Annotated in this window: 115 protein-coding genes, 2 pseudogenes and 1 riboswitch (1 of these 118 only partly in view); of the genes and pseudogenes, 55 read left to right on the top strand and 62 right to left on the bottom strand. The window is 67.0% G+C overall.

From position 1 onward, the window contains the following. A protein-coding gene (tdh, locus tag GGC30_RS05295; RefSeq protein ID WP_199059180.1) for an L-threonine 3-dehydrogenase crosses the window boundary here: on the top strand, positions 1–123 show its 3' portion. Its footprint begins 918 nt before the window's first position; 123 of the gene's 1,041 nt are visible here — the last part of the coding sequence; its start codon lies off the left edge, out of view; the stop codon is at positions 121–123. Between the two features lie 40 nt (positions 124–163). On the opposite strand, the gene GGC30_RS05290 is transcribed toward tdh, so the two are convergent. The 3 genes from GGC30_RS05290 to GGC30_RS05280 form a co-directional block, all read right to left on the bottom strand. Continuing rightward, positions 164–733: a hypothetical protein gene (locus GGC30_RS05290; RefSeq protein WP_153923004.1), complete on the bottom strand. Its 570-nt coding sequence runs from the start codon at positions 731–733 to the stop codon at positions 164–166. Positions 734–746: 13 nt separating this feature from the next. Then, positions 747–1,595: a retroviral-like aspartic protease family protein gene (locus tag GGC30_RS05285; protein ID WP_153923003.1), complete on the bottom strand. Its 849-nt coding sequence runs from the start codon at positions 1,593–1,595 to the stop codon at positions 747–749. A 69-nt stretch (positions 1,596–1,664) separates the two neighbouring features. Further along, positions 1,665–1,883, bottom strand: a complete 219-nt coding sequence (locus GGC30_RS05280; protein WP_153923002.1) for a hypothetical protein — start codon at positions 1,881–1,883, stop codon at positions 1,665–1,667. Positions 1,884–1,969: 86 nt separating this feature from the next. Between GGC30_RS05280 and GGC30_RS05275 the strand changes: the two genes are divergently transcribed. The 3 genes from GGC30_RS05275 to GGC30_RS05265 all read left to right on the top strand — a co-directional run bounded on the left by GGC30_RS05275 (position 1,970) and on the right by GGC30_RS05265 (position 5,205). Then, positions 1,970–2,935 (top strand): glycosyltransferase family 9 protein, encoded by a 966-nt coding sequence (locus GGC30_RS05275; protein ID WP_153923001.1) that lies wholly within the window; start codon positions 1,970–1,972, stop codon positions 2,933–2,935. Positions 2,936–3,154: 219 nt separating this feature from the next. Continuing rightward, positions 3,155–4,486 carry a dihydroorotase gene (locus GGC30_RS05270; RefSeq protein ID WP_153923000.1) on the top strand — a complete coding sequence of 444 codons (1,332 nt, stop codon included), beginning with the start codon at positions 3,155–3,157 and terminating at the stop codon, positions 4,484–4,486. Next, positions 4,483–5,205 (top strand): prephenate dehydrogenase/arogenate dehydrogenase family protein, encoded by a 723-nt coding sequence (locus GGC30_RS05265; RefSeq protein WP_370451888.1) that lies wholly within the window; start codon positions 4,483–4,485, stop codon positions 5,203–5,205. The genes GGC30_RS05270 and GGC30_RS05265 overlap by 4 nt, the downstream gene beginning before the upstream one ends. 29 nt (positions 5,206–5,234) lie before the next feature. Here the strand turns inward: GGC30_RS05265 and GGC30_RS05260 are convergent, their stop codons facing one another. The 4 genes from GGC30_RS05260 to GGC30_RS05245 are packed head-to-tail and all read right to left on the bottom strand — an operon-like array spanning position 5,235 to position 7,575. After that, positions 5,235–5,594: a hypothetical protein gene (locus GGC30_RS05260; protein ID WP_153922999.1), complete on the bottom strand. Its 360-nt coding sequence runs from the start codon at positions 5,592–5,594 to the stop codon at positions 5,235–5,237. A gap of 54 nt (positions 5,595–5,648) precedes the next feature. Continuing rightward, a complete protein-coding gene (locus GGC30_RS05255; RefSeq protein ID WP_153922998.1) occupies positions 5,649–6,581 on the bottom strand; it encodes an alpha/beta hydrolase in 933 nt (310 codons plus the stop codon). Positions 6,582–6,592: 11 nt separating this feature from the next. Beyond that, positions 6,593–7,273 (bottom strand): SdpI family protein, encoded by a 681-nt coding sequence (locus tag GGC30_RS05250; protein ID WP_153922997.1) that lies wholly within the window; start codon positions 7,271–7,273, stop codon positions 6,593–6,595. Beyond that, positions 7,270–7,575 (bottom strand): metalloregulator ArsR/SmtB family transcription factor, encoded by a 306-nt coding sequence (locus GGC30_RS05245; protein ID WP_153922996.1) that lies wholly within the window; start codon positions 7,573–7,575, stop codon positions 7,270–7,272. Before GGC30_RS05245 ends, GGC30_RS05250 begins: the two co-directional genes overlap by 4 nt. Positions 7,576–7,681: 106 nt before the next feature. Here GGC30_RS05245 and GGC30_RS05240 point away from each other — a divergent pair, with 106 nt between their 5' ends. The 3 genes and pseudogenes from GGC30_RS05240 to GGC30_RS05230 all read left to right on the top strand — a co-directional run bounded on the left by GGC30_RS05240 (position 7,682) and on the right by GGC30_RS05230 (position 11,164). Then, on the top strand, positions 7,682–9,868 hold the full coding sequence (locus GGC30_RS05240; RefSeq protein ID WP_370451887.1) for a TonB-dependent receptor: 2,187 nt from the start codon (positions 7,682–7,684) through the stop codon (positions 9,866–9,868). After that, positions 9,778–10,970: pseudogene (locus GGC30_RS05235) on the top strand (PepSY-associated TM helix domain-containing protein). Before GGC30_RS05240 ends, GGC30_RS05235 begins: the two are co-directional and overlap by 91 nt. Continuing rightward, positions 10,967–11,164, top strand: a complete 198-nt coding sequence (locus GGC30_RS05230) for a hypothetical protein (RefSeq protein WP_228763617.1) — start codon at positions 10,967–10,969, stop codon at positions 11,162–11,164. The pseudogene GGC30_RS05235 and the gene GGC30_RS05230 overlap by 4 nt, the downstream one beginning before the upstream one ends. On the opposite strand, the gene erpA is transcribed toward GGC30_RS05230, so the two are convergent. Then, entirely contained in the window at positions 11,145–11,465 is a 321-nt protein-coding gene (gene erpA / locus GGC30_RS05225; protein ID WP_370451892.1) for an iron-sulfur cluster insertion protein ErpA, read from the bottom strand. The two genes, GGC30_RS05230 and erpA, sit on opposite strands and share 20 nt — an antisense overlap. A 131-nt stretch (positions 11,466–11,596) precedes the next feature. Between erpA and GGC30_RS05220 the strand changes: the two genes are divergently transcribed. The 6 genes from GGC30_RS05220 to GGC30_RS05195 all read left to right on the top strand — a co-directional run bounded on the left by GGC30_RS05220 (position 11,597) and on the right by GGC30_RS05195 (position 17,835). Beyond that, the gene (locus tag GGC30_RS05220; RefSeq protein WP_153922994.1) at positions 11,597–12,787 is read left to right on the top strand and encodes a deoxyguanosinetriphosphate triphosphohydrolase; all 1,191 of its coding nucleotides are present in this window, start codon (positions 11,597–11,599) and stop codon (positions 12,785–12,787) included. A 77-nt stretch (positions 12,788–12,864) separates the two neighbouring features. Then, entirely contained in the window at positions 12,865–13,641 is a 777-nt protein-coding gene (locus GGC30_RS05215) for an SPOR domain-containing protein (protein WP_153922993.1), read from the top strand. Continuing rightward, positions 13,638–14,687 carry a beta-N-acetylhexosaminidase gene (nagZ, locus tag GGC30_RS05210; RefSeq protein ID WP_370451886.1) on the top strand — a complete coding sequence of 350 codons (1,050 nt, stop codon included), beginning with the start codon at positions 13,638–13,640 and terminating at the stop codon, positions 14,685–14,687. The genes GGC30_RS05215 and nagZ overlap by 4 nt, the downstream gene beginning before the upstream one ends. A gap of 6 nt (positions 14,688–14,693) precedes the next feature. Then, a complete protein-coding gene (locus GGC30_RS05205) occupies positions 14,694–15,512 on the top strand; it encodes a ScpA family protein (protein ID WP_153922991.1) in 819 nt (272 codons plus the stop codon). Beyond that, positions 15,509–16,189 carry an SMC-Scp complex subunit ScpB gene (scpB, locus tag GGC30_RS05200; protein WP_370451885.1) on the top strand — a complete coding sequence of 227 codons (681 nt, stop codon included), beginning with the start codon at positions 15,509–15,511 and terminating at the stop codon, positions 16,187–16,189. Before GGC30_RS05205 ends, scpB begins: the two co-directional genes overlap by 4 nt. Positions 16,190–16,296: 107 nt before the next feature. Beyond that, positions 16,297–17,835: an ATP-binding protein gene (locus tag GGC30_RS05195; protein WP_228763613.1), complete on the top strand. Its 1,539-nt coding sequence runs from the start codon at positions 16,297–16,299 to the stop codon at positions 17,833–17,835. Here the strand turns inward: GGC30_RS05195 and ispH are convergent. Beyond that, positions 17,832–18,803, bottom strand: a complete 972-nt coding sequence (gene ispH, locus GGC30_RS05190; RefSeq protein ID WP_153922989.1) for a 4-hydroxy-3-methylbut-2-enyl diphosphate reductase — start codon at positions 18,801–18,803, stop codon at positions 17,832–17,834. The genes GGC30_RS05195 and ispH overlap by 4 nt on opposite strands. 251 nt (positions 18,804–19,054) lie before the next feature. Between ispH and GGC30_RS05185 the strand changes: the two genes are divergently transcribed. From GGC30_RS05185 to GGC30_RS05165, 5 genes are all read left to right on the top strand, one after another. Continuing rightward, on the top strand, positions 19,055–19,414 hold the full coding sequence (locus GGC30_RS05185; RefSeq protein WP_017505296.1) for an AtpZ/AtpI family protein: 360 nt from the start codon (positions 19,055–19,057) through the stop codon (positions 19,412–19,414). A 6-nt stretch (positions 19,415–19,420) separates the two neighbouring features. Further along, the gene (locus tag GGC30_RS05180) at positions 19,421–20,206 is read left to right on the top strand and encodes a F0F1 ATP synthase subunit A (protein WP_017505297.1); all 786 of its coding nucleotides are present in this window, start codon (positions 19,421–19,423) and stop codon (positions 20,204–20,206) included. Between the two features lie 58 nt (positions 20,207–20,264). Further along, positions 20,265–20,489: a F0F1 ATP synthase subunit C gene (locus tag GGC30_RS05175; protein WP_017505298.1), complete on the top strand. Its 225-nt coding sequence runs from the start codon at positions 20,265–20,267 to the stop codon at positions 20,487–20,489. A gap of 68 nt (positions 20,490–20,557) precedes the next feature. Further along, a complete protein-coding gene (locus tag GGC30_RS05170) occupies positions 20,558–21,130 on the top strand; it encodes a hypothetical protein (RefSeq protein WP_153922988.1) in 573 nt (190 codons plus the stop codon). Further along, positions 21,130–21,645: a F0F1 ATP synthase subunit B gene (locus GGC30_RS05165; RefSeq protein WP_017505300.1), complete on the top strand. Its 516-nt coding sequence runs from the start codon at positions 21,130–21,132 to the stop codon at positions 21,643–21,645. The genes GGC30_RS05170 and GGC30_RS05165 overlap by 1 nt, the downstream gene beginning before the upstream one ends. A 76-nt stretch (positions 21,646–21,721) precedes the next feature. Here the strand turns inward: GGC30_RS05165 and GGC30_RS05160 are convergent, their stop codons facing one another. The 7 genes from GGC30_RS05160 to gcvT form a co-directional block, all read right to left on the bottom strand. After that, positions 21,722–22,192, bottom strand: coding sequence for a DUF6789 family protein (locus GGC30_RS05160; RefSeq protein ID WP_055753275.1), 471 nt, complete (start codon positions 22,190–22,192; stop codon positions 21,722–21,724). A 132-nt stretch (positions 22,193–22,324) separates the two neighbouring features. Beyond that, positions 22,325–22,729 carry a PGPGW domain-containing protein gene (locus GGC30_RS05155; RefSeq protein ID WP_017505302.1) on the bottom strand — a complete coding sequence of 135 codons (405 nt, stop codon included), beginning with the start codon at positions 22,727–22,729 and terminating at the stop codon, positions 22,325–22,327. Positions 22,730–22,940: 211 nt separating this feature from the next. After that, the gene (locus tag GGC30_RS05150) at positions 22,941–23,858 is read right to left on the bottom strand and encodes an SDR family oxidoreductase (protein ID WP_194943528.1); all 918 of its coding nucleotides are present in this window, start codon (positions 23,856–23,858) and stop codon (positions 22,941–22,943) included. Between the two features lie 66 nt (positions 23,859–23,924). After that, entirely contained in the window at positions 23,925–25,493 is a 1,569-nt protein-coding gene (gcvPB, locus tag GGC30_RS05145; protein WP_194943527.1) for an aminomethyl-transferring glycine dehydrogenase subunit GcvPB, read from the bottom strand. A 12-nt stretch (positions 25,494–25,505) separates the two neighbouring features. Beyond that, positions 25,506–26,852 carry an aminomethyl-transferring glycine dehydrogenase subunit GcvPA gene (gene gcvPA, locus GGC30_RS05140; protein WP_153922986.1) on the bottom strand — a complete coding sequence of 449 codons (1,347 nt, stop codon included), beginning with the start codon at positions 26,850–26,852 and terminating at the stop codon, positions 25,506–25,508. Positions 26,853–26,917: 65 nt separating this feature from the next. Continuing rightward, positions 26,918–27,283 carry a glycine cleavage system protein GcvH gene (gcvH, locus tag GGC30_RS05135; protein WP_153922985.1) on the bottom strand — a complete coding sequence of 122 codons (366 nt, stop codon included), beginning with the start codon at positions 27,281–27,283 and terminating at the stop codon, positions 26,918–26,920. Between the two features lie 11 nt (positions 27,284–27,294). Continuing rightward, a complete protein-coding gene (gene gcvT / locus GGC30_RS05130) occupies positions 27,295–28,407 on the bottom strand; it encodes a glycine cleavage system aminomethyltransferase GcvT (protein ID WP_153922984.1) in 1,113 nt (370 codons plus the stop codon). A 143-nt stretch (positions 28,408–28,550) separates the two neighbouring features. After that, positions 28,551–28,648: riboswitch (glycine riboswitch) on the bottom strand. 105 nt (positions 28,649–28,753) lie between these two features. On the opposite strand from gcvT, the gene GGC30_RS05125 reads away from it, so the two are divergent. From GGC30_RS05125 to pncA, 3 genes are all read left to right on the top strand, one after another. Next, entirely contained in the window at positions 28,754–29,791 is a 1,038-nt protein-coding gene (locus GGC30_RS05125) for an alpha/beta hydrolase (RefSeq protein WP_153922983.1), read from the top strand. Between the two features lie 131 nt (positions 29,792–29,922). Further along, positions 29,923–30,888, top strand: coding sequence for a class 1 fructose-bisphosphatase (locus tag GGC30_RS05120; RefSeq protein WP_153922982.1), 966 nt, complete (start codon positions 29,923–29,925; stop codon positions 30,886–30,888). Continuing rightward, a complete protein-coding gene (pncA, locus tag GGC30_RS05115; RefSeq protein ID WP_153922981.1) occupies positions 30,888–31,508 on the top strand; it encodes a bifunctional nicotinamidase/pyrazinamidase in 621 nt (206 codons plus the stop codon). The genes GGC30_RS05120 and pncA overlap by 1 nt, the downstream gene beginning before the upstream one ends. Before the next feature lie 7 nt (positions 31,509–31,515). Here the strand turns inward: pncA and GGC30_RS05110 are convergent, their stop codons facing one another. From GGC30_RS05110 to xseA, 8 genes are all read right to left on the bottom strand, one after another. Then, complete coding sequence (locus tag GGC30_RS05110) at positions 31,516–32,826, bottom strand: type VI secretion protein ImpB (protein WP_153922980.1); 1,311 nt, start codon at positions 32,824–32,826, stop codon at positions 31,516–31,518. Between the two features lie 193 nt (positions 32,827–33,019). Beyond that, positions 33,020–34,030 (bottom strand): adenosine deaminase, encoded by a 1,011-nt coding sequence (locus tag GGC30_RS05105; RefSeq protein ID WP_153922979.1) that lies wholly within the window; start codon positions 34,028–34,030, stop codon positions 33,020–33,022. A gap of 36 nt (positions 34,031–34,066) precedes the next feature. Further along, positions 34,067–35,869 carry an arginine--tRNA ligase gene (argS, locus tag GGC30_RS05100; RefSeq protein WP_153922978.1) on the bottom strand — a complete coding sequence of 601 codons (1,803 nt, stop codon included), beginning with the start codon at positions 35,867–35,869 and terminating at the stop codon, positions 34,067–34,069. Beyond that, entirely contained in the window at positions 35,869–36,555 is a 687-nt protein-coding gene (locus GGC30_RS05095; protein ID WP_153922977.1) for a Tat pathway signal sequence domain protein, read from the bottom strand. The genes argS and GGC30_RS05095 overlap by 1 nt, the downstream gene beginning before the upstream one ends. A gap of 120 nt (positions 36,556–36,675) precedes the next feature. Continuing rightward, the gene (locus GGC30_RS05090) at positions 36,676–37,119 is read right to left on the bottom strand and encodes a PaaI family thioesterase (RefSeq protein WP_055804066.1); all 444 of its coding nucleotides are present in this window, start codon (positions 37,117–37,119) and stop codon (positions 36,676–36,678) included. Between the two features lie 74 nt (positions 37,120–37,193). Continuing rightward, entirely contained in the window at positions 37,194–37,760 is a 567-nt protein-coding gene (locus GGC30_RS05085) for a DUF3035 domain-containing protein (protein WP_153922976.1), read from the bottom strand. A gap of 71 nt (positions 37,761–37,831) precedes the next feature. Beyond that, complete coding sequence (lspA, locus tag GGC30_RS05080) at positions 37,832–38,338, bottom strand: signal peptidase II (protein ID WP_055804071.1); 507 nt, start codon at positions 38,336–38,338, stop codon at positions 37,832–37,834. Between the two features lie 64 nt (positions 38,339–38,402). Next, positions 38,403–39,998 (bottom strand): exodeoxyribonuclease VII large subunit, encoded by a 1,596-nt coding sequence (gene xseA, locus GGC30_RS05075; RefSeq protein WP_153922975.1) that lies wholly within the window; start codon positions 39,996–39,998, stop codon positions 38,403–38,405. Positions 39,999–40,063: 65 nt separating this feature from the next. Here xseA and GGC30_RS16225 point away from each other — a divergent pair, with 65 nt between their 5' ends. The 3 genes from GGC30_RS16225 to purD all read left to right on the top strand — a co-directional run bounded on the left by GGC30_RS16225 (position 40,064) and on the right by purD (position 42,020). Then, positions 40,064–40,225: a hypothetical protein gene (locus GGC30_RS16225; RefSeq protein WP_167334148.1), complete on the top strand. Its 162-nt coding sequence runs from the start codon at positions 40,064–40,066 to the stop codon at positions 40,223–40,225. Positions 40,226–40,240: 15 nt separating this feature from the next. Further along, positions 40,241–40,672 carry a hypothetical protein gene (locus tag GGC30_RS05070; protein WP_153922974.1) on the top strand — a complete coding sequence of 144 codons (432 nt, stop codon included), beginning with the start codon at positions 40,241–40,243 and terminating at the stop codon, positions 40,670–40,672. Positions 40,673–40,745: 73 nt separating this feature from the next. Next, positions 40,746–42,020, top strand: coding sequence for a phosphoribosylamine--glycine ligase (purD, locus tag GGC30_RS05065; protein WP_153922973.1), 1,275 nt, complete (start codon positions 40,746–40,748; stop codon positions 42,018–42,020). 3 nt (positions 42,021–42,023) lie between these two features. Here purD and GGC30_RS05060 read toward each other — a convergent pair whose 3' ends face one another. Continuing rightward, positions 42,024–42,716, bottom strand: coding sequence for a murein L,D-transpeptidase catalytic domain family protein (locus GGC30_RS05060; RefSeq protein WP_055804088.1), 693 nt, complete (start codon positions 42,714–42,716; stop codon positions 42,024–42,026). A 114-nt stretch (positions 42,717–42,830) separates the two neighbouring features. Between GGC30_RS05060 and GGC30_RS05055 the strand changes: the two genes are divergently transcribed. Then, on the top strand, positions 42,831–44,156 hold the full coding sequence (locus tag GGC30_RS05055) for an amidohydrolase family protein (protein WP_153922972.1): 1,326 nt from the start codon (positions 42,831–42,833) through the stop codon (positions 44,154–44,156). Here GGC30_RS05055 and lpxK read toward each other — a convergent pair. The 5 genes from lpxK to GGC30_RS05030 are packed head-to-tail and all read right to left on the bottom strand — an operon-like array spanning position 44,141 to position 49,519. Beyond that, positions 44,141–45,157 carry a tetraacyldisaccharide 4'-kinase gene (lpxK, locus tag GGC30_RS05050; protein WP_153923024.1) on the bottom strand — a complete coding sequence of 339 codons (1,017 nt, stop codon included), beginning with the start codon at positions 45,155–45,157 and terminating at the stop codon, positions 44,141–44,143. The genes GGC30_RS05055 and lpxK overlap by 16 nt on opposite strands. Then, positions 45,154–46,446, bottom strand: a complete 1,293-nt coding sequence (locus GGC30_RS05045) for a 3-deoxy-D-manno-octulosonic acid transferase (protein ID WP_153922971.1) — start codon at positions 46,444–46,446, stop codon at positions 45,154–45,156. The genes lpxK and GGC30_RS05045 overlap by 4 nt, the downstream gene beginning before the upstream one ends. Before the next feature lie 10 nt (positions 46,447–46,456). After that, on the bottom strand, positions 46,457–47,140 hold the full coding sequence (locus GGC30_RS05040; RefSeq protein WP_055753298.1) for a lysophospholipid acyltransferase family protein: 684 nt from the start codon (positions 47,138–47,140) through the stop codon (positions 46,457–46,459). Then, positions 47,137–48,966 (bottom strand): ABC transporter ATP-binding protein, encoded by a 1,830-nt coding sequence (locus GGC30_RS05035; RefSeq protein WP_153922970.1) that lies wholly within the window; start codon positions 48,964–48,966, stop codon positions 47,137–47,139. The genes GGC30_RS05040 and GGC30_RS05035 overlap by 4 nt, the downstream gene beginning before the upstream one ends. A gap of 31 nt (positions 48,967–48,997) precedes the next feature. Beyond that, positions 48,998–49,519, bottom strand: coding sequence for a hypothetical protein (locus tag GGC30_RS05030; RefSeq protein ID WP_153922969.1), 522 nt, complete (start codon positions 49,517–49,519; stop codon positions 48,998–49,000). An 88-nt stretch (positions 49,520–49,607) separates the two neighbouring features. Between GGC30_RS05030 and GGC30_RS05025 the strand changes: the two genes are divergently transcribed. Next, positions 49,608–50,273, top strand: coding sequence for a tyrosine-protein phosphatase (locus tag GGC30_RS05025; RefSeq protein WP_153923022.1), 666 nt, complete (start codon positions 49,608–49,610; stop codon positions 50,271–50,273). Positions 50,274–50,279: 6 nt separating this feature from the next. Here the strand turns inward: GGC30_RS05025 and GGC30_RS05020 are convergent, their stop codons facing one another. The 14 genes from GGC30_RS05020 to folE all read right to left on the bottom strand — a co-directional run bounded on the left by GGC30_RS05020 (position 50,280) and on the right by folE (position 62,752). Further along, a complete protein-coding gene (locus tag GGC30_RS05020) occupies positions 50,280–50,492 on the bottom strand; it encodes a hypothetical protein (RefSeq protein ID WP_153922968.1) in 213 nt (70 codons plus the stop codon). A gap of 77 nt (positions 50,493–50,569) precedes the next feature. Next, positions 50,570–50,815 (bottom strand): DUF4170 domain-containing protein, encoded by a 246-nt coding sequence (locus tag GGC30_RS05015; RefSeq protein WP_153922967.1) that lies wholly within the window; start codon positions 50,813–50,815, stop codon positions 50,570–50,572. 109 nt (positions 50,816–50,924) lie between these two features. Next, positions 50,925–51,722, bottom strand: coding sequence for a 3'(2'),5'-bisphosphate nucleotidase CysQ (locus GGC30_RS05010; RefSeq protein WP_153922966.1), 798 nt, complete (start codon positions 51,720–51,722; stop codon positions 50,925–50,927). Beyond that, positions 51,719–53,074, bottom strand: a complete 1,356-nt coding sequence (locus GGC30_RS05005) for a TldD/PmbA family protein (RefSeq protein WP_153922965.1) — start codon at positions 53,072–53,074, stop codon at positions 51,719–51,721. Before GGC30_RS05005 ends, GGC30_RS05010 begins: the two co-directional genes overlap by 4 nt. A gap of 54 nt (positions 53,075–53,128) precedes the next feature. Continuing rightward, complete coding sequence (locus GGC30_RS05000) at positions 53,129–53,536, bottom strand: MAPEG family protein (protein ID WP_017505339.1); 408 nt, start codon at positions 53,534–53,536, stop codon at positions 53,129–53,131. Positions 53,537–53,539: 3 nt separating this feature from the next. Beyond that, positions 53,540–55,309 (bottom strand): M14 family metallopeptidase, encoded by a 1,770-nt coding sequence (locus GGC30_RS04995; RefSeq protein ID WP_228763604.1) that lies wholly within the window; start codon positions 55,307–55,309, stop codon positions 53,540–53,542. Positions 55,310–55,410: 101 nt separating this feature from the next. Continuing rightward, complete coding sequence (locus GGC30_RS04990; protein WP_370451884.1) at positions 55,411–56,043, bottom strand: hypothetical protein; 633 nt, start codon at positions 56,041–56,043, stop codon at positions 55,411–55,413. Between the two features lie 30 nt (positions 56,044–56,073). Further along, on the bottom strand, positions 56,074–57,603 hold the full coding sequence (locus GGC30_RS04985) for a UbiD family decarboxylase (protein WP_153922962.1): 1,530 nt from the start codon (positions 57,601–57,603) through the stop codon (positions 56,074–56,076). Between the two features lie 10 nt (positions 57,604–57,613). Then, on the bottom strand, positions 57,614–58,276 hold the full coding sequence (locus GGC30_RS04980) for a Pr6Pr family membrane protein (protein WP_153922961.1): 663 nt from the start codon (positions 58,274–58,276) through the stop codon (positions 57,614–57,616). Positions 58,277–58,294: 18 nt separating this feature from the next. Continuing rightward, positions 58,295–59,137 carry an aldo/keto reductase gene (locus GGC30_RS04975; RefSeq protein WP_153922960.1) on the bottom strand — a complete coding sequence of 281 codons (843 nt, stop codon included), beginning with the start codon at positions 59,135–59,137 and terminating at the stop codon, positions 58,295–58,297. A gap of 38 nt (positions 59,138–59,175) precedes the next feature. Further along, complete coding sequence (locus GGC30_RS04970) at positions 59,176–59,538, bottom strand: MmcQ/YjbR family DNA-binding protein (RefSeq protein ID WP_153922959.1); 363 nt, start codon at positions 59,536–59,538, stop codon at positions 59,176–59,178. A gap of 27 nt (positions 59,539–59,565) precedes the next feature. Continuing rightward, positions 59,566–61,407, bottom strand: coding sequence for a gamma-glutamyltransferase family protein (locus tag GGC30_RS04965; RefSeq protein WP_153922958.1), 1,842 nt, complete (start codon positions 61,405–61,407; stop codon positions 59,566–59,568). Positions 61,408–61,534: 127 nt separating this feature from the next. Next, positions 61,535–61,969: a biopolymer transporter ExbD gene (locus GGC30_RS04960; protein WP_055753310.1), complete on the bottom strand. Its 435-nt coding sequence runs from the start codon at positions 61,967–61,969 to the stop codon at positions 61,535–61,537. Between the two features lie 168 nt (positions 61,970–62,137). After that, a complete protein-coding gene (gene folE, locus GGC30_RS04955; protein ID WP_153922957.1) occupies positions 62,138–62,752 on the bottom strand; it encodes a GTP cyclohydrolase I FolE in 615 nt (204 codons plus the stop codon). Positions 62,753–62,880: 128 nt separating this feature from the next. Here folE and cysS point away from each other — a divergent pair, with 128 nt between their 5' ends. After that, positions 62,881–64,332, top strand: a complete 1,452-nt coding sequence (gene cysS / locus GGC30_RS04950; protein ID WP_153922956.1) for a cysteine--tRNA ligase — start codon at positions 62,881–62,883, stop codon at positions 64,330–64,332. A 734-nt stretch (positions 64,333–65,066) separates the two neighbouring features. On the opposite strand, the gene GGC30_RS04945 is transcribed toward cysS, so the two are convergent. Beyond that, a complete protein-coding gene (locus GGC30_RS04945; protein WP_153922955.1) occupies positions 65,067–66,350 on the bottom strand; it encodes a lytic murein transglycosylase in 1,284 nt (427 codons plus the stop codon). 472 nt (positions 66,351–66,822) lie between these two features. Between GGC30_RS04945 and ykgO the strand changes: the two genes are divergently transcribed. The 3 genes from ykgO to GGC30_RS16475 all read left to right on the top strand — a co-directional run bounded on the left by ykgO (position 66,823) and on the right by GGC30_RS16475 (position 67,848). Next, entirely contained in the window at positions 66,823–66,948 is a 126-nt protein-coding gene (gene ykgO, locus GGC30_RS04940; RefSeq protein WP_008263184.1) for a type B 50S ribosomal protein L36, read from the top strand. A 195-nt stretch (positions 66,949–67,143) separates the two neighbouring features. After that, positions 67,144–67,419: a DUF2312 domain-containing protein gene (locus GGC30_RS04935; RefSeq protein ID WP_135195123.1), complete on the top strand. Its 276-nt coding sequence runs from the start codon at positions 67,144–67,146 to the stop codon at positions 67,417–67,419. A gap of 102 nt (positions 67,420–67,521) precedes the next feature. Then, complete coding sequence (locus GGC30_RS16475) at positions 67,522–67,848, top strand: hypothetical protein (RefSeq protein WP_370451891.1); 327 nt, start codon at positions 67,522–67,524, stop codon at positions 67,846–67,848. Between the two features lie 28 nt (positions 67,849–67,876). On the opposite strand, the gene GGC30_RS04925 is transcribed toward GGC30_RS16475, so the two are convergent. Both GGC30_RS04925 and GGC30_RS04920 read right to left on the bottom strand, forming a co-directional pair. After that, entirely contained in the window at positions 67,877–69,328 is a 1,452-nt protein-coding gene (locus tag GGC30_RS04925; protein WP_153922953.1) for a sigma-54 dependent transcriptional regulator, read from the bottom strand. A 106-nt stretch (positions 69,329–69,434) separates the two neighbouring features. After that, complete coding sequence (locus tag GGC30_RS04920; RefSeq protein ID WP_153922952.1) at positions 69,435–71,204, bottom strand: DUF4153 domain-containing protein; 1,770 nt, start codon at positions 71,202–71,204, stop codon at positions 69,435–69,437. A 96-nt stretch (positions 71,205–71,300) separates the two neighbouring features. Between GGC30_RS04920 and GGC30_RS04915 the strand changes: the two genes are divergently transcribed. From GGC30_RS04915 to GGC30_RS04880, 8 genes are all read left to right on the top strand, one after another. Next, positions 71,301–73,094, top strand: coding sequence for a M3 family oligoendopeptidase (locus GGC30_RS04915; RefSeq protein WP_153922951.1), 1,794 nt, complete (start codon positions 71,301–71,303; stop codon positions 73,092–73,094). A 76-nt stretch (positions 73,095–73,170) separates the two neighbouring features. After that, entirely contained in the window at positions 73,171–73,443 is a 273-nt protein-coding gene (locus GGC30_RS04910; protein WP_017505952.1) for an aa3-type cytochrome c oxidase subunit IV, read from the top strand. A gap of 130 nt (positions 73,444–73,573) precedes the next feature. Continuing rightward, complete coding sequence (locus GGC30_RS04905) at positions 73,574–74,713, top strand: Re/Si-specific NAD(P)(+) transhydrogenase subunit alpha (protein WP_153922950.1); 1,140 nt, start codon at positions 73,574–73,576, stop codon at positions 74,711–74,713. After that, entirely contained in the window at positions 74,713–75,060 is a 348-nt protein-coding gene (locus GGC30_RS04900) for an NAD(P) transhydrogenase subunit alpha (protein WP_153922949.1), read from the top strand. Before GGC30_RS04905 ends, GGC30_RS04900 begins: the two co-directional genes overlap by 1 nt. Next, positions 75,057–75,323 (top strand): hypothetical protein, encoded by a 267-nt coding sequence (locus GGC30_RS04895; protein ID WP_228763603.1) that lies wholly within the window; start codon positions 75,057–75,059, stop codon positions 75,321–75,323. Before GGC30_RS04900 ends, GGC30_RS04895 begins: the two co-directional genes overlap by 4 nt. 13 nt (positions 75,324–75,336) lie before the next feature. Beyond that, positions 75,337–76,758 carry an NAD(P)(+) transhydrogenase (Re/Si-specific) subunit beta gene (locus GGC30_RS04890; RefSeq protein ID WP_153922948.1) on the top strand — a complete coding sequence of 474 codons (1,422 nt, stop codon included), beginning with the start codon at positions 75,337–75,339 and terminating at the stop codon, positions 76,756–76,758. A gap of 3 nt (positions 76,759–76,761) precedes the next feature. After that, entirely contained in the window at positions 76,762–77,166 is a 405-nt protein-coding gene (locus tag GGC30_RS04885) for a DUF1801 domain-containing protein (RefSeq protein ID WP_153922947.1), read from the top strand. Positions 77,167–77,217: 51 nt separating this feature from the next. Beyond that, positions 77,218–78,324, top strand: a complete 1,107-nt coding sequence (locus GGC30_RS04880) for an acyltransferase family protein (protein WP_370451883.1) — start codon at positions 77,218–77,220, stop codon at positions 78,322–78,324. A 2-nt stretch (positions 78,325–78,326) separates the two neighbouring features. On the opposite strand, the gene GGC30_RS04875 is transcribed toward GGC30_RS04880, so the two are convergent. After that, on the bottom strand, positions 78,327–78,551 hold the full coding sequence (locus GGC30_RS04875; RefSeq protein WP_153922945.1) for a hypothetical protein: 225 nt from the start codon (positions 78,549–78,551) through the stop codon (positions 78,327–78,329). A gap of 90 nt (positions 78,552–78,641) precedes the next feature. Here GGC30_RS04875 and GGC30_RS04870 point away from each other — a divergent pair, with 90 nt between their 5' ends. Both GGC30_RS04870 and GGC30_RS04865 read left to right on the top strand, forming a co-directional pair. Next, complete coding sequence (locus tag GGC30_RS04870) at positions 78,642–79,631, top strand: YafY family protein (protein ID WP_228763601.1); 990 nt, start codon at positions 78,642–78,644, stop codon at positions 79,629–79,631. A gap of 72 nt (positions 79,632–79,703) precedes the next feature. Then, positions 79,704–81,137 carry a hypothetical protein gene (locus GGC30_RS04865; protein WP_228763600.1) on the top strand — a complete coding sequence of 478 codons (1,434 nt, stop codon included), beginning with the start codon at positions 79,704–79,706 and terminating at the stop codon, positions 81,135–81,137. A gap of 59 nt (positions 81,138–81,196) precedes the next feature. On the opposite strand, the gene GGC30_RS04860 is transcribed toward GGC30_RS04865, so the two are convergent. Next, positions 81,197–82,174, bottom strand: coding sequence for a DUF6607 family protein (locus tag GGC30_RS04860; RefSeq protein ID WP_153922944.1), 978 nt, complete (start codon positions 82,172–82,174; stop codon positions 81,197–81,199). A 39-nt stretch (positions 82,175–82,213) separates the two neighbouring features. Beyond that, positions 82,214–84,424 carry a TonB-dependent hemoglobin/transferrin/lactoferrin family receptor gene (locus GGC30_RS04855; RefSeq protein ID WP_153922943.1) on the bottom strand — a complete coding sequence of 737 codons (2,211 nt, stop codon included), beginning with the start codon at positions 84,422–84,424 and terminating at the stop codon, positions 82,214–82,216. A gap of 109 nt (positions 84,425–84,533) precedes the next feature. Between GGC30_RS04855 and GGC30_RS04850 the strand changes: the two genes are divergently transcribed. After that, positions 84,534–85,073: a hypothetical protein gene (locus tag GGC30_RS04850; protein WP_153922942.1), complete on the top strand. Its 540-nt coding sequence runs from the start codon at positions 84,534–84,536 to the stop codon at positions 85,071–85,073. On the opposite strand, the gene ychF is transcribed toward GGC30_RS04850, so the two are convergent. From ychF to GGC30_RS04810, 8 genes are all read right to left on the bottom strand, one after another. Further along, entirely contained in the window at positions 85,066–86,160 is a 1,095-nt protein-coding gene (ychF, locus tag GGC30_RS04845) for a redox-regulated ATPase YchF (protein WP_066623261.1), read from the bottom strand. The genes GGC30_RS04850 and ychF overlap by 8 nt on opposite strands. Positions 86,161–86,230: 70 nt before the next feature. Beyond that, positions 86,231–86,722, bottom strand: a complete 492-nt coding sequence (locus GGC30_RS04840) for a copper chaperone PCu(A)C (RefSeq protein WP_153922941.1) — start codon at positions 86,720–86,722, stop codon at positions 86,231–86,233. Between the two features lie 13 nt (positions 86,723–86,735). After that, entirely contained in the window at positions 86,736–88,091 is a 1,356-nt protein-coding gene (locus GGC30_RS04835) for a PepSY domain-containing protein (RefSeq protein WP_153922940.1), read from the bottom strand. Then, a complete protein-coding gene (locus tag GGC30_RS04830; protein WP_153922939.1) occupies positions 88,091–90,172 on the bottom strand; it encodes a TonB-dependent receptor domain-containing protein in 2,082 nt (693 codons plus the stop codon). Before GGC30_RS04830 ends, GGC30_RS04835 begins: the two co-directional genes overlap by 1 nt. A gap of 67 nt (positions 90,173–90,239) precedes the next feature. Beyond that, complete coding sequence (locus tag GGC30_RS04825) at positions 90,240–90,626, bottom strand: hypothetical protein (protein ID WP_055804207.1); 387 nt, start codon at positions 90,624–90,626, stop codon at positions 90,240–90,242. Positions 90,627–90,675: 49 nt separating this feature from the next. Then, positions 90,676–91,284, bottom strand: a complete 609-nt coding sequence (pth, locus tag GGC30_RS04820; RefSeq protein WP_153922938.1) for an aminoacyl-tRNA hydrolase — start codon at positions 91,282–91,284, stop codon at positions 90,676–90,678. Between the two features lie 86 nt (positions 91,285–91,370). Further along, entirely contained in the window at positions 91,371–92,003 is a 633-nt protein-coding gene (locus GGC30_RS04815) for a 50S ribosomal protein L25/general stress protein Ctc (RefSeq protein WP_045810293.1), read from the bottom strand. 134 nt (positions 92,004–92,137) lie between these two features. Then, the gene (locus tag GGC30_RS04810; RefSeq protein ID WP_370451882.1) at positions 92,138–94,426 is read right to left on the bottom strand and encodes an ATP-binding protein; all 2,289 of its coding nucleotides are present in this window, start codon (positions 94,424–94,426) and stop codon (positions 92,138–92,140) included. A gap of 144 nt (positions 94,427–94,570) precedes the next feature. On the opposite strand from GGC30_RS04810, the gene GGC30_RS04805 reads away from it, so the two are divergent. The 6 genes from GGC30_RS04805 (at position 94,571) to phoB (ending at position 101,231) form a co-directional block, all read left to right on the top strand. Further along, on the top strand, positions 94,571–95,968 hold the full coding sequence (locus GGC30_RS04805) for an ATP-binding protein (protein ID WP_153922936.1): 1,398 nt from the start codon (positions 94,571–94,573) through the stop codon (positions 95,966–95,968). Between the two features lie 140 nt (positions 95,969–96,108). Beyond that, on the top strand, positions 96,109–97,539 hold the full coding sequence (pstC, locus tag GGC30_RS04800; protein WP_055755010.1) for a phosphate ABC transporter permease subunit PstC: 1,431 nt from the start codon (positions 96,109–96,111) through the stop codon (positions 97,537–97,539). Further along, on the top strand, positions 97,532–98,836 hold the full coding sequence (gene pstA, locus GGC30_RS04795; protein ID WP_066623249.1) for a phosphate ABC transporter permease PstA: 1,305 nt from the start codon (positions 97,532–97,534) through the stop codon (positions 98,834–98,836). Before pstC ends, pstA begins: the two co-directional genes overlap by 8 nt. A gap of 4 nt (positions 98,837–98,840) precedes the next feature. Continuing rightward, positions 98,841–99,788: a phosphate ABC transporter ATP-binding protein PstB gene (gene pstB, locus GGC30_RS04790; protein ID WP_153922935.1), complete on the top strand. Its 948-nt coding sequence runs from the start codon at positions 98,841–98,843 to the stop codon at positions 99,786–99,788. A 4-nt stretch (positions 99,789–99,792) separates the two neighbouring features. Beyond that, a complete protein-coding gene (gene phoU, locus GGC30_RS04785) occupies positions 99,793–100,518 on the top strand; it encodes a phosphate signaling complex protein PhoU (RefSeq protein ID WP_017505976.1) in 726 nt (241 codons plus the stop codon). 20 nt (positions 100,519–100,538) lie between these two features. Continuing rightward, a complete protein-coding gene (gene phoB / locus GGC30_RS04780) occupies positions 100,539–101,231 on the top strand; it encodes a phosphate regulon transcriptional regulator PhoB (RefSeq protein WP_017505977.1) in 693 nt (230 codons plus the stop codon). A gap of 37 nt (positions 101,232–101,268) precedes the next feature. Here the strand turns inward: phoB and GGC30_RS04775 are convergent, their stop codons facing one another. Beyond that, the gene (locus tag GGC30_RS04775; protein WP_370451881.1) at positions 101,269–102,192 is read right to left on the bottom strand and encodes an Hsp33 family molecular chaperone; all 924 of its coding nucleotides are present in this window, start codon (positions 102,190–102,192) and stop codon (positions 101,269–101,271) included. 187 nt (positions 102,193–102,379) lie between these two features. Here GGC30_RS04775 and GGC30_RS04770 point away from each other — a divergent pair, with 187 nt between their 5' ends. From GGC30_RS04770 to GGC30_RS04760, 4 genes and pseudogenes are all read left to right on the top strand, one after another. Then, positions 102,380–102,919 (top strand): hypothetical protein, encoded by a 540-nt coding sequence (locus tag GGC30_RS04770; protein WP_153922934.1) that lies wholly within the window; start codon positions 102,380–102,382, stop codon positions 102,917–102,919. A 121-nt stretch (positions 102,920–103,040) separates the two neighbouring features. Next, positions 103,041–103,568 (top strand): annotated as a pseudogene (locus GGC30_RS16745) (HAD-IB family phosphatase); the annotation flags it as partial. A gap of 120 nt (positions 103,569–103,688) precedes the next feature. Continuing rightward, positions 103,689–104,933, top strand: coding sequence for a phosphoglycerate dehydrogenase (gene serA, locus GGC30_RS16615; RefSeq protein ID WP_370451890.1), 1,245 nt, complete (start codon positions 103,689–103,691; stop codon positions 104,931–104,933). A gap of 114 nt (positions 104,934–105,047) precedes the next feature. Beyond that, on the top strand, positions 105,048–106,850 hold the full coding sequence (locus GGC30_RS04760; RefSeq protein ID WP_153922932.1) for an autotransporter domain-containing protein: 1,803 nt from the start codon (positions 105,048–105,050) through the stop codon (positions 106,848–106,850). A gap of 22 nt (positions 106,851–106,872) precedes the next feature. On the opposite strand, the gene GGC30_RS04755 is transcribed toward GGC30_RS04760, so the two are convergent. Beyond that, a complete protein-coding gene (locus GGC30_RS04755) occupies positions 106,873–107,436 on the bottom strand; it encodes a GGDEF domain-containing protein (RefSeq protein ID WP_055804230.1) in 564 nt (187 codons plus the stop codon). A 183-nt stretch (positions 107,437–107,619) separates the two neighbouring features. On the opposite strand from GGC30_RS04755, the gene purE reads away from it, so the two are divergent. Genes purE through GGC30_RS04740 form a run of 3 tightly spaced genes read left to right on the top strand, consistent with a single transcriptional unit; the run spans position 107,620 to position 109,464 of the window. Then, positions 107,620–108,111 (top strand): 5-(carboxyamino)imidazole ribonucleotide mutase, encoded by a 492-nt coding sequence (purE, locus tag GGC30_RS04750; protein WP_153922930.1) that lies wholly within the window; start codon positions 107,620–107,622, stop codon positions 108,109–108,111. Next, complete coding sequence (locus GGC30_RS04745) at positions 108,112–109,194, top strand: 5-(carboxyamino)imidazole ribonucleotide synthase (protein ID WP_370451880.1); 1,083 nt, start codon at positions 108,112–108,114, stop codon at positions 109,192–109,194. 42 nt (positions 109,195–109,236) lie between these two features. Beyond that, positions 109,237–109,464, top strand: a complete 228-nt coding sequence (locus GGC30_RS04740; protein WP_153922929.1) for a hypothetical protein — start codon at positions 109,237–109,239, stop codon at positions 109,462–109,464. Positions 109,465–109,714: 250 nt separating this feature from the next. Here the strand turns inward: GGC30_RS04740 and GGC30_RS04735 are convergent, their stop codons facing one another. Beyond that, positions 109,715–110,362, bottom strand: coding sequence for a COQ9 family protein (locus tag GGC30_RS04735; protein WP_194943526.1), 648 nt, complete (start codon positions 110,360–110,362; stop codon positions 109,715–109,717). A 188-nt stretch (positions 110,363–110,550) separates the two neighbouring features. On the opposite strand from GGC30_RS04735, the gene rpsU reads away from it, so the two are divergent. Further along, positions 110,551–110,793: a 30S ribosomal protein S21 gene (rpsU, locus tag GGC30_RS04730; RefSeq protein ID WP_026108547.1), complete on the top strand. Its 243-nt coding sequence runs from the start codon at positions 110,551–110,553 to the stop codon at positions 110,791–110,793. Between the two features lie 166 nt (positions 110,794–110,959). Here rpsU and GGC30_RS04725 read toward each other — a convergent pair. Next, a partial coding sequence (locus GGC30_RS04725; protein WP_194943525.1) for an ABC transporter permease occupies positions 110,960–111,447 on the bottom strand: 488 nt, incomplete at its 5' end.

The following is a 111,447-nucleotide window of genomic DNA, read 5'->3' as shown; positions in this document are numbered from 1 at the left end:
GGCCTGGACCTCAGCCCGCTGATCACGCACCGCCTGGGCTACGCCGACTACCGCGAAGGCTTCGAAGCCATGAAGTCGGGCCAATCGGGCAAGGTGGTGCTGGACTGGGACAAGGCGGCCTGAGCGCTGAGACCCTTGGTCTAGGCCAGCTGGCGAGCTGCGATTAGATCGGCTGGGAGCCGGAAGGCGTCACCGCATATCGCGCGACGACGCCGTCCGGCTGGAAATCGTGTTCGGCCAGCCGGTCGAGGGACATCAAGACGCGCGTCGTGAAGGCGTCGGTGTCGCCATCCTCGATCGCCGGGCGCAGCCAATCGGTGACGACGGCGCGGGCCGGATAGGTGCCGACAGGGCCGGGAATGCTGAGCGCCACCTCGATCCCTTCCGCGACCCAGCCGGCGACGGTCACGAAAAACTCGGGCGAGGCCAGGAAGTCGGAGCGGCGCAGGACATACAGGGTGATGACCCCATCCTCGACGCCGTCGGGGCGGACGATGACCCCGCTGCGATCTGGTCGCCAGTTGTCCGACAGCTCGACCACGCGCCACAGGCAGAACCAGATGCGGCAGGTGTTCGGCCGAATCTCGTGGACCGAACAGCCGGCGCCGTCGACGCAATAGGCGCACAGCTCGCCCGTCGGCTTGGCCAGTTCCGGCAGGTTCAGCGGAATGACGCGGCAGCATTCGACGCAACCGCCGCAGGTCCGGCCGGGGAGGAGAGGAAGTGAAGTCATCGCGGCCGGGATTTCAGTCCGGCGTCTGCCAGACCTTTTGCGCTCCATAGTCGATGGCGAAGCCCCTGTCGCCCAGCCAGTCGATGCCGATGATCGCTAACGGCGCTTCGGGCGGGCCGAGACGATCGAAGACCGGCAGGGCGCCGACCTTCACCGATGTCGCGGACCAGCGCCAGCGTCCGATCTTCACGTCGGTGATCTGGCCCTGACCCAAATCCATTGGAAACCCGTCTATGCCGGTGATCTGTCCGCCGGACGGCAGCGCATCCGTTTTGATATGCAGCGCGGCGGCGAAGGCGGGGTTCAGGGTGCTGTGCTGCGCGCCGGTGTCCAGCAAGCCCCAGCCGGTCGTGTCGCCGATCCGGACCGGCAGCAGGATACGCCATGGGCGCTGCCAGTCCGTCTCGATCGGCATCCAGTCCGCCTCGACGGCGCCGCTGGCGCGGACGGACACGCAAGCCTGAGCGGGGCGCCAGACCGCCATGGCCTCGCCGAACAGATCGACGCCCGCCAGGCCCGCAATGTCGTGGCTATCGAAGCTCGGTGGGTCGATCTCGGGCGAGACGAAATCGCGCATCTGGATCGGCCCGGCTTCCAAGGCAGCGATGCGATAGAGATCGACCTGCACCACGCCGCCCATGCCCTGGGCCTGATCCGGCGTCGGCTCGCGCGGCGGATGCAACAGGGCGATGCGCGGGGCGTCCAGGGTGGTGCCGCTGGAGGCCGTGTCCAGCACGAAGGCGAAGGGGCCCTTTCCGTTAATGCGGGCTTCGATGACCGGGCTTCCGCCGTCGCCGCGCTCAAGAGCAAGGCAAGACGAGTCCGTGGCGGCGAGCATCAGGCTGATGGCGAGTGCGAACATGGGCGTCCTCCGTCATCAGGAGGGGCACGATGCGTTGTGGGCGGCAAGTTAAGCCTTGGTCATGTCGCGCTAGCCGAGCGCGCGCTCCAGTCGGGCGATGCGGCGGTCCATGTCGGCGACGACCGCTTCCAGGCGGCCCTTTTCGGAGGCCATGTCGATCGGCGTGCCGTCCTCGTAGGAAATCGTCGCGCCCTTGGCGATCAGGTCCAGTCGGTAGATGGCCGTGACGCGCTGGGCCTTGAAGCGTTCGAGGGCGGCTGCTGCGGCGGGATCGGACGTCTGGCTCATTCGCGTCGCTGTAGCGCATGGGGCCTTCCTGTGGAAACACGCGTTTGGCGCTGAACCGCGGATAGAATCCCTGTATCCGTCGACGGATGATCGGGCGGTTTCCCATCCTGTACATCGCCGAGGCGGACGCCGAGGACGCCGTGCTGTCTTCCGGCGTGCTGGCGCATCTGGTCGAGAGCCTGCCGCACGCGACCTTCACCATCGTCGGATCGGCCGCCAGTGCGCCGCTGTTCGCCGATACGCCGCGCCTGACGAAGTTGATCGTGCTGGAGCGCGAAGGCCATTTCGAATGGATCGCCCTGTGGAACCAGGTGCGGGCGACCAAATGGGGGCTGGTCGTGGACATGCGCGGCTCGGACCTGTCGGGCAAGCTGAGGCGGCACAAACGCGCGGTGCGGGGCAAGGATCAGCCGGGCCTACATGCGGTCGAGGCGGCGGCGGCGGTGCTGAAGCTGGAGCCGGACGAGATCCCGGCGCCGAAACTCTATGTCTCAGACGAGACGCAGGCCCAGGTCGAGGCGCTGATTCCGGCGACGGGCGGTGACGGGCCGATCCTGGCGGTCGGGCCGGGCGTGGAATGGATGGGCAAGCGCTGGCCGGCCGAACGCTACGCCAAGGTGGCGGCCAAGCTGCTGGCCGACGACGGGCCGCTGGCGGGCGGGCGGCTGATGATCGTGGGCGAGGAGATCGACCGCGAGGCGGCGCACACGATCCGCTACGCCGTGCCGCGCGCGCGGGTGATCGAGCTTCAAGGCAAGCTGACGCGGCTGCAGACGGTGGCGGCCTTGTCGACGTCGGTGCTGTACATCGGGGCGGACTCGATCTGGACCCAGCTGGCCGTGGCCTCGGGCACGCCGGTCGTCGCCGCCTTCGGGCCGTCGGACGAGACCGTGCGCGGACCCTGGAAGGGGGAGACCGTGCGCGGGCCGCGGACCTATGAAGAGTTCAAGAAGCTGGATCCGCGCCTGAACCAGGCGATCCAGCATATGATGGATCTGCCGTGGGAGCGGGTGCTGAAGGCGGCGCAGCGGATGTTGAAGGCGCGGGGCTGAACCCGATCTCCCTCCCCGCCCGGGGAGGGTGGACGCGAAGCGGCCGGGTGGGGGCGGCCGGCGATCCTGCGACGAACCTGTGTCGTTTCGCCTTGCCGTCCCCACCCGACCTCGCCTGCGGCTCGGCCACCCTCCCCGAACGGGGAGGGAGAGCGTTTAGCGGCTTTCACGGTCGACGCTGCATCCGCTAGAACCGTGGAAACACCCGCAGGATTTCCCATGACCCAGACCTATGACCTGATCGTCCGTGGCGGCGAGGTGGCGAACCATGCGGGGCGGGGCATGGCGGATGTCGGGATGATCGACGGCAAGATCGCCTTCATCGGCGACCTGTCTCAGGCCTCGGCGGGCGAGGTTTTCGACGCGACGGGTCTGACGGTCTTGCCCGGCGTGATCGACACCCAGGTCCATTTCCGCGAGCCGGGGCTGGAGTGGAAGGAAGATCTGGAGACGGGAAGCCGCGCGGCGGCCCTGGGCGGCGTCGTCGCCGTGTTCGAAATGCCGAACACCAATCCCAACACTACCGACCCCGACACCATGGCCGACAAGCTGGCGCGGGCGAAGGATCGGATGTGGACCGACCACGCCTTCTACATCGGCGGCACGCATGAGAATGCGGACTATCTGGGCGAACTTGAGCGGCTGCCGGGGTGTTGCGGGGTCAAGGTCTTCATGGGCGCCTCGACCGGCGACCTGCTGATCGCCGACGACGAGGGGGTGCGCAAGGTGCTGTCCAATGTGCGCCGCCGCGCCACCTTCCACTCCGAGGACGAATACCGCCTGGTCGAGCGTCGCGGCCTGGCCCGCACCGCTGACTGGACCAGCCACCCCGAGGTGCGCGACGCCGAGAGCGCCATCCGCTCGACCCGTCGCCTGGTCGGCCTGGCCAAGGAGACGGGCGCGCGTATCCATGTGCTGCACGTCACGACCAAGGAAGAGATGGAATATCTGCGCTTCCACAAGGATGTCGCCACCGTCGAGATCACGCCCCAGCACCTGACCCTGGTCGGACCGGAAGCCTATGAGCGGCTGGGCAGCTATGCCCAGATGAACCCGCCGATCCGGTCGCAGGAGCATGTGGACGCGTTGTGGCTGTGGGGGATGCAGCAGGGCGTGGCCGACGTGCTGGGCTCCGACCACGCGCCGCACACCAAGGAGGAAAAGGCCAAACCCTATCCAGCCTCTCCGTCCGGGATGCCGGGGGTGCAGACGCTGGTGCCGCTGATGCTGACCCATGTGGCGAACGGGCGCTTGTCGCTGGAGCGTTTCATCGACCTGACCTCGGCGGGGGCGCAGCGGGTGTTCGGCACGGCGAACAAGGGGCGGATGGCCGTCAGCTATGACGCCGACCTGACCATCGTCGATCTGAAGGCCAAGCGGACGATCACTCACGATCAGCAGGCGACGCGCTGCGGCTGGACCCCGTTCGACGGGATGGAGGCGACCGGCTGGCCGATGGCGACCCTCGTGCGCGGTCGGGTGGTGATGCAGGACGGTGAACTGCTCGGATCGGCGCACGGGCGGCCGGTGCGGTTCATGGAGACGCTGTGAGGGAAACGCTCGGCCTGATCGGCTTCGGCGCCTTTGGGCGGCTGACGGCGCGGCATTTGTCGGCCGGGTTCGAAATCCTGGCGCATGATCCGGCGGCGAGCGATGACGGAGGCCTCGCGACCCTGACCGATCTGGCGACCGCCGCCGCCTGTCCCACGGTGGTGCTGGCCGTGCCGGTCGAGGCGTTGGAGGCGACGCTGATCGCCATCGGCCCGCACCTTAATCCCGAGGCCCTGGTCATCGACGTGGGGTCGGTGAAGGTGAAGCCGGCGCAGGCGATGAACGCCCTGCTGCCGCCCGGCGTGCGGATCGTGGGCACCCATCCCCTGTTCGGGCCGCAGAGCGGCAAGGACGGCATCGCGGGCCTGCGGATCGCCGTGTGCGAGGTAAGGGGGGCGAAAGACGCCCGCCGCGTCGCCGCCTTCTGCCGCCGGGCGTTGCGCCTGAAGGTGTTTCAGGTCAGCCCCGAGGACCATGACCGCGAGGCTGCGACGGTGCAGGGCCTGACCCATCTGATCGCCCGCGTCCTGATGGCCATGGAGCCCCTGCCGACGCGCATGACCACCGCCAGCTTCGACCGTCTGATGCAGGCCGTCGACATGGTCCGCCACGACAGCCCCGCCGTCTTCCGCGCCATCGAACGCGACAACCCGTTCGCGGCCGAGGTTCGGGAGCGGTTCTTCGCCCTGGCGGATGAGGCGCGGGGAGAGTTGGACTAACTTTACGGCAAAGTTCTCATGATCGCCATTCAGCCCTCCGGCGAATGGCAGGGGCGAGGACCAGAAGCGAGAGTGTAAAACGATCCGAGTGGCGTGTCATAGCGCATGAGCTCCATCTCTTCGCCGACCAAGCACGAGATGCGTCTGTACACTTTGATCCTGGCCAAGCGGCCTTCCACATGAACGATAGCCGCAGGAGCATTGCGCCGTTCGCTTCCGGCGACATCGAACGAAATCACCTTGCCCTTGGTGGATTGCGGCGCGCTAACAAAGGCTACCACCATCGCCATCACGACGGCGAGTACGACTACAATGAGCGCTCCACCAAGAGCGACCTTATGAAAGGTCCATACCACCCGAAGTTCGTTGATCACCCTGCGCATGCTCAAGCGAGCCTCGGTCGCCTGAATAGTTTTTTCAAGCCGGTCAGATGTTGATGACGATTAATGCGCCCGGATGAACGCCCCCACATCCTCCGTCACGCCAGTGGCCAGCGGCAACGCTGGATCGGCGTAGGTCGCCAGATTGGCGGCGCGGTCGGCGGGGGCGGTCTTGAGGAGGTGGTTCACGCCGTCCCAGAGTTTCAGCGTGGCCTTGGGGTCGGCGGCGGCGAGGGCTTGGGCGTCCGTGACGGTGACTTGGAGATCGGTGGTTCCCTGGCCGATGAAGACCGGGCCGTCGTAGGCGGCGAGCAGGGCGGCGGGGTCCAGCGGCAGCCACGAGATCAGATACGGCTGGACCGAGGGACGGAACAGGGCCGCCAGCGCAGGCGGCGTGTCGGCGACGGTGCGGCCGGCCTCAAGCTCGGTCAGGACCGCGAAGGCCTGGGTCTTCAGGGGTTCGGGCATGCCGGCCTGGAGCTGTTCGCGGATCACCACGCCGGCCGGGCGACCGGCGCCGGACAGCAGGATCAGGCCGCAAATCTTGTCGTCTCCGCTCTCGACCGCCTTCAGGGCGACCAGGGCGCCTTCGCTGTGGCCGATCAACCAGGCGCAGGGCTTTCCGGCGCGCGAGGCAGCCTCCGTGGCCCAGGCGCGGGCGTCGGCGGCGTAGTCGTCGAAACGCAGCCGGGTTTCGTCGAGCCCGGCGGCGGCGCTGGCCGCGATGCCGCGCTTGTCGATGCGCACGGTGGCGACGCCCTGTTCCGCCAGGCCTTCGGCCAGCAGGCGATAGGTCGAGGCGGCGACGCCCATCGGGCTGTTCCCGTCCCGATCGGTCGGGCCGGAGCCGGGCAGGATGACGGCGACGGCCGTCGGCGCTTCCGGCGTCAGCAGCGTGCCATGCAGGGGCGCGGGCTGGGCGGGCAGGGCGATGTCGGTCGAAACCGGGCCCGCGATCAGGCTGGCGGCCAGAAGGGCGTGGGTCAGCATCAGCATGGCAGTCTCCTTCAGAAGGGTTGGCGGTCGGGGTCGGCGCGCCAGACGCGCCAGCTTTCGAAGATCGAAAGGCCTGCGACGACGATGACGGCGGCGATCAGGGCCGTGACGCCATAGGGCGGGGGCGCAAGCGGCGCGGCGATCAGGCCGGCCAGACCGACCAGACAGAACAGCCGGCCGGCCAAACGGTTCGAGCGATCCCAGGCCAGGCGGCTCTTGTAGCTCCAGGGCGTGCGCACGCCGATCAGGGGATTGGGCGCGACACGGCCGAGGAAGGCGCCGGTGACCAGCAGGATCAGCGACAGGGCGCCGGTCAGGACGGCAGGGCCGCTATCCACGCTGGCGTGACCCAGGCTGGCCCAGGCGATCATCAGTCCGATGGCGGCCAGGAGAAAGATGGTCAGCCCCTGACCGATCCGCATCGAGCGACGGCGCGAGGCGTCGCCCTGATCCTCGGCGCGCAGGGCGGCCAGACCCAGGCCGGCGGCGGCGATGAAGCCGATCACCGCCATGCCGCCCGCGAAGGTCGCGAACTCCACCCGGTCGCCCCAGCGATCGACCTGCCAGTCCGCATTCCAGTGCATCGGCATGGGCGTCGTCGGGCCGTTGACGCCGATGTAGAGGGCGAACGCCGCCTGCACGCCGAAGACGGCGAGGGTCAGATAGTCCAGCAGGGACAGGCGATCCTTCATCGGCGTGGTTCCTTTGAGGGCTGGGGCAGGGGTTCGGTCGCTTCGCCGGTTCCGACGATGTCCATCAGAAAGGCCATGGCCTCCTCGACCGCCGAGATTTCCAACCGATAGCGGATGGTCTGGCCCTCGCGCTCCGGGCTGACCAGGCCGGCCTCCTTCAGGGCGTTGAGGTGGCCAGTGATGGTGGGCCAGCTCATGTCAAAGGCGGCGGCGATATCGCCGGAGGCCAGCGGACCGGCGCGCAGCATGGCGATGATGCGACGACGCACCGGATGCGACAGGGCCTTGAACAGGGTGTTCATAGCGACCTTCCTAATTAGGAAATCGGCTAAATGCAATATGTCGCGGGCACGGCGGATTGCATTGCGCCCACCGATCGGGCTAGGGACGCGCAACTTGATTTTGAGAATGCGTATCAAAATGCCCTGCCTTCGCCGTGCCTCCGTTCTTTTGACCGCCAGCGCCCTTGCGCTGACGCTCGCCTCGCCGGTGCTGGCGCAGCAGGCGATGGCCCCGGCGGAGCTGGGCGAGATCGTGGTGACGGGATCGCAGGTTCGGCTGACGGCGCCGGCGGCGGGCGGTCAGGTGGCGCGCGGCGGACGCATTGGTTTGCTGGGCAATCTGGGCGTGATGGACACGCCGTTCTCGACCGCCAACTACACCGAAAAGCTGGTGCGTGATCAGCAGGCGCGCGGCATCGGCGACGTGCTGCAGAACGACCCGACGGTGCGTGTGTCCAAGGGGTTCGGCAACTTCCAGGAGCTGTATGTCGTTCGCGGCTTTCCGGTCTATTCCGACGACATGAGCTACAACGGCCTCTATGGCGTGTTGCCGCGCCAGTTCGTGGCGGCCGAACTGGTCGAGCGGGTCGAGGTGTTTCGCGGCGCCAGCACCTTCCTGAACGGCGCCGCGCCGGGCGGAACGGGGGTCGGCGGCGCCTTCAACCTGACGCCGAAGCGGGCGGGCGACGCCCCCCTGACGCGCCTGACCGGGGGCGTGTCGGGCCGTGACGAGATCTATGCCGCAGCCGACCTGGCTCGCCGTTTCGGCGCCGAAGGCGAATGGGGCGCGCGCTTGAACATCGCCAGCCGTGCGGGCGAAAGCGCCGTCGAGGACGAGACCGGCCAACTGCGGGTCGTCGGCCTTGGACTGGACCGCCGAGGCGATCGCGCCCGGTTTTCGGCCGATCTTGGCTGGCAGGATCACCGGATCGATGCGCCCCGTCCCAGCGTGACGCCGGGAACCGCCATCCCTGAGGCGCCCTCGGCCGACAAGAACTTCGCCCAGCGCTGGACCTACACCGACGAGGAGCAGGTGTTCGGCGCCATGCGCGGCGAGCTCGACCTGACCGACAGCATCAGCGCCTGGGCCGCCTTCGGCGGGCGTCAGGGCGAGGAAGACAACAGCCTGGCCAATCCGCGCGCCGATGCGGCGGGCGCGATCCGCGGCTATCGCTTCGACAATATCCGCGAGGACACGGTCTGGTCGGGCGACATCGGCGTGCGCGCCGACCTAATGACCGGCCCGATTGAACATCGTCTGGTCGCCTCGGCCTCGCAGATCCAGTCCAAGTCCAAGAACGCCTGGGCGGCGTCGAGCTTCGCCGGCTATGCGATGGGGACGCTGACCAATCCGCTGCTGTCGCCGGCCCCGGCCATCGCAAGCGTCTCGGGCGATCTGGATGATCCCAACGTCACCGAGCGGGTCAAGAACACCAGTTTCGCCGTCGCCGATGTGCTGTCCTTCCTGGATGGACGGCTGCTGGCGACCGTCGGCGTCCGCTATCAGGAGATCGAGACCCGATCCTATGCCTATGCCGACGGCGCATTCACGTCGGGCTATTCCAGCGACGCGACGACGCCGGCCTTCGCCGTGGTCTACAAGCCCAGCGACGCGATCTCGCTGTACGCCAACTATGCCGAAGCCCTCGTTCCTGGGACGACCGCGCCGGCGGTGGTCAATGGCGTGACGGTGGCGAACGGCGGCGAAGTGCTGTCGCCGTTCCGCGCCGAGCAGGCCGAGATCGGCGCCAAATACGACGCCGGTTCATATGGCGGCACGCTGAGCGTCTTCCGCACGACCCTGCCCAGCGCCTTTTTCGATCCGAATACCGCCGTCTATTCGGACGGGGGCGAGCAGGAGAACAAGGGCGTCGAGCTGACCGTCTATGGCGAACCAGTCGAAGGCTTGCGTCTGATCGGCGGCGCGACATGGCTAGACGCCGAGATCAATCGGTCGCTGACCGCCGCCAATGCGGGCAAGTCGGCGATCGGGGTGCCGGACTTCCAGGCCAATCTGAACGTCGAGTGGGACGTGCCGATGGTCAGCGGCCTGACGGTCGAGGGCCGGGCGGTCCATACCGGCGCCCAGCCGGCCAATGCGACCAATACGCTGGAGCTGGAAAGCTGGACCCGGTTCGACGCCGGCGTGCGCTACGCCTTTGTGGCGGGTGACAAGCCGGTGACGCTGCGGGCGCGGGTCGAGAATGTCGCGGACGAGGATCAGTGGGTCGCAGTCGGCGGCTATCCGGGATCGAACTATCTGACGCTGGGCGCGCCGCGGACCTTGCGTCTGTCGGTCTCGACCGAGTTCTGATCCGCGTCGGCCGATGCACGCCCGGACGATCCGCGCCTGGACCTGGACACACAAGTGGTCGAGCCTGATCTCGACCCTGTTCCTGCTGATGCTGTGCGTCACGGGGCTGCCGCTGGTGTTCAGCCACGAGCTGAACGAGGCGCTGCTGCATGAGCCGTGGGCCCCAAAGAACCCAGACGGCCGACTGCTGACGCTGGACGAGGTGCTGGCCGCCGGTCTGGCCAAACATCCGGGCGAGGTTCCGGCCTTCATGAGCTTCGACGAGGACCGGCCGGTGGTGAACGTCACCAGCCGGGCGCCCGATGCCCCGGCCGGCAAATACAGTTTCGAGCCCATCGATCAGACCAGCGGCGAGGGCGCGCCGCTGGTCGCCGGTCATCCGGTGATGGAGTTCCTGCTTCAGCTTCACACCGACATGTTCCTAGGTCTGCCGGGAATGCTGTTTCTGGGCGCGATGGGGCTGTTGCTGGTCGTGGCCGTGGTGTCAGGCGTGGTGCTGTATGCGCCCTTCATGCGTCGGCTGCCGTTCGGCACGGTGCGGGTCAAGAAGGCGGCGCGGACGCGGTGGCTGGACTATCACAATCTGCTGGGCGTGGTGACGGCGGCCTGGGTGCTGGTGGTGGGTCTGACGGGGGTGGTCAACACCCTGGCCACGCCCATCCTGGCCTATTGGAAGGAGACGGCGCTGAAGGAGTTGACGGTCGCCTACGATGCGCCGGCGCCCGCCCAAGGCCGGGCCTCGCTGGATGCAGCGGTGGAGCGGGCCAAGGCGGCGCTGCCGGGCATGAAGCTGCAGTTCGTGGCCTTTCCGGGGACCGACTATTCGACCGACCACCACTATGCCGTCTTCTTCCACGGCGAAACGCCGCTGACGACGCATATGACTACGCCGGCCCTGATCGATGCGCGGACGGGCGAGCTGGCGGCGGTGGCCGAGACGCCCTGGTATGTGAAGGCCCTGTCGCTGTCGCAGCCGCTGCATTTCGGCGACTATGGCGGGCTGGCGCTGAAGATCCTGTGGGCGCTGCTGGACCTCGCCACCATCATCATACTGGGTTCGGGGCTCTACCTCTGGCTGGGCAAGGGGAGGCGCAAGGCGTGAACCGGCCCCATCACAATCGCAAGGACCTGAGCCTGTGGGCAATCTTCCGCGTTCCCATCGTGCTGTTCGGGCTCAGCCTGACCGGACTGATCGGGGCCTTGTTGCAGGACGGGATTTGGGACGCGGTGTTCTCGGCCTTGCTGGCCTCGACCGTCGTCGTGACGGCCTGGGCGCTTATCCGATCGAGAAGCTGACGCCGCAGCCGCAGCTGGAGGCGGCGTTGGGGTTTCTGACCACGAACTGGGCGCCGGCCAGTTCGTCGACATAGGCGATCTCGGAGTTCTTCAGGAAGGGGACGGACACCGGGTCGATCAGGGCGGCCTGGCCGTCGGCCTGGATGCGCAGGTCGTCGTCCTCGGCCGTCTCGACCAGTTCGAACCGGTACTGGAAGCCCGAGCAGCCGCCGCCATCGACCGCGACACGCAGCATCAGGGTCTTGCCCTCGGCCGCGCCCAGTTTGGCCAGACGCTTTGCTGCGCTGGCGGCCAGGACGATGCCCTCCGGCGCGCGCGAGGCGACGCTGAAGACGGGTGTGGACGGTTCTGTGGATTGGACGGTGCTCACGGCTGTCTATATGAGGCGCGGGCGGGCATTCGCAAAGGGTCCGCTGCTGCAAAGTTGATGACTTGAGCCACACAGACCTCGCCACCTATGCTGAACGCGCCGAGCTGACCCTGGGGCGCCGCGTTCCCGAGCCGGCCAGCCGCACGCGGACGGCCTTTGCGCGCGACCGCGACCGGATCATCCATGCGACGGCGTTTCGGCGGCTGAAGGAGAAGACCCAGGTCTTCGTGGCGCACGAGGGCGATCACTACCGCACGCGCCTGACCCATTCGCTGGAGGTGGCGCAGATCGCGCGGTCGCTGGCCCATGCGCTGAGGCTGGACGATGACTTGGCCGAGACCATCGCCCTGGCCCACGACCTGGGCCATCCGCCGTTCGCCCACGCGGGCGAGGACGAGTTGGTGGTGCAGATGGCCGGGCACGGCGGGTTCGACCACAACGTCCAGAGCTTCCGCGTCGTGACCGAGCTGGAGAACCGCTATCCGCAGTTCGACGGGCTGAACCTGAGCTGGGAGACGGTCGAGGGGGTCATCAAGCACAATGGCCCGGTGTCGCACCGGCTGGACGAACCGGCATGGTCGGTGGTGCGGCCCTATGCGGCGGGCGGCGAGGCGGGGTGGGACCTGCGGCTGGGGACGTTCGCCTCGCTGGAGGCCCAGTGCGCGGCCATCGCAGACGACATCGCCTATAACAACCACGACGTGGACGACGGGGTGCAGGCGGGGCTGATCACGCTGCACGACCTGGACCAGGTGCCGCTGATCGGGCCGATGCTGGCCGGGGTGCGGCGCGACTATCCGGGCATCGACGACCGGATGCTGCGGATCGAGGCCGTGCGGCGGATGATCGGCGTCATGGTCGAGGACGTGCTGGCCGAGACGGACCGACGGCTGGAGGCGGACCGGATCGTTACGACCGAGGATGTGCGGACGGCCAAGCGGACGATGGTCGATTTTTCGTCTGAGATGCACGCCGACCTGGCGATCCTGAGGAAGTTCCTGTTCGAGCGAATGTATCGGCATTATCGAGTCAACCGCACGCGCAGCCAGGCGCGGCGGGTGCTGTCGCAACTGTTCGAGCTGTTCATGGCCGAGCCGGAGGTGATGCCGCCCGAGTGGGGCGAGCCGGCGATGACCCAGGACCGGACGCGGCGGGCGCGCGCGGTCTGCGACTATATCGCTGGCATGACCGACCGTTACGCCATAGAAGTGCACCAGAAACTGTTCAGCCTCGACCTCGCCCTCGATCTGTGATTCGAAAGATGCACGCGGGGGCGTAGAGTGATCGTTCGGCGCGCCGATTCGCGCCCGACAGACGGCGGAGCGCGACCATGTCCTTTGACGACGACAACAAGCCAGGCCGGGGCGCCTATACGCCCCCGACCGACGACGACCTGCCGTTCCGTCGCAACTCCTATGATCCGCGCAGCGGCCGCAATGTCGGCTCGGGCGGGGGCAAGGCGCCGCCGGTCACCCTGATCATCAGCGCGGTGGTCCTGCTGCTGCTGATCGTGGCCGTGATCTTCTTCTATCGTTCGGGAATGCGCGCCTCGACCGACGCGCCGCCGGCCGTGGGTCAGCCCGTCGGTGAGATGAAGACCGCCGCGCCTATCGACGCCCAGCCGATCGATCCGGCCGAGGGCGTGCGCGTCTATCGCGACGAGACCGAGACGACCGATGCGCCCGTGACCTTCACCCCGCCGCCCGAGGCGCCCCAGCCGCGTCCGGCCGCGCCCCCGACCGCCGCACCGACCGGACAGGGCCTGCCGCCCGCCAATACAGCGACGCCGGCCGCGCCTGCGCCGCGTCCGACGACTCCGACTGCGCCCGTCGCTGCGCCGGCGACCAAGGCTCCGGTCGCGACCGGCGGATCGGCCTCGGTGCAGATCGGCGCCTTCTCCTCGACCGAGATCGCGGACCGCGAATACGCCGCGGTCGCCGGACGCTTCGGCGCGTACGCCTCGGGCGCTGAAAAGCGCGTGACCGAAGTGACCTCGTCCAGCGGATCGACCCTGTACCGCACGGCCTTCTCGGGCCTGTCGCGCGAACGGGCGGTGGCCTTCTGCAACGCGCTGAAGGCGGCGGGCCGGGACTGCATCGTCCGGTGACGTCCGCCGCCATCTATGGCTGCCTGGGACATCGGCTGACGGAGGACGAAAAGGCCTTCTTCGCCGAGGTCCGACCCTGGGGCTTCATCCTGTTCCGGCGCAATATCGACACGCCGGAACAGGTGCGGGCCCTGACCGACGAACTGCGGGCGTCCATCGGCGATCCCGAGGCGCCGATCCTGATCGACCAGGAAGGCGGTCGGGTCCAGCGGATGGGGCCGCCCCACTGGCCCAAGTATCCGCCGGGCGCCGCCTATCTGAAGGCGACGAACGAGCTGGCTCAGGCGCGTGAGCTGACGCGGCTCGGTGCACGTCTGATGGCGCACGATCTGCGCGAGGTCGGCGTGACCGTCGATCTGTTGCCGGTGCTGGACGTGCCGGCGCCCGGCGCCCACGACATCATCGGCGACAGGGCCTATGGCGTCGATCCGGAAACGGTCGCGGTGCTGGGGCGGGCCGCAGCGGAAGGGCTGCTGGCGGGCGGGGTTCTGCCCTGCATCAAACATATGCCGGGGCATGGTCGAGCCTTCGCCGATAGCCACAAAGACCTGCCGACGGTCCATGCCGATTTTGAGACCCTGGACAGCTGGGACTTTGCGCCGTTCAAGGCGATGTCGGACATGCCATTGGCGATGACGGCGCACATCGTCTTCACTGCCTTGGACAAGAAGCGGCCGGCGACCCAGTCGAAGAAGGCCGTAAAAACGATGCGTGAACATCTGGGCTTCTCCGGCCTGATAATGACCGACGACCTGTCGATGCAGGCGCTGAGCGGATCTCTGAGCGAGCGGGCGCATCAGTCGCTGAAGGCCGGGTGCGACGTGGTCCTCCACTGCAATGGCGACATGGCCGAAATGAAAGACGTGGCCGAGGCGACCGGCAAGCTGAAGGGCGGGGCGCGCCGCCGGGCGGAAGCCGCTCTGGCCCGGATCGTGCGGACGCCCGAGCCGCTCGATCCCGTCGCGGGGCACGATCGTTTCTTCAAGGCCATGGGCGGTCGGATGGACACCGCCAAGGGGCCGGATGTGGGTGAGGCGCAGGCCTAAAGACCTATGACGGAGTCTTTCCAGCCGAATCTGGATTTCAACGCCGAGGAGGTCGAGGAGCGCGAGGCCTTCGTCGTCGATCTGGAGGGCTATGAGGGACCGCTGCACGTCCTGCTGGCCCTGGCGCGAAACCAGAAGGTCGATCTGCTGAAGCTGTCGATCACCCAGCTGGCGGAACAGTATCTGGCCTTCGTGCACGAGGCGCGCAGGCGCAACTTCGCCCTGGCGGCGGACTATCTGGTGATGGCGTCGTGGCTGGCCTATCTGAAGTCGCGCCTACTGTTGCCGCGCACCGACAAGGGCAAGGCCGAAGAGCCGCCGGCTGAGGAAATGGCCGCCGCCCTGGCGTTCCGGCTGCAGAAGCTGGAGGCGATGCGAAAGGCCGTCGAACAGCTGATGGCACGGCCCCAGCTGAAGCGCGACGTCTTCACGCGGGGCGACCCCGAGGCGACAGTGATCGTGCCGTCTGATCGTATCGACGCCAGCCTGTACGAACTGATGAGCGCCTATGTGGTCCAGCGTCGGCGCGAGGAGGCTCGGCGCTATGCCCCCGGCCAGCGGGTCGAGGCCTTTCCATTGGAAGCCGCGCGCGACTGGCTTCGCGAGATCATGCCGAAGCTGGCGGACTGGACGCCGCTGGAACAGGTGGCGCCCCATCGCGAGGACGAGGAGGGGCCCAGCCAGGCCAGCTTTACGGCCTCGACCCTGTCGGCCAGTCTGGAACTGGTGAAGGAGGGGGCGATGGACATCCGGCAGAGCGAGGCGTTTGCGGACCTGTATCTGAAACGCCGGGGGCAGGGCCAGCCGCTGGAGCTGACGCCGTGAGCGACCTGTCGTTCCAGCCCGACGAGGCCGAGATCGAACGGCGGGTCGAGGCCCTGCTGTTCGCCGCCGCCGGGCCGCTGACGGCGGCCGAGATCGCCGCGCGCCTGCCCGAGAACTGCAACGTCGCCCGCGCCATATCGGGTCTGCGCGCCCGCTATGAGGGGCGGGGGGTCGAATTGGAATGCGTCGCCGACCGCTGGCGCTTCCGCACCGCGCCGGACCTGGCCTTCATGATGACGCAGGAACGCGAGGAGCCGCGCCGGCTGTCCAAGGCCGCCTTGGAAACCCTGGCTATCATCGCCTATCACCAGCCCGTCACCCGCGCCGAGATCGAGAGCGTGCGCGGCGTCAGCATCTCCAGGGGCACCTTGGACCTGCTGCTGGAGATGGGGTTCGTGCGGTTGCGCGGACGCAGACGCACGCCTGGACGGCCCGTCACCTATGCGACCACCGACCGCTTCCTGGAGCATTTCGGCCTGGCGAGCCTGTACGATCTGCCGGGCGTGCAGGAGATGAAGGCGGCGGGTCTGTTGGATCTGTCGCTGCCGGTCGGATTCGAGGTGCCGGATCCCAGCCGCGCCTCCGAGGCGGACGACGAGGACGGCACTCTGCCGTTGGACGACGAGGCGCCCGAGTTCGCCCAGGATTTCGTCGGCGAACGCGGCGGACCTGGATGATGTTCACGACGTCTTAGTCTGCGCACCTTAAGCCAGACCGTATGAGTGGCGTGACATCGAAGACGGGTTGGCGGGCGTGGAGCACGTTCAGGATCGCGTTGATCCTGATGCTGTCGTCCATCATCGGCATGGCTGGGGTTCTGGCGATCGTCAGTCGCGGCATTGACGCCCACCAGGCGCGTAAGGAAGAAGGTCTGGTGCGGCTGCGTCTGACGCGCGCGCTGGAAACCATCGGCGAAAACCTGACCACCGCCTCGGTCTGGGACGAGGCCGTCGATCGGATGACGGCGGGCGATGTAGCCTGGTACGACCGCAACTTCGGCGCCTTCTACGCCGCGCAGCACAAGCATCACTTCACCCTCGGCTATGACGGGACCGGGCGGCTGTTTCGCATCAGCACCCTGGGCCGACCGGCCAAGACGCAGGTCGGCGAGCCATTCGGTCAGGCGGCCCGGCCGCTGATCGACGTGCTCAGGGCCGAGGCCGCTGGCCGCGACCGATCGGTCACCGCGGATGCCGGGGTGCGGCTGAAGGCGGCGTTCGTCCGCGTCGGCGACGACGTCTATGTGCTGGGGGCCTCCACGGTCGTACGGCATACGGCGGGCGGATCGACGCCGGCGTCCGATCCAATCGTCGCGTCGTTCAAGCCGTTCGCCGGCGAGCTCAATCTCTTGCGAACGCGCTTGGCGCTGGACCGGATTCACTTCCAGCCCGGCGATGCAGAGCCGCCCAAGGGCATGATCGGCGTCGATGTTCGCGACGTCGGCGGCGCCCTGTTGGGGCGTGTCGTCTGGGCGCCGGAGCAGCCCGGCTATCAGATCCTGACCAAGGCCGGACCGCTGCTGCTGCTGCTCTTCATCGTGCTGCTGATCGGCACGGGGTCGCTCCTGTGGAACACGACGGCCGACGTTCGGCGCCTCAAAGCCTCGGAGGTCGCCCTGTCCGCGGCGCTGGAGCGGGCCGAGGCGGCGAACCGGGCCAAGACGCGGTTCTTGTCCAACGTCAGTCACGAACTGCGCACGCCCCTGAACGGGGTTCTGGGCATGGCCGAGATCATCGGGGCCGATCTGGTGACGCCGCAGCAGCGCGAGCGACTGGAAATCTTGAAGGCGTCGGGACGTCAGCAACTGAGGCTGGTCGAAGAGCTGCTAGACGTGGTGCGGTTGCGCGACGGGGCGGTGGCGCTGGAGACGCGGCCGTTCCGGCCCGACAATCTGCTGCAGCGGGTCGCCAACGACTTTCGGGGCGCGGCCGAGGCCAAGGGGCTGAAGATTTCGGTCGAGGCGGCCGAAGGCGAGTGGCTGGGCGACCCGGTTCATGTCGAAAAGCTGATGGCGGCGCTGACGGACAATGCGGTGCGGTTCACACGCACCGGCGGCGTGATGCTGCGCGCCGTTGCGGGCGCGGGCCTGGCCTTGGAGGTCGAGGACACCGGGCCGGGCATGGAGCCTGCGGAAGCGGCGCGCCTGTTCGAGGCTTTCACCCAGGGCGATGAAAGCGCGACGCGCACCGCCGAAGGGCTGGGACTGGGATTGACGGCGGCGCACGGTCTGGCGGCCCTGATGGGCGGCAAGATCGAAATCGTCACAGCGCCCGGCGCCGGCAGCACCTTCCGCGTCGTCTTGCCGTTGAAGGCGGTCGCCTAGGCTGTCAGCAGGCGCGGCAGTTTGAAGGTGACGGTTTCGCGCGCGCCGTCGTCTTCGGTCACCGTGGCGTCGAAGCGCGCCCGGATGGCGTCGACCAGTGCCTCGATCAGCGGCTCGGGCGCCGAGGCGCCGGCAGTGACGCCGACGGTGTTCACGTCGTCGAACCAAGACCAGTCCACCTGGGACGCATCATCCACCAGATAGGCGGCCGGGGCGCCGGCGCGCATCGCGACCTCGACCAGGCGCACCGAATTGGAGGAGTTCTTGGACCCCACGACCAGTACGAGGTCGCAGCCCTCGCCCAGCGCCTTGACGGCGTCCTGGCGATTGGTCGTGGCGTAGCAGATGTCTTCCTTGTGCGGATCGGGCAGTTCGGGAAAGCGGCGCTTCAGCACCTTCAGGATGCCTGCCGTATCGTCCACCGACAGGGTGGTCTGGGTCGCATAGGCGAGGGGCGCCTCGCCGGGGCGTTCGAACGATTCGGCGTCGGCTTCGGTCTCGACCAGGGTGATGGCGCCGGGCGGCAGCTGGCCCAGGGTGCCGACGACCTCGGGATGGCCTGCGTGGCCGATCAGGATGATGTGCCGGCCGGCCGCATGATGACGTTCGGCCTCGACGTGGACCTTGGACACCAGGGGGCAGGTCGCGTCTAGGAAGACCAGTTCGCGCGCCCGCGCCGTCGCCGGCACGGACTTGGGCACGCCGTGGGCCGAGAAGACGACCGGCCGGTCGTCGGGACATTCATCCAGTTCCTTGACGAAGACGGCGCCCATGGCCTTCAGCCGCTCGACCACATGTTTGTTGTGGACGATCTCGTGGCGCACATAGACGGGGGCGCCGAACTTTTCGATCGCGCGCTCGACGATCTGGATCGCCCGGTCGACCCCGGCGCAAAAGCCCCGCGGGGTGGCCAACCGCACTGAAAGCGGGCGAAGCGGAGCATTGGGGACGGGAACATGCGCATTCATGGCGGCGAACCTAGTCGTTTGCGGCGCTGACCGCCATCGGAGCCGAAGGGCGGATGCGACGGATTCTGTCGCCCGCAGCAGCGGCGCATCGTCACGGCGGGCGGGCGCGAATGGAAAGCCGATATTCTACAATGTCTTAGGCTATAATCACGACGCCTTGACCTGTAGGCCGCTCACGATTAGTTTCCGCGCCGAATTCAGACCCGTCCGGACGCACCGTCTGGACGCCGAACGCACAGGTCCTATCCCCCATGTCGGAATCGCGCGAAGAGGCGATCAAACGCCTCCAAGACAGCGCATCCGCATTGGAGGCGCGGACCACGGCGGAGAAATCCGCCGAACTGACCGGCCACCAGGTGTCGGGTCAGGCCTACAAGATCATCGCCGAGCTTCTCGGCGGCGTCTTCGTGGGGCTGGCGTTCGGAGCGATCGCAGACTGGGCCCTCGGGACCCGTCCGTGGGGTTTGATCGGCGGAGTCCTTCTGGGCTTCGCCTTGTCGATTTACATGGCGCGTCGCACAGCCAACCGGCTGATGGCGCAGGCCAAGGCGCAAGGGACGACGGCTCCGGCCGAGCCCTACGTCGAGGCCGACGAAGACGGGGAACGATAGGGCTTCATGGCCGATCCGATTCATCAGTTTGCGATTCAGAAGGTCGTCGACCTTGGCGACGTCACCCTGCCTGTGCTGGGGACGGTCGATCTGGCGATCACCAACTCGCACATCGCCATGACGGTCGCCTTCGTGCTGATCGTCGGCTTCCTGGCCGCCGTGACCGCGAACGCCCAGGTCGTACCCGGCCGGCTGCAAGCCGCCGGCGAGGGCCTGTTCGGCCTGATCGACAATCTGGCCGATTCCATCATCGGTCACGAAGGCCGCAAGTATTTCCCGTTCATCTTCACCCTGTTCATCCTGATCCTGGGCATGAACATTCTGGGTCTGTTCCTGACCTTCACGGCGACCTCGCAGCTGGCCATCACCGCCACCTTCGCCCTGATCACCTTCGGTCTGGTGCTGGTCGTCGGCTTCGCCAAGAACGGTCTGGGCTTCTTCAAGCTGTTCTGGCCGATGGGCGCGCCGCTGGCGCTGCGCCCGGTGGTCGGCCTGATCGAGTTCGTGTCCTTCCTGCTTCGTCCGGTCACCCTGGCGCTGCGTCTGTTCGGCAACATGCTGGGCGGTCACGTCGCGCTGAAGATCTTCGCCGGCTTCGTCGTGTCACTGGGCCTTTTGGGCCTGGGCGGCGGCATCGGTCTGCTGGCCTTCCCGGTCGCGGCCCTGTCGCTGGGCATGGTCGTCGCCCTGACCGCTCTGGAGTTCCTGGTGGCCTTCCTCCAGGCCTTCGTCTTCGCCGTTCTGGCCTGCATCTATCTGAACGATGTGGTCAACCTGGACCACGCCCACTAAAGGGCCGGACCAGTCTCTTCACCCCAACCACCAACGACTTTAATCTAGGAATACAATCATGGACGCTGAAGCCGCGAAGTACATCGGCGCTGGTCTCGCCACCCTGGGCATGATCGGTTCGGCCCTGGGCGTGGGCAACATCTTCGGCAACTTCCTTGCCGGCGCCCTGCGCAACCCGTCGGCCGCCGCCGGCCAAGTCGGCAACCTGTTCGTCGGCGCCGCTCTGGCTGAAGCCCTGGGCATCCTGGCCTTCGTGCTCGGCATCCTGATGATCTTCGGCTGATATCAGTCGATTACGGCGCGCGGGGTTCGCCCGCGCGCCGCTTCATCTGATCCTGCAGTAGACGGTTCATGGCCAGCACCCACACCATCGACGCGGTCCCGCCTTCGGTCGAAGCGGACCTGCACGCCGAGACGGCGACCACCGCCGAGCACGGCTCGGGCGGCCTGCCGCAATTCCAGTTCGAACACTGGGCGGGCCAGATCGGCTATCTGCTGATCCTGTTCGTCATTCTGTACGTTCTGGTCTCCAAGGTCTTCGCGCCACGCCTTCGCAAGGTGATGGACGAACGGGCCGACACCATTTCCACCGCCGTTGCGAACGCACGCCAGGTTCAGGCCGAAGCCGCCGAACAGGCCGCCCAGGCTCATGCGGAAGTCGCCAAGGCTCGCGCTGACGCCCGCGCCACGGCCGCCGCCGCCAAGGCGCGCGTGACCGAAGAGGCAAACGCCCGTCAGGCCGCCGAAGAAGCCGTGGTCAACGCCCGCATCGCCGAGGCGGAAGCCTCGATCGGCAAGACGCGCGACGCCGCCATGGCCAATGTCTCCACCATCGCCTCCGACACGACCGCCGCCATGGTCGAACGTCTGACCGGCAAGGCCGCGACCGCCGCCGAGCTGGCCGCCGTCAAGGGAGCCGCCTGATGAACCTGATCTTCGAACACGGCATCTGGAGCTTCGCCAATGCGGAGATCTGGGTCGGCATCGGCCTGATCATTTTCTTCGGCATCCTGATCGCCGCCGGCGTGCCGAAGATGGCCGGCAAGGCGCTGGACGCCAAGGCCGTCAAGATCCAGGCCGACCTGGACGAGGCTGCGCGCCTGCGCGCCGAGGCCGAAGCCCTGCTGGCCCAGATCCGCAAGGAGAAGGCCGAGGCTGAAGCCCAAGCCGCCGAGATGATGGCTCAGGCCGAAGCCGACGCCCGTCGCCTGGAAGTCGAGACCAAGGCCAAGTTGGAAGAGACCCTGGCCCGTCGCCAGAAGATGGCTGAAACCCGCATCGCCCAAGCCGAAGCCCAGGCCTCGGCCGAGGTGAAGGCCGCCGCCGCCGATCTGGCCGCCAAGTCGGCGGAACAGGTTCTGGCCGCGCGCCTCGCCAGCGGCGCCAAGGATCCGCTGCTGGACAGCGCCATCGCCCAGATCGGCGATCGCCTGAACTAATCAGGGTTGATCCTGAATGAAACAAGGCCCCCGACGTCGCCGTCGGGGGCCTTTTTCTTTGGACAGCAAGCCGTGATCAGTGAGCGTGGGCGCCGCCGATGATGGTCGCGCCCATCCGTTTATCGCGCGCCACCAGCCGGGCATAGACGTTGCCCAGCACGATGCCGAAGACCGCATGGGTGATCAGCAGCCAAGCGAAGGTGCCGAAGCCTGCGCCAGCCGTGAAGGTGCGGTAGTTGCCGAACATCACGATGGCGGCCATCATCAGGATCCATGCGCCGACGGCGAAGACGATGCCCTTGGTCTCGGGCGTGTCCGTCGGCAGGCGGGGACACAGGACGGCGAACAGCGGCCCCAGGATGAAGACGCCGCTGATGACATGGACCACCCAGCCGACGGCCAGATTGCCGGGCATTCCGATCATGCTGGCGATGACCCCCTGGAAGGGATCAAACCAGTTCAGGAACATATTGGGTATTTCGAGCAGTGAGACGGCCACGGTCGCCGCAACGCCGGCGATCAGACCTTTTTGTACGCGTGACATCATGACCTTAGCGCCTCCCAACGCCTAAGTGGTTCTCTGATAACGCGCAGACAGGATACGCCTGACTTGAGAGAGCGGTGTTCACGATCCTGTGGTTAGCGGTTGCAGCAACGCAACCGCGAAATCAGGCGCCAACTAGCGGAAGAGTTTGCGGAAATAGCGCCGAACGCTCTTGCGGCCGCGCGAGAGGCGACGGCTGGACCGCTTGGTCACGATCTTTTCGGCCCGCAGCGCCTGTTGCCAGAAGACCGGTGCGAACTCGGGCTTCTTTCGCATCAGGCGACGGAAGGGATAGACCCATTTCGGCCGCGCATATTGGGCGCGAATGAACTGGCGCTTGGCCCAGAACGAGCTTTTCAGGATCAGCATCAGGCCGACGGCGATGACGGGAATGCCGCCGGGCCCGGGCAGGGGGGCGATCAGAATGCCCAGCAGCACGACGAACAGACCGCCGATCATCAGCGCCCAGCGCTTGACGACCCGCAGCGTCGAGGCGCGCGGTTTGTCTGAGCGGACGAAGGGAACGGGGAGTGAGGTCACGAATACGCCAGATGGGGAGGAGGATCGTCATGACAACGGTCGCCACGGACGCGCGATCCCTCGTCGGGAAAGGAAAAGGCGACCGTGACGACCTTGCCACAAGACCCCTTAACGCCATGCGTCCATGGCGGATGGATGTCCGGCGGGTGAAGCTTTGGTCATGAAGAGACGATCTCTGCGCGCCGTGGCGCGACGGACACGCCCCGCGCCGTCAGCCGTAGACCACGCCCGTCAGACGCTCTGATTCCGACCACAGACGCTTGGCCACATCGACGTCCCTGGCCTGGCGCTTGATCACCGCGACGCCTGGCCGGCCCTTCATCTCCTGAAACCCGGTGGGGCCGTAATAGCCGCCCGGCGTCGGGTCCGGCAGGGTCGCGGCCATCAGGATCGGCAGGGCGCCGTCGGCGGCCGAATGGCTGAGCACGGCCTCCAGCAGCCGCGCGCCGCGCGCGAACAGGCCGGGCTTGCCGGCATGGCCGTTGGCGATCAGGTCGGTGCGGGCGAAGCCGGGATGGGCCGCCACGCTGGTCAGGCCCCAGCCGTGAGCGTCGCTGCGGCGCTGAAGCTCCAGGGCGAACATCAGCATGGCCAGCTTGGATTGCTGATAGACCGGCCACGGGCTGTAGTGGCTTTGATAGTTCAGGTCGTCCAGGCGGATATGGCCGCTGCGGTGGGCGACGCTGGACAGCTGGACCAGGCGGGCCTTTGCCCCAATCAGCAACGGCAGCAGGCGGCCGACCAGGGCGAAGTGGGACAGGTAGTTGGTCCCGAACTGCATCTCGAATCCATCGACGGTCGTCTGGCGCGTCGGCAGGGCCATGACGCCCGCATTGTCGATCAGGATGTCGATGGGGCGTCCCGTCGCCAGAGGGCGCTCGGCGAAGGCCTGGACGGAGGCCAGGCTGGCGAGGTCCAGCAGTTCGAACCGCACGGCCGCATCCGGATGACGAGACCGGATCAGCCGTTCGGCCTCGGCCCCCTTGGCGGGATTGCGGGCCGCCAGCACGACCTCGGCGCCCTTGCCGGCCAGCACCAGGGCGGTCTCCAGCCCCAGCCCGCCGGTCGCGCCGGTGACGATGGCCAGTCGGCCGGAAAGGTCGGGGATGTCGTTCGTCGTCCAGGTCATGGCCATGACCTAGCGATGGATAAGCCCCACGTCAGCCCCTTCCCGCAGGAAGGGGCGACTTCGAGATCAGGCCGCCTTGTTGGAGCCTTCCGGCGCGGTCCAGCGCAGAACCGGCGAACGGGCGGCGCGGGTTTCGTCCAGACGTTTCAGCGGTGCGTGGAAGGGCGCACCCTTGAACCGATCGACGTCGCCGGCCTGGGCCGCTCCGGCCAGGGCGCGCATCGCCTCGATGAAGCGGTCCAGTTCGGCCTTGGACTCGGTCTCCGTCGGCTCGATCAGCATGGCGCCGTGGACGACCAGCGGGAAATACATGGTCATCGGGTGGAAGCCCTCGTCGATCATCGCCTTGGCGAAGTCGAGCGTGGTGATGTCCGTGCCCTTCAGCCATTCGTCGTCGAACAGGGCCTCGTGCATGCAGGGGCCGTCGGGGAAGGCGGCCGACATCAAATCACCGAGCCGGGCCTTGATGTAGTTGGCGTTCAGCACCGCGTCTTCGGCCACCTGACGCAGGCCGTCGGCGCCGTGCGACATCATGTAGGACAGGGCGCGGGTGTACATGCCCATCTGGCCCTGGAAGGCGCACAGACGGCCGAAGGCTTGCTCGGCCTCGTCCTCCTCGCGCTCGATCAGGCGATAGCCGCCGTCGTCATGCACGACCCAGGGGGCGGGGGCGAAGGGGGCCAGGGCTTCGGACAGGACCACCGGACCCGCGCCCGGACCGCCGCCGCCATGCGGCGTCGAGAAGGTCTTGTGCAGGTTGATGTGCATCGCATCGACGCCAAGGTCGCCCGGACGAACCCGGCCGACGATGGCGTTGAAGTTGGCGCCGTCGCAGTAGAAATAGGCGCCGGCCTCATGCGTCAGGCGGCTGATCTCCAGAATATCGCGCTCGAACAGGCCGCAGGTGTTGGGGTTGGTCACCATGATGGCGGCGACGTCGTCACCCAGCTTGGACGCCAGGTCGGCGACGTCCACGCGGCCGTCCTCGGTCTGGGCGACTTCGACCACCGAATAGCCGACGAAGGCGGCGGTCGCCGGGTTGGTGCCGTGGGCGCTGGTGGGAACCAGAACCTTGCGACGCTTCTCATGCTGGCCCGAAGCCTCGTGGGCGGCGCGGATCGCCATCAGACCGCACAGTTCGCCGTGGGCGCCGGCCTTGGGCGACAGGGCGACAGCGGGCATGCCGGTCAGGGTCTTCAGCCAGTGGGCCAGGGTGTCCATCAGTTCCAGCGCGCCCTGCACCGTCGAGATCGGCTGCAGCGGGTGGATGTCGGAGAAGCCCGGCAGGCGCGCCATCTTCTCGTTCAGGCGCGGGTTGTGCTTCATCGTGCACGATCCCAGCGGATAGATGGCCAGGTCGATGGCGTGGTTCTTCTGGCTCAGGCGCACATAGTGGCGCACGGTTTCCGGCTCGGACAGACCGGGCAGGCCGATCGGATCCTTGCGGACCAGGTCGCCCAGGTCAGAGCCGTCCGTCTTGGGGTCCGGCAGATCGACGCCGGTCTTGCCCCAGCCGTCCCCCTCGAAGATCAGGGCTTCGTTCTGCAACAGGCCGCGGCCGCCGGTCAGGGTGGCGGGCTTGGTCTGGACCTGGTTCGGGGCGGTCGGGCGGCCGACGGTGTTCATGGTGCTCATGGTCAGTATCCCTTACGCGCCGAGGACTTTGGAGAGCGACTTGGCGAGGATCTGGATGTCGGCATCCAGGGTCGTCTCGGTCGCAGCGACCAGCAGGACGTCGTCCATGCCGGCGTCGGGGGCCAGGCGGCTGTAGGGCACGCCGGCCAGGACATGATGGGCGGCCAGCTGATCCACGACCTCGGCCGCGTTCTTGGGCAGGCGCACCGCAAACTCGTTGAAGAAGCGGTCGGTCAGGATTTCGACGCCCGGAATGGCGGCCAGGGCGTCACGCGTGGCGACGGCCTTTTCGTGGTTCAGCAGGGCCAGTTTGCGCAGACCCGTCTCGCCCAGCAGGCTCATGTGGATGGTGAAGGCCAGGGTGCACAGGCCCGAGTTGGTGCAGATGTTCGACGTCGCCTTGTCGCGGCGAATGTGCTGCTCGCGCGTGGACAGGGTCAGGACGAAGCCGCGCTCGCCGTCGGCGTCCACAGTCTCGCCGGTCAGGCGGCCGGGCATCTGGCGGATCAGCTTCTCGCGCGTGGCGAACAGGCCGACATAGGGGCCGCCGAAGTTCAGGGCGTTGCCGATCGACTGGCCTTCGGCCGCGACGATGTCGGCGCCCATCTCGCCGGGCGATTTCAGCAGGCCCATCGACACGGCCTCGGTGACCACGACGATCAGCAGGGCGCCGGCGGCGTGCGCGGCCTCTGCGATCTTGGTCACGTCGGTGGCCGTGCCGAAGACGTTGGGGGTCTGGACGACGACGCAGGCGGTGTCGGGACCGATCTGGTCGATGACGGCGGCCTCGGCGTCGACAGCGGCGGGCAGGGCCAAGGTCTCGACGCCGACGGCGTGCACCACGGTTTCGCTCGCCTTGATGTAGTGCGGGTGCACGCCGCCCGAGATCACCGCCTTGTTGCGGCGGGTCACGCGGGTCGCCATCAGCACGCCCTCGGCCATCGCGGTCGAACCGTCGTACAGGCTGGCGTTGGCGACCGGCATGCCGGTCAGGTTCGCGACCTGAGTCTGGAACTCGTACAGGTACTGCAGCGTGCCCTGCGCGATCTCCGGCTGGTAGGGGGTGTAGCTGGTCAGGAACTCCGAGCGCTGGATCACGTGATCCACCGTCGCCGGGACGTGGTGCTTGTAGGCGCCTGCGCCGCAGAAGAAGGGCACGGCGCCGGCCGTGGCGTTCTTGGCCGCCATGGCGGACAGGGCGCGCTCGACCTCCAGTTCGCCTGCGACGCGCGGCAGATCGACGGGGCCGTCCAGACGGGCGGCCTGGGGCACGTCCACAAACAGATCATCGATGGATTTCGCGCCGATGGCGGCGAGCATCGCCGTGCGGTCGTCGGGCGTCAGGGGGAGGTAACGCATGGTCGTGTCCTGGGCCATGAAAGGCCGAAGACCCTCTGACTTTTAATCAGAGGGTCCGATGGGGCTTAGAGGGTGGCGAGGAAATCGTCGTAGGCGGCCTGGTCCATCAGGGCGTCCAGTTGCGAGGCGTCCGAGACCTTGATCTTGGCGAACCAGCCGTCGGCCTCGGCGCCCGAGTTGACGGTTTCCGGGGCGGTCGACAGGGCGTCGTTCGCCTCGACCACTTCGCCCGAGACGGGGGCGTAGACGTCCGACGCCGCCTTCACGCTCTCGACCACGGCGAAGCTGTCGCCCTTGGAGACGGTCTTGCCGACTTCAGGCACTTCGACGAACACCACGTCGCCCAGGGCGTCGGCAGCGTGTTTGGAGATGCCGACCGTGGCGATGTCGCCATCCAGGCTGACCCACTCGTGATCCTTGGTGAACTTCATGGTCTGATCTCTCAGGCTTTGGGTTTGCGGTAATAGCGTTGAGCCACGAAGGGCATGGCGACGACTTCGGCGGCGGCGGTCTTGCCGCGCACAATGACCTTCAGCGCCGTGCCCAGGGCGGCATGGGCCGGCGAGACGTAGCCCATGGCGACGTTCTTGCCCAAGGTGGGGGAGGGGCCGCCCGAGGTGACCTTGCCGATCACGTTACCGTCGGCGTCGGCGATCTCGGCGCCTTCACGGGCCGGGGCGCCTTCCTTGACAATCAGACCGACACGAACGCGCGAGGGGCCGTCGGACAGTTCCTTCAAGATCCGGTCTGCGCCGGCGAAATTGGCGCGTTCTTTGCGCGACTTGGACAGGGCGAAGGTCAGGGCGCCTTCGACCGGCGAGGTGGACGGGTCGATGTCGTGGCCGTGCAGCGGCAGGCCCGCTTCCAGACGCAAGCTGTCGCGGGCGCCCAGGCCGATCGGCTTGACGCGAGCGTCTTCCAGAATGGTGTTCCAGATGCGCTCGGCCTGGTCCGCCGGGACCGAAATCTCATAGCCGTCTTCGCCGGTGTAGCCCGAGCGTGAGACGTAGCAGTCGGCTCCGAACAGCATCAGGCGAGCGCATTCCATGAAGCCCATTTCGGCCAGGATCGGCTCGTGCGCGGCCATGACCTCGGCGGCTTCCGGCCCCTGGATGGCGATGAGCGCGCGGTCCAGCACCGTCAGCTTGGCGTCACCTTCGAGGTTGGCTTCCCAGAAGGCGAAGTCCTCGTCCTTGTTGCCGGCGTTGACGACGACGAACAGGCCGTCGTGATCCGGCCGTCCGGCCATCAGGTCGTCGATGACGCCGCCTTCGCCGTTCAGCAGCAGCGAATATTTCTGTTTGCCGGCCTTCAGGATCGCGTAGTCGCCGGGCACGAAACGCTCGAACTGGGCGGTCGCGTCCTCGCCGGTGATCTTGCACTGGCCCATGTGGGAGACGTCGAACAGACCGGCGTGTTCCCGCGTCCAGCGATGCTCGGCCAGAACGCCTTCGTACTGGACCGGCATGTCATAGCCGCCGAAGCCCACCATGCGGGCGCCCAGCGCGCGGTGCGCGGCGTTCAAAGGCGTGGTCTTCAGGGTCTGGTCGGTCATGGTTCAGGCTTTCAGGGTCGCGTGTTGTGGCGGAGCTCCGCCGTCCTCGCGCCCCCGCTGTCCTGAAGCCTGAGAGATTCCGGCGACCAAATCATGTCGCCTTGCTCCGTCGGCGCGCCCGAATGGGCGACTTTCCAGCGTCCGTATGCTTCGCGGTCCGTTTGCCTGAGCGTTTCCGGGGCGGTTGCGCCTTCGGCGTCGAACCCTGTTTCCAGCGCCCGATCTCTCCCGCGAGAGCGTGCGACCTAAGGCATCGACTCAAGCGTCAAGTCAAGCGGGCCGGGAACAAGGATGCGTGCGGCGGGTTGTCGTTCCGGACCCCGAAACCAGACCCAGGAATGCAAAAATGTCCATTATAGACAAGCTGTTCGGCGACAACGACAAGCCGCGCGACACCCCCGCCAAGGCCGACGGCCCGATGCAGAAGGTGCTGGACGAACTGGCGACACTCGGCGGCAAGCCGATCGAGACCCTGTCGCCAGAGGAGGCCCGCCAGCAACCGACCCCGACCGACGCAGTGAAATCGCTGTTGCGCAAGGACGGCAAGGACCCCAGCGACGACATGGGGGTCAAGACCAGCGACATCACCATCCCCGGCGCCGCCGGGCCGATCCAGGCGCGGGTTTACAAGCCGCATGACCATTCCGAAGACAAGCTGCACCCGGTCCTCGTCTATTTCCACGGCGGCGGCTTCGTGATCGCGGATCTGGACGTCTATGACGGCGGCCCGCGCGGCGTGTCCAAGATGGCTGATGTGATCGTGGTCTCGGTCCATTATCGCCAGGCTCCGGAACACCATTTCCCCGCCGCCCACGACGACGCCCTGGCCGCTTATCGCTGGGTGCTGGAGAATGCGCAGACCTTCCGCGGAGACCCGCAGAAGGTGGCGGTCATGGGCGAAAGCGCAGGCGGCAACCTGGCCATCGGTGTGTCGATGATGGCGCGCGACGCTGGCCTGCCGGCGCCCAAACATCAGGTGCTGGTCTATCCGGTCGCCGGCGTGGACATGGACAATGAGTCGTACGTCGAGAACGCCGACGCCAAGCCGCTGAACAAGCCGATGATGAAGTGGTTCGTGAAACACATCTTCGCCAACGAGGCCGATGCTCAGGACCCGCGCATCAATATCGTCGAGAAGGCGAACCTGTCGGGCCTGCCCTCGACGACGGTGATCTGCGCCGAGATCGATCCGCTGCGCACCGAGGGCGAACTGCTGGCCGAGAAGCTGGAGCAGGCGGGCGTCGATGTGCGTCACAAGACCTTCAACGGCTCGACGCACGAGTTCTTCGGCATGGCGGCGGTCGTGCCGGATGCGGCGGCGGCCCAGACCTTCGCCGCCCACGAACTGAAACGGGCGTTCGGTACGGCGATCCTGCCGATCTGAGCGGCAACGCCGAAGGATAAGGAAACGCCCCGGTTTCGCCGGGGCGTTTTCGTTGTCACCTTGCCCTGCCGCCTTGCTCTGGGGCCTGTCCCCCGCCAAAACGGCGCAACGCCCAGAACCGGACCGACCGCATGACCCGCACACGCCTTGACGCCCATATCGCCGCCCTAGATGCGCCCGAGGGGCTGAAGACGGTTCTGACCGTGGTCGCCGCCTCCTGCGCGGACATCAGCAAGGTCGTCGCGGGCGGCGCCCTGGCCGGGGCGCTGGGCGCATCGGGTCAGATCAATGTGCAGGACGAGGAGCAGAAGAAGCTCGACGTCATGACCAACGACATGCTGACCGAGGCCCTGCTGGCCAGCCCGGCCGTCGCCGGCGTCGCGTCCGAAGAGATGGACGAGGTCCAGCCGGCCTCCAACCCGGCCGGCGAATATCTGGTGCTGTTCGACCCGCTGGACGGTTCGTCCAACATCGACATCAACGCGCCCGTCGGCACCATCGTCTCGGTGCTGAAGTCCGCGACGGCGACCCCGACCGAGGCCGATTTCATGCAGCCCGGCCGCCGTCAGGTCGCCGCCCTCTATGCCGTCTATGGGCCGCAGACCATGCTGGTGCTGACGACGGGCGCGGGCGTGAAGGGATTCACCCTGTCGAACGACGGCGACTGGATACTGACCCACGATGACATCGCCATTTCGCCGGACACCAAGGAGTTCGCCATCAACATGTCGAACCTGCGCCACTGGGCCGAGCCGGTGCAGACCTATGTCGGCGACCTGCTGAAGGGCGAGGAGGGGCCTCGGGCCAAGAACTTCAATATGCGCTGGGTCGCGGCCATGGTGGCGGATGTTCACCGCATCCTGATGCGCGGCGGGGTCTTCCTTTATCCTTGGGACCGGCGCGAGCCGAACAAGCCGGGCAAGCTGCGCCTGATGTACGAAGGCAATCCCATGGCCTTCCTGGTCGAACAAGCCGGCGGCAAGGCGACGACGGACGGACGCCAAGCCATTCTGGACGTGCAGCCCGAGCATCTGCACCAGCGCATCCCCGTCGCGCTCGGTTCGGCCAACGAGATCGACGCCTACGCAGGCGTCTGATGAGCGACGCCCTTCTGGTCATCGATCCGCAGAACGACTTCTGTGAAGGCGGCCGTCTGGCGGTGGCGGGCGGCGCGGGGATCATGCCGCTGATCAACCGGCTGGCGGCTCGGTTCGACCGGGTGATCGTGACCCAGGACTGGCATACGCCGGACCAGATTTCTTTCGCCTCCAATCACCCCGGCGCTGCGCCCTTCACCGAGATCGAGGTGGCCTATGGTCGCCAGATGCTGTGGCCGGATCATTGTCTTCAGGGCACGCCTGGCGCCGACTTTCATCCTGATGCAGCGCCGACGGTCGATAAGGCCATGGCCGTGATCCGCAAGGGCTACAATCCGGCGGTCGACAGCTATTCCGGCTTCTTTGAGAACGATCACCGCACCCCGACGGGACTGGCCGGCCTGCTTCGCGAACTGGGCGTGACGCGTGTCTTCCTGTGCGGTTTGGCCTTCGACTACTGCGTCCGCTTCACCGCCGAGGACGCGGTTCGCGAAGGGTTCGAAGCCGTGGTGATCGCCGACGCCAGTCGGGCCATCGCGCCGCAAACCAAGGCGGCGGCCCAAGACAGTTTTCGGGCCTTGGGCGTGGCTGAGATCGCGGCGGCGTCCCTGCTGAGCTAGGTGGGCCTCACTCCCAGAAATCCTCGGCCTCGGGGATGCGGGTGAAGGCGATCTTGGCGCCGATATAGTCGGGCAGGCCGGCCTTGGGGCCGATGCTGACGGTGTCCTTGCCGTAGCGGCGGTTCAACGCATCCAGCGCCTGGGACAGGCGAAGAGACGGGGCCTCGCCGTCCTGATCCGGGCCGGCGGCGAATAGGTCGGTCTCGAAGGCGTCGCGGGCTTTCAGGCCGTGCACCCCGACCCCGACATAGCTCAGGCGTCCCGCCTCCAGCTCCGGCTCGACCTTGCGCCACAGACTGTCGAGCGCGGCCAGCAGGGCGAAGGTGTCCTGTGTCGGCGCGATGGGACAACTCATCGCCGCCGTTTCCCAGCCGCGTCGACCGCTTCGGGGCGTCGCCTTCGGCCCCATGTCCAGATGCAGGGTCAGGCTGGCGCCGGTCAGGCCCATGCGCCGCAGGCGGGCTCCGCACTTGACCACCAGCCGCCGCGCCACGGCTCGCGCCTTGTCCGGGGTCCGCATGGTCTGGGCCAGGACGTGGCTGTGGCTGATGGAGGCGGGCGGTTTTTCCGGCGTCGGCTCGCTGTCCAGACCATGCAGGCCGCGCCAGATGCGTTCGCCCTCGATGCTGTTCCAGACCGCCCTGGCCTGTTTCGCGCTCATGTTCCAAAGGCCGGCCGTGTCGGTGACGCCCGCCGCCTGCAACCGGATCTGCATGCGCGAGCCGATGCCCGGATATTTCGACAGCGGCAGGTCCAGCAAGGGGCCGGGCAGTTCGTTGGCCCGCAGCACCGTCAGCCCGGCGGGCTTCTGCATGCCGCAGGCGGTCTTGGCCAGGAACCGCGACGGCGCCAGCCCGACGGACGACCGCAGACAGTCACCGACGTTTTGCAGGATGCCCGCCTGAATGCGTCGGGCCAGGGCGACGGCGTTTGCCTCCAACCGTTCTGGACCCAGCAGTTCGCACGAACATTCGTCAATTGAGCCGACCTTCCACACCGGAACATGGCGGTCGATCTCGGCCATGATCTGCTGATGGATTTTGACGTAAAGGTCGGGGCGCGCCTCGGCGACGATCAGGTCAGGGCACAGTTTGCGCGCCTCGGACACCCGCATCCCGGTGTGAACGCCCCAGGCCTTGCTCTCATAGCTGGCGGCGATGGCGCCGGTGTATTCGCTCATCGCCGGCCGAACGATGACCGGCTTGCCCCGCCAGTCCGGGTTCATCTGCTGTTCGACGCTGGCGAAGAAGGCGTTCAGATCGACGAACAGCCAGCGGAGGTTCGCGCTGTCTTCAGCCTTGGTGCCAGCTTGGTCCATAACCGGAACATAGCAGGAACGTAGGGCGGCCGGAAGCGATGACCGCTTCCTTTCGTCATTCCGGGCGAAGCGTAGCGAAGACCCGGAACCCAGGGCCGCATTCCCTCTGCACGATACAGCCTAGGCCGGATGCGCGCCTCTTGGGTTCCGGGTTCGTCCTTCGGACGCCCTGGAATGACGAAAGGAGAGGGCGTCAGTGCCCCGCCGCATAGGCCTCCACCTCATCCAGGTAGGCCGCCTTCTCCGGCTCGCCCAGGAACGACCCCTCGAAGCTGTTTTTCGCCAGTCGCGTCACCTGATCGCGTGTCAGGCCAACGGCCTCAGCCAGCCGGCTGTAGTTATCGTTCACATATCCCCCGAAATAGGACGGGTCGTCCGAGTTCAGGGTGACGTGCAGGCCCCGCCGCAGCATCTCGGGGACGGGATGGGCCTTCAGATCATCGACCACGCACAGTTTCAGGTTCGACAGAGGGCAGACGGTCAGGGTCATCTGCTCGGCGAACAGCCGCTGCACCAGCGCCTCGTCCTCCATGGAGCGATTGCCGTGGTCCATCCGGTCGATGTTCAGCAGGTCCAGCGCCTCGTGCACATAGGCGGGCGGGCCCTCCTCGCCCGCGTGGGCGCACAGTTTTAGGCCCAGCTCACGCGCGGCGGCGAAGACGCGCTGGAACTTGGACGGCGGATGGCCGACCTCCGACGAATCCAGCCCCACGCCGATGAAATGGTGCAGATAGGGTTCGGCCGCCTCCAGCGTCGCGAACGCTTCCTCCTCGGTCAGGTGGCGTAGGAAGCTGAGGATCAGGCCGCTGGACACGCCCAGCTCCGCCTTGGCCCGGTCCATGCCTGCGATCAGCCCCTCGACCACCACGCCGAAGGGCACGCCTCGGTCGGTATGGGTCTGGGGATCGAAGAAGATTTCGGCGTGGCGCACATTATCCGCCGCCGCGCGCTGGAAATAGGCGAAGGCCAGATCCTCGAAATCCCGCCGCGTCAGCAAGACGGCGGCCCCCGCATAGTAGATGTCCAGAAAGTCCTGCAAGTTCGAGAAATCATAGGCCGCCCGCACCGCCTCGACGCTGTCATAGGGAATGGACACGCCGTTCCGCTGCGCCAGCTCAAACATCAGCTCGGGCTCCAGCGAGCCCTCGATGTGCAGATGCAGTTCGGCCTTGGGCAGGCCGGCGATATAGGCGTCGAGCGACATGGGCGATCTCCGGGAGGATGTCGCCCTGTCTATACCCTACATCCGCTCCGGCGTGTCGATGCCCAGCAGGTTCAACGCGATTTCCAGCTGGCGCAGAGCCGCAGCGGACAGGGCCAGACGCGAGCGTTTGGTCGCTTCGTCCGGCGCGATCAGCACGGGGCAGGCGGCGTAGAATTTCGAGAAGGACTGAGCCACGCGATAGGCGTGTTCGGCGACCAGATGCGGCATCCGCTTGTCGTAGGCGTCCGACACGGCGGTCGAGAAGGCGTCCAGCGTCAGGGCCAGATCGCGCTCCGCCGGTTCTGCAATGACGATGGAGCCGGGCGTCAGCCCCTGTTCGGCGCCCTTGCGCAGCAGGGATTTGATGCGGACCGACTGATACAGCAGATACGGCCCGGTCTTGCCCTCGAAGCTCATGAAGCGGTCGAGGTCGAACACGTAGCTGGTCGTGCGCGCGTTCGACAGATCGGCGAACTTCAGGGCGGCGATGGCCACCTTGTGCGCGATGGCCTCGAACTCCTCCGGCGACAGGTCGTCGCCCAGCTTGGCCTCGTGCAAGCGCTCGCGCGCCTTTTCGGTCGCCTGGTCGATCAGGTCGCGCAGTTTCAGCACGCCGCCCGCGCGGGTCTTGAACGGCTTGCCGTCCTGTCCGTTCATCGTGCCGAAGCCGAGATGCTCCAGCGCACCCCGTTCAGCGTAACCGGCCAGATAGGCGGCGCGGAAGACCTGTTCGAAATGCTCGGCCTGGCGTTCGTCGACGACGTAGAGGGCCAGGTCGGGCGACAGAGCCTTCTTGCGGTCCAGGATCGTGGCCAGGTCGGTCGTGCCGTACATGGCCGAGCCCTCCGAGCTGATGACCAGCAGGGGCGGGGGAGACGGGGCCTCGATCACCGAGCCGTCGGCCAGCTTCTTCTTGCGCGTCTCGCCGGGCTTGGCGACGTGAACCACCTGGGCGCCGTCGTCCTCGACCAGCAGGCCGGTCTCTTTCAGATGCGCCAGCATTTCCGGCATCTGCGGATCGGCGTCGCTTTCGCCGTTCCACAGGTCGAAATCGACCGACAGGTCGCCGTATTCGCGCTTCAGCGCCTCACGGCTGACCGCCACGAAATGCCGCCACAGCGCGCGATAGCCGGGACGGCCGTTTTGAAGCTCCGCCGTCGCCTTGCGGGCGCGGTCGCGGAAGGCCGGATCCTCCTTGGCCTTGCCGGCGGCCTGCGGATAAAGGCGGTCGAGGTCGGCGAGGGTCACGGGGCTGTCGACCGGGAAGGGACCGTCGCCTTCGGCCATGAAGGTCTCGGCCAGGCCCTCGTCGCCGCAGGCGACGATCAGCAGGCCCATCTGGAAGCCCCAGTCGCCGAAGTGGGCGTCGCCGGTGACGTGGTCGCCGCGGAAGCGGAACAACCGCTTCAGGCTCTCGCCGATGATGGCGCTGCGCAAATGGCCGACATGCATCGGCTTGGCGACGTTGGGACCGCCGTAGTCGATGACCACCCGGCGCGGCTCGGCCACGGTCGCGGCGCCCGCGTGGGCGGCGTCGTTCGCCACCTCGGTCGCGCGTTCGGCCAGCAGCGCGTCGGAGAGCTTCAGATTGATGAAGCCCGGTCCCGCCACTTCGACCGAGGCGAAGCGGGCATCCGCGCTCAGGCGCTCGGCGATCTTGCCGGCCAGTTCACGCGGATTGGCCTTCAGCGCCTTGGCGGCGGCGAGCGCGCCATTGGACTGGAAATCGGCCAGGTCGGGGCGGTCCGACGGGGTAACGCGGGCCAAGGCCGCGTCCACGCCTTCGGCGGCGAAGGCGGCGGCGACCGCTTCGCTGAGGACGGTCTTCAGATCAGACATTATTGGCTCGGTGCGGAAGCAGGCGAGGGCGCGGCGGGCGTCGTGCCGGCGTTGACGCGGAAGCGGCTGCCCGAGCGGTTGAACTCGGCCATTTCCGGCGTCACGTCGAAACCGACCAGGATTTCGAAGTTGCTGCCGCTGGTGTCGATGCCGGCGCGCGGAATGACGATGGTGCGCTTTTCAGTCACCGAGGCGGTGCGCTGGCCCTCGAAGTTCACCGGCAGGTCAAAATATTCCTTCGATAGGATGGCGTTGTTCCGCTCGGTCACCGCGATCCAATAGCGGTAGGTGCGCTGCTCGCCGGTCGCCTGCGGGCCGCGGCCCAGGTTGAACAGCACGTCCATATCGACACGAATCGGGTCGGCTTCACGATATTCGCAGTCCGAAGAGATACCCTCGATCTCGCCGGTATAGCCGACATTGGCCACGGCGGCGCGGCCGCCTTCCAGCTCGACGTAGCGGGCGGCGTCGTAGAGAATTTTCACATAGGGGCAGGGGCCGGCGTTGGCGCGGCGACGCAGGGGCGCAATGCGCGGCGCGCGCGACGGCGCGGCGTCGTCACCCGAGGCCTGCTGCTGTTGCCCGCCGCGCTCACGTTGACGTTGGGAGGTCTGGGCCTCGGCGGCGACGGGCAGGACGGAGGCCGCGATGGAGAGGGCGGCCAGGGCGGTGAACACGCGACGCATCAGCTTATTTTTCCGACAGCGAGAGAGGGCGCACGACGATCGGCGGCCGATCATCAACGCTCGCCGCTGATAGCGGCTAAAGCGAGGCGCGGCAAACGCTTGCTGGCCTCAGCGCTCCCCTCAACGCTCCATGACCAGGCATGTCGAGGTTGCAGTCGCATAGAGCTTGCCATCCAAACCGCGCAGATCGGCCTCCGAGAAGGCCGCGCGGCGACCAGCCTGAACGATCCGGCCCTCGGCCCGAACCGGCGTGCCGGCCGTCAGCGCCTTGTGGAAAACCGTCTTCAGTTCCAGCGTCGTATAGGTCTGGCCCGGCCGAAGCGTGGAATGGACGACGCAGCCGCAGGCCGAGTCGAGCACCGTCGCGATCCAGCCGCCATGGACCGTGCCCAGCGGATTATAGACGGCGGTGGTTGGGATGGCCTCGAACACCACCCGGCCTTCTTCAACTTCGGTCAGTTCGAAGCCGACGGTGCGGGCGATGGGCGCGATGAAGCCGCCCGTCATGCCCAGACGCAGTTGGTCGATCCCGGAAAGGGCGGCGATATCGACGGTTTCGGTCATGCAAACGGCTCCTGATCAGGTCCGTTTACAATAAGGACGGACGCCGCCGTGGCAAGCGTCCGTCGTAGCGGTCCTTACAGGCCCGGCAGCTTGAAGCCGTTGCTGCGACGCGGCTGGATCGTGATGGCCTGCTGTCCGCCGGTCAGAGCCTGAAGGCGGGCGGCCTCGGTCGAGGCGTCGATGGTCTTCTGGCCTTCGGCGGTCTGGCGGACCGTCGGCGCTTGGGTCGAGGCGTCGTCCTTGCGCCAGAACATCAGGCGGTTGGCGAAGCTTTCGTCCTTGTGCGCCAGATCGCCGAACTCGTCATCGACGACATAGCGGGCCAGCGGGTCGGCCTGTTCGCCGCCGGCCTGAGCCACCAGGACTTGTTCGCCCGGCGTGCGGGTGACGGCCTGACGCTGACCTAGCAGGATCTGACGCGCGGCGCTTTCCGGGGCCAGTTCCTGTGGGCGCGGCTGGCCCGGCGCGGGCGGACGCAGGCCGTATTCCGGCGGAATGCTGAGCGGGGCGGTGGAGACGGTGACGAACTCGTCGGGCACCACCTTGGTCAGGCCGATGCCCTGTTTGATGCTGCCGCAGGCCGAGACGGCGAGCGCGGAGGAGGCGACGAGGGTCAGGACGGCGACACTGCGGATACGCATGGTTTCAGGCTCTGGTCGGCTGATGCAGGAAGCGCCGCGATGGCGCAGTCGGCATAGTGAAGACGGGGTGATTACGACTTTTCGACGGCCGCGCCAACCTTGGCGGGTTTGTCAGACACCAGACTGTCGATGATCAGCAGCACGACACCGATGGTGATGGCGCTGTCGGCGACGTTGAACACCCAAGGAAACACGCCGGTGCCCGAGAAGTCGATGAAATCGACCACATAGCCGAAGCGGATCCGGTCGATCACATTGCCCAGGGCCCCGCCCATGACGAAGCCGATTGCGGTGATCAGCAGGCGACGGTTCGACTGCGTCGCCCACCAGGCCAGGCCGGCCGAGACGACGATGGAGAAGATGGCCAGGCCCCAGCGGGCTTCGCCGCCGCCGAACAGGCCGAAGCTGACGCCGGTGTTTTCGACCCAGCTAAAGTTCAGGATCGGCGGGAAGACCGGGATGCGGCCGACTTCCTGCAGCGACAGGCCGCTGATGATCCAGGCCTTGGTCAGCTGATCCAGGACGATGATCAGGAGGGCGAACACATAGGCGGTGACGGCGAGGCGCGTGATCTTCATGCGGCGCCGTTAGCAGGAAGCGGCGCCGGGGCGAAGCGGAAAACGCGGATCATATCCGCCGCCGTCAGAACAGGCTGCCCTGATCGGCGGCGGACGGCTTCGGCTTGGCCGCCGGACGCGGCGGGAACGGACGGGGTTCGCCGCCGTCGATTGTCGCGGGCTGAACGCCGTCGCCGAACACCAGCCGGACCGCCTGACCCGCCTCCAGCGCCTTGGCCGAGGTGATCCAGGCGCCGTCTGAATCTTCCACGCGGGCGAAGCCGGGCTTGGGCCGTCCGGGGTCCAGGGTCGTCAGCGCGCGCGACAGCGCCGCCAGGCGATCGGCGTCCCGCTCCAGTCGGCGCGGCAGGACCCCGTCCAGCCGCGCCCCGACGGCTTCAAGCCGGGCCTGACGCTGGTCCAGTCGTCGATGCAGCGGTTCGGGCGACAGCCGCCCGGAGACCTGCAACAACCGCCGTTCGCCGCGCGCCACGCCGGCCTGAAGCGCTGCGCCCAACCGGTCGCCCGCGCCGCGTAGCCGGTCCTGCCCCCGCTCGATCCGCGTGCGCAGCAGGGCTGGGCTCAGCTTGCCGCCCGTCACCGCCAGATGCCGCTCGTGCAGGGCGACGTTGCGTTGCAGGCCCGATCCCAGCCGGCTCGAAACATGGTCCAGTCGTTGTTGCGCCAGAGCCAGCAGGTCCTCCGGTCGCGCCGGCAGGCCGCGCGCCACCGCCCGCAGGCGCGTGCGTCGATCCTCGATCAGCCGTCCGCCTGCCTGCACCATGCGCCGGTCCATGTCCGCGACGGCATAGCGCAGGTCCGCCAGCACCGGCGTCGCCATTTCGGCCGCGCCGGTCGGCGTCGGCGCCCGGCGATCCGAGACGAAGTCGATCAGGGTGGTGTCGGTTTCGTGCCCCACGGCCGAGATGATCGGAATGCGCGCCGCCGCCACGGTCCGCGCCAGGCCCTCGTCGTTGAAGCACCACAGGTCCTCGACCGACCCGCCGCCGCGCGCGACGATCAGCAGGTCGGGGCGGGGGATCGGCCCGTTGGGCGTCATCGCGTCAAAGCCGCGAATGGCATTCGACACCTGACCGCAGGCCGATTCGCCCTGAACGACCACAGGCCAGACGATGACGCGACAGGGCCAGCGTTCGGCGATCCGGTGCAGCACGTCGCGGATCACCGCGCCGGTCGGGCTGGTGATTACGCCGATGGTCGCGGGAAAGGCGGGCAGGGGCTTCTTGCGCCCCGGCTCAAACAGCCCTTCCTCACGCAGGCGGACCTTCAGCCGCTCCAACTGAGCCAGCAGGGCGCCGGCGCCGGCCGCCTCCATGCTTTCGATCACGATCTGATAGGACGACCGCGCCGGATAGGAGGTGATCTTGCCGGTGACGATGACTTCCAGCCCCGCCTCGGGCTGAACGCCCAGGCCGCGCACCGACCCCTTCCACACGACGCCGTCGATAGCCGACTTGTCGTCCTTCAGCGTTAGATAGATGTGGCCCGATGCGTGGCGGTTGACCTTGGAGACCTCGCCGCGCAGCCGCACATGGCCGAACCGGTCTTCCAGCGTGCGCTTCAAAGCGAACGACAGCTCCGAGATCGACAGGGGCGGATTGTTGTCGCGAGGGGCTGGGACCTCGGCCGGGCCTTCGAATACGTAGGAGTCGTCGCTCATGGGGCCCACCCTAGCCTGCGTCGATCCGTCCGGGAACGCTGCGCGCACCCTGTCGTTCGACTTTCATGCCCGCCGACCCGCCCGGAACCGATCCTTCTGACCGCGACCCGCACGAGCGCGATCTGTCGCGCCGCGCCGGGGGCGGCGGCGCCATGAGCCCGTGGCTGATCATCGGCTGCATCATTCTGCTGGGCCTGGGCGTCTATGTCGTCTCGGCCCTGCTCTAGCACCAAGGAGGCCGTATGAACCGCTTCGTCCCGCTCGCCGCCACTCTTTGCCTGACCGGCGGCGTCGTCGCCTGCTCGGATCGCGACGACGATGTGGTCCAGGCCCCTGCGCCCGGCGCTGCGCCCGTGGCCTTGCCGGGCCAGCAGGCCGATGCCGCCGCGTCGAACGCCGCCTTGGCCTTCAACATGACCCGCGACCAACTGGAAGACGCGGATCTGTATTCGCGCGCCAACGTCGATCTGGGCGACGTGGAAACCCTGGTGCTGGACGCCTCGGGCGCCCTGACCCATCTGGTCGTAGAGCTGGAAGGGCCGGGCGACATGAAGGTGCGGGTTCCGATCGCGGACGTGTCTCCGATCGACCGCAACGGCGACCGGGATCTGGTCACCGATCTGACGCCCGGTCAACTTCAGGCCCTGCCGGCGTGGACCCCGCCAACGCGCTGATTGGACGCTGAATGCGGCGTTAAGTCTGACGGGTGCTTGACCGGCCGGCGCCGGCCGGTCATTGCCCGATCTCATGAACATTCTTCTCGTCGGATCGGGCGGCCGCGAACACGCCCTGGCCTGGAAGATCGCCCAGTCGCCGCTGGTCACGCGCCTGGTGGCGGCGCCAGGCAACCCCGGCATTGAGAAGCTGTGCGAGCTGCGCGCCGTCAAGGCGGACGACGCCGACGGCCTGGCCGCCCTGGCCAGAGAGATCAAGGCCGACCTGGTCGTCGTGGGGCCCGAGGTGGCGCTGGCCGCCGGTCTGGCCGACCGCCTGGCTTCTGCCGGCATTCCCTGCTTCGGGCCGACCGCCAAGGCGGCGCAGCTGGAAACCTCCAAGGCCTTTTCGAAGGGTTTCCTTGAACGCCACGAGATCCCGACCGCCGGCTACGGCGTCTACGACACGGTCAAGGACGCCAAGGCGGCGCTGGACGTGTTCCGGCCGCCCTATGTGATCAAGGCCGATGGTCTTGCCGCCGGCAAGGGCGTGGCCATCAGTCCCGACCGTCCCGACGCCGAGGCCGAGATCGAGCGGATGCTCGGTGGTCGGTTCGGCGCGGCCGGCGCCCGCGTCGTGATCGAGGAGTTCATGGACGGCGAGGAAGGCTCGCTGTTCGCCCTGTGCGACGGTCAACGCGCCCTGTTGTTCGGCGGCGCCCAGGACCACAAGCGCGCCTTTGACGGCGACCTTGGTCCCAACACCGGCGGCATGGGCGCCTATTCGCCCGCGCCCGTCTTCACGCCCGAGCTGGTGCAGCAGGCCGACGCGCTGATCGTCCAGCCGACGATCCGCAAGATGGCCGAAGAAGGCGCGCCCTATCGCGGCGTCCTCTACGCCGGCCTGATGGCGACCGAGGACGGCCCCAAGGTGGTCGAGTTCAACGCCCGTTTCGGCGACCCGGAATGCCAGGTGCTGATGATGCGGATGGCGGGCGACATCGTCCCCTATCTGCTGGGCTGCGCGCGCGGCGACGTCTCGGGTCTGGCTTCGCCCGCCTTCAAGCCTCAGACGGTGATCTGCGTGGTCATGGCCGCCAAGGGCTATCCCGACAGCCCGCTGGAAGGCTCGATCATCCGCGGCGCCGATCAGGACTTCGGCCCTCATGTCCAGGTCTTTCATGCCGGGACCAAGCGCCGCGACGACGGCTTGCTGGCCGCCTCGGGCGGGCGCGTCCTGAACATCTGCGCTGAGGGCGACGACATCGCCCAGGCCCGCGAACGCGCCTATGCCGCCATCCGCAAGATCGACTGGCCGGGCGGCTTCAACCGCTCCGACATCGGCTGGCGGGCGCTGGACCGGGGCTGAAGCCTAGGCCGCAGCGAACAACAGTCGGCCTTCGCCCATGCGCTCGCGCAAGGCCGGAAGGTCGGTATGTGCGACCGAGAAACAGCCGTAGCTGCGACCCAGCTTGCCTTCGCGCGCCAGGAAGTCGGGATCGGCGTAGTCGGCGCCGTGGATGATGATGGCGCGCTCGCGCGCCTTGTCGTTGGTGTATTCCAGCCCGTCCAGCAGCACGTTCGGCCCCTGTTGCGCGCCCCAGTTGGCCCCCGCCGTCGCATAGGCGCCGATCGAGGACATGTTGGAATCGGGCGTGTTGGAAAAGCGCTGGGCATAGCCGGTGTGGCTGGGGTCCGATCCCCGTCCGTGGCAGGTGCGTAGCACCTTCACTTCACCCGCGATCAGGTCGACTTCGTACAGCCGCTCCTCGCCTGAAAACTTCTGGAAATCGACCAGATACATCCGGTCACGCAGAGGCAGGCGGTGATGGTGGGTGTCCAGCGCGGTCATGGCGCGCTCCATCAGGTCCTTGCGAACGTGACCACGCGGATCCAGCGGCGGCGGCGTCAGGGCGGAGGTCTGGACCGTGGGCAGACCGACCTGCGGCATGGCGATCGGAGTTCCGTTCTGAGCCGTCGTCAGCGGCGCCGTAGCGCTCGCGCTGGCGCATCCCGCCAGCATGGCCGATCCACCCAGAATAAGCCCTCGTCTCGATAGCCGCATGCGACGCCCTCGTTGCGGTTGGTCTTGAGGCGTGTTTGTTTCAGTTGGTTACGGGCGAGGCAACCTGAGCCTTGTGGGGCATTTTTGCGGCCGACGCGTCGCGGGGAGATATCGATGAAACGTTTTGGGATCGCGCTGGCGGCGCTGATGGCGTCGGCGGTAAGCGCTCACGCGCAGCAAACCCCCGTGGCCACAGGCGTTTCGACGCAACCAGACACAACGTTCGTTGAAGCCGGAAGGTTGCTTGCGGATCCGTCGAACGGCGTTGTGCAACGCGATAAAACTCTCGTGATCAGAGGGAACCAGGTTGTTGAAGTGCGCGACGGCTTCGTCGGCGACGCATCGCAAGGCAAGGTCGTGGACCTGCGCCAGGCCTTTGTCCTGCCCGGCCTGATCGACAGCCACGTCCATTTGACGAGCCAGCAAAACCCGAACGCACGCCTTGACGAGGTGACGCTTTCAGATGCGGATCAGGCGATGGTCGGCGCCCGCTATGCGCGTCGCACCCTGATGGCCGGCTTTACGACGGTGGCGGATCTGGGCGCCTCGAACCAAGCCATCTTCGCCCTGCGAAACGCCGTTCGGAACGGCGACGTGCCGGGACCGCATATCATTGCGGCGGGGTCGTCGGTGTCGATCCACGGCGGGCATGGCGACATCAACGGCTATCGCGAGGACGTCATGCACCTGCTGTCGTCCGAAAGCATCTGCTCGGGACCTGAGGACTGCATGCGGGCCGTGCGCACCCAGGTTCGCGCCGGCGCCGACATCATCAAGATCACCGCGACGGGCGGCGTGCTTTCGAACACCGCCGCCGGCCTGAACCAGCAGTTCAGCGACGACGAACTGTCCGCCATCGTCGGCAGCGCCCACCGCATGGGCCGCCAGGTGACGGCGCATGCCCACGGGGTCGACGGCATCAACGCCTTTCTGCGGGCCGGGGGCGATTCCATCGAACACGGCACCTATCTGGACGACCAGTCGATCCGCCTGTTCAAGTCGAACGGCGCCTGGCTGATCCCGACCCTGCTGGCCGGGGATTTCGTGGCGCGCATCGCCTCGGGACCCGACAACTTCTTCACCCCCGCCCAGACGGCCAAGGCGCTGGAGGCCGGGCCCAAGATGCTGGACATGGCGCGCCGCGCGCATGAGGGCGGGGTCAAGATCGCCTTCGGCACCGACTCGGGCGTTTCGGCCCACGGCGACAACGCCCAGGAGTTCGCGCTTCTGGTCCGCGCTGGCCTGAGCCCGCTTGAGGCCATCCAGGCCGCCACCGTCGGCGCCGCCGAACACCTGCGCATCGCCAATGAGGCCGGCAAGATCGCCGTGGGCATGCCCGCCGACATCGTCGCCGTCTCGGGCGATCCGCTGACGGACGTGACCGAGCTGGAGCGGATGAAGTTCGTGATGAAGTCCGGCGTCGTCTATCGCGCCGATTGAATTCTGTCGTTCAGGAAGGCGGCGAAAGCCGCCTCGTCCTCGAACCGGGCGACGACCGGCCAGGCGACGACATCCTTGCGCTGCTCGGCCGTCAGCCGGACCCAGTCCTTTTCCGTCGTGACCAGGCCGGCGTCGAACACCGCCGCCCGGTCGGTCAGGAACGTCATGTCAGCGTCGCTATAGGCCGCGTGGTCGGGGAAGGGGACGAAATCGACCAGGTCGCAGCCCGCCGCCTTCAGCGACCGCTCGACCTTCCAGGGCTTGGCGATGCCGGCGAAGCCGACCTGGGGCCCCGACGGCGGGGGCCCTTCGGGCGTCAGGCGCGCGACGAAGACGGGCAGGGCGTCGAACACCGCCAGCAGTTCGGGATCGGCGTCTTCGACATCGGTCGGCAGCATGACCACCACGGCGTCGGCGCGCGCCAGCCCGGCCTTCAGCGGCTCGCGCATCGGACCCGACGGAAAGACCGAACCGTCCCCGAACGGCCATTCGTCCCCGCGCGTCTCGCCGTCCACGACGATCAGGCTGACGGTCTTTTTCAGGGCCGGGTTCTGATGGCCGTCGTCCAGCACCAGAGCCTGCGCGCCGTCTGCGACGGCGGCCTTGGCGCCCGCCACACGATCGCGCGCGATCCAGACCGACGACCCCTGCGCCAGCATCAGCGGCTCGTCCCCGACATCGTCGGCCGTATGGATTTGAGGATCGACCCGGACCGGCCCTTCCAGCCGCCCCCCATAGCCGCGCGACAGACCTTGCGCCTCCACCCCCGCCGCCTGCAGCAGCCGCAGGGTTTCGCGCGCGACCGGCGTCTTGCCCGATCCGCCGACCGTCAAATTGCCGACCGAGATGACCGCGCAGCCGGGGTCGACCGGGACCGCCTTGGCAATCCGACGCGCTGTCACGGCGGCCCAGACCCAGCCCAGCGGTTGCAGCGCCGTGCGCGTCATCCGGGCGTGGTTGCTGTCGCGCACATACCACCAGCGCGGCGTATTCAGCTTCATCGCCGGCCCTGCCTCTGCGGCATTAGCGGCGATAGCAGCGCCCACAGTCGCTCCAGCCCGCCTCCAGCCTCGACCGCCGCGCGACGCCCGCGTTCGCCCATGGCCCTGGCTGCGTTCAGGTCTTCCAGCAGGGGCTCGATCACGCCGGGCAGGTCGGACGGCGCCTGAACCAGGACCAGGCCCCCCGCCTCGACCATGGCCGCCGTCACTGGAGCCCAGTTGGATGCATCCGGCCCCGTGATCGTCGGCTTGCCCAGCCGCGCGGGCTCCAACGGATTGTGCCCGCCGACGGGCGGCAGGCCGATGGCGGGCGCGAACGAGCCGCCCATCACCACCACATCGGCCAGACGCAGGAACAGGCCCATCTCGTTCAGGGTGTCGGCCAGATAGATGTCGGTGTCCGGCCCGATCGTCTCGCCTCGCGAGCGCATGGCGAAGGCGTAGCCGTCGCGTTGCAGGGCCTGGGCGATATGCGCGCCACGCTCGGGATGGCGTGGCGTCAGGATCAGGCAGACACGCTCGCTCAGATGGTCCAGCGCCCGCACGATGGCGATCTCTTCGCCCTCATGGGTGCTGGCGGCGACGATCACCGGCCGGTCGCCGATGGCGGCGCTTAGGCGGCTGAAGGCGGCGGGATCGTGCGGCAGGGCCTCTCCCGACAGTTTCAGGTTCACCAGCCCGTCGATCCGCGCGCCCATGCCCTCCAGCCGCTGGGCCGAGACCGCATCCTGCGGCAGGACCAGATCAAAGGCGCCGGTCAGCGCCCGTGCCGAGGCCGGAAACCGCGCCCAGCCCTCGACCGTCTTCTCGGTGATGCGCGCGCTGACCAAGGCCAGTTTCACGCCACGCCGTTTCGCCTCAAGTAGCAGGTTCGGCCACAGTTCGCTTTCGACGAAGACCGCAAGGGCTGGCCGCCAATTGTCCAGGAACCGCTCGACCACGCCGGGGGCATCGACCGGCGCATATTGGTGGATCACGCCTGTCGGCAGTCGTTCGGCCAGAATCTGCGCCGAGGTCACGGTGCTGGAGGTAACCAGAACGGTCAGGTCCGGTCGCGCCTTCGTCAGCCGCTCGACCACGGGCAGCAGCGACAGGCTCTCGCCGACACTGACGCCGTGCAGCCAGACCACATCGCCTGCGGGGCGCGAGGTGCGGGTGAAGGCCATCCGCTCGTCCACCCGTACCGGGTCTTCCTTGCCCCGCCTGGCGCGCGCATCCAGCAGACGCGGGGCCAGCGGCTCCAGCGCGCGCGTCGCCAGCCGATAGGCGATCAGCGGCAGCGGCGTCATGGCTGCATCCTCACGGCTTCAGGCCCGTGATCGCATCGGCCCGCGCCTCGACGGCGTTCAGCCGCGCGGCCCAGTCCTGGCGGACGTGATCCAGGTCGTCGCCGGTCGGATAATCGGCGATGTCCCACACGATGGCGCCTTTTGCGAAGGGCAGGGGCAGGATCGCGCGGTCCCAGCTGTTCAGCCGGATGGCCGGATTGCACGACATGCCGATGAACAGCGTCGGCGCCTTTGAGATCTTGGCCATCATCGGCAGACCCTCGGCCATCTGGCGCGCCGGGCCGCGCGGACCGTCCGGCGTGATAGCCAGGGCGCCGATCTTCAACTGACGCAGGCCCGCCCGCAGCGCCTGCGATCCGCCCTTGTCCCGGTCCGCCTTGTCCTTGTTCGACGACGAACCGCGAATGGCGGGAAAGCCTTGGCGAGCCACGGCCTTTGCGATGAACTGACCGTCCGCCGACAGGGAAATCAACGCCTTGGCCGGCTGCGCGCGGTTCAGCGGCCAGCAGGCCGGCGACAAGCCGATGCGCGAATGCCAGAAGGCGCACAAAACCCCGCCGCCCCGGGCCCAAACACCCTCGGCCACCGCCTGGTTTTCATGGGTCCAGCGCATGGTGGCGAAGCAGAACTGCATCCAGTGCGCCAGGATGAAAGACAGGCTGGCCTGGACGGCCGGAATGCGCAGCGGCCTCACGCGACCGTCTCGACCGTGGGCGCGGCGCCGTCCAGCGACTGCTGGCGGGCCAGGCGCGAATAGAGGCCGCCTTGGGCGACCAGAGCGTCGTGGGAGCCTTCCTCGACCACGCGGCCGGCCTCGATCACATAGATGCGGTCGGCGTTCCGGACGGTGGACAGGCGGTGGGCGATCATCAGGGTGGCGCGCCCCTGCATCAGCCGCTCCAGCGCCGCCTGGACCAGGGCCTCGCTCTCGGTGTCCAGGGCGCTGGTGGCCTCGTCCAGCAGCAGAATCGGCGCATCCTTGACGAAGGCGCGGGCGATGGCGATCCGCTGGCGCTGACCGCCGGACAGGCGCAGGCCCGCCTCGCCCGCGCGGGTCGCATACCCTTCAGGCAGGGCCGTGATGAAGTCGTGGGCGGCGGCGGACCGCGCGGCGTCCTCGATTTGCGCCTGCGTCGCGCCCGGCCGGCCATAGGCGATGTTGGCGGCGATGGTGTCGTCGAACAGGAAGGGTTCCTGCGTCACCAGGGCGATGTGGTCGCGCAGGTCATGGATGCGAAGCGCCCGCACGTCGGCGCCGTTGATCGTCACCGCCCCGCCCGTCACATCATAGAAGCGCGGCAGCAGGCTCAGGATCGTGCTCTTGCCGCCGCCCGACGGCCCGACCAACGCCACCGTCTCGCCCGGCGCGACCCGCAGGGACACCCCGTCCAGCGTCGGCGCATCGGTCCCGGGGTAGGCGAAGGAGACATTGTTCAGCACGACCTCCACCGGCCCGGCGGCCAGGGGCGCGGCGTCGGCCGCCTCACGGATTTCCGGCTGGATGTCCAGGGCCCCGAACAGGCGCCGCGCGGCGGTGAAGCCCTCGCTCATCACCGTGGCCAGGTTGGTCACCTGACGCAGGGCTTGGCCGGCCGCCAACAGCATGCCGATGAAGGCGGCGAACCCGCCCACGGTCATGTCGCCCGTCTGCGCCCGCCATCCGGCGTAGGCCATGACGGCGGCGACGACGATATAGGCGACCAGATCGCTGGAGGGGCCGGCGAAGGCGCGGGCGTTGGCACCCTTGATGACGTGGCGCTGGCGACGGGCGACCACCTCGGCGACGCGGTCCTGTTCGGCGGCCTCGCGGTTTTCGATCTTGATCAGGCGAACCCCGTCCAGGTTCTCCATCAGGGCAGTGGACAGGTTCTCGGTCTCGGCCATGGCGCCGACGGCGGCCTTGCGCGTCTTGCGCCCGAACCGGCGCAGCACCAGCGCCACCAGCGGCACGCCCAGCAGCACGACGATCGTCAGCTGCCAGTCGATGAAACCCATGTAGATCAGGACCGCGATCAGGGTCAGCAGGTTCTGGGTGTAGTTGACCACGCCCGAGGTGAAGGCCTCGCGCACCATATTGGCGTCGAACAGCACCGAGGAGACGAAGCCGCCCGAGTGCTGACTGCGTAAGCGCGCCAGATCGGCGCGGATCATGGCGCCGAACAGGCGGATCTGGATGTCGCCGACGATGGTGTGACCCAATCGGTTGACCAAGGCGGCCTGGCCCAGCGCGGCGAGGGTTCGCGCAATGGCGACGGTCAGGATGGCGACCGGAATCCAGACGACGGCCTTGTCCGCCGGAAAGGTCACCAGGCCGAACAGACTGATCGGTTTGGTCCCGCCCAGGAACAGACCGTTGACGGCCGGCTCCAGCAGCTTCAGCAGCGCCGCCGTCAGCAGGCCGGTCACCGCCGCGCACAAGACCGACAGGATCAGCGATCCCTTGTGCTTGGACAGATAGTCGCGCCAAATCCGCGCCAACAGGGCGCGCAGCGGCATGGTTTCGGAGGCGGCGACGGTCATCGGCTCTCGGTCGTCCGAGCCGCCGTTCAAGTCAAGGCTTGTCCGGCGACGGTTCCAGCGCACGGCCCGGCTCGTCGGCGCGGATCAGGGTTTCGCCGGGCGCTTCCTGGATCCTGACGGCGGGCGGAACCGTCGGATTGGACGCGTATCGACGCCCGTCGAACGGCACGGCGACCTCATAGCTTTCGGTGATTCCGCCGCCCGCGACATAGACGCCCAGATCCCGTCGGCCATGGGTCTGTCGCTCTAGCAGCCGGATCGGCGCGCGCGCGACGCTGATCTCGCCGACCGAGCGATAGGTCGCGCCGGTGCGGTCCAGCACCAGCAGCCGACAACCGCCGGAGCCGCACCAGTTCGGCCCTGTCAGATAGACCAGGGTCATGGCCCCGTCCGGCGTGATCGCGGCCGTATAGCGGGTGGTGTCCAGCGCCTCCTTGGCCCGGTCACGCAGATAGGCGATCAGGGCGGGGTCTTCAGGCGGCGGCGTCTGGGCGGCGGCCGCGCCGGCCCACAGGCTGGCGGCGAAGACAACGGTTGCGGCGAGGGTTCTCATCGGGGTGTTCTCCGGTCTCGACAAACATTCCAACGCATCAGGATCGAGATCGGATGACGCGGCGGCGTCGGATCGCTATCTGGCGGGCATGGCGCGCTTCGACCTCTCGACCGCGATGGGCCGTTTTCGGGCGCATTGGCATTATTTCTGGGCCGACCACGCGTTTTTGCGCGTGGCCTTTTCCAACGCCCACTGGCTGGGCCCGGATCTGGTGCGCACCAACCAGCCGTCGCCGCGCCAGCTGGCCTATTGGAAAAAGAAGGGCGTTAAGACGGTCATCAACCTGCGCGGTGAACGCGACGAAGGCTATTACTGGCTGGAGAAGGACGCTTGCGAGCGGCTGGGCCTGACCCTGATCGACGCGCCGCTGGACTCGCGCGATCCGCCCGAGACGGTGCGCATCCACCGCGCGCGCGAGCTGTTCAAAACAATCCAGTATCCGGTGCTGATCCACTGCAAGTCCGGCGCGGATCGGGCGGGCATGATGGCGGTCTTCTATCGCCACTTCCACCTTGGCGAGCCGATCTCGGTCGCCATGAAGCAGCTCTCGAAGAAATATCTGCACTCGCGCGAGGGGCTGACCGGCGTGCTGGACTATACGCTGGAGAAATACGTCAACGAGATCGAGCCAAAGGGCATCAGCTTCATCGAGTGGGTCGACAGCCCCGACTACGACCCCAAGGCCATACGCGCCGAGTTCAAGGCCGGCTGGTGGGGCACGCTGCTGACCGACAAGCTGCTGCGGCGGGAGTAGGGGGCTTCAACCCCAGGGGCCGGTCTTTGGTTCGTCGCCGGCCTCGCCGTTTGCGCGGTCCTCGGCAGCCAGCTCAGCGTCGCGGCGGGCCTTGCGGTCGGCCTCCCACCGTTTGAACCAGCGGGCGTAGTCGATGTGGCCGCGCAGCGAAAAGCTGAACAGGGCCAGCACGGCTAGCAGGCTGACCAGTTGGAAGATCTGTTGCGGTTCCAGGTTCATCGTCGTCCTCGCCTACAGATCGAAACGTCGGATCGAGGAGCCGGTTCGGCTCCTCGATGTCGCACTCATTCCTCGGCTCAGGCCGCGTCGCCGCGCGGATCGATCAGCTTGTGGGCGTGCAGGATGAAATAGCGCATATGGGCGTTGTCCACGGTCGCCTGAGCGCGCGCCTTCCAGGCCTTCTTGGCTTCGTCATAGCTGCCGAAGGCGCCGACGAACTCGACCTGCGACAGGTCGCGGAAGGTCGGTTCGCCCAGGTGACGAAGCTCGCCGCCGATCACGATGTGCAGAAGTTGCGGCGGGACGGCGTTCTGATTGGTCATCGGAAATCCTGAAGGCTGGGCCGGAAGGCTTGGGGGGAGGAGGTTTGCGCGCGGCATAGGCCGAGAACGCCCTCGGATCAATGTGGGCCGGGGTTTTTCCGCCCCCACCTCAGGTCGAAAGCGGCACGTTTTTACAGCGCCGCACGATCATCGGCTGGATGATCGGGGCCGCGCAGACCAGGCTCGCTTGACGAGGATCCGGCCGGTTGAAGGCCCACGGCCGCCCGTGGTGATCGCTGACCCTCGCGCCGGCTTCGGTCGCGATCAGCCAGCCTGCAGCGACGTCCCAATCCCATTTCGGCGTCAGGGCCAGGGCGGCGTCGAAGGCGCCGGCGGCGACCAGCGCCATCCGATAGGCCAGGGCGTTGCGCTTCTCGAACCGCATCGACGGCCAGGGTTCGTCGGCGAAATAGGGCGCTTCGATCAGTCGCGCATCGCCTAGGATCGAGGCGTCCTCCAGCGTATCGATATCCGAGGCGTGGATGGGTTTGCCGTTACGTCGCGCCCCGCCGCCGCGCGTCGCCACATAGGTCTCGTCCACCTCAGGCGCATGGATGACGGCGGCGACGACCTCGCCGTCCTCGACCACGGCGATGGGCACGCACCACCACGGCGTCCGCTTCATGTAGGCGACGGTGCCGTCGATGGGATCGACCACGAAGATGCGTAGTTTCGACAGACGCTCGGCCGTATCCGCCGTCTCTTCCGACAGCCAGCCATAGTCGGGTCGCGCCGACAGCAGCCGGTCCCTCAGCATGGCGTCGACCTTCAGGTCGCCGCTGGTGACGGGCGAACCGCCGACCTTGGCCTCGATCTTCAGCCCCGCCTCACGCTCGGCGATGGCCAGCGCCCCGGCGTCGATGGCCGCCTGGCGGATCAGGTCGAGGTCGGCGTGCAAGTCGATCATTTGCCCGCGATGGCCACCGCATCGAACATCAGGCTGGGCACATTGAACCCGCCCCGGAACTCCAGGTCTGAACCGCGCTCGATACGCAGATACAGGTCAGTCAGCTTGCCCGCGACCGTGACCTCGCTGACCGGATAGGCGATCACGCCGTTCTCGAACCAGAAGCCCGACACCCCGGCGGACCAGTCGCCGGTGTTGCCGTTCAGCGACGGGCCGAACATCGACGTCACCAACAGGCCGGTCCCGGCGTCGGCCATCAGGCCCGCCAGATCCCGCTCGCCCGGTTCCATATGCAGATTGTGGGTCGAGACGCCGGATGGCCCGGCCAGACCCCGCGACGCATGGCCGGTGGTTTCCAGGCCCAGTTGTCGGGCCGATGCGCTATTCAGCAACCAGGTGGTCAGGACGCCGTCGTCGAACAGGGCGCGCTTGTGGACCATTGCGCCTTCGTCGTCGAACGGGGTCGATCCCATGCCGCGCGGGCGGAACGGATCGTCGATCAGGGTGACGCCCTCGGCGAACACGCGCTGACCCATGCGGTCCTTCAGGAAGGAGGTGCCGCGCGCGATGGACGGGCCGGAAATGGCCCCGATGGCCGGAGAGACGATCTGGCCCGCCATCCGATTGTCGAAGATCACCGGGGCAGTGGTGGAGGCGATCTTGCGCGGCCCCACGCGGGCCACGGCGCGCTCGCCGGCGGTGCGGCCGATTAGGTCGGCGCCCGGCAGGTCGGACAGATGGCGGGTCGAACGGCTCTCGCCGCCGCGCTCCATCGCGCCATCCTTTTCGGCGATGACGCCGACGCCCAGCGAGAAGGCCGACCCTTCATAGGCGCCGTCGAACCCGTGAGAGGTCACCAGCCGCCAGCGGCTGGACGACCAGCCCGCGTGTCCGCCTTCCGACCGCGCCACGCCGGGGACCGCCAAGGCCGCCGCCTCGGCCTCGGCCGAGACCTGTTCCAGAGTTTCCGCGGTGCGTTCGCTCGGATCGAACAGGTCAAGATCGATGAACGGCCCCCGCGCCAGTCGATCTTCGGAAGCGAAACCCGCGTGGGGATCTTCCGGCGCCAGCCGCGCCATGGCCACGGCCCGCTCGACCAGCCGCGCCTGGGTCGCGGGCGAAAGGTCCGAGGCCGAAACGGACGCCTGCCTTCGGCCCACGAAAACGCGCAGGCCCAGATCACGCGATTCCTCGCGTTCGACGTCTTCCAGCTTGCCGTTGCGCACCCCGACCGACAGGGATCGGCGATCGGCGCTGACCGCCTCTGCGGCGTCGGCGCCGGCCTTCAGCGCGGCCTTGACGATGTCGTTGAGAAGATCGGTCGAAACGGGCGCGGACAGGGTTTCAGTCATGCCCCGATATGGCTGACGCCCCGCTGCACCGCAACCTGCTGCACCGCAACCGCGTCAGACGACGGCGAAGGCGATCAGGCCCACAGCCGCCGTCAGCAGCGCCACCCAGGTCAGCAGCATGCCGACGACGCGACCCAGCGACGGCCCGGTCTGCAGCAAAAGGCCCAGGGCATGGGCGACCCGGCCGACGAACAGCGTCGCGCCGACCCCGTGGACCATCCAGGCCGGCGCGCCGACGGCGGCCAGCAGCAGCATGGCGATCATGCCTGGCGTCGCATATTCCACGAGATTTCCGAAGGCGCGGCTGGCGGCCATCAGATCCGCGTTTCCGCCGTCGCCGAACGACACCATGTGTTTTCGCCGTCCGCTGACCACGATGCCCGACAAGACCAGCATCATCAGGATCAGCAGGCCGCTCCACAGGGCGGCGGCCTGGACGGCGTACATCAGCGGCGTGGTCATCGATCAGTCCTCGCGCCCGACGGGGTAGAGCAGATAGTGGTCGTCATAGAAGGGCGTGCGTTCATAGAACCAGGCCAGACGCGCCTGCGGATCGGCGGCGAACGTGGCGTCGGCCGCCACCTTGGCCTCGAACTCGGCCTTCAACGCGGGATCCGCCGCCATCATCTTGTCCGCCAGCGGCGCGATGGCGTAGGCCTCGATGTATTCGACGCGGCTCATCACCTCGGGGAACATGCCCCAGGCGAAGAAGCTCTCGCTGGATTGCGGCTCCAGCAGCAGCACGATGATGTCGCCCAACGGCTGATCGGTAGGCACCCGCACCGAGCCGCTCGGATACGTCCAGTCGCGCTTCTCGACCTCCACCGTCTTCACCGAAGCCTGCACGTGACCTTCATTGGCGCGGGTCGCCAGCTTGGGCTCGACCAGGCGCAGCATCGAAAGGTTCACGGTGCGCGCAGCCTCGACCGTCTCCATTTCGATCCCGTGCGTTTTCAGCCGCTCGATGATGTCGGTGCGATAGCCCGGCACCCAATAGGCCGTCGGCCGCGTCAAAGTCAGCGTCGGCTTGGAGCCATAGAAGGGCATTTGCCACAGGTCGGGATCAGGTTGGCCCAGCCAGCGGTTCTCCTTCCGACCTGAGGCGGGACTGTCATACGTCTCGTACAGCATGCCCTTGAAGGGCCGGGTGGACGACGGCGTCTCGTCGGCCTCGAAGTTGGCGGGGATCTGCGCCGGACGCAGGGCCTTGTCCTGATCGGTCGCGGCGCGCAGACCGGCGCCCTGATCGGCCAGCAGACGCATCGCCTCCTCGATGAAGACATAGGTGCCCAGCACCCGTTGTTCGTGCGGCTTCAGGCTGTGGTTCTCGATCAGGATCGTCGGCACATGGGCGGCCGCGCCCCAGCCGTTGGAAAACCGCTCGCCCAGACCGCCGTCCGACAGGCCCTTCTTGGGTTCATCGTCGTCGATGCCGAACACTAGCTCGCCGGGGATGTGGCCCTCGCGTTCCAGCGCGGCGTTCATCGCCGGCTTGAAGACCGAATCCAGCCAGGCCGAGCCGTTCGGCGAGCGGCTGAAGGTCCCGTCCTCGCCGTTAAAGCCGTAGGTGACGTCGTACTGGTAATCCATCCCGTCGGTGACGTGGACGTCCACATAAAGGTCCGGCCGGTATTTCAGGATCAGGCCGCGCACAGCCCGCATCTCCGGCTGGTCCAGCTTCAGATAGTCGCGGTTCAGGTTCTGGTTGGTCGCCGTATTGCGCCAGCCCTGGATGCGCGGGCCCCGCTGGTTGGGCCGGGAATAGGGGCCGGAACGCTCGTGCCCGTCCACGCTCAGGATCGGGATCAGGATCAGATTGACCCCGTCCAGCAGGGCGTCCTTCCCATAGACGGCGATGTCGCGCAGCAGCATCATGCCCGCGTCCTTGCCGTCGATCTCGCCGGGGTGAATGCCGGCCTGGATCATCAGCACCGGCTTGGCCGGATCGAAGGCGGCCCCATCCTTGGAGGCGATCACCGCATAGATGGGCCGGCCCTCGGGCGAGACGCCGAACTGCTCGATGCGGATCAGATCGCTGGCCTGATCCAGACGATCGAACCAGGCGCGGGTGTCGACATAGTTGGGGCTGAAGTCATGGCCCGGATCGGCCTCGAACGCCGTGACCCACGGATCAGACGCATCGCGCAGCAGGGCCTTGGACGCGCCGTCCCAGGCGGGGGCGGGCGGCAGGAAGGCTTGATCCCAAGGGGCGGTGTTGGAAAGCGTCTGGGACATGGCGGGGCTCACGCTACAGGCAAGGGCGGCGACCAGCGCCGAAACCAGAAGAGGGGACTGCATGGCCTTTCGTGAGCCGATTGCGCGGCCCTGACAAGGTTTCACCCGCCGCCGCCCAGCGCGGGCGCCCAGCCGCCGGCCTTGAGCAGCAGGGCCGCCGCGTTCCCCATCTGCCAGACACTGTACAGCAGCACGACGACCAGGGCGCCGACCGCAACCCTGCGCCACGGTGCGAACGCCGCCGTCGCCGTTCCGATCACGAAGATGGCGACCCCGACCCATAACCGCACCGAGCCGGCGATCTTGGCGAAGCCGGGATTGAGCTGGGCCAGGATGATCACGATCACCGCGACGATCAGATTGGCCGCCAGGATGCAGCTGAACACCAGTCGCCGATGCGACCAGAAATGCGCGTCCAGATCGATCTTTTGGTCGCTGCCCTCGGCCGAAACGCGGGGGAAAGTCACGCTGGCGGCGACATAGAAGGTCGCGGCGATGGCCAGCGAAACCAGTAGCACGAAGGTGTTGAACGGCGCGCCGCGGAAGATGACCCAGGCCTGGTTCCAGAAGGTGGCGATGTCGATCGCCACGAACAGGGCCAGCATCGGCGTCAGCCAGCCGAACCGAATCCGCCGCTTTTCATGCAGCACCCGCGCGAATCCGCCGACCAGTTCGGCCACGGACAGGCCCAGCAGCAGGCCGTAAAAGCTGAAGAAGAACTCGAACGCGCTCACATCGCCCCCCGGCGTGACCAAAAGCCAAGCTTATTTCCAGATCGGCGTTCCGTCACCCGGCAGGCCGAGACGGCCCCATAGGTCGTTGACCCGTTCGACGACCGCCTCGTCCATGCGAATTTCCTCGCCCCATTCGCGCTTGGTCTCGGGCGGCCATTTGTCGGTGGCGTCCAGCCCGATCTTGGAGCCCAGGCCGCTCTCGGGGCTGGCGAAGTCCAGATAGTCGATGGGCGTCGACTCGATCACGGTGATGTCGCGCGCCGGGTCCATCTTGGTGGAGATGGCCCACATGACGTCCTTCCAGTCCCGGACGTCGATGTCGTCGTCCACGACGATGACCCATTTGGTGTACATGAACTGGCGCAGATAGCTCCAGACGCCCAGCATCACCCGCTTGGCATGGCCCGGATAGGCCTTCTTCATCGACACCACCGCAATCCGATAGCTGCAGCCCTCGGGCGGCAGCCAGAAGTCCGTGATCTCGGGAAACTGCTGGCGCAGCAGGGGAATGAACACCTCGTTCAGCGCCTCGCCCAGCACGCTCGGCTCGTCCGGCGGCCGGCCGGTGAAGGTGGTCAGATAGATGGGGTCGCGGCGCATGGTGATGGCGCTGACCTTGAATACCGGGAATTTCTCGACCGAGTTGTAATAGCCGGTATGGTCGCCGTACGGGCCCTCGTTCTCGAACTCGTCCAGCAGGACATGGCCCTCCAGCACGATCTCGGCCTGAGCCGGCACCATCAGTGGCACGGTCTTGCATGGAACCAGCTCGGCCTTGGCGCCCCGCATCAGGCCCGCGAACTGATATTCCGACAGGGTGTCCGGCACCGGCGTCACGGCGGCCAAGATGGTGCCTGGATCAGCGCCCAGCACGACGGCGCAGGGCAGGGGCTCCTTGGGCCGGGCCTTCTTGTGCCGGGCGTAGTGTTGCGCCCCGCCCCGGTGCGCCAGCCAGCGCATGATGGCCTTGTCCTTGCCGAGCACCTGCATCCGGTAGATGCCCAGATTGAAGTCGTCCTCGCGGACGTCCGACGGCCCCTTGGTCACGACCAGGCCCCAGGTGATCAGGGGCGCCGGTTCGCCGGGCCAGCACGACTGGACGGGCAGGGCGGTCAGGTCGATCTGGTCGCCCTTCAGCACCACCTCCTGCACCGGCGCCTTCTTCACCGTCTTGGGCCGCATCGACAGGACGGTCTGCATCAGCGGCAACATCTCCATCGCGTCGCCCAGCCCGCGCGGCGGCGTCGGGTTTCTCAGGAAGGCTAGAAGCTCCCCGACCTCGCGCAGTTCGCCTGCCGTCGTCCGGTCCTTGCCCTCCAGCGTCACCCCCATGGCGACTCGTTTCACCGTGCCGAACAGATTGGCCAGGCAGGGGATGGCGCTGATCGTGCCGTCCGGCATGACCGGCTTTTCGAACAGCACCGCTGGTCCGCCGTTCCTCAGCAGCCGGGTCTGGATCTCGGTCATCTCCAGCACGGTGGAGACAGGTTCGGACACCCGCACCAGCTCGCCCTTGGCTTCCAGCTGGTCGATGAAGTCACGCAGGGATTTGTAGGCCATGCCGCGACGCTTAGGCGGGAGTGGCCCCTCTGTCACGCGTCGCGCGACCAAACAGCCGGTCCAGCCCGACGAGGCCGAGCCCGACGATCAGGAAAAACACCAGCAGCACGCCGAAGATCACCACGACCCGGACCAGCCCCAGTTGATCCACATTGACGAAGCCATAGGGCCACCAGCGTGTCGCTAATCCATGAACCAGGGTCCAGCCGCCGTAGACGAGCGGAAACGCCAGCCACTTCGCCGGATCGATCCAGCGCAGCCGGCCCTTGGGGCTGAACCACAGCCAGTCCAGCACGAAGACGGCCGGCATGACGTAGTGCAGCACCAGATTGACCACCAGCGACCAGCCGGTCGGGTTCCAATAGGGGTGCAGCAGGAAGTGGTACACCACCCCGACCACCACGATATACATGGCGACGGCCGCCCTGACGCCTTCGCTGGCGGACCAGCGGGCCAGCCGGGATCCTTCACCCAGCAGCGGCCCGGTAAAGGCCAGAGCGACCAGGATGTTGGTCAGGATGGTGAAGAAGCTGAAGTAGTTGATCGTCCGTTCGAGCACGGTCCAGCCCTGGGCCGGCGCGATCATCAGCAGATATTGAAGCGCCAGCGCGGTCCAGCCCACGACGGCGAACGTCGCACGCCACAGCCTGGGCTGGTCCCGCTTGCGAAACACCGGCGCCTCCCTTGTCGGTCAGGCGGCAGTCTTGTCCCATTCGAACGCCGGGTCCAGCCAGTCGCCCAGTCGTTCGCCGCGATCCAGCGCGTCCATCCGCTGCATCTCCTCGTCCGTCAGGGCGAAGTCGAAGATGTCGAAGTTCTCGCGCGCGCGGCTCTCCTTGGTCGTGCGCGGGATGGCGATGATCCCGTGCTGGATCAGCCAGCGCAGGGTGATCTGGCCGTTGGTCTTGCCATGCGCCTTGGCCAGTTCGCTGATCGTGGCGTCGTCGGCGATCTTGCCCTGCGCCAGCGGCGACCAGGCGGTGATCGACGACCCCAGCTCGGCCGCCGTCGCCACCAGCTGATCGACCCCCAGATAGGGGTGATGCTCGACCTGATCGGTCAGCAGACGCGCCTTGGACAGGCTCTGCGCCTGGCGGAATTCCTTGGAGGGGAAGTTGGACAGGCCGATCGACTTGGTCAGGCCTTGGTCCTTGGCCTCGTTCAGGGCGCCCAGCGTCTCTTCGAACGTCGGCGTCGTCTTGGGCCAGTGCAGCAGCAGCAGGTCCGGCGTCGTGCCCAGGCTGTCGGCCGATTCCCTGGCCTGTTTCAGCAGGGCGTCGTGGGTGAAATGCTCGACCCAGATCTTGGTGGTCAGGAAGATGTCCTCGCGCGCCACGCCGGAGTCGCGAATGCCTTCGCCGACCGCCTTTTCGTTCTTGTAGATCCAGGCCGTATCGATGTGGCGGTATCCGATCCGCAGCGCCTCAGCGACCATGCGCCGCGCATCGTCCGGCTCCAGCTGCCAGGTGCCGAATCCGAGCAGGGGGATTTCGATACCGTCGACGGTGATCGTGGGTTGGTCGCCATAGGCCATGGGGCGCTCCTTGGGCTGGGTTCGCTTGAGGGGCGTAGTTAGGCGCCCGACCCCGCTCCGATAAGGTCTGGATGCGCCTTGGACAGCTTTTTCGGCGCGATCCGACGCCATCGCTTCTCAAGCGCCGCCCTCAGCCAGACGGGATCGACGCTGGCGACGCGCGCCAGGACGATGGGATGATCGCGATAGTGGTCGGTGAAGTGAAAGGTCGCCGGGTCCATCTCGATCAGCAGTTCGCGCTCATCCAAATTGTCCAGATGCACCACGATGCTGTCGTCCAGCGCCGGGCGCATCCAGGTGAAGAACTTGCCCGCGACCTTGAACGACGGCTCGCCATAGGACACGCCATCCTCCACGCCGGGAAACGAGAGCAGAAGGGCGCGGACCTCGTCGTGGGTCATCGGTCGCTCAACATCAGTAGGCCAACTTCAATAAGCCAGCGCGATCCCGTCCTTGCGCATCTCGGTCGCCGCGCCATAGGTCCAGCGTCCGCTGCGGTTCATCTGTTTCATGACGTTCTGATAGCCGCCGAAGCCGCCGTCAGGTTCACCCAGCGTCCAGCCCATCGCGCGCAGCTGGGCCTTGGTCGCCTCGGGCACGCCGCTTTCCAGATGCAGCACGCCGGTCCCTTCCTGGGGCTGGCCCGTCGGTTCGGACGAGCCATAGTGTTGCCAGCGCGGGGCGTCGCCCGCCGCCTGAGGCTCCAGCCCGTAATCGACAATGTTGATGATGATCTGGGCTTGGCCCTGGGGCTGCATGGCGCCGCCCATGACGCCGAACGCCATCCACGGCTCGCCGTCCTTGACCGCAAAGCCGGGAATGATCGTCTGGAACGGACGCTTGCCGGGCGCATAGATGTTGGGGTGGCCGTCGCTTAGGGCGAACAGCTCTCCCCGGTCCTGGAACATGAAGCCCAGCGGTTCGGAGCCGTTGTCGGGCGCCAAGCCCGAGCCCATGCCGCGATAGTTGGACTGAATCCAGCTGACCATCATCCCGTCCGCGTCGGCGACGCTGAAATAGGTGGTGTCGCCGTGGTGCGGCGCATCGCCCGGCATGACGCGGTCCATGACCCGATCGGGCCGGATCAGTTTGGCCCGCTCGGCCGCATAGGCCTTTGAGTTCAGCCATTCGACAGGCGTTTTGGAGAATCGGTCGTCGGCGAACCAGCGCGCCCGGTCCTCGAACGCCAGCCGCTTGGCCTCGGCCTGGACGTGCAGCGAGGCGGCGGACTGGAAGCCCATGGATTTCAGGTCGAACTGTTCGCAGATGTTCAGGATCTGGTTGGTGCTCAGACCCTGCGTGTTCGGTCCCAGGCCGAATACGTCCACGCCGCGATACTCAGTCCGGATCGGCTCGACCCATTCGGTGTGGTGGGCCGCCAGGTCGGCGCGGGTCATCCAGCCGCCGATCCGCTTGAAATAGGCCTCGATCTGATCGGCGATGGGACCGTCATAGAAGGCGTCGCGCCCGCCCTCTGCGATCATCCGCAGGGTCTTGCCCAGATAGGGATTGGCGAAGACCTCGCCCACCTTCGGCGTTGCGCCGCTCGCGGCCCAGATGCGCTTTCGGTTCTCGTTTTCCTCGATCGGGATCTGGCCCCGATTAAACGAAGCCATGTTGCGTTCCAGATAGTAGGCGATGACCTGGGGCACGGGCACGCCCTTTTCGCACAGCTCGGCGACCGGCAGCAGCACATCCTTCCACGGCAGCTTCCCGTACCGTTGATGCGCGCTCCACCAGGCGTCCACCGTGCCCGGCACATTGACCGTCACCGCGCCATAGCGGGGCAGATAGCCGTCGATGGCCTTGGATCGCGCGACCTCCAGGCTTAGGCCCCGCGGACTGGCGCCCGAGCCGTTCAGCCCGACGACCTTCTTCTGTTTGGGGTCCCACAGCATGCAATAGGCGTCGCCGCCGATGCCGTTGGCGACCGGCTCCAGAAAGCCCAGGGCCGCATTGATGGCGATGGCCGCATCGATGGCTGATCCGCCGCGTCTTAGGGTGTCGATGCCGATCAGGCTGGCCGCCGGATGCGCCGTCGCCGCCGCCCCGTTCGCGCCCCATACGGTCGAGCGCCCCATGAACTTCGGTCCCGAAATCCGGTCGCCGATGCCGACGCCGGCATAGGGGTCGGTCGGGCGAGGCGAAAAAGGTGTGGGCGCAGGGGCCGCCTCGGTCGGCCTGGCGGCGGGAGAGGCCTGCCGGGCCTGGGCTGCGGTCGCCGCCAGCGCACCGGCGGGCAGGGCGGACAGGAAGGTGCGACGACGCATGGGCGGACTCCTCGAACAATCGATGCGGCATCAAGGGTGCAGTCGATCGATCCGGCAAGTCTTTCGGCAAAGAAAAAGGCCGCGTCCCTTTCGGAACGCGGCCCCAATCCTGGAAAGGACGAAGGTCCTATTCGATGTCTTCGTTCAGCAGGCCGACCTTGAAGAAACCGTTCTCCTGCATCTTGTTCATGACTTCCATGAACTGCGAGTATTTCACTTCCGGCTGGGCGCGGACGAAGACGCGCTCTTCCTGGCAGGCGCCGCCGCCCAGGGCGGTGCAGACGTCAGTGGCCAGGTTGTCGATCGAGGTTTGCTTGTCCGACAGGAACAGCTGACCGTTTTCCTGGATGGTGATGTACACCGGTTCCTTCTCTTCGGTCGGATTGGTGGGCGGCTGTGCGGGCGGCAGGTCCAGACGGATCGAGACGGTCGCCATCGGCGCGGCGACCATGAAGATGATCATGAGCACCAGCAGAATGTCGATGAACGGCGTGATGTTGATATCCGCCGTCTGTTCGATCGTGTGCTTGTCCCCACCGGAACCGCCGATCTTCGCAGCCATGCTCGTCTCCGTTACTCGCCGGCTGCGTTCCGCGCCGACATTTCCCTATGGATCGCCCGAAGGCTTGATCGGTTCTTGGCGTCCCGATGCGGGCTTGTAAAGCGGTTCTAAACGATCTGCCGTTCCCGAACGTCAATTATACACGACAGAGGGACGACGGTTCGGCCTTCAGGCCTTGGCCAGCTTCAAAAAACGGTCCGCCAGGGCAGGATCGTCCTTGAAGGCGCCGGTGAAGCGGGTCGTAATGGTCGAAACGTGCCGATGATGCACGCCGCGCGTGGTCATGCACTGATGCTCTGCGTCCACCAGCACCGCCACGCCGCGCGGCTGCAGGTGCGATTCGATGGCCTCGATGATGTCGTTGGTCAGGGTTTCCTGGTTCTGCAGGCGCCGCGCATAGATCTCGACAACCCGCGCCAGCTTGGAGATGCCGACCACCTTCTCACCGGGCAGATAGGCGACGTAGGCCTTGCCCAGGAACGGGGCCAGGTGGTGCTCGCAGTGGCTCTCGACCTCGATGTCGCGCAGGATGACCATGTCGTCATAGCCGGTCACGTCCTCGAAGGTGCGGCTCAGCTCCTTGCCCGCATCGGCGTCATAGCCGTCGAACCACTCGCCATAGGCGTCCACCACCCGCTTGGGCGTATCGATCAGGCCCGGACGGTTGGGATTGTCGCCGGCCCAGGCGATCAGGGTGCGCACGGCCTCCAGCGCCTGTTCGCGCGACGGGCGTTGAACACTGTCGTCGCTGACGAGGACGGGCTTGGCGGTGGTGACGCTCATGAACTCGATTTCCGGCCGGGGCGGGCGGGTCGCCCGGTTTACCTTCTACAATCCGTCGGGACTGTATATCAGGCCGCTATATGGGACAGACCGTCCGTCCCGCAAGAAAACCCGCTAAAGACTGATCCATGCCGCTGCACATCCACGACACCCTGCGCCGTGAAAAGCGCCTGTTCGAGCCCCGGAACAAGGATCGTGTGACCCTCTATGTCTGCGGCCCCACGGTCTATGACTACGCCCACATCGGCAATGCGCGCCCGCCGGTGGTGTTCGATGTCCTGGTGCGTCTGCTGCGCCGGACGTATGGCGCCGACCATGTGATCTACGCCCGCAACGTCACCGACGTGGACGACAAGATCAATCAGAAGGCAGCGCGCGAAGGCGTGCCGATCGGCGAGGTCACGGCCCGCTACGAAGCCGCCTACCTCGCCGACATGGGCCTGCTGAACGTCTCGCCGCCCGATATCGCGCCCCACGTCACTGACTACATCCCGGCCATCGTCGATCAAATCCAGGCCATCGTCGACGCCGGCTGCGCCTATGCGGCCGAGGGTCACGTCCTGTTCGATGTCTCGTCCTACAAGGCCTACGGCGCGCTGTCTGGCCGGAACCTAGACGACATGATCGCCGGCGCCCGCGTCGAGGTCGCCCCCTACAAGAAGAACCCGCACGACTTCGTCCTGTGGAAGCCGTCCAAGGCCGATGAACCGTCCTGGCCTTCGCCGTGGGGCGAGGGGCGTCCTGGCTGGCACATCGAATGCTCAGCCATGATCGAGAAGACGCTGGGCCTGCCTATCGACATCCACGGCGGCGGCATCGACCTGGTCTTCCCGCATCATGAGAACGAGATCGCCCAGGGCGTCTGCGCCCACGGCCATGCTCATGGCGATCAGGCCCATGACGAATACGCCCGCTACTGGATGCACAACGGCTTTCTGACCGTGGACGCCGAGAAGATGTCCAAGTCGATCGGCAACGTCCTGCTGCTGCACGACCTGGTCCAGGCCATGCCCGGCGAAGTCGTCCGCTGGGCGCTTCTGTCAGCCCACTACCGCCAGCCGCTGGACTGGAACCAGGGGCTGCTGGATCAGAGCCGCAAGAACCTGGACCGGCTGTATGGCGTCCTGCGCGACGCCGATGCGGCCCTGGCCGATTTCGACTTCGCCACGCTGGACGAGGCCGAGATGGAGCTGGCCGAGAACGCTTTGGATCCGGTGTTGGACGCGCTTGAGGACGATCTCAACACGCCGGGCGCGATCGCCCAGCTGTTCGGGCTGGGCAACGCCCTGCGCGAGCTGCTGAACGACGCCGAGGCCGATATCAACGATGTCGCCATGGCGCGCTGGAGCCTGGCCGAAGCGGCCGGTCTGCTCGGCGTGCTGTCGCTGACGCCGGACGCCTGGTTCGAAGGCGGCGATCCCGCCCTGAAGGCCGAGGTCGAGGCCCTGCTGGAACAACGCGCCGCCGCCCGCGCCGAAAAGAACTGGCCCGAGGCCGACCGCATCCGCGACCGCCTCAACGCCCTGAACGTCGTCGTCATGGACGGCCCCGACGGCGCCACCTGGCGCGTGAAGGGGTAGGGTCTAATCCTTCTCTCCCAAGGGAAGGAGGAATGCTTGTGGCGAACGGCAGCCGAAGACCCTCAAGCGTCTCGTCTCTCTTTAAAGTCCGTCATCCTCGGCCTTGTGCCGAGGACCCACTTATCCGTCGTACGATCACTGGGTGTGGCGCACGAACCGCTGTGCGCCACTCGGATATTCGCGTCCGCCTGACCGTGGGTCCTCGGCACAAGGCCGAGGATGACGGATTTTTGGGCGTGAATTGTACCCCAGCCATCACAATGCCGCTGGTTCATTCCCAGCGAATCCAATCGCTTGTCGATTTACGTCCCCCTTCTCCCATCCCCCCTCCGAAACGCGCGTATTCTAGACCCGTCCCGTCGCACCGGAGGGCTCGCCTGGCCTGCGACCTTGCGGCGGCGGGAGCGGATGGAACGGGAGCGGGTCTGAAACGGCTCGCGCTGACATCGACTCATGGAGCGGTGTCGGAGGGTCGAGGGGGATACTCGATCGCACTCGGGACGGGGTTTCGCAGACCCCGCCGACCCGTCGCAGGCTTATGGGGTTAGGCGATAAGACCGCCACCGCTCGACGCCCCGAGCTTGCAGGCCGACCACCCGCGCGGAGCGTCATACCCTTCGTCGAAACGGTAACTCTAAAACCAAACTCCGGGCGAAGGCCCGGCGCTCCGCCCAGCCCTCCATCCCTCCGCCCGTGAAAGGCAGGAGCGCCGAATCATGCCCGGATTTACAGCCTCAGTTCGCCCGGCGGATCAGCTCATCCGCCAGCGCCGGCGTCAGATAGCCGTCGGCGATCCTGTTGTTGGCGATTTGCCAGCGACGCAGGGCCGCGCGGGTGTTGGAGCCGATCACCCCGTCGACGCCCTGGGTGTCGTAACCGAGCTGCGTCAGGGCGCGCTGCGCCCCGATCCGCTGCTCGCGCGACATCGACGGATCGTTCGGCCAGGCCTTGGTCAGCCCCGGCTTGCCCATGATCCCGTCCGCCGTCAGGCCGATGGCCAGGGCGTAGGACACCGAGTTGTTGTAGCGGCGGATAACATAGTGGTTCGGCAGGGCCAGGAAGGCCGGACCGTTCGCGCCCTGCGGCAGCAGGATGGTCGCCTCTTCCAGCGCCTCGGCCCCGTTCGGCGTGCCGCCTTGCGCCAGGCGCACGCCCTTGGCCGCCCAATAGGCCCAGTTGTGCTTTGGCCCTTCCGCCTCGGCATAGTCGAAGTTGGAGGGCAGGGTGACTTCGTAGCCCCAGCCCTGACCGCGCTTCCATCCGGCCTGGGCCAGCAGGTTGGCGGCGGACGCCAGGGCGTCGGCGTCGTCGCGCCAGATGTCGACCTTGCCGTCGCCGTCCTGGTCCACGCCCAGGCGCAGATAGTTGTCGGGCATGAACTGGGTCTGGCCCATCGCCCCGGCCCAGCTGCCCTTCAGGCCCGCACGCTCGCGTCGGCCGTCCACGACGATGTCCAGCGCATCCTTCAGCTGGCCCTCGGCCCAGTCGCGCCGACGCCCGTCATAGGCCAGGGTCGCCAGCGACCGGATCACGTCATAGTCGCCCTGGACCTGACCAAAGGCGCTTTCCTGCGCCCAGACGCCGACCAGGATTTCGCTGGGCACGCCGAACCGCTGGACCGCCGACCACGGCACCCGGTCGATCCGCTGCTTCGCCTGGGCGATTCGCACGGGGGTCACCGCGTTCTGCACATAGGCGCCGGCGGGCTTGGAGAATTCGGGTTGGTTGCGGTCCAGGCGAACCACGGTCGGATCGGGCGTCAGGCCGTCCAGCTCGCGGGCGTAGTCCGCGCGTCGGGCGCCGCCCTTGCGCGCCAGGAAACCCTGTTTCCAGCCCTCGAACCCCTGCTGGTCATAGGCGGCCAGAGGCGGCGTCTGCGGCGCGGGAGCCGGCGTTGCGACGGTGGCGCCTGTTTGCGGTTGGGGCTGGGGCGCCGGCAGGCTGACCTGCGGCTCCGGCAACATGGGCGCGCAGGCCGAGACGCAGCCGATGAGAAGAAGGCGATAGGAAAAGCGCATGAGATTCAAACTAAAGCCCCCGGGGTCAGACACGAAATGACATCCGCGCGAACGGCCATTTCGACGCCCTAAAGCGCGCGCGGCGCGAATGCGTTGCTTCACTGTTCCCCGCTCGGGTGTAAGGCGCGCCGTTAACCACCTTTGTATTGGACGCCTTAGACGTGTGTGTCGTAATGACGCACCAGCTCTGACGGCCTGATGGCGGAGCGGCGACGCGGCGGGCGTGCAACCCCGTAAACCCTCCGTTCGACTCGGAGGTCAGGCCTCCATAGTTTTCTAAGTGTGCTATCGCCCTTCGGGCTGCTTGAGCACGCGAAGTATAAGGGGTCGCCAGGCAGACGGCGACTGGGTTGTCTGCGGTTTCGGCCTTTGGCGGCTTGACCTTCCGAACCCCTCTCTCTATACGACCGCCTCCGCCGCGATCCGACCGGGTCAGCGGCTTTCTTATTGGTTTCTTTCAGGACGTCCGACCATGAAGGTCCGTAGCTCGCTCAAGTCGCTGAAGACCCGCCACCGCGACTGCAAGGTCGTGCGTCGCAAGGGCGTCGTCTTCGTCATCAACAAGACCGACCCGCGCTTCAAGGCGAAGCAGGGCTAAGCAGCGTTCGCTGCGCGCCGCTTCGGCGGCGTGCGCACGCTGGATCGCGCTCAAGCCGCCCGAAGGGCGATAGCGCGCTTGAAAGATGACGATCCACAGGCTGCGGATTTCTGTCCGCGGCCTTTTTCGTGTTCGCGGTTGTCGCGCGCCTGTCCGCAGGGTTAGCGTCCGCGCCTGATTTCTGGAGTATGCCTCATGGCTGACGACGCCTCGTTCGACGGTGGTCCCGACATTCTCAACGCGACGGCCCAGGGCCGTCTGCGCACCATCATCGAGCGCCTGGAACGCCTCGAAGAGGACAAGCAGGCCGTCATGACCGACATGAAGGAGGTCTTCGCCGAGGCCAAGGGCGAGGGCTACGACGTCAAGATCCTGCGCAAGGTCATCCGCATCCGAAAGCAGGACAAGGCCAAGCGCCAGGAAGAGGACGCCATCTTGGACCTCTATCTGTCGGCGCTCGGCGAGATCTGAGGCTGACCCGGCTTGAAGCGCACCCCCTTCAAGCCAGGAGGCGGGCTGTCGCGGTCAGGCGGCCTAAAAGGCGATGGCGCATCCAAGCTGCGCTCAAGCAGCCTGAAGGGCGGTAGCGCTACAAAAAAGCCCGCGCCAAGCCCCTTCGAGCAACAGCGCGAGGCCGCCAAACGCGCCGCGCTGAACGCTTTGAAACGCGCTCGCCGCGCGGCGGACAAGGCAGGCGTTTCCCTGTCCGAATGGGAAGGCGAATTCATCGATTCGGTCAGCGAGCGCGTTAAGACCCACGGCCGCGCCTTCGCCGACCCCGAAAAGGGCGCGCCGGGCCAGGCTCTTTCGGCCATGCAGGGCCGCAAGCTCAAAGAGATCACCGCCAAGGCCAATTGCGAAGAGCCGAAACGGCGGTGGGGCAGGAAGCCGTCGGAGTGATCAGCTCACCCCATAAATTGCGAGAGACTCAACCCGCTTCCTTGAGCTGACCTTCCAGGCCCTGTTCGCGGACCTTGCGATACAGGGTCGAGCGGCCGATGCCGAGGCGGCGCGCGATCTCGCTCATGTGCCCTGCATAGACCTCGATGGCGTGCTGGATCAGGTCGCGTTCGATGTCCTCGAGCGTGCGCAGATGGCCGCGCTCGTCTAGGATACGGATCGGCTGATCGACCTGCGCGGCGGCGTCGGTCTGAGCGCCGGCGGCTGTGGCGGCCTTCAGGGGCTGGGCGTCGGGCATGGGCGCGGCGACGCCGGAGATGGCCGGGAAATCGTGCGGCTGAAGGAACGGCGCATCAGCCAGCACAATGGCGCGGAACACTGCATTTTCCAGCTGTCGCACGTTTCCGGGCCAGTCGAACCCTTGAAGCAAGGCCAGGGTCTCGGGCGCGCATCCGGCGATCCGCTTGCCCTCCTCGGCGTTGAAGCGGGCGATGAAGTGATCGACCAGGGGCGCGATGTCCTCGCGCCGGTCACGCAAGGACGGGGCCTCGATCGGGAAGACGTTCAGGCGATAGAACAGGTCCTCGCGGAAGGCGCCGTCCTTGACCTGCTGAGCGGGGTCGCGATTGGTCGCCGAGACGATGCGCACATCGATCTTGACCGGGCGTTTGCCGCCCACGGGATCGATCTCGCCCTCTTGCAGCGCGCGGAGCAGCTTGACCTGCATGTCCAGCGGCAGTTCGCCGATCTCGTCCAGGAACAGGGTGCCGCCGTCCGCCTCGCGGAACTTGCCCAGCGTCTTGTCCACGGCGCCGGTGAAGGCGCCCTTCTCATGCCCGAACAGGATGGATTCGATCAGATTGGCGGGCAGGGCGCCGCAGTTGACGGCGACGAAGGGCTTGCCGGCCCGGTCGCTGGCGCCGTGCAGGGCGCGGGCGATGACCTCCTTGCCGACGCCGCTCTCGCCGGTGATCAGGACGGGGATCGAGGATTTGGCGGCCCGGGCGCCCAACGCCTTGACCATGCGCATCGGCGGGCTGTCGCCCACGATATCGTCGAAGCTGGTGCGGCCCTGGACGCGCTTGGTCAGGCGCCCGACCTCGGCGGTCAGGCGCTTCATCTGCATGGCGTTGCGCACGCCGACCAATAGGCGTTCCGGGCCCACCGGTTTGACGAAGAAGTCCTGGGCGCCGGCCTGCATGGCCTTGACCACCATGTCGATGCCGCCGTTGGCCGTCAGGACGATCACCGGCTCATTGATCCCGGCGCTGCGTAGTTCGGCCAAACATTCCAGCCCCGACATCTCGGGCATGACCATGTCCAGCAGGATCAGGTCGGCCCCGCCGCCGCGCGTCATCCGGTCGATGGCCTCGCCGCCGCTGGCGGCATGGACCACGGCGTTGCCGTCCCGCTCCAGCACGGCCTGGATCAACCGGCGCTGGGTCGGATCGTCGTCAACGACCAGGATGGTCTTGGCCATGAAAATCCCTTGTCCTGTCGCCCAACCCGTCACGGATGGATCGTTTCGGGACGATTCCTAGGGTGGCGAGGTGAAAATCGGGTGACACGGCGTGGTGAGCGTCCCGTTAACGCGGCTCTGTCGCGTCGCATCGCACCTCGGGGATGGCGCGCAATCTCTGGCCGTCGACAACCAGGTCGGGAAGGGCGGCCGGGGCCGTCGCGACGCTCTTCGACAGGCCCGCATTCATCCGCTCGGCACTGCGCCCGCAGGTGAAGCCGTATCGACCCGTCACGCGCCACTGGCCCTGAGCGTCCTGATCGAAGGCGACAATTTCGCGAGCCGTGGCGACCAGCAGATCAGTTCGTGCGTCGCCATTCAGGTCCGTCGATCGCACGACGCAGGGCGTTTCCGCATTGCAACTGAACAGCACGTCGACCTGCGTGTCCAACTGATCGATGAAGCTGGCGGGCACGGATTGGCCATCGACGGCCTTCAGGCGGATGGCGGCCTTGCGCGCTTGCAGTCCTTGCGCCGTATCGCCAGATGGCCAGGGGCGGGCCTGGGCGGCGCGGGCGTTTCGCGCGATGCGAGGATCGGTTGAGGCGGCCAGACGACGGAGCGCGGCCTCGCCGGCCTTGCCGCTCTCGAACCGCAGGAAGTCGTAGTCGAACGCTTCAGCGGACACGGCGCCCCGTTCCAGTCGAGCCACTTGATCCCGCACGGCCAGCCGCGCCGGATCGGCCAGCGGGCTGAACAGGGCCAGGATGACCAGAACCGCCAGAACCGCCGCGACGACATTGGTCCGCTCCAGCGGCTTCATCCAGCCGCCCGGTTTCACGGCCGCCAGCAGATAGCCCGCGCCATAGACCGCGCCGACCAGGGTGCAGGCGGTGGCGATGATCCGATCGGGCGTCAACCCATGCTGGCCAATCCGCAAGCCCAGGCCCCAGGCGGCCAGAACGATCAACGGCGCGATCAGGACCGACGCCGCCCGCGCGCCGTATCGCAGAGCGACCGGCGGCAGATTGTCGGCGCGCCCATCCTGATAGGCAGTGTTGATCAGCACGATCAGGGCGGCGGCGGCCGACAGCACCAGCGCCGTCGCGCTGCGCGTTTCCCATAGCCCGTCCAATCCGGTGAAGGGCAGGGCGAGAAGGAAGCCGCCGACTAGGACGGTGATCACCAGGAGCAGCCAGGACAACAGCATCAACGCCACGGTCCGCACGCCCCGGATCAGGCCGTCGCGCACATCGGTCAGCTGGACGGCGGTGGCGAAGACCAGGGCCGTGACCGGAATGGCGAACCACGCCTCGCTCAGCAGGTGCTGCAGAAAGCCGAGGCCGATCATTTTGAACAGGGCCGCGCCCAGATGCAGCAGGATCCAGAAGGCGCCGGTGAAGCCCAGCGACAGAGCCAGTTGCACCCCCGCCTTCCAGGCGATGTCGAAATAGTCGGGATAGTCGACGATCCAGCGTCGTTCGCGGATCCCGGGCACGATCAGGTGGTGGGCGATGAACAGGGCCGCCGCGCCGAAGGCCAGCACGGGGAAACTCAGGAAAGGCGGCTCCTCTTGCGGCTTCAGCACCTGGCGAGCAACATCGTGGGCGCCCAACAGAGCCAACACGCCGGCTGCGGCCGCCGCCCACAGGATCAGGGCCAGCGGCTTGACCCGGCCCACGCCGGCGAGAAGCACCACCGGCACATAGCCGGCCGCCAAGGCCAGGGCGCCGAACACCACCGGCTGGGTTTCGGGCCAGACGCGGCTGTCGGCCGCCAGATACAGCAGATAGAGCGCCAGCCCCTGAACCAGACCCGTCGCCAGGCGAATCGCAAACAGGACCGAGCCCCCGCCAAGGCCCGTCCGGCCGGTGTCATGTTGCAGGGTTTCGGTCATTCACGCGTCTCCGAAAGGCAGGATTGCACGGGCCGTGACGCCGAGAAAGCGCAAGGGACGGTTGCGGCCGTCGTCGCGCATCCCCAGAACAGGGGCATGAACGCTCCCTTCAAGACGCCCAACACCGAAGCCCCGCTATGGGACCTGACCGACCTCTATGCGTCGCGCGACGACGCCAAGGTGGCCGCCGATCTGGAAAAGGCGCGGGGTCTGGTCGAGGCGCTGAACGGGCTGAAGGGGCGGCTGGCGGCGGATCAGGACGCGCAGGCGTTGGGCGAGGCGCTGGACCGCGCGATCCAGCTGTACGAGCAGGCGTCCGATGTGCTGGGTGCGCTGGGCGCCTACGCCTTCCTGTCGGCCTCGACCGCGCGCGACGATGCGACGTCGCAAGGGTTCGAGGCCGATGTGCGCGAGAAGATCACCGCCATCGCCACCCCGACCGTCTGGCTGACGCTGGAGATCAATCAGATCGACGATGCGGCGCTGGAAGCGGCGCTGATCGCCCATGCGCGCGCGGCGCGCTGGCGGCCTTGGCTGCGGCGCGTGCGGGCGATGAAGCCGCATGAGCTGTCGGCCGAATTGGAAACCTTCATCGCCGAGCGCGGCCCGATCACGGCCCAATGGCCGCGCCTGTTCGATGAGCAACTGGCCGCCCTGCGCGCAAAGGCGGGCCACGAGGAACTGACGCTGGCCGAGGCGCTGAACCGCCTGTCGGACGCCAAGCCCGCACGCCGCAAGGCCGCCGGCGAGGGTCTGTCTGAGGCGCTGGCCGCCCGCGCCCCGACCCTGGCCCTGGTGCTGAACACCGTCGCCGCCGACAAGGCGATGGAGGATCGCTGGCGCGGTTTCAAACGTCCCGCCGACAGCCGTCACCTGGGCAACGAGGTGGATGGCGAGGCCGTGGATGCGATGGCCGAGGCCGTCGCCGCCGCCTATCCGCGCCTGTCGCACCGCTATTATGCGCTGAAGGCCAAGGCGATGGGCAAGGCGCGCCTGGACCACTGGGACCGCAACGCGCCTATCGAGACCACGACGCCGCGCGCCTTCACCTGGACCCAGGGGCGCGAGATCGTGTTGGACAGTTTCTCTGACCTGGGCGGCGATTTCGCCGACCGAGCCGGCGGCTTCTTTGACAAGCCGTGGATCGACGGTCGGGCGCGGCCGGGCAAACAGTCGGGCGCCTATGCCCACCCCGTCACCGCCGACCGCCACCCCTATGTCTTCCTGAACTGGATGGGCGAGCGGCGCGACGTCCTGACCCTGGCGCACGAACTGGGTCATGGCGTCCACCAGACCCTGGCGGCCGATCAGGGCACGCTTCTGGCCGACACTCCCCTGACCCTGGCCGAGACGGCGTCGATCTTCGCTGAAGGGCTGACGTTTGATCGTCTCTTGGCCACGGCGCCCAAATCGGAGCAGCGCGGCCTGTTGGCCGGTCGGATCGAGGACGGGCTGAACACCGTCGTGCGCCAGATCGCCTTCCACCGGTTCGAGACCCGTTTCCATGACGAGCGCCTGCAGGGCGAGGTGTCGCAGCAGCGGATCAACCAACTGTGGCTGGAGGAAATGGGCGCTTCGCTGGGGCCGTCGGTCAAGCTGAACCCGGGCTATGAACACTGGTGGGCCTATGTCAGCCACTTCGTTCATTCGCCCTTCTATGTGTACGCCTACGCGTTCGGCGACCTGCTGGTGGCGGCGCTGATGGAGGCGCGTCGCAACGATCCGACCGGCTTCACGCCGCTTTATCGCGAGCTTCTGGCCGGCGGCGGATCGCGGACCTACGTCGAGGCGTTGAAGCCGTTCGGTCTGGACCCGCGCGACCCGGCCTTCTGGAGCGTCGGCTGTCGGAGGCTGGAGCGGCTGGTCGATCAGTTCGAGGCGCTGGCCTGACCAAGGCATGACTGCGGGCTTGAGCGGGGCGGTCGCCTCGGTGTAAGTCCGCAATAACGACGAGGGGATTCCACGAATGGCCGACCTGCACGACACCGCCAACGCACCTGCCGACGCCGATGCGCAAGCCTATCTGCACGGCCATATGGAAGTGCGCGAACAGGTCTCGACCTACCGCCTGTTCCTGAACCTGGCCAAGTGGGGCAGCCTGGCCATCGCCGTGCTGCTGCTGTTCCTGACGCTGTGGTTCCACCCGGGCGGCAGCTTTATGGCCGCCGTCATCGGCGCGGTCGTTCTGGGCGGCGTCGGCTTCGTGGCGCTGAAGTCCAAGCCGGGCGCAGCGCACTGAGCCTTGCATCGGATCGCCTTGCGGCGGTCTGAAATCACGCGCCCTCGCCAAGCTTTGGCATAACCGTGCTTTGACGGCCTGCGCCGGAACGGCCTAACCTTCGTTCAACGAAAAGAACGAGGGGATTCGCTTGGCCGTCGCTATCGCCGTCACCCGTGAACGTCGCGAAGGCGAGACGCGCTGCGCCGTCACGCCCGAGACGGTCAAGAAGCTGGTCGCCCTGGGGGCGACCGTCACGGTCGAGGCCGGGACCGGTCTTGGCTCCTCCATTCCCGACGCCGACTACGTCGCCGCCGGCGCGATGGTGAAGCCGGACACCCGCGCCGTGCTGGACGGCGCCGACATCGTTTTGAAGGTGCGCGGCCCCACGGCCCAGGAAACCAGCGCGCTGAAGCCCGGCGCCATAGTCATCGCCATGCTGGACGCTTATCGGGACAAGGCGACCGTCGACGCCCTGGCCGGGGCCAACGCCACCGCCTTCGCCATGGAGTTCGTGCCCCGCATCACCCGCGCCCAGGTCATGGACGTCCTGTCGTCCCAGGCGAACCTTGCGGGATACCGCGCGGTGATCGAGGCGGCTTACGCCTATGGCAAGGGCTTCCCGATGATGATGACGGCGGCCGGCACGGTCGCCGCCGCAAAGGTCTTCATCATGGGGGTGGGCGTCGCGGGGCTTCAGGCCATCGCTACCGCGCGTCGCCTGGGCGCCGTCGTCACCGCCACCGACGTCCGCCCCGCGACCAAGGAACAGGTCGAAAGCCTGGGCGCCAAGTTCCTGGCCGTCGAGGACGAGGAGTTCAGGAACGCCCAGACCGCCGGCGGCTATGCCAAACCCATGTCGGCCGAATATCAGGCCAAACAGGCCGAACTGACCGCCAGCCATGTGGTCAAGCAGGACGTGGTCATCACCACGGCCCTGATCCCCGGCCGCGCCGCCCCGGTGCTGCTGACCGCCGCCCATGTCGCCTCCATGAAACCCGGCTCGGTCATCATCGATCTGGCGGTCGAGGCGGGCGGCAATGTCGAGGGCTCCAAGCTGAACGAGGTCGTGACCACCGCGAATGGCGTCACCATCGTCGGCTGGTCGAACCTGCCCGGCCGCATCGCCGCAGACGCCAGCGCCCTCTACGCTCGCAACCTCACCGCCTTCGTCGGCCTGTTGATCAAGGACGGCGGTCTGGCGGTCGATCTCGAAGACGATATCCTGAAGGCGGCGGTGGTCACCCATGCCGACGCCGTGGTGCATGAAGGTCTGAAGGGAACACACTGATGGAACACGTCGATCCCACCGTCTTCCGCCTGGCCATCTTCGTGCTGGCGATCTTCGTCGGTTATTACGTCGTCTGGAGCGTGACGCCGGCCCTGCATACGCCGCTGATGGCTGTGACCAACGCCATTTCCAGCGTCATCATCGTCGGCGGCCTGATCGCGGCGGCGGCGGTGTCCGGTGACGCGACCGGCCCCAGCGCCTGGATCGCCAAGGGCGCGGGCGTGCTCGCCGTCACCCTGGCCAGCGTCAACATCTTCGGCGGCTTCATGGTCACGCGGCGGATGCTGGCCATGTACAAGAAGAAGGAGCGGCCGGCTGCCAAGGCCGCGCCCGAGGCGTCTTCGTGACGGACGCCTCGCAGATCGCCATCACCGGATCCTGGGTCGCGACCGGCATCGGTTTCGGCCTGTGGCTGTACGGCTGGTTCGGGGCCAAGGCTCCGATCAAGCGCCAGCGGCTGCATGACTGCGGCATCGCTCTGGTCTTTTCGGCCATTCTGGTTCGCGTCGTAACGCAGGACCGGCCGCTGGGCGTCTTCGAATGGGCCCTGTTCTTCATCGGCCCGCTGTTCATCGCCGCCGCCCTGTGGCGGCTGGCCCGCACGTCTTGAGGGGAGGGGCGTGATGAACGCATCTTTGGCCGCACTGGCCTATCTGGTTTCAGGCGTCCTGTTCATCCTTTCGCTGCGGGGGCTGTCTAGCCCCGAGACCAGCCGTCAGGGCAACACCTTCGGCATGGTCGGCATGGCGCTGGCCATCGGCGTGACCCTGCTGACGCTGGGCACGACGGGGGCGCTGGATACCGTGACCCTGGCCCTGATCGCGGGCGGCGTCATCGTCGGCGGCGGGGCAGGCGCCCTGATCGCCAAACGCGTGGCCATGACCGACATGCCGCAACTGGTCGCAGCCTTCCACAGCCTGGTCGGTATGGCCGCCTGCCTCGTCGCCATCGGCGCGATCTATGCGCCCGAGGCCTTTGGAATCCTGTCCGACGACGGAAACGGCATCAAGACGCTGTCGATCATCGAACTCAGCCTCGGCGTCGCCATCGGGGCCATCACCTTCACCGGTTCGGTCATCGCCTTCGCCAAGTTGAACGGCAACATGAGCGGCGCGCCGATCATCCTGCCGGCGCGGCATCTGATCAACGTCGGCCTGGCGCTGGGTCTGGTCTTCCTGATCGGCATCCTGATCGGCACGAACGGCGCGGCGACCTGGGCCTTCTGGGGCGTCTTCCTGATCGCGCTGGTGTTGGGCGCGACCCTGATCATCCCCATCGGCGGGGCCGACATGCCGGTCGTGGTGTCGATGCTCAACTCCTATTCCGGCTGGGCCGCGGCGGCGTTGGGCTTCACGCTGGAGAACATCGCCCTGATCATCACCGGCGCCCTGGTCGGGTCGTCGGGCGCGATCCTCAGCTACATCATGTGCAAGGGCATGAACCGCAGCTTTGTCAGCGTCATCCTGGGCGGCTTCGGCGGCGGCGATGCGGCGGCCGGTCCCGCCGGCGCCAAGGAAACGCGGCCGGTCAAACAGGGCTCGGCTGAGGACGCCGCCTTCATCATGAAGAATGCGTCCAAGGTCATCATCGTGCCCGGCTACGGCATGGCGGTGGCCCAGGCCCAGCATGCGCTGCGTGAAATGGCCGACAAGTTGAAGGAGGAAGGGGTAGAGGTGAAATACGCCATCCACCCGGTCGCCGGCCGGATGCCGGGCCATATGAACGTCCTGCTGGCCGAGGCCAACGTTCCCTATGACGAGGTGTTCGAGCTGGAGGACATCAACGCCGAATTCGCCACCGCCGACGTCGCCTTCGTCATCGGCGCCAATGACGTGACCAATCCCGCCGCCAAGACCGACCCGACGAGCGCCATCTACGGCATGCCGATCCTGGATGTGGAAAAGGCCGGCACGGTGCTGTTCGTCAAGCGCGGCATGGGCTCGGGCTACGCCGGGGTGGAGAATGAACTCTTCTTCCGCGACAACACCATGATGCTGTTCGCCGACGCAAAGAAGATGGTCGAAGGGATCGTGAAGGGGCTTTGAGCCATGGCCAGCACGCCCAAGACCGGCCCCACCGACGGCTCTGTCGATGCCTTCCTGTCTGCGATCGACGATCCACGCCGACGGTCTGATGCTCATGCCGTCGCCGCACTGATGTCGGACATCACCGGTGAACCGGCCGTGCTCTGGGGATCGTCCATCGTCGGGTTCGGCAACGACGGCAGCCCCAAGGGCGGCTGGCCGCTGATCAGCTTCTCGCCGCGAAAAGCCAACCTGGTGCTTTATGTCGCTGGGGATTTCCCTGAACGTGCCGAGCTTATCGCCCGCTTGGGCAAGGTGAAGACCGGCGTGGGCTGCCTCTATGTTTCGCGTTTGGAAGATGTCGATCAGGCGGTTCTGCGCGACCTTTGCGGTCGCGCTGTTCGTGCGCTCAAAGCCGGGGCGGACTGAAGTCTCGTCAGACCCCTATCGCGCAACCTTGACCGGCGCTATCACGCGTCCGTGAACACATTGTCCGGACCTCTTCCTGCCGCCCATCGCCGTTTTGAGGCTCTGGATTCCCTGCGGGGTGTGTGCGCCATCCTTGTGGTGATGTTCCACATGCCGGTCGCAAGTCATTGGCGCGACTGGGGTTTCATTCAGCATTCCTATCTGTTCGTCGATTATTTCTTCGTGCTGTCGGGCTTCGTCATCGCTCATGCCTATGCGAACCGACTGAAGTCGGGACGCGACGCCGGGCGGTTCATGGTGCGGCGCTTCGGGCGGATCTGGCCGCTGCATCTGCTGATGCTGGCGGCCTTCATCGGGTTGGAGCTGGCTCGGCTGATCTTGCATTTCGACAGCGCTCCGCCGTTCACGCGGGATCGGTCGATCGAGGCGATCTTCACCAATCTGGCGCTGATCCAGGCTTGGCATGTGCATCCCTATCTGACCTGGAACGGGCCGTCGTGGACGCTCAGCGCCGAATGGGCCTGCTATCTGATCTTCGCGGGGTTGGTGCTGATCGCGCCCAAGCGTTTCCGCTGGATCGGGTTGGTGCTGGCGATCATCGGCGGCGTGCTGGTGCTCAGCTACGCCCGGCGCTGGATGAACACGACCTATGACTTCGCCGTGCCGCGCGCGGTCTACGGCTTCTTCTTGGGCTGCCTGCTGCAGGGGCTCTGGACCCGCATTCCGCGGCTCAAGGGCGGCGCCGCGACGATATTGGAGATCGCGGCCATCGTCGCGGCCTGTGTCTTCATCGGCTATGCTCAGGGGCCGATCACCGTGGCCGTCACCCTGATCTTCGTGGCGCCGATCTGGGTCTTCGCCGGCGAGGAGGGGGCGCTGTCACGCGTGCTGGACCATCCGGCGCTGGTCACCCTGGGGCGGTGGTCGTTCGCCATCTACATGGTCCACATGTTTATCCTGACCGTGATGATGATCGTGGCCAGGAAGCTGGACCTCGTACCGGTTCGTCGCATCGACTTTGGCTCGGTCTGGCTGAACGACCTGTTCGCCGTCGCCATGTTCGGCTTCATCGTCGCCGTCGCCGTCGTGGCGCACCGACTGGTCGAGCAGCCGGCCCAGCGCATGATCGATCGCTGGACCAAGCCGAAGGCGGCCTGAGCTCAGGCCGCCATCCGCCATTCCGGGGACACGTCGCCGGTGCGGCCTTCGTCCCACAGCATGTCCTCGTCCGAGTAGCGGCTGCTGGCGGCGGCCGAAATGACGTCGACCACCTGTTCCTCCAGCCGGTCCCAGATCACGGCGAGGTCGGACGACCCATCGGCCTCGCACGGCACGATGATGTAGCGGCTGGCGTTGACGGTCTGGGTGGGTTGGAAACGCGCCATCTGATGATCTCCTGAAGCGGGGCCTCTTGTCGATGATGTCGATATGAAGCAGTGTTGCGTCAGAAACGGACGTAGGGATCGGCGAAAGCATTGAGACACGACAAGGCGGCGATGGTGATCGATCTGGCGCGCCGCATGGCCGCCAGCGCCGAAGGGCTGAGCCTGGACGAGATCGCGCGCGACATGCGCGTCGGCCGCCGCACCGCCGAACGGATGCGCGACGCGGTTCTGATGCTGTTTCCCCAGGTGGACGAGGTCTCGGACCCGCCGTCCAAACGCTGGCGCATCCGGGGCGGCCTGTCGGCCTTCGAACAGGCCCCGACGGCAACCGAAATGCTGGAACTGTCCAAGGCCGCGACCGCCCTGCGCGCCGCCGGCGAACCGGCGCGCGCCACGGCGCTGGAGGGGCTGGAGCGCAAGCTGAAGGCGGCGATGCGTTCGACCACGCTGAACCGGATGGCGCCCGATCTGGAGGCGTTGGTCCGGGCAGAGACCATTGCGGTCCAGGCCGGCCCTCGACCCTCCGCCGACGAAGCCATGCTGACCGCCATCCGCGCGGCGGTGCTGGCGCAGCAGCCGCTGGGCTTCACCTATTCCCGTCCGGGGGCCGAGCCGCGTCGGCGCAGCGTGGCGCCGTGCGGCGTCATGTTCGGCCGGGCCAACTATCTGGTCGCCGCCGACCGCGAGACGAGCCGCATCCAGACCTTCCGCCTGGACCGAATGAGCCACGTCGCCCCGCAGGAGGGGATGGCCGTGCCGCCCGCCGATTTCGACCTCGGCGTCTTCGCCAGCCAGTCCTTCGGCATCTATCAGGACGAGATCGAGGACGTCGTGCTGCGCATCGCGCCCGAGGGCGCGGCCGAGGCCAGGAGCTGGCGCTGGCACCCGACCCAGTCGTTTGAGGATCATTGGGACGGCGGCGTGATCGTGCGGTTCCGCGCTTCGGGCATGCGCGAGTTGGCCTGGCATCTTTTCACCTGGGGCGAGCAGGTGCAGATCCTGGCGCCGGAGCGGCTGAAGGCCGTGATGGCCGGCGAACTGGCGGCGGCGGGGCGCGCCTTGGAACGGGCATCAGCCTGACGAAACCGTAAGCTGACGCGGCGCGTTGACGACCGCTAGGCTTCGCGCCGAGCGCCCTTCAGGAGATCGCCCTTGCGCGTCCACGCCTTCGCCTCGCCCGCCGTTTTGGCCCTCGCCCTAATGAGCGGCGCGTGCGCCGCCGGGCCCATGTCGGCGCCGGCGACCTTTCAAGAGGAAGGCGGACCCCAGGTGACGGTGACCCGCGACGGCGATCACCTCAACATCGACTATCGCTTTGGGCGCGACGTGCCGGTCTGGGCCTTCCAGGATTCGGCGCTGGAACAGGATTCACGCCAGCCCTGGCGGCCGCGCCAATGGACGGTCGAGACGCCCGGCGTCGTCATGGAGCGACGCGGTCATTACGACATCATCCGCAGCACGGATGGCGGTCCCGTGCCGCGCGAAGTCCGCTTCCGCGTTCGACCGCAGGCGGTGGATCTTGAGGCCGAATATCCGACCCTGCTGTTCTCCAATGGCGCGGTGGCCCTGCCGACGCGACAACTGGATGTCTTCGCTTTGCGGTCGGCCCAGGCGGCCGAACAGGTGCCTGACGACCTGAACCGGATCCGCCTGGATGGCGGTCCCTCGCGCGTGACGTGGCGGGACGAGAACGGACCCGTCCTGTTCAACGGGCGCCGCCGCGACGAACTGACCACGACGGACGAGCGCAGCTATGTCCTGCTGGGCGAGGCGACGGTGACGCCGGGCGATGGGCTATCGACCGTCATGGACCCCAATCTGCCGCCGTGGATCGGCGAGGAGATCCGGGGCTTTGCGCCGCGTGTCGGTCACTACTACCGCGATCGCCTCGGCGCGCCGGGCTCTGGCGGCGATACGCCCATCGTCATGGTGGCCTGGAACGGACCGACCGAAAGCATGACCAGCATGGGCGGCAGCGTCTTGCCGGGCCTGATCGTCATGTCGTTCGAGGGCAGGGGCGTGACCTCGCCCCAGCCCGAAATCATGGAGCGTTCGCGCTGGTTCATCGGCCATGAGGGGGCGCATTTCTGGCTGGGACAGACGGTGCGCTACGCTTTCGCCGATGAGGCCTGGATCACCGAGGGCGGAGCCGACCTGATGGCTGTGCGCGCCCTGAAGGCCCTCGATGCAAGTTATGACGACCGGGCCGAGCTTCAGTCCGAGGTGGACGACTGCGTCAACCTGGCCCGCCAGCCGATCGCCCAGGCCGGCGCCCGGGGCGAACACCGCGCCTACTACGCCTGCGGGGCTGTCTTCTCCCTGGCGGCGGAAGGCGCGCAACGCCAGCGGACCGGCGGCGACTGGTTCGACTTCCTCAGACCTCTGCTTCGCCAGCCGGACGGCGTGCTCAGCCGCGAGGAATGGCTGACGGCCCTGACCCGAACGTCGCGCGACCCGTCGCTGCGCGGCGATGTCGAGCGGCTGCTGGACCAGGGTGCGGCCAATCCATCGGCCGTCATCGCGCGTCTGTTCCAGCGCACCGGCGTTGCCTTCCGTATGATCGACGGCCGCGTGGTCTTGAGCTGAAACGCAAAACGGCGACCGGATGAAGCGGCCGCCGTCTCACGCTCCGCGCTGTGGGATCGTCAGCGCGGCGTCGTGGCCTCGGCGATCAGGGCGCGGGCCTTGGCGATAGCGTCCACCTCGGTCGTCTTGCCGTCTGCGATCTGTTGCGCCAGATCCATCAACGGCCTGCCGGTGACGGAGCCCGTGTCTCCGGCCTCCAGCAGATGGACGCCGTTATGGGCGGCGATGGCGGCGTCCCAGGCGTCGCGCACGGCGGACCAGAAACCTTGGGTCTCGATCCAGTAGTCGTCGCCGGCTTGGGGCGAATAACTGGTGGACCGGTCATAGGTGTTGATCACGTCTTCCTGCACGATGGCGATGGGTTCGCCGCCGGCTCGGCCGGACATCTTCATATTGTCCTGGATATGCACCCAGCCGTCCGGCTTCAGGATATGGCGGTTGGTGCCGAGATACCGGTCATAGACGGGATTGCGCACCGCATCGCGACGCGCCAGAGGCCGCCACGTGGCGTTCGAGGTCCAGGCCGATATGCCGTTGTCATAGGTCCAGCGGCCGATGCCGCCGTAGCGAGGTGAATCGTCGGTCTGCCATACCGTTTGTGACCAAGCGCCGGCGCGCTCGGCCTCTGGCACCGCCGTCAACGTCCACTGGTTCGGCCCGGCATAGGTCAGGACCGTCTGGGGCTGATAGACCCAATCGTGACGCCAGTGTTTGATGACCATCACCTGGCCCTTATGCTCCATCACCAGGATGTGTTGAAGGCTGATGCGGTCGCCCTTGTCGTAGACGACGCGCACGATCTCGCTGCCGCCCGACAGCTTCTCTTCCAGCGGGTCGTAATCGGCGCGGAAGCTCACGTTCTCGCGCATGTCGAAGTGGACGCGGTACTGACCGGCCTGGGCCAGGATTGACTGGCGATCCCGTTCGAAGGCGTTGGCCGGCGTCGCAGTCGCCGTGGTCGTGGCGGTCGCCTCCTGGGCCAGGGCGGCCGGAGCCGTCGTCGTCAGCAGGGCAGCGGCGATCAGAATGGCGCGCATCGGGCGGCTCCTTGAAGTAGGGGAAGATTTCATGGTCGCTTACAGGCGCAGGGTCAGGGAGACGCCGAAGTTGCGGCCGGGCTGGGTGTAGGCATCCTTGACGGTGGATGTGGCGGACAGACCGCGCACATCGCTCCACCAGCCATAGGTCCCGTCGAAGACGTTGAAGGCGCCGGCGCGCAGCGTCGCCCGCTCCGTCACATTCCAATAGGCTGTCAGGTCCAGCAGGGTGAAGCTGTCGCCCAGATAACAGGCGTTCGCACACGACAGATTATAGGTCGTCTGGTCCTTCTTGCCCGACCAGGTGACGGTCGCCGATCCGCCCCAGGCGCCAGACGGCGCAGCGTAGTTTAGGCCCGCGACCACCTTCACCGGATCGATGCTGCCAAGCGCCGTTCGACGGCCATCGGTGGTCTGTTCGCCCTCGGCGTAGGCGGCAGAACCGATCAGGCTAAAGCCGTTGTCCCAATACAGGTCGGCGCGCGCTTCCAGGCCCCGGATGTCAACCTCGGTCAGGTTGACGTACTGATAGACCAGCGGATCGACGCCGGGGACGCCCGTGCCGCTGACCACTACCTGATCGATGAAGTCGTCGTAGTGGGTGGCGAAGGCGGTGGTGTTCAGCCGCAACTTGCCGCCCGCCACATCGATGTCGCGCAGACGGAAGCCGGCCTCGACGCTCTCGCTGGTCTCGGGCGACAGGTTCGGGTTCGGTATCGAGCGATAGCCGAAGACCGGATTCTCGAAATAGTTGTTCACCTGCATCGGCGACGGCGCACGGAAGCCCAGGCTGTAGTTGGCGAAGACGCCCAGGTGTGCCCCGGTCCAATAGACCACGCCCAGCTTGGGCGAGATGTGATCGTTGCTCTGGCCCGAAGCCGCCGCAGGGAACTGGGCGTCGACCTTGGGTGACAGATCATACCAGTCATAGCGGACGGCCGGAATGATGCTGAGCGCCCCATCCAGCAGTTCGATCTCGTCCTGCAAGAACAGGCCGGCCAGCTGGAACTCGGTCTTGGGGAAGGCGCGGATGGGGAAGGTCTCGCCCACCGGCGGGGTCACGCCGTCGCGGAGTCCTTCTTGTTTCGTCATCGACCAGTCGCCGCCGAAGGTGACGCGGTGCTGAACCGCGCTTCCCTGGCCGAAGACGCGGGCGCCTTGGGCGGCGAGGCCATAGACAGTGTTGTCGAAGGTTGTGTCGCGCACGCGGTCGGCCAGGGTCACGCGATCCTCGAACGTGTACTGACGCGTCGTGGCGTCCTGCCAATAGACCGAGACCGAGCCGTCGCTGAGGCCTGCGAAGTCCTGGAAGCGCCAGTCCCCGCTGACGCGGTCGCGCTGGGTTTCGTCGTGGGCGGTGACGGCCAAAACGGTCGCCGAGCGGCTGCTCAGCGCGTCGCCGTCCATCTTCGAGTCCAGATGGTCATAGGTCAGGCGCAGCGTGTGGTTCGGCTTCACCTCCCACACCAGCTTGCCGAGATAGGCGTTGGAGCTGAAATCCTGAGGGTTGGGCTCGGTACGGGTCGCGCCGACGCCGGCGACCGATCCCTTGTTCTCCGTCTCCTGCGTATCGCGACGCGTATAGGCCAACAGGCCCGACAGCGATCCTGACCGACCGGCGAAGGCCACGCCCTCGGTCCAGCCTTCGTCCGCAGAGTTGTAGGCCCCGCGTCCGCGGGCGCCGAAGGTCTGATCTCCGACCAGGAAATCCGACGGATCCTTGGTGGTGAAGGCTACGGCGCCGGCGATGCCGTCAGAGCCGTAAAGCGCGGAAGCCGGGCCGCGCAGGATCTCGACCAACTTGACCAGATCCACATCGTTGTAACCGCCACGACCCACCGCCTGCGCCCCGAAAGAGAAGCCCGCCGGCAGACGCACGCCATCGTTGATGATCAGCACGCGGTCGCCGCCCATGCCGCGAATGGTGAAGCCGGAGTTGGCGTCGCGGCCCGCGCCGGACAGGGCCAGGCTGAACCGCGCAGGGGAGGTGGGGACGCTGACGCCCGGCTCGAACCGGATCAGGTCCTTGATGTCCGCCGCCAGCAGGCTCTCGATCTGCTCGGCGTCGATGACGCTCACCGTGCCGGGGACATTCGACGCCAGGCGCCGTGAACGGGTTCCCAGGACGACGACCGGATCGACCTCAGTGGCGGGCGAGACGGTGACGGGCGTTTCGGCGCGAACGGGCTGGGCGATCAGGGCCGACCCAATGGCGGTCGCGGCGGTGGAAAGGAGGAAGAGAGTACGCATCAATAGCCCCGCTTAGTGATTGGCAGGGTGTTAATGCGAACGATTATCAGAATCAACCGCAATAATTAGGTGCGTTGAACCTGAACCTTGGCCGTTGCGTTGTGGCGAGATGAAAACGGCCCTGCTTGCGGCGCTTGGCGCCTTCGCCCTCCTTGCGGCCTGTGGAGACGATCGGGTCAATCCGCCGAATGAACCGGCCGCGCCGCTTCGCACGCCCGAAGCCATGCAGCCGGTCGAGGCGCCGGGACCTTCGTCGCTGGCGTCTCGCGGGCCCCGCAGTTTCGTGGGCGTGTGGGCGGCCAATCCCGCCTGGTGCGCTCGGCCGCAGGGCCAGAACAGTCCCATCACCATCACGCCGATGCGGTTCGACGCCTATGACCGCAAGTGCGACATCGTGCGAATTGACGAACGCGGCTCAGGTTATGTCGCCGCCCTGTCGTGCATGGCGCAGGGCCGGGCCGTGAGCGAGCGTGTGCATATGGGCGCAGCCGGAGATGTGCTGACCCTGACCTATGTGGATCGCGATATGCTGACAGCCAAACTGGCGCGTTGCCCGGCGTCGCCGCGCGCGCCCGAACCCGCCAATCCGCTGGCGAAGATGATGAAGAAGGACGGGGCCGAAACCCCGCCGGCCGCGCCGCCTAGTTGAACAGGAAGTTCATCACGTCGCCGTCCTTGACGACATAGGACTTGCCTTCGGCGCGAAGCTTGCCGGCCTCGCGCGCCTTGGCTTCTCCACGCAGGGCCACGAAGTCGTCGAAGGCGATGGTCTCGGCGCGGATGAAGCCTTTTTCGAAGTCGGTGTGGATTACGCCGGCCGCCTGGGGCGCGGTGTCGCCGACATTGATGGTCCAGGCGCGCGCTTCCTTGGGACCGACCGTGAAATAGGTCTGCAGGCCCAGCAGCTTATAGGCCTCGCGGATCAGACGGTTCAGGCCGGGCTCTTCCAGACCCAGAGTCTCCAGGAACTCCTTCTGTTCCTCGTCGTCCAGCACGGCGATCTCGGACTCGATCTGGGCCGAGATGACGACCGAGTTGGCGTTGTCCTGGGCGGCGCGGGCCGCGACCTTGTCGGACAGGTCGTTGCCCTTGTCGGCCGAGCCTTCCTCGACGTTGGAGACATAGAGGGCGGGAAGCGCCGTCAGCAGTTGCAGCATGTGCCAGGCCTTGATGTCCTCCTTGGACACCTCGGCGGTGCGCGCGGGTTTGCCGGCATTCAGCTGGGCCAGGGCCAGATCGACAAGCTTCAGCGTCAGGACGGATTCCTTGTCGCCGCCCTTGGCGCGCTTCTCGAGCTGCGGCCGGCGACGCTCCAGGCTTTCCATGTCGGCCAGCATCAGCTCGGTCTCGATGATCTCCAGATCGGCGATCGGATCGATGCGGTCCTCGACGTGGGTGATGTCATCATCGACGAAGCAGCGTGCGACGAAGGCCACGGCGTCGCAGTCGCGGATGTTGGCCAGGAACTGGTTGCCCAAGCCTTCGCCCTTGGAGGCGCCGCGCACCAGACCGGCGACGTCGACGAAGGTGATGCGGGCCGGAATGATCTCTTTCGATCCGGCGATCTCGGCCAGGGCGTTCAGACGCGCCTCGGGCACCGCCACATCGCCGGTGTTCGGCTCGATGGTACAGAACGGATAGTTGGCCGCCTGGGCCGCCGCCGTCTTGGTCAGGGCGTTGAACAGGGTGGACTTGCCGACGTTGGGCAGGCCGACGATCGCGACTTTAAGAGCCATGGTATTCCTCGTGAGGCGCGAGCCTTTACCCGGTTCGAACCGGTTTGTCAGGCTCGCGCTTCAACTGAGGTCAGTGGGCGGCGTGATCCATGCCGTCCATGGCCGGTTGGCGAACCTGCGCCTGAACCGTAATCGTCGGCGCCGATGCGAATTGGAAGGTCAACGGCACGGTCTCGCCGTCGACCAGAGGCGCGGTCAGGCCGATCAGCATCAGGTGGTTGCCGCCCGGCGCCAAGGCCACGGCCTGACCGGCGGGCAGGGGCAGGCCCGCCGTCAGCTCGGCCATCTTCATCATGCCGTTCTCGGTCTTCATCTCGTGAACCTGAAGCGATCCGGCGCGCGGCGTCGATCCGTCCGTCAGCCTGTCATCGGTCGCGGCGGTCAGGGTGACGTAGCAGCCGCCGGCCTTGGCCCCGTTCGGCGACGGGCGGCACCAGGCGTCGGTCGCGCTCACGGCGGCGGTCGCCGTCGGCGTCTGAGCGGCGGGCGCCTTGGCCGGCTCGGACGGATCGCAGGCCGCCAGCGACAGGGCGGCGGCGGCGAGGGCGAGTTTGATCTTCATGGCGTCAGGTCTTTCACGAGGCGGCGGAACGGCGCCGGATCATCGGCCGTAGGGCTCGGTCGAGCAATACGGCCGCGATCAGGCTCAGTCCTGTCAGGGGATAGAGGATGGCGAGGGGCAGGACGATGCCCAGGACAGCGGCGCGCGCACGCGGTCCCGGCGGGGCGGGCGGCGCGCCCAGGCGTCGACGCGACAGATTGGGCGGGCGGCGCTTCCACCACATGACCAGGCCGCTGATCGACAATAGCCACACGCCGATGCAGCCCAGCAGCATGACGATGCGGTTCGCCTGTCCGAACTGCGTGCCCTGGTGCGTATAGACGCCGAACTCGATGGCCTTGGCGCCGACGCCGAACTGGTCATAGCCAATGTCGCCCAGCAGCCGCCCGGAGGCCGCATCGACATAGAGCGACCGGCTGTCCTGAACCCGCGTCGCCTGGGTCGTCAGCGTATAGGCTGTGTCATCGGCCTTGGGGATGTTCACCGTATAGGGGCGCGCCAAGTGGGCCTGATCCGCGACCCGCAGAACCTGCGCCAGGCCGCCATGGCCGGCATGGTCGTGGGTCATCACCATGCCCTCCATGGTCCAGCCGGCCCCGACCGGCGCATCGTGGTGCTGCGCCCTCTGCCAGGCGCCGGCGACGGGTGCGGGCGCCCGACCGAGCCCCGTCTCCTTGACCGCCCCCATGACCTTGTCGCCCCAGACCGCGGACCACGGCATGCCGGTCACGGCCAGAAACAGCACCACTCCGCCGACATAGAAACCCGTCAGTGCATGCAGGTCGCGCCAGAACGGTCGGCGGCGGCTGTCTGTCGTTTGCAGTGCAAAGGTCGCCACGCCCCGGCCGCGCGGCCACCACAGATAAAGCCCCGTGGCGAACAGGATGATCGTCCAGCCGGCGACGATTTCGACCAGGATGTTGAACGGCCGCCCCAGCAGGGTCAGGCTGTGCGTCTTCTTGACCAGCTCCATGAACCCGCCGGCCGGAATGACGCCGGTGGCCCGGCCGGTGTGCGGATCGACGAAGACCGTCTTCTGCATCCCATCGGGTCGATCGACCCGCAGCCGGATCGCCTGATCGTCGCGCGCAGGCATGACCAGATTGGCGACCCGCCCGCCGCCTGCGGCCTGGGCGGCCGAAGCCACCCACGCATCCGGCGCCGCTTCGGCCTGAACCGCCGGCACGCGGATCATGTCGCGATACAGAAAGCCGTCGATCTCGTCCTTGAATAGATAAAGCCCCCCCGTCAGGGCCAGCAGCATCAGCACCGGCATGACGAAGACGCCGGCATAGAAATGCCAGCGCCAGACCGCGCGATAGGCGTCGGACAGGTCGTCTGGCGTCGTCTTGTCGAGATTGCGCGCCATCAGTAGCTCATCCTGACGCCGACATAGGCCGAACGGCCGTCGCCGGGGAAGAAGACGGCCTTGGACACGGTAGCCACCCGGGCGTCCGTGACCGCGCCGAAATTCGACACATAGGCTTCGTCGAACAGGTTGCGTACATCGGCGAACACCGTCAGTCGGTGATTGACGGTCCAGCCCATATTCAGGTTCGCGACGGCGTAGGACGGCGACTTCAGTGTGTTGGCGTAATCGACCCAGGCATCCTTGATCGACCATTCCACGCTGGGCGCGATGAACCACCCGGCCGGATCGTCGTAGCGAAGCTCTGCGCGATACAGGTGCGGCGGCACGACCGGTAGATGGCCGTCGCCATAGACCTTGTCCCCGTCGAAATAGAAGTCGGAGAAGGCGTAGGTCTGGCGTAGCCGCCATTCCGGCGCGATCCGCCAATCCAGCCCTGCCTCGATCCCTTGGTGGATGGTCGGTCCCGCGTTGAAGGTCGCGGCCGGTATGCCCAGGGCGGCGTTTACAGCAAAGTTCAGCAGTTCGTGCTTCAGATCGGCGCGATAGGCGGTCACGTCCCACGTCAGCGGTCCCCGCCGACCCCGCGTGCCGACTTCCCAGGTCACGGCCTCTTGAGGAACGAGGGGCTGATAGCCGCCGGCGGTCGGCGACAAGGCCGAAAAGTTGGGCGGCTCGATCGAGCGGGTGACGTTGGCGAAGACCTGGGCGCCATCCTCGCTCTCCCACAACAGGCCGGCGCGAGGCGCGAACCAGTCGAAGGTCTTGTCGGTGGTCAGATCGATCGTGCCGACGACGCCGGGGACGACATAGCTCTGATAGTCCCGCTCGGCGCGCCCCCAGGTTCCTCCCGCGACCAGCGCCAGACGGTCGGTCACGAACAGCCGCCCCTCGCCGAAGACATCCAGCCCCTTGCCGTTCTGGAAGCTGCGGGCGCGTAAACCGTTCTGCTGTCCGCCGACATTGACCCACTGTTTGGCGTCCAGATCACCCTGTCGATACCAGGCGCCATAGAAGGCGTCGGCGCGCATCCCGCCGATCTGGCCCTGCCAATCGAACCGGCCGAAGGCGCCGTAGTTGCGGCTCTGCTGGTCAATGACCTGGAAGATGGGATGGTCCAGATCCTTCCAGGTTCCATAGAGAGCGCCCTCGAACACCGTTGCGTCGTCCAGCCTCCAGCGGGTCTGCAAAGTGGTGCGAAGCGAGCGCATATTGCGCTGATAGTTGAGGGCGATATTGGCAGGATTGGCCGCCTCGGGATTTGTCAGGGCGTCGGACAGACTGACGCTGCCCGGAATCTCCTGATGGATGTCGCCCCACGAGGCCAACAGGCGAACGTCGCGATCATGGCCAAAGCTGCGCCCGATGTTGCCCGACAGGTTCAGCGCCTTGCCTTCGCTCTGTTGGCGCCAACCATCGACGCTCTGGCCCGTTACGGCGGCGAAACCGTCCCAGTCGCCGCGAACGCCCGCGACCTCGGCATGGGCGCGCACGGCTCCATAGGAGCCGCCGTCCAGGCGCAGGTTCAGGTTGGACGAGGCCGTGCGCCCCGTCGGCGTAACCAGATTGACCGCCCCGCCTAGCAGGGCTCCACCGAACCGCAGCGCATTTCCGCCCTTGTAGACTTCGGTGTAGCGGGCGATCAGCGGGTCGATCAGCTGGAAGTCACCGAACCCGTCGGCCTCGTTGAACGGCACGCCGTCCTGAGCCAGCAGAACGCCGCGATTGTGAACCGCATTGCCTATGCCCGATCCGCGAATCGACAGGCGAATGTCGCCGCCCCACTTCTTTTGGGCATAGACGCCGGGCGCATCGCGCAGCACGTCGGCGAGATTGGTCGCATACCGGTCGGCATAGGATTCGGCTGAAATGACAGCGACGGCGCCCGGCGTGCGCGACAGCCGCTGTCGCGCGTCTGCGACGATGGGCGGATCCTCGGCGTTGCGGCGGCCGGTGACGATGACGCTGTCCAGCAAAGCCGGTTCGGGCGTCTGCTGGGCCAGGACGGGGCTCGTCCAACCGGCGTTGGAGAGGGCGGCGAGGAGCAGCGCGCAGGGCGCTGCGGTAGTCTTGAAGGACATGGAATGAACCTGAAATCAGAACGAGACGGCGCGCAGGCGTTGAGGACGGCGCGGGCTTGGGTCTGGTTCAGGCTTGGGGTGGGGCGGTGGACGGCGGACGCGGCGGCGCGCGCGCGGGCGGCGGCGGGCTGACGCTGGCGGCGACATAGACGACACGCTCGACGGTGCGGACCACCGGCGCCGGCTCGGGCGCAGGCGGGCAGGGCAGGGCGGCGGCCAACGGCATGACGCAGGCGGCGCATTTGGCCCCGACGTGCTTGTTGACCGGGCCGTCCATACCGCCGGACTGGATCGTCTGGGGGCCTTCCGCCGAACAGATGACCAGCGGGTGGCCCGGCTGGACCGCCGCGAGAGCCGCGAACGGCAACAGGGTTCCGAGCACGAGCGCAAACACCGCCGCCAAGAAGGCGAGCGATTGCGAGATCGACCAATTGTCGGCCTGGGCGCGGGTCACGTCTGGCCTCTACGGCGTTTTGCGACGGCGCGATAGGCGGCGGTTTGTCCTAAAGCTCGCCGCGCGCGGCCTGGCGGGGGCTGAACTTGGGCGCTGGGGCCAGGCGCATGACCTCGCCCTGATAGCGTTCGTCGTCGCCGGCGATCGCGAAAGGCAGGGCGTCGGCGCAGGCCTGAAGCATGACGTCCAGCCAGGGCTGTTCTGCCTTGTGGAAGTCGCCCAAAACGTGGGGCATGACCAGTTCCTTCTCGCCCGGATGGCCGATGCCCATGCGCGCACGTCGGAAGTCGGCGCCGAGATGACTGATCAGGGAGCGGATGCCGTTCTGGCCGGCCGCGCCGCCGCCGGTCTTCATGCGGAACCGCCCGGGCGCCAGGTCGATCTCGTCGTGGAAGACGATGATTTCGCTCGGCTTGATCTTGTAGAATCGCGCCGCCTCGCCGACCGCCCGACCGCTTTCGTTCATATAGGTCTGGGGCTTCATCAGCAGGACCTTGGTCCCGTCGACCAGACCCTCGCTGACGATCGACTGGAACTTGGCGCGCTCAGGCCCGAACCGCCACCGGCGCGCGATCTCGTCGGCGGCCATGAAGCCGATGTTGTGCCGGTTCTTTTCGTATTTCCCGCCCGGATTGCCGAGCCCCGCGATGATGATCATGGCGTCCTCTTGCCGTTTGCGTCAGGCAAAGAAAAGCCCCGCACGGCGAACCGGGCGGGGCGTGATCTTGTCGAAACGACGAAGGATCAGTCTTCGGTCTTCTCGGCCGGGGCGGCCTCGGCGTCAGCGGCTTCGTCAGCAGCTTCCGACAGGGCGGCCGAGGAGATCTTGACCGTGGCGATCACGAAGTCGCGGTCGGTGATGGTGGCTTCCGCGCCCTTGGGCAGCTTGATGTCCGAGATGCGGATGGTGTCGCCGATTTCGGCCTTGGCCAGATCGACAACCAGCTCTTCCGGGATCTGGTCGGCGCGGACCAGGATCTCGACGGCGTGACGGACGATCTCCAGCGAGCCGCCCTGACGCGAGTAGGGCGCTTCATCGGCGTTCAGGAAGTGCACCGGCACTTCGATCTTGACCGGAGCCTTCTCGTCGACGCGCATCAGGTCGAAGTGAAGGGGGCGGTCCGAAACGGGGTCGAACTGCACGTCCTTGGCGATGACCGGCTGGGTCTCGTCGCCGTACTTCAGGGTCACCAGGTGGCCCAGCAGCTTGCCGGTGTAGAGCGACTTGCGGAAGTCCTTCTCGTTCACCGAAATGGCGACGGGGGCTTGCTCGCCGCCGTAAAGGACGCCCGGCACGAAACCGGCGCGACGCGCAGCGCGAGCGCCGCCGGTGCCGACGCCATCGCGGACGTCCACGTTCAGAATGATCTCGGCCATGTGGCTCGCCTCAACAACAACGGAAACGCCGCGCCAACCCGGGGCTCTCGCGGCGGGGGTGATGAACCCTCGAATTCAAGAGCGCGGGCTATTACACGCATCAGGTCCAAGGCGCAACCGTCAAAGGTTCCGCTTCACGCCGCCTGCGCGCGATCCTTCAGCAGCGACGTCGGCGCCGCGACGATGCCCAGCAGTTCGGCGGCGTTGAACGGCTTGGCCAGGTGGTGGTCGGCCCCGGCCGCGCGTCCGGCGGCGACGTGCTCTGGCATGGCGTTGGCGGTCAGCATGACGATCGGCGTGCGATCCAGGCCCATCGTCGCCTCGTGCAGGCGAATCTCCTGCGTCGCGGTCAGCCCGTCCATGATGGGCATCTGCATGTCCATCAGCACCAGGTCGAAAGTGTCGGCCCGGAAACTTTCCAGCGCCTGGGCGCCGTTCTCGGCGATCACGATCTGCGTCGGCGTCTGCGCCAGAATCAGTTCGATGACGCGGCGGTTGGTCGGATGGTCGTCGGCGACCAGCACGCGGATCGTCCGCGCCTGCTCCACGACGGCGGGTTGGGCCGGCGCCGGTTCTTTGCGCGACGGGGCCTGGGTCTGTCTCAGCGGCAAAGTCAGGATGAAGGCCGCGCCGCCGCCGGGTTCGCTCTCGCAGCCCAGGTCGCCGCCCATCATCTCGGCCAGCTGACGACAGATGGACAGGCCAAGACCCGAGCCGCCGAACTTGCGTGTGATGCCGCCGTCGGCCTGTTCGAAGCGACTGAACAGGCGCGCCCGCGTCGCGGCGTCGAAGCCGATGCCGCTGTCCTCGACGGTGAAGCGCAGCACGGGCGAGCCCTGGCGATCCGCTCCGCGCTGCACGATCAGGCCGACAAAGCCCTTGCTGGTGAACTTGACGGCGTTGGAAATCAGATTGGTCAGCACCTGCTTCAGGCGCACCGCATCGCCCAAGATCCAGACGTCGTCCTCCAGATCGATATCCACATGGAAGTCGAGATGCTTCTCGCGCGCATTCTCCGCATAGAGCTGAGCCGCCTCGCGCACGACCGTCGCCAGTTCGAAGGCGTCTTCGGTCAGCTCCAGCTTGCCCGATTCGACGCGCGCCAGATCCAGGATGTCGCTGAGCAGCGTCTGCAGCGTCTTTCCCGACGCCTGCATCAGATCCAGCATCTCACGCTGTTCAGCCGTGAGATCGGTCTTGGCCAGGGCCTGGGACAGGCCGATCACACCATTCAACGGCGTGCGGATCTCATGGCTCATGTTCGCCAGAAACTGGCTCTTGGCGACATTGGCGGCCTCGGCCGCGTCGCGCGCTTCGGACAGGGCCTCGGCGTCGCGCTTCAGATCGGTGATGTCGTTGCAGACCGTGACCGTCCCGCCCTCGGACGTACGGCGGTCCTGAATACGCAGCCAACGCCCGCCGGCGACCTGCTGCTCGCTGTTCGATGAAAGCTGACGACGGGCCTGCATGCGCTCATTCAGCCATTCTTCTTCGCGGCCGGCCGCCTCCTGATAGCGGCCTTCGTCGATGCCGATGCGCAAGGCCTCTCGGAAGGTCAGGCCGACGACCAGATGCGGCTCAAGCTCGGGGTTCACCTCGGCATAGCGCGCATTCCAAAGCACCAGCCGATCCTTGGAATCATAGAAGCCCAGGCCGTCGGGCATGGCGTCCACCGCCTCGCGGATACGGCGCAGTGCGGTGGCGCGCGAAATATAGGCCATCATGCCCAGCACGGTGGCGGCCGTGCAGATCATCAGCAGAATGGCGGCCAGCAGCAGTCGCATCGCCTCGCTGGACAGCCCCTGGTCGGCGGCGACGGTCGGGTCCGGCGTCACCGTGATGGCCGCCATGCCGATGAAATGAAGAACGATGACGGTCGCGGACAGTCCCGTCGTCGTCGCCAGCAGGCGCAGCAGGCCGCCTCGACGATAGAAGAAGGCCGTCGCGCCCCCGATCGCCAGGGCCGCCATGATGGACAGGGCGACTAGGCCGGGATCCCAACTGATGTGCGCCGGCGCCTTGATGGCGGCCATACCGAGGTAATGCATGGCTCCGACGCCGGCGACGGCGATCACGGCGGCCAGCACGCGCCACATGCGGCCCTTGCCCATCAACGTCGAGCCGATCGTCAGGCCGATCATGGCCAGCGCGATCCCCAGGGAAGCGACCGTCAGAAAGGGATTGTAACGCACCGGCACGCCGGCGACGAACCCTTGCATGGCCACGAAATGGGTCGCCCAGATCGACAGGGCCCCGATCATGACGGCCAGCAGGACCGCACGGCGTCGTCGATCGGGGTCGCGCCGGCCCATCTTCTGCATGACATGGGTCGACACGCTCAGACCGGCCATGCAGATCAGCGCAGCGAACACCGTAATCCGCCAGTCGTGATCGTGCGCAATGCAATGGATGATGCGGTCCACGAGGCCTCCCCTTGGGTGTACGATAGGCGACAATCCTAAAGAAACCGTGCGGCGAAGCTTATGGGCGCCTCAGGCTGTCGGCACGCCGTCACAGAATCCGTGCAAGGATCGGAATCGTTCTTCAGTTCGAGGTCGCCCGGACCCATGCCTTACGAAGTCTCGCCATCGCCTGTCGCGCCGGTCTCCACCTCGCGGCTGTGGACGGTCGGCGCCAGCATCGGCATCGCCATCGTGACCCTGCTGGTGCTGGCGATCCTGCATCCCGAACTCGCGAACTGGCTGGTCGGCGGGGCGGTGATCGTGGCGACCTCGGCCTGGCTGTTGAATATGAACGAGGCGGCCAGGGCTGAGCCGGCGGCCAGTCAAGGCGCTGCGACCGAGCCCGCCATCGACATGGTGACAGGCGATCTTCTCGACCGGGTGTTCGAGGCGCTGGATGATCCGGTGCTGGTGGTCAGCGGCGGCGAGCCGGATGACATCGCCGGGCGACGCATCGTCATGGCGAACGCGGCTGCGCGCGAACTTCTTCGCATCCAGCGCCAAGGCGCCTTGCTGGTTCAGGTGATCCGTGAACCGGGCGTGCTGGAGGCTGTGGACGAAGCCCTTTTCGGCGGGACGGCGCGCACCACGGATTATGCGACGGGCGGTCAGCGCGACCGACGCTGGCGCGCCTGGACCCGGCCGCTCTCACTCGAGGCGTCTGGGAGAGCCGGGTCGGAGCTGGCCCTGCTGATCCTGCGCGACGAAACGGACTCGCGCCGCATCGAGATGATGCGCGTGGACTTCCTGGCCAACGCCAGCCACGAACTGCGCACGCCCTTGGCCTCGCTCAGCGGCTTCATCGAGACCCTGAAAGGCCACGCACGTGAGGATGTGGTCGCGCGCGACCGCTTCCTGGATATCATGTCGGCCCAGGCGGATAGGATGGGGCGACTGGTCGCGGATCTGCTGTCGCTCAGTCGGATCGAGCTGAACGAGCATATTCCGCCGTCCGGTCGCGTCGATCTGGACCGCGCCGCCTCTGACGTGGTCGACGCCATCAGCGTTCTGACGCGCGAAAAGGAGATCGCCATCGCCTTGGATCAGGGGGAGGCGAGGGCGTCGATCAGCGGCGATCGGGACGAGATATTGCAGGTGGTGCAGAACCTGCTCGACAACGCCGTCAAATATTCGTCACGCAACGGCACGGTCGAAATCTCGGTCCGTTCGGACCTGTCGTTCGACGAGGCCTGGGCCTCGCGCATGCCTGGCGCGACACGACTGCCGCTGGTCACGCCGGACCGCACGGCCGGCGTCTCCTATGCCGCGGTCACGGTGCGCGACCATGGGCCCGGCATGGCGCGCGAACACCTGCCCCGCCTGACCGAGCGCTTCTACCGGGTTGAGGGTCAAAAGAGCGGCGAGCGGCAGGGGACGGGGCTGGGGCTGGCCATCGTCAAACACATCATCAACCGTCACCAAGGCGGTCTGGTGGTCGAAAGCGCACCGGGCATGGGCGCCGCCTTCACCGCCTGGTTCCCGCAACCGATCGAGCGACGCTGAGGGCGCGACGGACGGTCGCTGTCACCCAACTGTCATCGACCCGTCGTAATCCGCTGACCATTCGCAGGCAGTAGTCGCGCCGCGTTGGTCCCGATGTTCAGGACCGTCGTCGATTCGCGCGCGGCGCTTCGGACTTCTGAATGATCTGGATTTATCTGCTGATCCTCGTCGCCTTGAGTGCGGCCGCCTTCTTGGGCGGACGCACGTTGGCGCGTCGTCGTGCGATCGGCGCAAAGCCCCATTCCCGCCCCGGCCAGCACGGCGCCTATGCCCTGATCTGGGTCGCCGCGCCGGCTCTTCTGGTTCTGATCCTGGCCTCGGTTTTCGCCGCCCCGCTTCAGCGTCAGTTGACCGCTGTCGGTACGCCTGATGCGGTCGCGGCGCTGGAGCCGTTCCGTCGCGACGCCTTCTTCGCCGACGCCCACCGCGTGGGTCGCGGAGAGGCCGCGCTGCAGATCTGGGAACGCCCGCTGGCCGAACAGCTGCCGGTCGAGGCGCGCCGCATGGTTCGCATCGAACGCACCCTGTCGTGGGGCGGCGGTGTCGCCGCCATCCTGGCCGCCATCCTGGGCGGCCTGTTCGCCCTGACGCAGATCAAGCCTCAGACGCGCGCCCGCAACCGGGTCGAGGGCTGGATTTACGGCGCCCTGTTTGTCTGCTCGGCCATCGCCGTCCTGACGACCCTGGGCATCATCGCCTCCCTGGCCTTCGACAGCTTCCGCTTCTTCCAGAAGGTGCCGGTTCTCGACTTCCTGTTCGGCACCCAATGGAGCCCGCAGATCGCCATCCGCGCCGATCAGGTCGGGTCCTCGGGCGCCTTCGGGGCCGTGCCGCTGTTCGCCGGCACCCTGCTGATCATGGTCATCGCCATGTGCGTCGCTGCGCCCATCGGCCTGCTGTCGGCCATCTATCTGTCGGAATACGCCGGCCGCACGACCCGCGCGGTGATCAAGCCGCTGCTGGAGATCCTCGCCGGCGTGCCGACCGTCGTCTACGGCTTCTTCGCCGCCCTGACCGTCGGGCCGTTGCTGCGGGTCTTCTTCAACGAGATCGGCCTCTTCCTGATCGGCGGACCGCTGGACGGGCTCGGCCAATACCTGGCTCTGGTTCAGAACCAGATGGCCCTGACGGCCGGCGCGGTGATGGGCATCATGCTGATCCCGTTCGTGTCGTCCCTGTCCGACGACATTCTGAACGCCGTGCCCCAGTCGCTGCGTGACGGCTCGTTCGCCATGGGCGCGACCAAGTCCGAGACGGTGAAGCGGGTTCTGCTGCCCGCCGCGCTGCCGGGCATCGCCGGCGCCCTGCTGCTGGCCGTGTCGCGCGCCATCGGCGAGACCATGATCGTGACCATGGCTGCGGGCCTGGCCGCCAACCTGACCTTCAACCCGCTGGACACCGTCACCACCGTCACCGTTCAGATCGTGACCCTGTTGACCGGCGACCAGGAGTTCAACAGCGCAAAGACCCTGTCCGCCTTCGGCCTGGGCCTGACCCTGTTCCTGGTCACCCTGATGCTGAACATCATCGCCCACCGGATCGTGCAGACCTATCGGGAACAATATGACTGACGCGACCCCCGATCAGATCGACGGCGCGGCCGCCAAGGGACGTCTCGACCGCCTGCGTGCAGGGCTGAAGCGTCGTCACGCCAAGGAAACGCGCTTCAAATGGTATGGCCGCCTGGCCATCGCCGCCGCCATGCTGTTCTTGGCCGTGCTGCTGGTGCGCATCGTCGAGCAGGGCCACACCGCCTTCTACACCCACACCGTCACCGTGCCGGTCTTCATGGACCCGGCGCGCGTGGACCGCGCCTATCCGCAGGGCTCAAACTTCGAGCAACTGGCCGCCGAGCAGCAGCTGGCCCGCATGGGTATTCAGGACGACGCGGCCGGGACGAAGGCCGCGCAGATGAAGCGGCTGTTCTCGTCGGAGCTGAAGTTCGTCGCCGCCGATCTGGTCGCCAAGCGCAGCGAAGTCATCGGCGAGACCGTGCCCCTGGCCGTGCCGCTGTCCGATGACGCCGATCTGTATCTGAAGGGCGAAATCTCCAGGGAGACGCCTGAGGATCAACGCCGCCTGACCGATCAGCAGATCGCCTGGCTGGACCGGATGCAGACCGAAGGCGTGATCGGCTCGCACTTCAACACCGCCCTGTTCACCAACGGCGATTCGACCCAGCCCGAGCTGGCGGGCGTCCTGGGCGCCGTGGTCGGTTCGGCCCTGATGCTGATGGTCACGGCCCTGATCGCCATTCCGCTGGGCGTTGGCGCGGCCATCTGGCTCGAAGAGTTCGCGCCCAAGAACAAGCTGACCGACATCATTGAGGTCAACATCAACAACCTCGCGGCCGTGCCGTCGATCGTTTACGGCCTGCTGGGTCTGGCCCTGTTCATCAACTGGATGCATCTGCCGCGCGCCAGCCCCATCGTCGGCGGTCTGGTCCTGGCCCTGATGGCCCTGCCGACCCTGGTCATCGCCACCCGTTCGGCGCTGAAGGCCGTGCCCCCGTCGATCCGCGAGGCCGCCCTGGCCATGGGCGCATCCAAGACCCAGACGGTGTTCAGCCACGTCCTGCCGCTGGCCATGCCCGGCGTCATGACCGGCGCCATCATCTCGATGGCCCACGCCCTGGGCGAGACCGCGCCGCTGCTGCTGATCGGCATGGTCAGCTTCGTGCCGGGCGTGCCGCACGCCATCGACCAGCCTGTCGGCGCGCTGCCCTCGCTGATCTACATCTGGGAGAACGCCTCGGAGCGGGCCTTCCACGAACGCACCGCTGCGGCGATCATCGTCCTGCTGGTCTTCATGATCATCATGAACGCGGCGGCCATTATCCTGAGGCGGCGCTTCGAGCGTCGGTGGTAAGAGAATGAAATTCCGTATTTTCCGCTCCGCCGAGGACCAGACCGGCGCCGGCTCGGTCGATCCGACCGAAGCGCCGCGCATGGGCGGTCAGGTCCTGCCCGAGATCGCCCCGTCCAAGGGCGCAGCCGCCGAACCGCGCGTCGAGGACGCTACGCCCCGGTCGGGCCCCGCCGTGGTCGACAGCCCGCCCGTCGGTCCGATCAAGATCGCCGCGCGCGACGTCTCGGTCTTCTATGAGGGCAAACAGGCGCTCTATGACGTCTCGCTGGACATCCCGGACAAGACCGTCACGGCCCTGATCGGCCCGTCGGGCTGCGGCAAGTCCACCTTCCTGCGGACCATGAACCGCATGAACGACACCATCGCCGGGGCCAAGGTCACGGGCCGTATCGCCATGGACGGCGAGGACATCAACGACCGCTCCATCGACCCGGTGCTTCTGCGCGCCCGCGTCGGCATGGTGTTCCAGCGTCCGAACCCCTTCCCGAAATCGATCTACGAAAACGTCGCCTACGGACCCAAGATCCACGGCCTGGTCTCGTCCAAGGCCGAGATGGACGAGGTCGTTGAAAAGGCGCTGAAGCGCGCCGGCCTGTGGGAAGAGGTCGCTGACCGCCTGCAATCGTCGGCCATGGGTCTGTCAGGCGGCCAGCAGCAGCGTCTGGTCATCGCCCGCGCCATCGCCGTAAACCCCGAAGTCATCCTGATGGACGAGCCCTGCTCGGCGCTAGACCCCATCGCCACGGCGCGGATCGAGGAGCTGATCGACGAACTGCGTGAGCGGTTCTGCATCGTCATCGTCACCCACTCGATGGCCCAGGCCGCGCGCGTGTCGCAACGCACCGCCTTCTTCCACATGGGCCGTCTGGTCGAGACCGGGGACACGGAAGACATCTTCCAGAATCCGCGCGAACGGCGCACGCTCGACTACATCACGGGACGCTTCGGCTAATCCGATGAACCAGCACACCGTCAAAGCCTATGGCGACGAACTGAACCAGATCACGGCCGAGATCGCCCGCATGGGCGGTCTGGCCGAGGCCCAGGTCGCGGACGCCATCGACTCCGTCGCCCGGCGCGACATCGCCCTGGCCCGCGCCGTTGTGGAACGCGATCTGAAACTGGACGCCCTGCACCGCGATATCGAGAAGAAGGCGATCCGCCTGATCGCCTTGCGTCAGCCGGTCGCTAGCGACCTGCGCCGCACCCTGGGCGCCATGAAGATCGCCACCGATCTGGAGCGCACCGGCGACCTGGCCAAGAACATCGCCAAGCGCGCGCTGATCCTGGCCGAAGCCCAGCCGATGCAGCCCCTGACCCGTTCGATCGAGCGGATGGGACGGCTGGTCTCGACCCGCCTGCGCGATGTGCTGGACGCCTATACGGCCTCGGAGCTCGATCGCGCCGTCGCTGTCTGGCAGACCGACGACGAGGTCGACGAGCACTACAACGCCCTGTTCCGCGAATTGCTGACCTACATGATGGGCGATCCGCGCACGATCGGCGCCTGCACCCATCTGCTCTTCATGGCCAAGAACCTGGAGCGGATCGGCGACCACGCGACCAACATCGCCGAAACCGTCCACTACGAGATCACGGGCGAAGACATCGTGGGCGAACGCCCTCGCGCCCAACCCACGGCTGAGGACTCCGATCCGACGCCCAACCTTTCGACGCACTGACCCGAGACCGGAGACCCGACGTGCAGCCCTATATCCTTGTGATGGAAGACGAGGACGCGCTGGCGACCCTTCTTCAGTACAATCTCGAAAAGGAAGGCTACGACGTCGCCGTCGCCGCCGACGGCGAGGAGGGCATGCTCCAGATCGACGAGCGTCTGCCCGATCTGGTGTTGCTGGACTGGATGCTGCCCAAGCTGTCGGGCATCGAGGTCTGCCGCCGCATTCGCGGCAAGGCCGAGACCCGCAACCTGCCGATCATCATGCTGACGGCGCGCGGCGAGGAGAGCGACCGGGTTCGCGGTCTGGACACCGGCGCGGACGACTATCTGACCAAGCCCTTTTCGATGGTCGAACTGATCGCCCGCATCCGCGCCGTCCTGCGCCGGATTCGTCCGGGCCTGGCCGACGACCGCCTGAACCACGGCGACATCGTCGTGGATCGCGTCTCGCACCGGGTGAAGCGCAACGGCAAGGAGGTCCATCTGGGCCCGACCGAGTTCCGCTTGCTGGACCACTTCATGCAGCACCCCGGGCGGGTGTTCAGCCGCGAGCAGCTGCTGGACGCGGTCTGGGGCTCGGACGTCTATGTCGAGGCCCGCACCGTCGACGTCCACGTCGGTCGCCTGCGCAAGGCCTTGGCCATCGCCGACGAAAGCGCCAATCCCATCCGCACGGTCCGCTCGGCGGGCTATTCGCTGGATCTGGAAGGCTAAAAGAAGAAGGGCGGCTCTCGGAGCCGCCCTTTGCAATTCAAATCTGCTCTGCGACGACCTCGTCGGGGTCCAGCGCATAGACCGTGGCGCAGTATTCGCAGGTGACGCGGATCTTACCGTCGTCCTCCAACATGTCGGCGCGTTCGGCGGGATCGAACGATGCCAGGACCGAGGCGATCCGTTCGCGTGAGCAACGGCAGACGGCCGTCAGTTCTCGCGCGCCCTCCAGCCGCACGCCGTCTTCGTGGAACAGGCGGAACAGCAGCGTCTCGGGCGAGATCGTCGGATCGACCAGCTCGTCATCGCCCAGCGTGCCGAACAGGGCCCGCGTGCGGTCCCAGACCTCTTCGGTCGAACCACGCGCCTCGTCGCCGGCGATGATCTGGATCATCGCCCCGCCGGCGCGCCATTGCGATCCGGCCTCGGTCTGAACCTGGCCGACGGCCAGACGCACCTTGGTCGGCACCTGTTCCGACTGCTGGAAATAGTGTTCGGCCGCCAGCGACAGGCTCTCGCCCTCGATCGGTGTGATCCCTTGGGTGCGCTCGAAGTCCGGGCCCCGATCCAGCGTCATGATGAAGACGCCCTGGCCCAGCAGCGAGCGGGCGCCGGGACGGGCGAAGCCCTGCGACGCCTCGGCCACCTCGGCCTCGTCGTAGCGGCAATAGCCGCGCAGCGATCCGTCGGTGCCGTAGTCGGCAACGACATAGCGCACGGGGCCGTCGCCCTGGGCCTGGACCAGCAGGCGACCCTCGAACTTCAGGCTGGAGCCGATCAGGGCGGCCAGTGCGCAGGCCTCGCCCAACAGGGCGGCGACCGGCTCGGGATAGGCGTGGGCGGCCAGGATGTTGTCGATGGTCGCGCCCAGGCGAACCAGGCGACCACGCACGGGCCAGCCTTCGATCTGGAAGGCGGCGGCCAGATCGTCGGAAACGGGAATGTTGGGCGCGTGATCGGTCACGGCGAGGTCCTTTGGGGCGTCATTTCGGGATCGCGGCTATGTAGGCGCCCGCGGGCGGCTTGATAAGGGGGCTAATCCGCCGGGTCTGGGGGAGGGCGACGGAACCGATTTCAGCGCGGATCGCTCTTTTGGCTCAAGCGGAGCCGTCGCTCCGTTCATGACGCCAATAACTGAAGAGGTTCCGCCGATGATCCGCGACATCGATCCGATCGAAGAGATTCGCAAACACCCCGGCATCACCGCCGGCAGCCTCCTCGCAGTCGCGCTCGGCGCTGTCGCCGTCGTCTATCTGACGCAACGCAGCGGCCCTACCCGTTACCAGCGCATCAAGTCGCGTATCGACCCGCGCGGCTGGGTCGATACGTCCGAACTGCGCGACCGTTTCCATGACGCCGTGGACGCCTTCCGCCACCGGGCCGAGGATGTCGGTGAACGCGCCGGCGCGCTTTCGCGCGACGCCCGCCACCGCGCCGCAGACACCGCCTATGACGTGCGCGATCGCGCCGACGACTGGTTCCGTTCGGCCCGCGAGGACGGCAAGAAGGCGCTGAAGAAGCATGGCAAGACGGCGCGCCGCTATGCTGACGACGCCGGTCAATATGCGCGTGACCACGCCCGCGAAGGCGGCGCGCTGCTGGCGGTGGCGACCATCGCCGCAGCCGTCGGCGCAGCAGTTCTCGAAAGCCGTCGTCCCGACAGCCACGTGCGTCGCATCGCGCGCTTCTGATATTTTCGTGCCGCTCGCCCGGTGAAAATCGCGGCGGGCGGCAAACTTTTAGCGCATCTGCCCACAGTGAGCAGCATCGCTCGGCTTTGCCGCAGGCGCGAAGGCCGCTAAGACGCCGCCCATGAGCGCGCGCCCCACCCTGATCTTCGACTTCGATTCGACCTTGGTCGATTTCGAGACCCTTGAGGCTTTGGCCGACATCGCTTTGGCGGATGCGCCGGGCGCAGCCGATACGCGCGCCCAGATCGCCGCCCTGACGGATCAAGCCATGGCCGGAGAGGTCGAATTCGGCGAGGCTTTGCGCCGCCGTCTGGCGCTGTTGCCGTTGACCCGCGCCCATGTCGCCGCCCTGGCCCAGACCGCGCCGGACCACCTGACGGCGTCGGTGCGGCGCAACCTGAATTTTTTCCAGCAGAATAAGGGCAAGGTCGTCATCCTCTCCGGCGGTTTCCGCGAGGTGATTTCGCCCGTCGCCGAAGAGCTGGGCGTCTCTCCCGATCGCGTGCTGTGCAACGATCTGGTCTATGACGCCGACGACCGCGTGGTGGGCGTGGACGACGCCAATCCCCTGTCGCACGCCAATGGCAAGCCGACCGCCATTCACGGCCTGAACCTGTCGGGTCGCGTCGTCATGGTGGGCGACGGCTGGAACGACGCCGAGGTCAAGATCGCGGGCGCCGCTGACGCCTTTTACGCCTTCACCGAGGTCATGCGCCGCGCGCCGGTGGTCCAGGTCGCCGACGCCGAGGCCGCGTCGCTCGACGAGGTGCTGCATGCCGAAGGCCTTGTCGGCCGCTGGTCCTTCCCGCGCAGCCGCATGAAGATGCTGCTTTTGGAAAACATCCACCCCGCCGCCGTCGAGCGGCTGGAAGAGGCGGGCTATTCGGTCGAAACCCAGAAGGGGGCGCTGGACGAGGACGATCTGATCGCGGCCATCAAGGGCGTCCATGTCCTGGGCATCCGTTCCAAGACCACGGTCAGCCGCCGCGTGCTGGAACAGGCCGATCGCCTGATGGCCGTTGCGGCCTTCTGCATCGGCACCAACCAGATCGACCTGGACGCGGCCTCGGATCACGGGGTGGCGGTGTTCAACGCGCCCTATTCGAACACCCGTTCGGTGGTCGAGCTGGCCATCGGCCTGATGATCGTCCTGATGCGCGACGTGGCGGACAAGTCCTCGGCCATGCACGTCGGCAAGTGGAACAAGTCCGCCACCGGCTCCAAGGAACTGCGTGGCAAGACCCTGGGCATCGTGGGCTATGGCGCGATCGGCAGCCAGTTGTCGGTCCTGGCCGAAAACCTGGGCATGCGGGTGCTGTTTTATGACCTGTCAGAGCGCCTGGCCCTGGGCAATGCGCGCCGCATGCGCTCGCTGGACGCGCTGCTGGCCGAAAGCGACGTAGTCACCCTGCATGTCGATGGCCGCAAGGAGAACGCCAACATCTTCGGCGCGGCCCAGTTCGGCCGGATGAAGGAAGGCGCGCTGTTCCTGAACCTGGCGCGCGGCCATGTGGTCGATGTCGGCGCCCTGTCCCAGGCGATCGGCTTTGGCCGGGTCGCCGGCGCCGCCGTCGATGTCTTCCCCGAAGAGCCGCGCACCAACGCCGACCCCTTCGAGAGCCCGCTTCAGGGCTTGCCCAACATGATCCTGACGCCGCACATCGGCGGCTCGACCGAAGAGGCGCAGGAGGCCATCGCCGAGTTCGCGGCCGAACGCCTGCTGGGCTATCTGAACCGGGGCGACACCACGTTCAGCGTCAACCTGCCCAACGTTCAACTTTCCGAAGTGTCGGGCGCCCACCGCATTCTGCACATCCACAGGAACCAGCCTGGCGTGCTGGCCGAACTGAACCGCGCCCTGGCGTCGGCGGGCCTGAACATCCTGGGCCAGCACCTGAAGACGGACGAGCGCACGGGCTATGTCATCACCGATGTGGACCGCGACTACGACCCGGAGGCGCTGCGCGAACTCAAGACGGTGCCGGGCACGCTGAAGTTCCGCACGTTGCAGTGATACGTCGCTCGCAAATATCTTCTCAAAGCTGACCTCGCGGCATCTTGCGCTCTGCGCGAACTGGCGCATCCTCACGTCGAACGGCCGCGCAACGACGGCTGCGGGAGGATATTCATGTCACGCTTCATCACCGGCGGCGCCGTCGCTGCCTTGGCGCTCGCCGCCTGCGCCTTTGCCGGCTCGGCCTCGGCCCAGACCTACAACCGTCTTGTCGTCTTCGGCGACAGCCTCAGCGACAACGGCAACCTGTTTCTGATCTCGGGCGGGACACAGCCGCCGTCGCCGCCCTATGCGCGGCGCTTCTCGAACGGTCCGACCTTCGTTGAACTGCTGGGTTTCAACGCCGCCAACTTCAACGGCTCGGTCACGGGCAGCATCAACTACGCCTTCGGCGGCTCGCGCACTGACGCCTCGGCGGGCGTGCCGTTCGGCATGCTGAACCAGCTGTCGCGCTACACCGCTGCGGGCGGCCGTTTCAGCTCGACCGACTTGGTCAGCGTCCTGGGCGGCGCAAACGACATCTTCCAAGGCCTGCCCGCCGCCGGCCTCACAACCAATCCGGTCGCCGCCATCACCCCGGTCGCCACTACAGCTGCCACTAACGTCAACACGCTGGTCAACACCGTGGCGGGTGCCGGCGCTGGGACCATCCTGGTCACCAACCTGCCCAAGCTCAGCCTGACGCCTCTCTTCCGCGGCCAGATGGCGGCTCCGCTGGCCGACTATGCGGTGACCACCTTCAACACGGCGCTACAGGCCAATCTGACCGCCACCGCCGCCGCGCGTCCAGGCAGCAACATCATCATGATGGACCTGTTCAAGGTCAGCGACACGCTGGCCGCCAATCCAGGGCTGTTCGGCATCACCAATATCACTGAGAAGTGCTTCAACGGGGTGACGGTTTGCGCGAACCCAGACAGCTATTTCTATTTTGATGATGTCCATCCGACGGCGGCGGGCCATCGGATCATCGCCCAACTGGCGACCGACTACCTCTACTATGGCGACATCGGCGCCCAATCGACCTTGCAGGGCGAGACGGCCTATCGTCACCGCGAGGACGCACTAGACGCCGCCGGCGAGGCCCTGTCGGGTCGCAAAGCGTGGGAGGCCGGCGTGTCCGTCACCACCTCGGCCCTGATCGACAGCGTCGACACCGACGCGCGCGGCTCGGTAACCAGCTCGTCCAGCGACGGCTGGGGCGCCCGTATCGCGCTTGAGGCCGGACCTTCGGCCAACTGGCGCTTCGGGCTGGCCGGCACGGCGCGCAACACCGACGTCGAAAGCCAGGCGCTGCAGTTCAACGTCGAGAGCTTCGGCCTGGACGTCTATGGCGGCTGGCGCTCGGGCGATGTCTTCGTCAACGCCGCCGTCGGCGTGGCGCGCGACAACATCGACGACATCGAACGCACCACCAGCCTGGCGCCGATCGTCCACACCGCTGAAACCCGCGCGCTCAGCAGCGGCGCGCGTCTGCAAGGCGGCATGTGGTTCGACATGGGCGGCGTCGCCCTTTCGCCCCGCGCGGCCCTAGCCTACGTGTCCAGCGACGTGGACGGCTATTACGAACAGGGCGTCGGCGCCCAGTATCAGTACGGCGATCGCACCGTGAAGGCCCTGACCGGCGAGGTCGCCCTGCGCGCCGAGGCGGAAATGGGCGGGTTCGGCCTGTTCGCCGAAGGGGGCTACCGCGACGCCCTGGACGACAGCTCCGATCCGGTGCGCGTCGGTCTCTACAACAACCCGGCGCAGGTGCTGTCGCGCGAGATCGACGATCCGTTCGGCGGCCAATTCCTGGCCTCCGCCGGCGTCGAGGGTTCGCTCGGCCCGGTCAAGGTGACGGTCGGCTATCGCGGCCGCTTCGGCGACCACGCCGACAGCCACATGGGCGGCATTCAGCTGAAACTGCCGCTTTAAGCGGCAGGGGCGGGAAGGGGCCTCAGCGCCCCTTCTTCCTCACCCACATGGCGGCGTCGGCCTCGGTCAGCCAGACCTCGGCGTCGGTATGGCCGTCCCAGGCGCGCACCCCGAAAGAGCCGCCCAGTTCGGTCTTCTGGCCGTCCCAGACAAAGCCTTCGGTCTTCAGCGCCTCGGCCAACTGACGCGCCTTGGCCCGGCCCTCTTCATAGCCTGCGTGCAACATCAGCAGGGCGAACTCGTCGCCGCCCAGCCGGCCCACCGCATCCGACTCGCGCAGATTGGCCAGGAACAGCTCGGCCACCGCGACCAGGGCTGCATCGCCGGCGGCATGGCCCAGGCTGTCGTTGACGCTCTTGAACCCGTCCATATCCAGATACAGCAGCACCGCCGGCACCCCGTGCCGCTGGCAATAAGCCATGGTCCGCTGCATCGCCGTGATGAAGCCGCGCCGGTTCAGGGCGGGGGTAAGCACATCGTGGTCGGCGGCGGCCTCGGCGGCCGCGGCGCGCGTCTTCCACGCTTCCAGCTCGACGCGCAGGCGCGCGATCTCGGCGGTCAGGTCGTGTTCGGCCACGTCGGTCACGGCGCAGGGTTGGCTCCGAAGGCGCGACTCAGTCTGCGTCGCGCGGTCGAACGATGGTAGAGCGTGATCCGCCGACATTGAAGGCCGACATTACGGGCCGACGCGGCTGAAATCACGGTGTTGCGGTTGCGGGCGTCACCCGCGTGCTGTAACCGGCGCCTTTCCGCGAGGGGCCTTGCAGACATGGCGACTTCCGAAACCCCGGTGGCGATCATCATGGGCAGCCGGTCCGACTGGCCGACCATGAAGTTGGCCGCCGATCGCCTGGATCAACTGGGCGTCGCCTGGGACGCCAAGGTCGTCAGCGCCCACCGCACGCCCCAACGCCTGGTCGATTTCGCCACGGGCGCCAAGGCCGCCGGATACAAGGTCATCATCGCCGGGGCAGGGGGCGCCGCCCATCTGCCGGGCATGGCCGCCTCCATGACCGAACTGCCGGTGCTGGGCGTGCCGGTCCAGTCCAAGGCGCTGAAGGGCATGGATAGCCTGCTGTCGATCGTGCAGATGCCAGCGGGCGTTCCGGTCGCCACCCTGGCCATCGGCGAGGCCGGCGCCGTCAACGCCGGCATCCTGGCCGCCCAGATACTGGCCCTGTCGGACGAGGGGTTGGCCGGACGCCTGGCCGCCTTCCGCGCCGCCCAGACCGAATCCGTCGCAGAAACCGTCGAGGACTGAGTGCCTGATCTTCCGCTTCCCCCCGGTTCGACCCTCGGCATCATCGGCGGAGGCCAGCTGGGCCGGATGCTGAGCCAAGCCGCATCGCGCCTGGGCTTCGACGTCGTGATCCTGGACCCCGAGGCCGACAGCCCGGCCGGCCGGGTTTCGGCGCGCCAGATCGTCGCCGCCTATGACGACCCCAAGGCCCTGTCGGCGCTGGGCCGCGCCGCCGATGTCGTCACCTTCGAGTTCGAGAACGTGCCGGCCGAATCCATCGAGCGTCTGGCCGAGGCCGGCGCCCTGGTCGCGCCGGGGCCGACCGCGCTGCGCGTGTCGCAGGACCGGGTGGACGAAAAGGCCTTCCTGAACGCCGTGGGCGCCCCGACGGTCGCCTTCGCCGTCATCGACACGCTGGACGATCTGGTCGTCGGCCTGACCGAACTGGGCCTGCCCGCCCTGCTGAAGACCCGTCGCGAAGGCTATGACGGCAAGGGCCAGGTCTGGATCCACACCGTCGAGGACGCGCCCGCCGCCCTGGAAAGCCTGGGCGGTCGCCCCGCGATTCTGGAGGCCAAGGCGACCTTCGTGCGCGAACTGTCGGTCATCGCCGCCCGCGACTGGGACGGTCATATGGCGGTCTATCCGCTGGGCGAGAACCGGCACGAAGGCGGCGTTCTGCGCACCACCTTGGCCCCCGCCGCCGTGGACGAGAAGACGCAGGTTCGCGCCCGCGCCATCGCCGAGGCGATCCTGGACGGGCTGGACTACGTCGGCGTTCTGGGCGTCGAACTGTTCGACCTCGGAGACGACGTGCTTCTGGTCAACGAGATCGCCCCGCGCGTTCACAACACCGGCCACTGGACCCAGGACGGCTGCGTTTGCGACCAGTTCGAACAGCATATCCGCGCCGTCGCCGGCTGGCCGCTCGGCCCCACGACGGCCCACGCCCGCATCGAAATGACCAACCTGCTGGGCGACGAGGTCGAGGATTGGCGCAAACTGTCGGCCAAGTCCGACGAACGCCTGCACCTCTACGGCAAGGCCGAGGCCCGCCCCGGCCGCAAGATGGCCCACGTGAACCGGGTGCTGGGTGCCAGCTGATATTTGAGTTGCGCTGAACGCAACTTAGGTCATGGTCGATGCATGTCGCTGTCGCTCATCTTGTCACTCGTGCTCCTGCTGGTCTCGACCTCCGCAGTTGTAGTGATCAGCGCACTGAATGGCCGCCGATCATCGCGTGTCGGCGCGCTCGGCGTATCTTTAGCCGCGGCCACTTTGGCCTTGATTGTCGCCGGCGTGGACCTCGGTGGGCGCCTAGGAAAAGACGCCGCTGAGCGTGACAATCGATCTGCAATCGCCAAGAGCGTCTGAATATGAACACCCCGATGGTTCTGTTCCTAATGGCGATGGCAATGGCCCTGATCGGTTCATCGGTCTCTGCCGATGGCCCGCGCGCAGACCAAAGAAGTTCAGACGGAGCTGGCCGCTCACGCGTGCTGGCAGGGGCCATACTTGGCGTTGCAGTTCTGATCCTAGGCGTCGGGGTATACCAACTTGGACACCAATCTGGTCGCGATCAGGCGCTGCGCGACAATCGCGCCGAGCTTCGCTCCGCCGAGGTCTAGGCTTTCGCGCCATACCGCATGCGGCTCAGCGCATCACTGACCTTTCGGAACGGCGCGTCGAAATCCTTGCCCGCCTTCCACTTCTCGAAGGCCATGACGTTTCCGATCCGGCGGGCGACGAAGGCCTCCGCCGCTTCGCGTCCGTCGAACCAGCGCATGGTCAGGGCGGGAATCAGGATGCCCGACAGGATCGTCCGCTTCGAATAGTGATTCCAGTCGGTCGCCTCGTCCCCGGCCCAGCGCCACAGATGATCCGCGCTCTCCCAGGCCAGTTTCAGCCCCAGATCGGCGTTGACGGGCAGGGCCAGGAAGGCGGCGCAGCGACGCGTGGCCTCCAGATCGGCGGCGCCCGCCTCCATCCGCTCGGACACGGCGCGAGCGATTCGCTCGCGAATCTTCAGCGACTTGGCGTCGATTTCACCCAGAGCCGCCAGCGCTCGCGCATCATGGCGGCGCGACAGCAGGGCCGCCAGATCGCGCGCGCCGTTGGGCAGCAGCAGTTCCTCGTCGCCCTGCGACAGTCCGCACGCCTCGCAGGCTTCGCGTACCAGACGCGCATTCCAGCCGAGTGCGGGCGCGCGGGCGATGGCGGCGTCCAGCACGGTCTGTTCGGTCCGGTTGGCCCAGTCTGTCGTCTCGGTCATAAGGGCGATCATACGCCGGTCGTCATGGCGTTTCGAGCCTTGAAGAATGGTCGCGACGATCTGGACAGAAGGAGGCGGCTCGTGTATCAGCGCGCCTTCATCCGAGAGCCCGGCTGTCGGAAGACGATTTTATTTTGTTCGCCCGTCTCCCTCACAGGACGCGGCGGGCGGCCAAAGGAGAGTTTAACCTGGTTCAGATTTTCGTTCGCGACAACAACGTCGACCAAGCGCTCAAAGCCCTGAAGAAGAAGATGCAGCGCGAGGGCAGCTTCCGTGAAATGAAGCGCCACGTGCACTTCGAGAAGCCCTCGGAAAAGCGCGCCCGTCAAAAGGCCGAAGCCATCCGTCGCGCCCGCAAGCTGGCGCGCAAGCGCATGCAGCGCGAGGGCCTGCTGCCCGCGCCGAAGCCGCGCGTTCCCGGCGGTCGTTAAGACCCCGGCGAAAGCCGAAAGATTTAAGGCCGCTTCCTTCGGGAAGCGGCCTTTTTCTTTGCGTTTCGTTTCTGCGGAGCGTTGTGCAGGACTCTTGAAGTCCCACAGAAGAAGCGCCGCGCCACCTCCCCATCGCGACGCGACAGGGAGGAGACAACCGTGCCGCCTACGCCTGCCCGGTGATCGCCCGGCCGAAGCTCTTCCAGCTCAGCTTTACATCCGACAGCGCGCCGGCGCGGAACGCCCGCCCGGCGATCCACACCATGAAGGCGGCGGTCGCGAACATGCCGATCAGCGTCAGAACCACCTCCACCAGCGGCGGATCGCTGGGCGCGCGCGCGCTCATCAGGAAGGGGGTGAAGAACGGGATCCAGGACAGAACCTTGACCACCGGCGCATCCGGGCTGGTCAGGGCCATCTGCATCACCAGGATCGGCACGACCAGGATCATCATGATCGGCCCCATCAGGGTCTGGGCGTCGCGCGGCGTCTCGCAGAAGGCGCCGATGGCCGCAAACAGCACCGCATACATCAGGTAGCCGCCGACCATATAGGCGATGAAATAGAAGATCAGGCCGTCGTGCAGCAGAACCTGTCCGACCGTCGCCGCCGTCTCGGGCGAGGCCGAAATCAGGGTGAAGGCCCCGATCCCGC

Origin of the sequence: Brevundimonas sp. SPF441, from assembly GCF_009661015.1 — a bacterium.
Taxonomy (GTDB): domain Bacteria; phylum Pseudomonadota; class Alphaproteobacteria; order Caulobacterales; family Caulobacteraceae; genus Brevundimonas; species Brevundimonas vesicularis.
This window is presented reverse-complemented; position numbering and strand designations above follow the sequence as displayed.

Coding starts and splice junctions, on each gene's coding strand:
- GGC30_RS05175 (WP_017505298.1), top strand. CDS start 20,265: ATGGACGCTGAAGCCGCGAAGTACATCGGCGCTGGTCTCGCCACCCTG.
- GGC30_RS04850 (WP_153922942.1), top strand. CDS start 84,534: ATGAAAACGGCCCTGCTTGCGGCGCTTGGCGCCTTCGCCCTCCTTGCG.
- GGC30_RS05090 (WP_055804066.1), bottom strand. CDS start 37,119: ATGACCGAAACCGTCGATATCGCCGCCCTTTCCGGGATCGACCAACTG.
- GGC30_RS05170 (WP_153922988.1), top strand. CDS start 20,558: ATGGCCAGCACCCACACCATCGACGCGGTCCCGCCTTCGGTCGAAGCG.
- GGC30_RS04925 (WP_153922953.1), bottom strand. CDS start 69,328: ATGGCCAAGACCATCCTGGTCGTTGACGACGATCCGACCCAGCGCCGG.
- GGC30_RS04815 (WP_045810293.1), bottom strand. CDS start 92,003: ATGGCCGAGATCATTCTGAACGTGGACGTCCGCGATGGCGTCGGCACC.
- GGC30_RS05195 (WP_228763613.1), top strand. CDS start 16,297: ATGCTGTCGTCCATCATCGGCATGGCTGGGGTTCTGGCGATCGTCAGT.
- GGC30_RS05120 (WP_153922982.1), top strand. CDS start 29,923: ATGACCCGCACACGCCTTGACGCCCATATCGCCGCCCTAGATGCGCCC.
- GGC30_RS04965 (WP_153922958.1), bottom strand. CDS start 61,407: ATGCGTCGTCGCACCTTCCTGTCCGCCCTGCCCGCCGGTGCGCTGGCG.
- ychF (WP_066623261.1), bottom strand. CDS start 86,160: ATGGCTCTTAAAGTCGCGATCGTCGGCCTGCCCAACGTCGGCAAGTCC.
- GGC30_RS05005 (WP_153922965.1), bottom strand. CDS start 53,074: ATGACTGAAACCCTGTCCGCGCCCGTTTCGACCGATCTTCTCAACGAC.
- GGC30_RS05085 (WP_153922976.1), bottom strand. CDS start 37,760: ATGCGTATCCGCAGTGTCGCCGTCCTGACCCTCGTCGCCTCCTCCGCG.
- GGC30_RS05020 (WP_153922968.1), bottom strand. CDS start 50,492: ATGAACCTGGAACCGCAACAGATCTTCCAACTGGTCAGCCTGCTAGCC.
- GGC30_RS04770 (WP_153922934.1), top strand. CDS start 102,380: ATGATCCGCGACATCGATCCGATCGAAGAGATTCGCAAACACCCCGGC.
- GGC30_RS05215 (WP_153922993.1), top strand. CDS start 12,865: ATGTCCTTTGACGACGACAACAAGCCAGGCCGGGGCGCCTATACGCCC.
- GGC30_RS04835 (WP_153922940.1), bottom strand. CDS start 88,091: ATGGCGCGCAATCTCGACAAGACGACGCCAGACGACCTGTCCGACGCC.
- GGC30_RS04885 (WP_153922947.1), top strand. CDS start 76,762: ATGGCCAGCACGCCCAAGACCGGCCCCACCGACGGCTCTGTCGATGCC.
- purE (WP_153922930.1), top strand. CDS start 107,620: ATGGCGACTTCCGAAACCCCGGTGGCGATCATCATGGGCAGCCGGTCC.
- GGC30_RS04760 (WP_153922932.1), top strand. CDS start 105,048: ATGTCACGCTTCATCACCGGCGGCGCCGTCGCTGCCTTGGCGCTCGCC.
- GGC30_RS05290 (WP_153923004.1), bottom strand. CDS start 733: ATGACTTCACTTCCTCTCCTCCCCGGCCGGACCTGCGGCGGTTGCGTC.
- GGC30_RS05160 (WP_055753275.1), bottom strand. CDS start 22,192: ATGATGTCACGCGTACAAAAAGGTCTGATCGCCGGCGTTGCGGCGACC.
- GGC30_RS05060 (WP_055804088.1), bottom strand. CDS start 42,716: ATGCGGCTATCGAGACGAGGGCTTATTCTGGGTGGATCGGCCATGCTG.
- GGC30_RS05000 (WP_017505339.1), bottom strand. CDS start 53,536: ATGACCACGCCGCTGATGTACGCCGTCCAGGCCGCCGCCCTGTGGAGC.
- GGC30_RS05165 (WP_017505300.1), top strand. CDS start 21,130: ATGAACCTGATCTTCGAACACGGCATCTGGAGCTTCGCCAATGCGGAG.
- GGC30_RS05125 (WP_153922983.1), top strand. CDS start 28,754: ATGTCCATTATAGACAAGCTGTTCGGCGACAACGACAAGCCGCGCGAC.
- gcvPB (WP_194943527.1), bottom strand. CDS start 25,493: ATGAGCACCATGAACACCGTCGGCCGCCCGACCGCCCCGAACCAGGTC.
- phoU (WP_017505976.1), top strand. CDS start 99,793: ATGAACCAGCACACCGTCAAAGCCTATGGCGACGAACTGAACCAGATC.
- GGC30_RS05015 (WP_153922967.1), bottom strand. CDS start 50,815: ATGACCAATCAGAACGCCGTCCCGCCGCAACTTCTGCACATCGTGATC.
- folE (WP_153922957.1), bottom strand. CDS start 62,752: ATGAGCGTCACCACCGCCAAGCCCGTCCTCGTCAGCGACGACAGTGTT.
- xseA (WP_153922975.1), bottom strand. CDS start 39,998: ATGAGCGACGACTCCTACGTATTCGAAGGCCCGGCCGAGGTCCCAGCC.
- GGC30_RS05105 (WP_153922979.1), bottom strand. CDS start 34,030: ATGTCGCTCGACGCCTATATCGCCGGCCTGCCCAAGGCCGAACTGCAT.
- pth (WP_153922938.1), bottom strand. CDS start 91,284: ATGATCATCATCGCGGGGCTCGGCAATCCGGGCGGGAAATACGAAAAG.
- GGC30_RS04945 (WP_153922955.1), bottom strand. CDS start 66,350: ATGCGCTTTTCCTATCGCCTTCTTCTCATCGGCTGCGTCTCGGCCTGC.
- GGC30_RS04920 (WP_153922952.1), bottom strand. CDS start 71,204: ATGACCGAAACCCTGCAACATGACACCGGCCGGACGGGCCTTGGCGGG.
- GGC30_RS16225 (WP_167334148.1), top strand. CDS start 40,064: ATGCCCGCCGACCCGCCCGGAACCGATCCTTCTGACCGCGACCCGCAC.
- GGC30_RS04960 (WP_055753310.1), bottom strand. CDS start 61,969: ATGGCTGCGAAGATCGGCGGTTCCGGTGGGGACAAGCACACGATCGAA.
- GGC30_RS04935 (WP_135195123.1), top strand. CDS start 67,144: ATGGCTGACGACGCCTCGTTCGACGGTGGTCCCGACATTCTCAACGCG.
- pstA (WP_066623249.1), top strand. CDS start 97,532: ATGACTGACGCGACCCCCGATCAGATCGACGGCGCGGCCGCCAAGGGA.
- GGC30_RS05070 (WP_153922974.1), top strand. CDS start 40,241: ATGAACCGCTTCGTCCCGCTCGCCGCCACTCTTTGCCTGACCGGCGGC.
- GGC30_RS04890 (WP_153922948.1), top strand. CDS start 75,337: ATGAACGCATCTTTGGCCGCACTGGCCTATCTGGTTTCAGGCGTCCTG.
- GGC30_RS05150 (WP_194943528.1), bottom strand. CDS start 23,858: ATGACCTGGACGACGAACGACATCCCCGACCTTTCCGGCCGACTGGCC.
- GGC30_RS05035 (WP_153922970.1), bottom strand. CDS start 48,966: ATGACCGTCGCCGCCTCCGAAACCATGCCGCTGCGCGCCCTGTTGGCG.
- GGC30_RS05010 (WP_153922966.1), bottom strand. CDS start 51,722: ATGATCGACTTGCACGCCGACCTCGACCTGATCCGCCAGGCGGCCATC.
- GGC30_RS04830 (WP_153922939.1), bottom strand. CDS start 90,172: ATGTCCTTCAAGACTACCGCAGCGCCCTGCGCGCTGCTCCTCGCCGCC.
- GGC30_RS05205 (WP_153922991.1), top strand. CDS start 14,694: ATGACGGAGTCTTTCCAGCCGAATCTGGATTTCAACGCCGAGGAGGTC.
- lspA (WP_055804071.1), bottom strand. CDS start 38,338: ATGAAGATCACGCGCCTCGCCGTCACCGCCTATGTGTTCGCCCTCCTG.
- GGC30_RS04740 (WP_153922929.1), top strand. CDS start 109,237: ATGTCGCTGTCGCTCATCTTGTCACTCGTGCTCCTGCTGGTCTCGACC.
- GGC30_RS05025 (WP_153923022.1), top strand. CDS start 49,608: ATGGCGCGCTTCGACCTCTCGACCGCGATGGGCCGTTTTCGGGCGCAT.
- argS (WP_153922978.1), bottom strand. CDS start 35,869: ATGTCTGATCTGAAGACCGTCCTCAGCGAAGCGGTCGCCGCCGCCTTC.
- GGC30_RS05055 (WP_153922972.1), top strand. CDS start 42,831: ATGAAACGTTTTGGGATCGCGCTGGCGGCGCTGATGGCGTCGGCGGTA.
- cysS (WP_153922956.1), top strand. CDS start 62,881: ATGCCGCTGCACATCCACGACACCCTGCGCCGTGAAAAGCGCCTGTTC.
- GGC30_RS05270 (WP_153923000.1), top strand. CDS start 3,155: ATGACCCAGACCTATGACCTGATCGTCCGTGGCGGCGAGGTGGCGAAC.
- GGC30_RS04735 (WP_194943526.1), bottom strand. CDS start 110,362: ATGACCGAGACGACAGACTGGGCCAACCGGACCGAACAGACCGTGCTG.
- GGC30_RS05185 (WP_017505296.1), top strand. CDS start 19,055: ATGTCGGAATCGCGCGAAGAGGCGATCAAACGCCTCCAAGACAGCGCA.
- GGC30_RS04910 (WP_017505952.1), top strand. CDS start 73,171: ATGGCCGACCTGCACGACACCGCCAACGCACCTGCCGACGCCGATGCG.
- GGC30_RS05180 (WP_017505297.1), top strand. CDS start 19,421: ATGGCCGATCCGATTCATCAGTTTGCGATTCAGAAGGTCGTCGACCTT.
- ykgO (WP_008263184.1), top strand. CDS start 66,823: ATGAAGGTCCGTAGCTCGCTCAAGTCGCTGAAGACCCGCCACCGCGAC.
- GGC30_RS04840 (WP_153922941.1), bottom strand. CDS start 86,722: ATGAAGATCAAACTCGCCCTCGCCGCCGCCGCCCTGTCGCTGGCGGCC.
- GGC30_RS05240 (WP_370451887.1), top strand. CDS start 7,682: ATGCGTATCAAAATGCCCTGCCTTCGCCGTGCCTCCGTTCTTTTGACC.
- gcvT (WP_153922984.1), bottom strand. CDS start 28,407: ATGACCGACCAGACCCTGAAGACCACGCCTTTGAACGCCGCGCACCGC.
- lpxK (WP_153923024.1), bottom strand. CDS start 45,157: ATGAAGCTGAATACGCCGCGCTGGTGGTATGTGCGCGACAGCAACCAC.
- GGC30_RS04985 (WP_153922962.1), bottom strand. CDS start 57,603: ATGGCCTACAAATCCCTGCGTGACTTCATCGACCAGCTGGAAGCCAAG.
- pncA (WP_153922981.1), top strand. CDS start 30,888: ATGAGCGACGCCCTTCTGGTCATCGATCCGCAGAACGACTTCTGTGAA.
- pstC (WP_055755010.1), top strand. CDS start 96,109: ATGATCTGGATTTATCTGCTGATCCTCGTCGCCTTGAGTGCGGCCGCC.
- GGC30_RS04975 (WP_153922960.1), bottom strand. CDS start 59,137: ATGGCCTATGGCGACCAACCCACGATCACCGTCGACGGTATCGAAATC.
- GGC30_RS04855 (WP_153922943.1), bottom strand. CDS start 84,424: ATGCGTACTCTCTTCCTCCTTTCCACCGCCGCGACCGCCATTGGGTCG.
- GGC30_RS04860 (WP_153922944.1), bottom strand. CDS start 82,174: ATGCGCGCCATTCTGATCGCCGCTGCCCTGCTGACGACGACGGCTCCG.
- GGC30_RS04915 (WP_153922951.1), top strand. CDS start 71,301: ATGAACGCTCCCTTCAAGACGCCCAACACCGAAGCCCCGCTATGGGAC.
- GGC30_RS04875 (WP_153922945.1), bottom strand. CDS start 78,551: ATGGCGCGTTTCCAACCCACCCAGACCGTCAACGCCAGCCGCTACATC.
- GGC30_RS05255 (WP_153922998.1), bottom strand. CDS start 6,581: ATGCTGATGCTGACCCACGCCCTTCTGGCCGCCAGCCTGATCGCGGGC.
- GGC30_RS05110 (WP_153922980.1), bottom strand. CDS start 32,826: ATGGACCAAGCTGGCACCAAGGCTGAAGACAGCGCGAACCTCCGCTGG.
- purD (WP_153922973.1), top strand. CDS start 40,746: ATGAACATTCTTCTCGTCGGATCGGGCGGCCGCGAACACGCCCTGGCC.
- pstB (WP_153922935.1), top strand. CDS start 98,841: ATGAAATTCCGTATTTTCCGCTCCGCCGAGGACCAGACCGGCGCCGGC.
- GGC30_RS05245 (WP_153922996.1), bottom strand. CDS start 7,575: ATGAACACCCTGTTCAAGGCCCTGTCGCATCCGGTGCGTCGTCGCATC.
- GGC30_RS05275 (WP_153923001.1), top strand. CDS start 1,970: ATGATCGGGCGGTTTCCCATCCTGTACATCGCCGAGGCGGACGCCGAG.
- GGC30_RS04995 (WP_228763604.1), bottom strand. CDS start 55,309: ATGTCCCAGACGCTTTCCAACACCGCCCCTTGGGATCAAGCCTTCCTG.
- GGC30_RS05095 (WP_153922977.1), bottom strand. CDS start 36,555: ATGCGTCGCGTGTTCACCGCCCTGGCCGCCCTCTCCATCGCGGCCTCC.
- GGC30_RS04900 (WP_153922949.1), top strand. CDS start 74,713: ATGGAACACGTCGATCCCACCGTCTTCCGCCTGGCCATCTTCGTGCTG.
- GGC30_RS05280 (WP_153923002.1), bottom strand. CDS start 1,883: ATGAGCCAGACGTCCGATCCCGCCGCAGCAGCCGCCCTCGAACGCTTC.
- gcvPA (WP_153922986.1), bottom strand. CDS start 26,852: ATGCGTTACCTCCCCCTGACGCCCGACGACCGCACGGCGATGCTCGCC.
- GGC30_RS05250 (WP_153922997.1), bottom strand. CDS start 7,273: ATGAAGGATCGCCTGTCCCTGCTGGACTATCTGACCCTCGCCGTCTTC.
- GGC30_RS04805 (WP_153922936.1), top strand. CDS start 94,571: ATGCCTTACGAAGTCTCGCCATCGCCTGTCGCGCCGGTCTCCACCTCG.
- GGC30_RS05030 (WP_153922969.1), bottom strand. CDS start 49,519: ATGAGAACCCTCGCCGCAACCGTTGTCTTCGCCGCCAGCCTGTGGGCC.
- GGC30_RS04970 (WP_153922959.1), bottom strand. CDS start 59,538: ATGACCCACGACGAGGTCCGCGCCCTTCTGCTCTCGTTTCCCGGCGTG.
- GGC30_RS05285 (WP_153923003.1), bottom strand. CDS start 1,595: ATGTTCGCACTCGCCATCAGCCTGATGCTCGCCGCCACGGACTCGTCT.
- gcvH (WP_153922985.1), bottom strand. CDS start 27,283: ATGAAGTTCACCAAGGATCACGAGTGGGTCAGCCTGGATGGCGACATC.
- ispH (WP_153922989.1), bottom strand. CDS start 18,803: ATGAATGCGCATGTTCCCGTCCCCAATGCTCCGCTTCGCCCGCTTTCA.
- GGC30_RS05045 (WP_153922971.1), bottom strand. CDS start 46,446: ATGACGCCGCTGCCGCTGATCGCCTATCGGCTGGCGACGCGCGCGCTG.